Raw genomic sequence first — 113,410 nt, 5'->3', positions numbered from 1 at the left:
CGCGTAAGTTCACCATCAATCAGAGCGACTCCACCTACGGGGCGGATGTCATGATGGGCGCGGGTAACGCTTCCGGCCGCTTCCTCGGGCCGTTGATTATCCTCAGCGCCATGACGGCTTCGATTCCAATCGGTATCGGCTCGTTGGTGGGCTCTCTGCTGTTTTATCTCTGGGGCAAACCGATCACCGGCGGGGCGATCCTCGGCGCAATGATCTTAGGCTCGATCTTCCCGGTAGCGTTGTAAGCAGTATTTCCAGGGCGGACGGGCTGCGGCTCGCCCGCCAGTTAAGGAGAAAAATATGTTTGACCTGATCCTGCGCGAGGCGCGGCTGGTGGACGATACCGTGATCGATATCGCCCTGAAGGACGGCAAGATTGCCGCCTTAGGCAAGATAACCGGCGAGGCAACTGAAGAACGCCAGCTGAACGGCGAATACTACGTTAGCGCCGGCTGGATTGACTCCCACGTTCACTGTTACCCCAGGTCCCCTATCTACCACGACGAGCCTGACAGCGTGGGCATTCATACCGGTGTCACTACGGTGGTCGACGCGGGCAGCACCGGCGCCGATGACGTCGACGATTTCTATCAAATCACCCGCAGCGCGACGACCGAAGTTTATGCCCTGCTGAACATTTCCCGCGTGGGCCTGATTGCCCAAAACGAACTGTCCAATATGGCGAATATCGACGCTGACGCCGTGCGCGGCGCGGTGAAGCGCCACCCGGACTTTATCGTGGGCTTAAAAGCGCGGATGAGCAGCAGCGTGGTGGGCGATAACGGCATTACGCCGCTGGTGCGCGCCAAGGCTATCCAGAAAGAAAACGGCGATTTGCCGCTGATGGTGCACATCGGCAACAACCCGCCGGACCTCGATGAAGTGGCCGAACTGCTGACCAGCGGCGACATCATTACCCACTGCTACAACGGCAAGCCAAACCGCATTCTCAACCCGGCCGGGCAACTGAGAGCCTCCGTAGCGCAGGCTATTCAGCGCGGTGTGCGTCTGGATGTAGGGCACGGCACCGCCAGCTTTAGTTTTGACGTGGCGCGTGTCGCTATTCAGCAGGGCATTCTGCCGCACAGCATCAGCTCGGACATCTACTGCCGCAACCGCATCAGCGGCCCGGTGCATTCACTCGGCGCGGTGATGTCTAAATTCCTCTCCATCGGCCTGTCATTGCCTCAGGTGATCGACTGCGTGACCGTTCACGCTGCCGATGGATTACGACTGAAAAATAAAGGCCGCCTGGCCGTAGGGCTGGACGGCGACCTGACCGTCTTCGAGCTGCGCCGTCAGCCAACGGTATTTACCGACGCAGAGCAGCAAACGCTGACGGGTGACCAGGTGCTGGTGGCGCTGGCTGCGGTGCGCGCCGGGAAGTGGTTTGACTGTGAATAAGGGAAAACAGAACATGTCTTCGATCTATGAAAAATACAATTTAAAACAGGTAATTAACGCATCCGGCCGCATGACCGCCCTCGGCGTGTCCACGCCACGTCCGGAAGTGGTGGACGCGGTAACCACCGGTATGAACCACTACTTTGAAATGAAGGATCTGGTTAATAAGACAGGCGCCTACATTGCCGGGCTGCTCGACGTTGAGGCGGCGACCGTGGTGTCCTGCGCTTCTGCCGGTATCGCCCAGTCCGTGGCGGCGGTGCTGGTGAAAGACAATCAATGGCTGATCGAGAACCTGCATGCGGCCCCGCTGGAGAACAACGAGATCGTGCTGCCGAAAGGCCACAACGTTAACTTCGGCGCGCCGGTTGGCACCATGGTGAACCTGGGCGGTGGCAAAATCGTCGAAGCAGGCTACGCCAACGAATGTTCAGCGGATCAGCTGGCTGCGGCTATTTCTCCACGCACGGCGGCCATTCTGTATATCAAATCCCACCACTCGGTGCAGAAAAGCATGCTCAGCGTTGAGCAGGCCGTGGTCGTGGCGCGTAAACACAACCTGCCGCTGATCGTAGACGCTGCGGCAGAAGAAGATTTGGCATGCTATTACCGTGCCGGGGCCGACCTGGTGATTTACAGCGGGGCGAAAGCTATCGAAGGCCCAACCAGCGGGTTGGTGATCGGCAAAGAGCAGTACGTCGAGTGGGTGAAGCTGCAAACCGGCGGCATCGGGCGTGCAATGAAAGTTGGCAAAGAAGGCATCCTCGGCCTGACCTGCGCGATTGAACATTACCTGAGCGCGGCCAAAGAGAGCGGGGCCGAAATGGTCGCCAAAATGATGCCGTTTATCGACAGCCTGAACACGCTGAATGGCGTAACCGCCCGCGTAGTGTGGGATGCAGCCGGCCGCGATATCGCCCGCAGCGAAATCAAGTTCGACGAAGCGACCGTCGGCATCAGCACCGGCGAGCTGGTCAGCGCGTTGAAGCAGGGCGAATACGCCATCTACTTCCGTGGCTATAAGGCGAATGAAGGCATTATTGAAGCGGATGTGCGCAGCGTAAGCGCGGCACAGCTGGAGATTATTTACCGCTGCATCAAAGCACTGGTAAGCAAGGAGAAATAAGCATGAAACTGACCCCAAATTTTTACCGCGACCGCGTTTGCCTGAACGTGCTGGCAGGCTCTAAAGAGAACGCCAAAGAGATTTACCAGGCGGCGGAAGGCCACGTGCTGGTCGGCGTGTTGTCTAAAAATTACCCGGATGTAGAAAGTGCGGTTGCCGATATGCGTGACTACGCGGCGCTTATCGACAACGCGCTGTCCGTCGGCCTTGGTGCGGGCGACCCGAATCAATCGGCGATGGTGAGTGAAATCTCTGGCCAGATTCAGCCTCAGCACGTCAACCAGGTCTTTACCGGCGTGGGCACCAGCCGTGCGCTGCTGGGCCAGAACGACAGCGTGGTTAACGGCTTGGTTTCGCCAACCGGCACCGTCAGAATGGTGAAAATCTCCACCGGCCCGTTAAGCTCAGGCGCACCGGACGGCATCGTGCCTGTTGAAACCGCGATTGCGCTGCTGAAGGATATGGGCGGCAGCTCAATCAAATATTTCCCGATGGGCGGGCTGGAGTGCCGCGAAGAGTATCAGGCGGTGGCGGAAGCCTGTGCGAAGCATGACTTCTGGCTGGAGCCGACCGGCGGTATCGATCTCGAAAACTTCGAAGAGATCCTGAAGATTGCGCTGGACGCCGGCGTCAGCAAAGTGATCCCGCATATTTACAGCTCGATTATCGACAAGGCCAGCGGCAATACGCGCCCGGCGGATGTGGCTACGCTGTTGGCGATGACGAAGAAGCTGGTGGGGTAAAGCACTGTTTCCCCTCACCCCGACCCTCTCCCCAAAGGGGCGAGGGGGAAAAGAAAGGTCCCCTCTCCCCAAAGGGGCGAGGGGGAAAAGAAAGATCCCCTCTCCCCAAAGGGGCGAGGGGGAAAAGAAAGGTCCCCTCTCCCCAAAGGGGCGAGGGGGAAAAGAAAGATCCCCTCTCCCCAAAAGGGCGAGGGGGAAAAGAAAGATCCCCTCTCCCTTTTAGGGAGAGGGTTAGGGTGAGGGTATAATCCTCATCAACCACACTTCGAGGACAAACGCATGTCTGCACGCACTCTGCTTGTTGCTTCATTTGCCTTACTCGCCGCCGGCAACAGCGCGGCGCAAAGCCATTATGCCTGGGTTGGCACCTACAACCCGAACGGCGAAGGTCTTTATCGCTTCCAGGTGGACGCCAAAACCGGTGCGCTTAGCGAGAAAACGCTGGTTAGCTCGCTGCCAAACGCCGCGCAGCTTACCGCGTCGCCGGACGGCAAGACGTTGTACGTTGCCAGCGAAGCGGAGAAAGGCGTGGTAGCAGCATTGCGCGTAGGCGATGACGGAAGTGTGACCGAACTAAACCAGGTCTCTTCCGGTGGCGCTGGCCCGGTTTACCTGTCTCTGACGCCGCAAGGCAAGCACCTGCTGGTGGCAAACTACGTGAGCGGCTCTATCGCCGTGCTGCCGGTTAATGCCGACGGCAGCCTGCAGGAAGCCAGCGACAAACATCAGGACAGCGGCGAGCCGGGCGCGGCGAAACCAGAAGCAGCGGTAGAAGGTAGCTTCGCCGCCAGCGATCATAACGGCCCGCATGCCCATATGATTGCCGCCGATCCGAGCGGCAAGTTTGTTTTCTCGACCGATCTTGGCCTGGATCGGATCTACCAGTATCGCTTTGATCAAAACAAAGGCGTGCTGGAGCCAAACGATCCGCCGTTCATCTCCGCCTCTTCAAAAGGCGCAGGGCCACGCCACTTTGTCTTTTCTGCGGACGGTTCAGGCCTGTGGCTGATTAACGAAGAAGCCTCTACGCTTAGCCATTACAAGCTCGACCGCGAAAAAGGCACGCTGACCGAAGGGAAGACCATCTCTTCGCTGCCAAAAGGCTATAAGGGCACAAGCTTTGCGGCGGGCCTGGTATTGAGCCACGACGGCAAGCAGCTGTATGTGGCCAACCGTCTGCATAACAGCATCGCACATTTCAGCGTGGGCTCTAACGGCGAGCTTACACATCAGGACGATATCTGGACGCGTGGCGACTATCCACGAGGCCTGACGCTGGACAGCACCGGCAAACATCTTTATGCCCTGAACCAGCGCAGCGACAATATCACTCGCTTTAGCGTGGCGCCGGGCAACGGTAAATTAACCTTTATCGAGGATTATACGGCGGTGGGAAGCCCGTCGCAGATGGTCTTCACCCCGTTTAAGTAAAGCAGGACGGGGCGCCAGTGTGCCCCGATAACCAAAGGAAACGGTAGTGAGATTCCCCAATCAACGGCTGGCTCAGCTTTTTGAGATGCTGCAAAACGAAACGCTGCCCCAGGATGAACTGGCGCGGCGTTTGTCCGTTTCTACCCGCACGGTAAGAGCCGATATCACGGCGCTTAATGCGCTGATGGCCGGCTTCGGGGCTCAGTTTACGCTGACCCGTGGCGCGGGCTATCAGCTGAATATCGAGGATGCTGAACGTTACGGCGAGCTGGTTCAGCATCGCCCGCGCCAGCTGCGTATCCCACGTACTTCACCAGAACGCGTGCATTACCTCGTGGTGCGTTTTTTGACGGCGGCGTTTTCACTGAAGCTCGAAGATTTGGCCGAAGAGTGGTTTGTCAGCCGCGCCACGCTGCAAAGCGATATGGCGGAGGTGCGTGAGTGGTTCAACCGCTACCATCTGACCATTGAGACGCGCCCGCGCCACGGCATGAAGCTGTTCGGCAGCGAAACGTCTATTCGCGCCTGCCTGACGGATCTGCTGTGGCAGTTGACCTTAGAGGACAGCGAAAATCCCCTGTTGACCGAAGAAGCCCTTAACGCGGGCGTGCCTGAGCAGCTCACCAGCTCGCTGCATGACTGTTTTACCCGCTGCCGCATCCGCTTAACCGATGAGGGCGAGCAGTTTATTCGTCTTTATTGTTCGGTGGCGGTGCGCCGCATCAGCGAGGGCTATCCTTTGCCGGAGTTCACGGCGGATAACGTCGATATACAGGTGAAAGAGGCCGCGCGCCAGATTGCCGGCTTGATGCAGCAGCTGGCGGGTAAACCCCTGGCGGAAGCCGAAGAGCAGTGGCTGCAGGTGCATATTGCTTCACGGCAGGTGCAGGAAGTGGCGCCGAGCGCGATCAATGCCGACGATGACGAAGCGCTGGTTAACTACATCCTGCGCTACATCAACACCCACTATAACTACAACCTGCTCGGTGACGAGCAGCTGCACGCCGACCTGCTCACCCACATCAAAACGATGATCACCCGGGTACGCTACCAGATAAACATCCCGAATCCACTGCTGGCCAACATCAAGCAGCATTATCCGCTGGCTTACGACATGACGCTGGCGGCGGTCTCAAGCTGGGGAAAATACACGCCTTACGCTATTAGCGAGAACGAGATTGGTTTTCTGGTGCTGCATATCGGCGTTGGCCTGGAGCGCCACTACAACATTGGCTACCAGCGTCATCCTCGCGTGCTGCTGGTTTGTGATACCGGCAACTCGACGGTGCGCATGCTGCAGGCCATGCTGCTGCGTAAATATCCGCAGGTGGAAGTAACCCACATTATTTCCCTGCGCGACTACGAACAGCTCGACGCGGTGGATGAAGATTTTGTGATCAGCACGGCGCGCATCAGCGAGAAAGAAAAGCCGGTTGTGATGATGGCGCCGTTCCCGACCGACTATCAGCTGGAGCAGCTTGGCAAGCTGGTACTGGTGGACAGAACTCGCCCTTACATGCTGGAGAAATTCTTTGATGCCAGCCACTTTCGTATTATCGACCAGCCGATGACCCAGCAGCAGCTATTCCTGACGCTCTGCGAGCAGCTGGAGCGGGAAGGTGTCGTTGACTCAGATTTCCATCCGTCGGTGGTGGAGCGAGAAGCGATCGTCAGCACCATGTTGGGTGAGGGCATTGCGCTGCCGCACTCGTTAGGCCTGCTGGCGAAAAAAACCGTGGTCTACACCGTGCTGGCACCGCACGGTATCAGCTGGGGCGACGAAACGGCGCACGTGATCTTCCTGCTGGCTATCAGCAAAAGTGAATACGAAGAGGCGATGGCGATTTACGACCTGTTTGTGACGTTCCTGCGCGAGCGGGCGATGATTCGGCTGCGCGACAGCAAGGATTTTGACAGTTTTAAAGCGGTGGCGATGGAGTGCCTGAGTAAGCTGTAATCGTCAATGGCCCTTAGTTAAAAGGGCTATGGCTTATCCCCTCTCCCCTGTGGGGAGAGGGTTAGGGTGAGGGGCCGTTATTTCAGGATAGTGAACGCGGTGGTCACGTGCTTCACGCCGCTTACTCGGCTGGCAATGTCCGCCGCGGCTTTACCTTCGCGTTCGGTCACCAGGCCAAGCAGGAACACCTCGCCATTCTCCGTCGTGACTTTCACGTTAGAAGACTTCACCTGATCGCTGGTTAGCAGCTGAGAACGAACTTTCGTGGTGATCCACGTATCGCTCGACGCGGTGCCCAGGCCGACCGGAGGCATAATCCGAATTTCGTTATAGACTTCGGCTGCGCCGTCTACGCCCAGCGCGATTTGCTTCGCGCGAGAAGAGAGGTCTGGGGTTGGCGACTGGCCGGCCAGCAGCACTTTGCCCTGGTAAGCCGTCACGTTAATGCGTGCTTCTTTCTTGATTTGCTCATCCTTGCTGAGCGCGCTGTTCACGCGTAACTCAAGCGTGCTGTCATCAACCTGCGTCCCGACGGTACGCGGGTCGGTCGCGGATTTTGTCGCAACGGCGGCGCTTCCCACAACAACGGCACCGACGCAGCCTTGCAGCAACAACGCGGAAATAAGAACTGCGAGTGGCGTAATGGCCTTCATGTTCATTCCTTCTCCTATCTCAAAATTAGCTATTAGCCATCCTGGTGCGGAAATAGCGTATTGTCGATCAGATCGCATAAACAGTTTACCGTCAGCATATGCATTTCCTGGATGCGGGCGCTGCGGTGAGAAGGGATTCGGATTTCAACATCCTGTGGCCCCAACAGTCCTGCCAGTTCGCCGCCGTCATAGCCCGTCAGCGCAACGATGGTCATGTCGCGGGTGACGGCTGCCTCAACCGCTTTGACAATATCACGGCTATTGCCTCGGGTGGAAATAGCCAGCAAAACGTCCCCGGCGTGGCCCAGCGCACGAACCTGTTTGGCATACACTTCTTGATGCAGACGGTCGTTAGCGATCGCGGTTAAGACCACATTATCTGCATTAAGTGCAATGGCCGGTAAACTAGGACGCTCTGTTTCAAAACGATTGATCATGCTGGCAGCAAAATGCTGTGCGTTGGCGGCGGAGGTCCCATTGCCACAACAGAGGATTTTGTTGCCGTTCAGTAAAGACTGAACCAGCGTCATCGCTGCACGGGAGATGGCGTCCGGCAGGGCTTCCGCTGCGGCAATCTGAGTTTGAATACTTTCCGTGAAGCAGCCTTTGATTCTTTCAAGCACGTTGATTCTACCTGGAGTTTTTTAGATATCGGCGGCAAACGCGTTGGTCAGCCACTCTATTTCATTGCCGGTGAAAGCTAACACATCGAAACGGCAATCTACAGTATCAAAACTTTTGCCGCTGCCGCTAAGCCAAACCTGCGCGGCGTATAACAGACGCTGTTGTTTGCTGCGGGTGACGCTGGCGGCTGCACCGCCAAACTTATCGTTACGCCGAAAGCGCACCTCTACGAAGACGATAACCTGCTGCTGTTTCATTATGAGGTCGATTTCGCCGCCGCGAACATGCACGTTCGCCGCAACGAAGCGCAGTCCCTTGCGCTCGAGGTAGCGGCGCGCCTGCTGTTCATAGCGCGCGCCGCGTTGCTGGCGGTTCAGGATACCGGGACTATCTGGCCCTGACTGAACTGCAGCCAATTTAATTTCCTGTTGATGACGCAGTCCTGGCTGGCGGTCAGTTGCCCGGTGTTACCGTTCACCTGGTAACCCGGCACCTGGCGTATCTGGGAGAAATGGCTTGCCAGCGTCCAGGCATCCACGCCCATCGCATACAGGCGCGCCAGCGAGTAGTCATTATTGACGCTGCGTAACGCCTGCTGCATCAGCTGCGGGTTGCCGCCGGAAAGCATCGGGATTTCGCTAAACTGCAATCCTTCCATTTCCAGACGATAGTCCGGGCCGTTAACGCCCTGCGAGCTGCGCGAGCTGGCATACAGCTGAGCGCTGCTGCGGCTACCGGTACGCATCGCAATCATCGGTTTGATCAGAGCAACTTCTTCTGCGGTGGCAATGATATATACCGCGTCGACGTTGCCGCTGCTGCCTGCGGTGATTTGTGCGTCGGTCGGTGCCGCTGGAATTGTAAGCCCGCCGATGGTCACGCCCGGAGGCGTATTGGACGGTGTGTTCACCGGCGTGCCGGTTAAGGCGATGCCGGAGCCGCTGTTAATCCCGCGCTTCAGATCGCTGATTGAGCCAAATTTCTGCTGCAGCACCAGGTTGCCACCCAGCTTCTGCCATTCGGTGGCAAAGGCTTTCGCTACGCGGTCGCCCAGGGCATTGGCTGGAATCAGCATCAATGGATTACGGTGGTTTTGCTGCCAGATGTGGTCTGCGGCGTCGCGGGCTTCATCTTCCGGAGAAAGCGCGAAGTAGCAGATGTTTGGTCGGTTCTGGACGTTTTCTGGCTGGTTGAGCGCCAAAATATTCAGCGGGCTGTTGGTGCTGGCTAGCTGATCGACATTGTTTTTCAGCAGTGGGCCGACGACAAGCGTGGCGCCGTCCTGCTGTGCCTGAGCCAGAACCTGTGAGAGCGGCTGGCTGCTGGTGTCGTAAATTTTAATTTCTGAAGCCGGGCTCGCTGCAACGGCTGGCGCAGTCTGTGCATCAGGCTGCGCGGCTGGCGTTGCCGTTTGTGGTGTCGCGGCCTGTGCTTTTTGGTCAGTCAGGTCACTGACGGACGCGCTTGCCGGACTCACGGCTGCATTCGGGTCTACCTGCGCTTGAGGTTGCTCCTGCGGCGGGGAAACCTGCTGCTGTGCATTCGGGTCTACAGGCGGTGCGGCTGACTGCACGGCGGTAACCGGCGCAACGCCGTTATTTTTTGCCGCTTCAAAACCTTGTTCAATGGCGCGACCAAACACCGCTGCCTGGCCGTTTAACGGCAGCAGAAGGGCGATTTTACCGGTTGAGGCCGGCTTGAAGTTTTGTACGTTCACCAACTGGGTTGGCAGCGTTTTCGAGCCTGGGTTGTTCGGGTAACGCGTTTGCCAGTCCTGAATGCCAGCTTTCAGCATGTTTGGATCGTTACGGTTATCGCTCCAGACGTGCTGCAGATCCAGCCAACCTTGCAGGGTATTTTCGTCGGCATTAATCACCAGGCTGTTCATTTGTTCTGGGGAGAACTGCGACAAAACCTGCCAGGTGCCATCAATGTTTTTCTGATGGGCATCACCTTTCAGCAGCGGTTCCTGAGCAATGTAGGCGCGCAGCAGGGCTAAAGAAGGGCGTCCCTGGGAAGCGTCAATCACGGCCTGGTAGTAGCGACTCTGTTGGCCCTTGTCGAGTGCGCTCGGGTCAATCTTTTCCAGCAGGGCAGAGGCGGCGTTGAAGTCTTTCTGCGCAATCTTCACTTCCGGTACCAGCAACTGCTGTTCACGAGCTTGCGCATCGTTGAGTTGCTGCGGCAGTTGGTTATACAACGCAACGGCCTGCTGAGGTTTACCCTCTTTTAGCAGGGAACGAATGGCGAGTAATTGCCAGTTGGTCTTGCTATCATCTGCACTTTGCTGCATTTGCTGCAGATAGTAAGCGGACCCGGCGGTGGTCTCGCCCTGCAGCAGCGTAGCGGACTGATCCGGTGCTTGAGTAGAACAGCCGGCAAAAATCAGCGCCGCGAGCAACACAGGCAGGCAGCGCCCGGCTTTCGAACGATTCAAGGTTGAGGGTAGCATTCTGTATCCAGTGGTTTTTATATCCCAATGTACAATATTAAATCGGCAATACGGATGAGACAATGAAACAACACGAAACGGCGGCGATTTCAGCCAGTACGCTCTACATCGTCCCGACGCCTATCGGCAATCTCGGGGACATCACACAGCGGGCCCTCTCGGTGTTGCAAAGCGTTGATCTGATTGCCGCAGAAGATACTCGCCATACCGGCCTTTTGCTGCAGCATTTTGCGATTAATGCGCGACTCTTCGCACTTCACGATCACAATGAGCAACAAAAAGCCGAAACGTTAGTGGCAAAACTGAAGGAAGGCCAAAGCATCGCTCTGGTGTCCGACGCCGGTACGCCGCTGATTAACGATCCGGGTTATCACCTGGTGCGCACCTGTCGCGAAGCAGGCATTCGCGTTGTGCCTTTGCCTGGCCCGTGCGCCGCCATCGCAGCGCTCAGCGCGGCGGGTTTACCGTCCGACCGCTTCTGCTACGAAGGTTTTCTGCCTGCAAAATCAAAAGGCCGCCGCGATGCGCTTAAGGCCATTGAGCAGGAGCCGAGAACGCTAATTTTCTATGAATCAACCCACCGCCTGCTGGATAGCCTCGAAGATATCTGTGCGGTGCTGGGCGAATCCCGCTACGTGGTGCTGGCGCGCGAGCTGACCAAAACCTGGGAGTCGATTCACGGTGCCCCCGTCGGCGAACTGCTGGCATGGGTAAAGGAAGATGAAAATCGCCGTAAAGGCGAAATGGTGCTGATTGTTGAGGGCTTTAAAGCCCAAAGCGATGACGAGCTGCCGGCCGAAGCGCTGCGTACGCTTGCATTGTTGCAAACAGAATTACCGCTGAAAAAAGCCGCTGCGCTGGCTGCCGAAATCCACGGCGTGAAGAAAAATGCTTTGTATAAACATGCTTTAGAAAACAGCGAGAAATAGTTTTCTCGAGCCGTCTCCTGGTTTTCACATCGCAACGCGGTTAGTGTTTAAAAAACGAACTCCCTGGTGTTAATTTGTGCATGACTGAATGACTTTAAGGGAGTTAAAGTTTATGCCGGTATTGATACCAGGAGATTCGAGGATGGTTGTTTACCCCATCAGCTACAGCCCTGCAGCATTAGAAAGAGCATTCGATATTTCTGGAACCACGGAAATTCTGGGTGAACCCGCTTTATTCGTTTTTCGCAAAGATAAAACTGCGGCGGCGATTATCTATGCCGAACCCACTCTTGATGACAACAACGAACTTCGCCATCTGGTTGTGGCTAAGTTGGATCTTATCCCTCGCAAAAGCACCAGGCAGGAAGAATCTATTGTTGCCGTGAAGCGTTACTGGGAAGCGAAAGCCGTGACTCAGGTTGAGGGTGTGGTTGTCGACAGCCCGGCACGTGATACGCGAGTCGCAACCACGCTTTATGAGCACCTTATCCTGGAGAAGAATCTGATCCTGATGAGCGATCATGAGCAGTACGCAGGGGGGCAGGGAATTTGGCGGCGTATTGCCCGTTCATCGAAGCAAGTTAAGGTGTATGTGCTGGATACCGAGAGTGGTCACTTCTATCCCTATGATGGGGAGCGTGTCAGCTATGACGGAGAAAGCATTCCAGAGTCGGAGATTTGGAGCCTGTCTCCTGATGAATCTCGTCATGGTATTGTGCTGGTGGCAGAAAAATCTTGCGAATAACAACATGAATAAGGCCCGTGATATGGAGGCAGTCCATACCTTCGGGCCTTATAACGTTATTAGTTTACCTGTGTGGCCTCAATCACCAGCGTTTCCAAAGGCTTCAGCGTCACAATCAGCGGCTTACTATAGTCGTTGGCCAGCGTCTCGTTCTTGCCGTAAACCTGCTTCAGCGTAAAACTCGTGGCCTCACCGTTCGGAATTTCAAAGCTCTTATTCAGGTCGAGATAGTAGCTTTGCGGCTTATCCGACGGGTTGCGCAGGCCTAAAATTGCCTTTTCTTTACTCCACGATGCCCAGCCGTAAACCTCGAGCTGCGTTGGGTCACCGCCAATCCAGTGGCTGTCGACCAGCACGCTGCTGTTTGCCCGTGACCATTTCGCCGCGTCGGCGAGCGTGTCCCATTTGCTGCTGTTCAGCATTGACGGCGTAATATACAGCTCCTGCAGCTGAGTGCCGGTGGCAAAGTAGCTCCATGCCTGATCCGCAAAGTCCCGATCCGTCTGTACTTTTTCCAGCCCAAAGTACGCGTGCTCGGCGCTGACGATACCGTGGTACATCAGCGAGTTAATCGGGAACAGCGGCCCTTTACGCACAATCGAACGATAAGTCTCTGCATCACGATAGGTTATCCACTGCTGCACCGGAGAGCCTTTGCCGTAGACGTTGATGTCATCGCCCTGACGCCAGATAGAGTCGGCGTAGAATAGCCAGGACGGGCTGGCGTCGGTGCCGGTGGTCAGGTTGATAAACAGGTCTTTGTTGGCGGCCCGCATGTTCCTGATTAACTCGATGGAGGCATCAAAGTCCGAGGCGTACGGGCTGCCTTTGATATAGGAGTTCGCGTTGCCCATGCCGTCGAGCTTAAACGAAGTGATATGTTCGTTTTTAATAAGCCCGATGATTTGCTGATTAAAATTGCGGAAATAGTTTGGGCCTGAGAGCGCAAACTTGCCGTCCACGGTTTCAAAACCGTTCTCTTTGGCGTGTGAAACGCGCACGTCGCGCGGTTTGTTGTAGCCCCCCCACGGCGAGAGCCACAGGCCGACTGAAGTATGCAGGCTGTCGGCTTTTTCTTTGATGGCACCAAAGCCGTGCTTAAACGCCGGGCCAAACAGCCATTTTCCGGTTAAATCATCCCAGCCATCATCCAGCAGGAAGCCGTCGAGCTTCACGCCACGCTTGCTTATCAGCTCGCTGGCGTATTCATCCATGCGCGTCAGCACGTCTTTCTCGGTGTAGGGCGTAAAGAAACCGATGTCCATCCAGCTGTTGTAATGCAGATAGGGCTGATAAGGGCGTGGACGCATGGCGTTGATAAACTGGTTAAAGCTGCGGCGGAGCTGGTCGGTTGCTTCAAACGTTCCGAAGTAGACCGTATAGGTCACCGGCGCGTCGGTTTTAATCGGCGTTTTGAGTCCGACGTTCAGGTTGGTGGTGGTTTCGTAAGCGTAGGTATTCACAATCGGCTTTTGGGGCAGCATATAGAAGCTGTCCGCGACGATCGGGGAGCTGTTGATGGCACCGTTAACATAAGGTGCCTGAGCCTGGCCTTTGGTCGGGAAGAAGGTAATTTTTGCGACATCGCGAGGCTGGCCTTTGGCCTGGAGCGTATAGTCCACCGCCGCATATTTCTCCTTAAGCAGCTTCAGGGTCACGTTGACCGAGAAGTCGTCCCGTTCGTAATCAATCCGAATGGCGTCTGCGGTTTTGCTGACGTTTTTGATTTTAAAGTCGGCGGTATGGAGAATCTTTTCATCCGGCAGCGTCAGGAAAAACAGCTCGATGGGCGCCAGTTTATGGTCGGAAAGCCGGTCTTTAATCACCGCTGCCGAACCTGAATCGTCGAAAGAGACGGCAAGGTTATCGTTTTCCAACTGGTACTGTGCGGCCATCGCCACGTGACTTAGTAACATCATCAGTAGAGAGCTTTTTATTATTGTCTTCATCAGAGGTCCTTACGGGAGTGAGTTACAGGGCTGCTTCTGATTCCGGCAGCAATTTATTAGCCGATCCGCATACCGCGACTTTGCTGCGCACAACCTCTTTCATCGCATCCATGCCGACGCGCATGTAATAACGCGGATCGTTGCCTTCCGGGTTGTCGCCAAACCATCTTTTCACCGCGGCGGCGAAGGCGATTTTTAGTTCCGTCGCCACGTTTACTTTGCAGACGCCAAGCTCGATGGCGCGACGCACAAACTCGTCCGGGACGTCGCTGGCGCCGTGGAGCACCAGCGGCACGCTGACGACTTCGCGGATTTCGCCCAGCCGTTTGAAGTCTATTTTCGGGCGTTTGGTATACAGCCCGTGAGCGGTACCGATGGCGACCGCCAGGCTGTCGACGCCGGTGAGTTCAACAAAGCGGCGCGCTTCTTGCGGATCGGTGAGGAAAGCGCTCTCCTCGTCCACGTCCATGTCGTCCTCCACGCCGCCGAGACGGCCCAGTTCGGCCTCGACGCTGCAGTCGTTACGGTGGCAAAAGTCGACCACCGATCTCACCAGCTGCACGTTTTCTGCAAACGGGAAGTGGCTGCCGTCAATCATGGCGCTGCGCACGCCAGCGTTAACTTTGCGGCTGATATCTGCGAGGCTTTCATGGTGATCAAGATGCAGAGCCAGCGGCATGCCGTAGCTTTCTGAATAGGCATGGCACAGGGCGTAAATCTCTTCAAAAGCAATGTGTTTAAACGTTCCGGGCGTACCGGCAAGGATCACCGGGGAATGCATCTCTTTGCAGACTTCAAGGATCGCCTGGATGGTTTCGGCATTGTGGATATTAAAAGCCGGTACCGCATAGCCTCTGGCCTGTGCGTCCTGAAGCAGATACTTCGTCGAAATAATGCTCATGATGAACCTCTCAGCCTTTCCAGGGATGAATGACGACGCCTTTTACCACGCGGTTTACCGTGCCGCTGGTGGAAGGTGTGTCTGGCGTAATGCCTGCTTTAACGGACGAGGTGAGTGCGAAAATCTGCGCATACATCAGGAAGCAGAACGCCTGCTCAACGTCGAGGAACGTGCGGTCGGCCTCGGGCAGCAGAATGTGCGGGCCAGCTTCGATTTCCGGGCTGGTTGCTGCCGAAATGGCGATCGTCTGCATTGCCAGGCTGTCTCGTCGCAGCTCTGCCAGCAGATCCAGATCGTACTGACGGGTGTACGGATCGCTGGAAACCAGCACGATCGCCAGCGTTTCGTTATTCACCAGGGATTTGGGGCCATGCCTGAAGCCGGTCGGCGTGTCGTAAAACGCCGCCAGCTTGCCCGCCGTGAGTTCCAGCACCTTGAGCGAGGCTTCCCGTGCCACGCCCTGCAGGCCACCACTGCCAAGGTAGACCACGCGCTTGTAGGGAAGGGCACCAAATGGGCTCTCGCTGAAATCCCCGTGAGAATGAATTATCTGCGCGCAGCGGTGCGCTACGTCCTGGAACGATCGGGTGTTGATTATCTCCGGCGCGAAGACCGCAAGGCAGCTTGCCATCATGGTGGTGATGCTGCTCGTCATGGCAAAGCCGCGATCGTGAGTTTCCGCAGGCATGAGCAGCGGCAATGAACGGCTGTCTTCCAGCGCACTGCGATAGAGGCTGCCGCCTTCGTTACAGGTGATGGTCAGATGATGGCAGGATTTAACGAGCTGATTGGCAAGATCCACCGCTGCCACACTCTCCGGGCTGTTGCCGGAGCGGGCGAAGGATACCAGCAACGTTGGCTGTTCCGGGGTGAGATAGTCCAGTGGATTTGTCACCAGGTCGGTGGTCGGGACGGCAACGAACTGTTTGCCGGTGTGGCGAGAAAGCCAGGGCGCAATGATGTCGCCGATAAAGGCCGAGGTTCCCGCGCCGGTAAGAATAATTTTCAGCTTATCGTCGGCGAGCAGTGGAGACAGGAAGGCGGTGATGCGATCGCGAGTTCGATCGATCTGCTGTAGCGAGCGGATCCAGCTGGCTGGCTGTTGGCGAATCTCTCTTTCGGTCCAGGTGGAAGTGCTGCGGCCTGCGGCAACGGAGGTTTCACTCATGACTAAGTCCTTAGCATTGCAGAGTCAGGTGTCATGCTGGATCGCATGGCGACCTTTCGTTTTATTTCATTTAAAGGTTGTTAGTGCTTAAAGGAAATGTATAGAAAGGTTTTGATAAGATCAATACGTATAAAAGAAATAAAACGAAAACCATGGCGCCGATCGTCATTTTTATATTAATTAAATGATTTAAAAAGATATTTTTTGATGTTAAAGCGTTATGGAAAAGAAAAGGAAAGGTCTGCGGCGGAGCAGGCCGCAGGCCAAAATGATGCATAACGAAAGCAGCAGAGGAGGCCGCTTTCATTAAACGGGGGGCGAAACTGGAGAGGGGCTACCCGGTCATTTGCTTCAGATACCTTCTTCGCTGGCTTCCGTGGCTCGGTGGCGAGCCATCTCGTCGACCAGGCTTGTCAGGCCACGATGGCCGCACTCCAGCGCCATCTGGCGAAACTCGCAGCTGTTTAAGCCTTCTCGCTCCAGCACCATTTCAAGCAGTAGCTGGAGGTTGATGCCCGTGACTACCTCGCGTTCTGGTTTCTCGAGCGCCAGCGTTGAGGCGACCCTGAACGGCGTTCCTCCTAAAAGGTCCGTGAGAAAGACCAGCCCTTCGCGTTCATCAAGCTGGCCTATAGCCGCTTGAAATTGTTCAGTAAGCCTCGCCGTGGAGGAGGTTTCCGGGAAGTCGATGGCGATAATCTGCGGCTGCTCGCCGAGGATCTGTTTCATCGCCTGCTCCAGGCCGCTGGCAAAGCCTCCATGGCCGCTCAAAATGATGCTTAACATCTGCTTTTCTCCTGACTATAAGAAGTGAAGAAACTTCCCAACAACGGCCAAAACGACGGTAATACAAATCAGGCGCAGAGGGCTCCAGCCGCGGCGCACCAGGGCGTACATCGCCAGGGTATAAACCAGCGGAAGAAACGCCGGCATCAGCTTATCGATGACGTCAGACTGCAGCTTAACCACCGCATCACCGGCGGTAATTTCGAGCGTAGTAGACAGCCGGACATAGGTTGCAACGAGGGCACCGATGACCGTCATCCCGACGATGGAGGCGGCGTGCCCTACCTTGCGGGTGTTCGCCTTAATCAGCGGAATAGCCGCAACCCCCATTCGATAAGCATAGTGCGCCAGCCCAAAACGCAGGCCCAAATGCACCACGTTGAACAGTACGATAAACACGATAGCGCCGAGGATGGAGCCCTGCAGCGCCAGGCTGGCGCCTATGCCACCGCATATCGGCAGCAGCGTCAGCCAGAACATTGCATCCCCGATGCCGCCAAGCGGCGCGCCAACGGCGATTTTTGTGCTCTGAATGCTGTTCACGTCCTGCTTTGAGCGTTCCATTGCCAGAATAATGCCGATAACAAAGGTGACCAGGAACGGGTGGGTATTGAAGAACCCCATATGCCCCTGCATGGCCCGCGCCAGATCGCGTTTGTTGGTGTGGATCTTTTTCAGGGCGGGCAGCAGGCCATACAGCCAGCCGCAGGCCTGCATGCGCTCGTAGTTAAACGAGGCCTGCAGCAGCATTGAGCGCCACGCTACGCGGTTAATGTCTTTCCGCGTTAGTTCCGCTCCAATATTCTGATCTTCATAGATATTGTCGTTACCGTTGGTGATGACGGTTTCAGGCTCTGCGGCCTGAGAAAGCGTTTGGGTATCAGATGCCATCTTCGAATTCCTCTTGCTTAGCGCGAGCGGGTTGCGGCGGAGTCGGGTCTTTGCGCAGTAAATCCATCAGCGCCAGCGCCAGCGCTGCGGCAGCAATCGCCAGCACCGGCAGCTTCAGCCAGGCCGCGCCCACAAAGCCGATAATGAAGTAGGGGATGTAGACGTTTTTCATCATGATTTTCAGCAGGACGGCAAAACCGATAGCCGGCATGATGCCCCCGGCAACGCCAAGCCCGTCGATGAGCCGCGCGGGCAGCATATCAATGGCCGTTTTGGCATGATCGGCGCCGAAGTAAATCGGCAAGAAAGCGCACAGAAAATAGAAGATACCGAGCGTGAGCATCGCCAGATAGTTGATGCGTTCGATGCCTCTGGTATCGGCGTTAGCCGCCATGCGGTCGGCTCGCGCCATCACGCCGGACATCACGGAGAACAGGAAGGTGATGCCCATCTGTACCGCAACCGCGAAAGGCACCGCGACCCCGACGGCAACTTCTGGCTTCACGCCGGTGCCGATCGCGAAAGCGGTGCCGACGATGGTGCCGATAATCACGTTCGGCGGCTGGGCTCCGGCGAGGGGGGCCAGACCCATCCACACCAGCTCCAGCGTGCCGCCGGTGAGAATGCCGGTGTGGAGATCGCCGAGAATGAGGCCAACCAGCGGGCCAAGGACAACGGGGCGGTGCATATGGGTCAGGCCGTTGAACATGTCCAGACCGGCAATAAAGGCCAGCAGGCCCAGCGCTATCGCTTGCAGTAAGCTGATTTCCATAGCAAATACCTCAGAGAAGTTTATAAAGATCCTGAGCTGATTCCGTCGGCACGCCCTGGACAAAACACTCTACGCCGGCCTGTTTCAGCCCGGAAAAGGCGGCAATGTCCTGTTCGTCGACCGACACGGTTTTGGCGACCTGCTTCTTACCTTCGACATAGTGCATGTTGCCAACGTTGATGCGTTTTACCGGCACGCTGCCGTTCACCAGGGTGAGGAAGTCCTGAGGGTTTTTGCAGACCAGCAGGATCTTCTGGCGGTCGGCCGCGCGGTGGATGTTGTCGATGACTTTTTGCAGTGGCCAGAAACGCACGGCGATCCCTTCCGCCAGCACCATCTCCATCAGGTTTTGCTGTATAGGGTCTTCCGCTACCTCATCATTGGCGACCAGCACCAGGTTAGCGCCGGAAAATCCGACCCACTGCACGCCAACCTGGCCGTGGATAAGGCGCTCATCAATGCGGCTTAAGACAATATTTGGCATGTTATTTCCCTTATTATCATTGTGTTAATGAGAAGATGGCTCACCGTGACAGGCCGCGTGATACTGACGCAGCACATCCTGAATATGGTCGATAATCAGCTCGTGAGGGCTGGCGGCCAGCTGTGCTTCGCGCACTCTGGCGTACTGAAGCGGCAGATACTGGCTGATTAACGGCAGCGGAAGGGGTTCATGGGCCAGGTTTTTGACCAGCACATCGTAAGCGTCGTCGATGTCGCGATCCGGCCAGTAATAGCGCACCCGATCCGAGTAGCTGTAGCCGCGCGCCAGACGCAGCGCATCTCCATTGCCGTGATAGTGCTGCTGCCAGTGTTCCGGATGGTCGAGCATCACGCTTTCCAGCACGTCCCTTAGCCCGGAACATTTGTGGGCCGGAAGCAGTTCTCGTTCGATGGCCGACAGCGAGAAAAGCGCTTCACGCAGGGCGAAGGTCAGCGCCGGGCCTACTTTCAGTATTGCAAAGTGGTCCTCTACCAGCTGGCGTAGCGCCTGCGTTGTCTGGTAATCCGTCGAGTGCGCTTCAAACACCATGGTCTGTGACGCTTCGATCATTTTGCTTAACGCGCGAGATTTTTCCGGCTGGTAGTCAATCACCCGGGTGTGGTCAAACTCGACGCCCGGCTGAACAACAAGGCCAATAATTCGGGGCCAGATAGCGCTGAGGCCTTGTTCAGAGAAGGCGTTGCGATGCGCTTCCAGCGTGGCATTGGCCGCCTGTGGCGTGGTGACGGCCAGCTCGGCAAGGGTTTCGTGCGCACCGCCGGGAACCGGCACCTCTGTGCCGATGATGTATACCAGGTCGGCTTGACCAAAGTGGTCGATGCAGGTTTGTTCGGCAATGGTAGCTAACCTCGCTGCACGTGCGGCAACGATATCGTCAGTGAGCGGTACCGGGTCGCCCGCGCAGGACATGCTGCAGTCGAGGTGTATTTTCTTGAAACCTGCGGCCACATAGCTGCGAATCAGCTCTTCGGCATTAGACATCGCCTCTTCTGCAGGCCGGGTTTGCCAGCGGTTTGGGCCGAGGTGATCGCCGCCGAGAATCAGGTTAGCGTGGGGGAAGCGATGCTGTTCGGCCAGTTGGTAGACGAAGCCGCAGAAGTCCGCCGGCGTCATCCCCGTATAGCCGCCGTACTGATCGACCTGGTTAGAAGTAGCTTCGATAAGCAGGCTGGTTCCGGCCTCACGGGCATGGCGCATAGCCGCCTCAAGCACCAGCGGATGTGCAGAACATACGGCAAAGATCCCGCATTGGTTGTTCCGTTTATGGCTAGCGACAAATTCGGTCAACTGTTTCACTTTCCTCTCCACGGCGATGGGTTAAAACATTTTCTTTCGATTCATTTCATTTAATCGTGCCTGAATGGCGTTTGAGAATAAAAAGAAAGATACTGGAATTGAGATCTGTTTCGCAAAAGAAACATAATGAAAGGTGGCGGAGGGCAAAAAGCACCGTTTGAGCGCAGATTCCTGGGGGTTGCTTTCTGCTAAAAGAAAGGTGTTAATAGGCAAATAGAAATTAAACGAAAGATATATTGAAAGGTTACCCTATGAGCAACAGCGATACCGCAACGGACAAACGTATTCCGGGTACCAGCGAAAGACGCGAGCAAATTATTCAACGCCTTCGCCAACAGGGAAGCGTACAGGTTAATGATTTATCTTCTTTTTTTGGCGTCTCTACCGTCACTATTCGCAACGATCTGGCTTTCCTGGAGAAGCAAGGCATTGCCGTTCGTGCCTACGGTGGGGCGCTGATTTGTGAACCCGGCAGCGCGGTGGCTGAACCTTCGGTGGAGGATAAAAGCTCGCTGAATAAGTCACTGAAGCGCAGCATTGCGCGGGTCGCAGCCGATCTTATTAATCCCGGTGACAAGGTGATTCTGGACTCCGGCACCACGACGTATGAAATCGCCCGTCTTATGCGCCAGCATAAAGAAGTGATTGCGATGACCAACGGCATCAACGTGGCTAACGCGCTGCTGGAAGCGGAAGGCGTCGAGGTGCTGATGACCGGCGGGCACCTGCGCCGTCAGTCGCTGTCGTTTTACGGCGATAGCGCTGAACAGTCGCTGCAAAACTTCCATTTCGATATGCTTTTCCTCGGCGTGGATGCCATCGATCCAGAGCGCGGCGTGAGCACCCATAACGAGGACGAGGCCCGGCTTAACCGTAAAATGTGTGAAGTCGCCGAACGGATTATTGTGGTCACGGATTCCAGCAAATTTAACCGCTCCAGCCTGCATAAAATCATCGATACCCAGCGTATTCACCGGGTGATTACCGATAAAGGTATTCCGGCGGAAAGCCTGAGCGCGCTGCGTAAAAGCGGTATTGATGTTGTGCTTGTCGGCGACTAGCTTTTCGTTTCTGGCGGGCCCGCGTGACAGGGAGGGTGAAACCCTCTATACTGCGCGCCGAAGCTGACCAGACAGTCGCCGCTTCGTCGTCGTCCTCTTCGGGGGAGACGGACGGAGGGGAGGAAAGTCCGGGCTCCATAGGGCAGGGTGCCAGGTAACGCCTGGGGGGGAAACCCACGACCAGTGCAACAGAGAGCAAACCGCCGATGGCCCGCGCAAGCGGGATCAGGTAAGGGTGAAAGGGTGCGGTAAGAGCGCACCGCGCGGCTGGTAACAGTCCGTGGCACGGTAAACTCCACCCGGAGCAAGGCCAAATAGGGGTTCGCATGGTACGGCCCGTACTGAACCCGGGTAGGCTGCTTGAGCCAGTGAGCGATTGCTGGCCTAGATGAATGACTGTCCACGACAGAACCCGGCTTATCGGTCAGCTTCAACCATTCAGAAACGCCCCGCAAGATGAAAGTTTTGCGGGGCGTTTTGCATTTTAGAAAAGAAGAAGATGAATGACTGTCCACGACGCTATTCATGGAAAGAAAGCGGCTTATCGGTCAGCTTCAACCATTCAGGAACACCCCGCAAGATGAAAGTTTTGCGGGGTGTTTTACTTTTAAAAAGATTATTTCAGCGTTTTGAGCATACAGATATCGCAGCTGTTGTGGCCGGTGTTGCCGAGGCTACCGTCCAGATGTTGGAAACCGAATGCTTCGGCCTGCTCTATCGCCAGCGCTGGATCGTGCAGGCTTACGCCTTCGAGATGATCGATTTTGTTATCGCGGAAGCTTTTACGGATAACGTCGGCGATAGCCAGGTTATCGTCAGGGCGTATTGGCCGGATCCGGACAGGAAGATCCCGCTGGCAGCGGGCATTAGCCAGCGCACGGGTCAGAGATTTGGCTGACTGAAGACAAAGGGAGAAGAGATGAAGCACAGGGAGCCTGATGCTGCTGACAGAAAAATAGCGATCGGCGCGATCGCCGTGGTGTTGATCTTTGATGGGCTGGTCGCTCTGGGATCGCTTTAATCGACAGGCGGTAAACTGGTGTGCTTCGGCATGTATTTGCCATAATGGGCATCAAGTTTCACGGCGGCGAATAATCATGATCAAATCCCTGTATATCGACAACTATCGTTCGGTGCGCAAGCTTTCTATTGATTTAGGAAGGCTGAACGTGGTGTTTGGGCCGAACGGATGCGGTAAATCGAACATCTATAAGGCGATTCATCTGATCCACGGGGCGGGTACCGGGCAGCTGTCCCACTGGCTTTCCGACGAAGGTGGGATCCAGAAGGCCATGTGGGCCGGCGATAGAGCCCGAGGCTACGCCAGCGCGCCGCGCAGGTTAACGCTGGCGGTAGAAACCGAAACGTTCGAATATGAGCTGCAGGTTGGGTTTCCCGAACCGCTTCCGTACCCGACGATGTTTGGCCTCGATCCTATCGTCAAAGAGGAGCAAATCTGGCTCAGTGGCTACCGGCGCCGCCCATCGTCATCGGTAATGCAGCGCCGTAATCAGACGGTTTTCCTCAATAACGTCAACGGCGAAAAGGTCACCCATGCCGCCACGCTGTATGAAAATGAGTCCCTCTTTGGCCAGCTTGGCGAGCCGCATCTGTACCCGGAAGTTTCAAGTGCCAGGGAGACGTTGCGAAACTGGCGCTTTTACCACGAGTTCGACATTTCCAAAGGGGCAGGGCTCAGATTGCCTCAGGTGGGTTACCGCAGCCCGGTGCTTTCCGGCGATGGTTTAAACCTGGCCGCCGCGTTTCAGACGATCGTTGAGATTGGCGACAGCGAGCTGATGTTTACCGTGCTGGATGAGGCCTTCCCGGAGTGTACGTTTTTCTGCGATAACACCGGCGGGCGCTTCCAGATGATGATGAACCGACTGGGGATTAACCGGCCTCTGGAGGCCGCTGAATTTTCTGATGGAACGCTGCGTTTTCTGTGCCTGACGGTGGCGCTGCTTAGCCCGAGGCCTCCGCAGTTTATCGCTCTCAATGAACCTGAAAACAGCCTACATCCACAAATGCTTCCGGCGCTGGCGCGGCTGATAGCCGAGGCGAGTCGTTACACGCAAATCTGGCTGACCAGCCACTCGCCGGAGCTGGCTAAGCTCATTGAAAAGCACACGGCATTTACATTGTATGAGCTGGGGATTGAGCAGGGCGAGACGCGGGTAAACCGGCTTTTATGAGCCGTTCTGTGCCTCAGCGCCTGCTTTGGTGAAATCTGCTTTGCGGTAACCTGGCTGCAACAATAATCAGAGAGATATGCTAAAAGCGGCTAACCGTGTGAACTTCATCATTTTTGTCTCTGGCCTGCTTAACAAGCCATTCACTGCATTTTTTGCGCTACTTCACACCGATGGCGAAAAGGTGAATTTGCCTTGAAAAATCTGATGTATAAAAATCAATATAAAACAACGTGATACTTATTTTTAATACCTCTGGGTAATTAATTATTCCCCTAACTGGCTGATGAGAAGTAAAAAACAACATGATTTCATGCTTACGGGAGAATAATTTTCTCTTCGGCGTCTTTTTATCCTGCATAGTTGCAAGTTTTTTCTCTCTTTAGCGCGCTATCATTGTTTTATTATAAAAAAGACCTGCCAATTGTTCGCCCCGGTATCTCATCGCCCGGGGAATTATTGCTTTATTTAAAATAACGATTAAATCCTACATTAAGAGAAATATTAAATGGAAACAATAATCGCCCCTCTGGCGACCTCACCGGCTGCTCGTCGTGCCGGAATGACCGAACGTGAATGGCAGGATGCAATAAAGCTGGATAGTAACGACATTGGCTGGATAATAATGAGTATTGGTATGGCGATTGGTGCGGGGATCGTTTTTTTACCCGTTCAGGTTGGATTAATGGGATTGTGGGTTTTCCTGCTTTCTTCCATTGTAGGTTACCCCGCGATGTATTTATTCCAGCGGTTGTTTATTAATACCCTTGCCGAATCCCCGGAATGTAAAGACTACCCAAGCGTGATCAGCGGTTATCTTGGGAAAAACTGGGGGGTATTGTTAGGGGCGCTTTATTTCATTATGTTGGTTATCTGGATGTTTGTTTACGCTACCGCCATTACTAATGACAGCGCTTCTTATCTGCATACCTTTGGCGTAACGGACGAGTTACTTTCAGATAACCCATTTTATGGCCTGATACTGATTTGTGTGCTGGTGGCGATATCTTCACGCGGTGAGCGGCTGCTGTTTAAAGTTTCCAGCTTGATGGTGATGACTAAACTTCTGGTTGTGGCGGCGCTGGGTGTATCAATGATTGGCCTTTGGCATCTCTATAACGCGGGTTCGTTGCCTCCGCTGGGGTTGCTTATCAAGAATGCCATCATCACGCTGCCCTTTACCCTGACTTCTATTCTGTTTATTCAGACGCTGAGCCCGATGGTTATCTCGTACAGATCGCGAGAAAAATCTCGTGAGGTCGCTCGCCATAAAGCATTACGAGCGATGAATATTGCCTTTGGGATTTTGTTTGTCACGGTATTTTTCTATGCGGTGTCGTTTACTTTAGCGATGGGGCACGATGAAGCGGTAAAAGCCTATGAGCAAAATATTTCAGCATTAGCGATTGCCGCCCAGTTTATTAATGGCGGGTCTGGTTCATGGGTTACTGTCGTCGGCGTTATATTAAATATTTTTGCGGTAATGACCGCATTCTTTGGGGTTTATCTCGGGTTTCGTGAAGCAACGCAGGGTATCGTGATTAATATATTACGCCGTAAAATTGCCGCTGAGAAAATTAATGAGCGACTGGTGCAATACGGCATTATGATCTTTGCAATTTTGCTTTCCTGGAGTGCGATTGTTCTGAATGCACCCGTGTTAAGTTTTACCTCAATATGTAGCCCAATATTTGGCATGGTCGGGTGTTTGATCCCTGCATGGCTGGTTTATAAAGTCCCGGCGCTGCATAAATATAAAGGGGTATCTCTGATTATTATTATTATTACCGGGCTATTGCTTTGTGTTTCTCCTTTCCTGGCGTTCTCCTGATGGCCAGGTTGCAGTAAGGACTTAAGGTATAAATATGTTAAATCCAGAATTAAACCCGGCGTGGGCCGAATTAATCCGGGCGGTAAAACAAAATGTGAGGCCTGCGGTAGGCTGCACTGAACCCATTTCGCTGGCGCTGGCCAGCGCCCTGGCGGCTTCGCACCTGGAGGGCAACGTTGAGCGTATTGTGGCGAAGGTCTCCCCCAATCTGATGAAAAATGGGATGGGGGTGACGGTACCCGGAACAGGTATGGTTGGGTTGCCGATTGCTGCCGCAGTTGGTGCCTTGGGGGGCAATCCGCAGGCCGGGCTTGAAGTGTTGAAAAGCGCTTCGGTCGCGTCTATTGCCGCCGGTAAGTTGCTGCTGGCGAATGGGCGAGTCTCCGTCTCAATTTGTGAGCCTTGCGACGAAATCCTCTACGCCAGCGCCACGGTTTTTACGGCTAATGCGTTTGCTACCGTCACCATTGCTGGTGGGCATAGCAGGGTGGTTCGCGTTGAGAAACAGGGAAAAGTGCTGTTTGACCGCAGCCATGAACCCCGAACTGATGATGCTGAATCCTGCTGCGATCTGGCCAAATTTACGCTGTCGCAAATTGTTGAGTTTGCCGGGAATGTCCCCGTCGAGAGCATCGGTTTTATTCGGGATGCGGCCTTGCTGAATAACGCCCTTTCCCATGAAGGACTGCGGGCCCCGTATGGTCTTCACATCGGTGCAACTTTGCAGCGCCAGAGAGCGCGGGGGCTGCTGGCGAAAGATCTGTTCACGGATATTATCATCCGAACGTCTGCCGCCTCGGATGCCCGTATGGGCGGCGCCTGTTTGCCGGCAATGAGTAACTCTGGGTCGGGTAACCAGGGAATTGCGGCCACGATGCCGGTTGTGGTGGTGGCTGAACACCTTGGAAGCAGTGAGGAGCAGCTAACCCGGGCGCTTATTCTGTCGCATTTGACGGCTATTTACATTCACCATCAGCTGCCAACTTTATCAGCACTTTGCGCGGCGACGACGGCCGCAATGGGGGCGGCGGCGGGCATGTTGTGGCTGATTGACGGAAGCTACCGGAGTATGACGATGGCGATTAGCTCGATGATTGGGGACGTCAGCGGCATGATTTGCGATGGCGCTTCCAATAGCTGCGCGATGAAGGTTTCAACCAGCGTTTCTTCTGCATGGAAAGCCGTTCTGATGGCTCTGGATAATACGGCGGTCACGGGTAACGAAGGGATCGTGGATCAGGATATTGAAAAATCCATCAGTAATCTTTGTGCTCTGGCAAGCCGGTCAATGCAGGCAACCGACCGCCAGATTATTGACATTATGGCTAATAAAACAGCCTGACTAACGGGCTCATCCCCGACATCACGTCGGGGAGAGTTTAAACCGGCAAATCAATCAGCAGCGCACGCAGCGGCGTATCTGCCACCAACGTGATTTTCGCTTCATCTCGAATAAACGCGCCGTCGCCGCAGGTTAACCCTTCCTTCTCTTCGGACGATGTCACCGCGTGTACCGTGCCGTGAATCGACTGCAGGTAGGCACGCGGGCCATGGAGCTGGAAGTTTAGCTGTTCGCCTTTTTCCATCTCAATATGATGGATCCATACCTGCTGGCGCAGCTGCAGGCTGTTACTGCTGCCGTCCGGCGAGGCAATTAGCTGATGCGATGCTCCTTTCAGCGGGACCTTTTGCACCAGCGGATTTTCACTCTCCGGACAGGCGTCCAGCCACAGCTGCATCCGCGTCAGTGATTTCTCTTTGCTGATGTTGTGCTCGCTATAGCTGATGCCGGGCTGGGTCGATAGCAGCAGAACTTCGCCTGAGCTGGCCTGGACATGGTTGCCTTCGCTGTCGCGGTATTCCGCTTCCCCTTCCAGGATAAGGTTAAGGATGTCTACCTTTGGGTAGCCGCGCGGCTGAAACGATGCGCCGGGCGCCAGGACTTCCTGGTTGAGCACGCGCAGGGAGGCGTAGCCCAGCAGTTTCGGGTCGAAGTAATGTCCAAAAGAAAAGGTGTAGCGAGCCTGCAGCCATCCGTAGTCAGCTTTACCACACTGTTTGGCTGTTCTTGTCGTAATCATAATTCTTGACCTCTCTTTACACTAAACCCATGTTAAGGGTCTGGACGCTGCATTGTTAGCCAGTTAATCTGCTCGGTATGTTCAAATTTCCTGAATGAGAACGAAATGGCGAAAGAAAGGGCGTTGACGCTGGAAGCGTTAAGGGTCATGGATGCAATCGACAGGCGGGGCAGTTTTGCCGCCGCTGCCGACGAGCTGGGGCGCGTGCCGTCAGCGCTTAGCTACACCATGCAAAAATTAGAAGAAGAACTGGATGTTGTGCTATTTGACCGTTCGGGCCATCGCACCAAATTCACCAACGTGGGGCGTATGCTGCTGGAGCGAGGGCGGGTACTGCTGGAGGCTGCTGATAAGCTGACGACCGATGCTGAAGCGCTGGCGCGAGGCTGGGAAGCAAACCTGACCATCGTTACCGAAGCGCTGGTGCCGACGGAGAAATTGTTCCCGCTAGTCGACAAGCTGGCCGCTAAGGCTGACACCCAGCTGTCTATTTTTACCGAGGTGCTGGCCGGGGCCTGGGAACGGCTTGAGCAGGGAAGGGCGGATATTGTCATTGCGCCGGATATGCACTTCCGCAGCTCGTCGGAAATTAACTCCCGCAAGCTGTACAAAGTGATGAGCGTGTATGTTGCCGCCCCGGATCATCCTATTCATCAGGAACCGGAGCCGCTGTCTGAAGTGACCCGCGTGAAATACCGTGGCGTGGCGGTAGCCGACACCGCTCGTGAAAGGCCGGTGCTAACGGTCCGACTGCTGGACAAACAGCCGCGCCTGACGGTGAGTTCTATCGAAGAGAAAAGGCTGGCGCTGCTGGCCGGGCTTGGCGTAGCGACGATGCCCTACCCATTGGTAGAGCAGGATATTGCCGAAGGCCGCCTGCGGGTGGTTAGCCCGGAGTACACCAACGAGATTGATATCATTATGGCGTGGCGACGCGACAGCATGGGCGAGGCCAAAGCCTGGTGCCTGCGTGAGTTGCCTAAACTGCTGAAATAAAAAAACGCGTTGGTTTTGCCAACGCGTTTTTTTCCTTCCATGAAATTACAGGCTGCCAGGCGTTCTGGCGGCTCTGCCCGCGGATTTAATCGTCTTACTGCTACGCTGCCCGCTGAGGCTTTCCAGACGCATCTGGAACGGTGGGAACGGCATCTCGATGTTGTGCTCGCGGAAGCCCTGCAGAATCAGCTGGTGGATTTCGTGGCGCAGCGGCATCCGGTGGCCCATCTCCGCCGCGTGAATACGCAGTTCGAAGACCTGGATACCCTGCTGGAGATCGACCAGGAATGCTTCCGGCTGCGGCGTATCGAGCACCAGCGTGCAGCGGTGCGCGGCTTCCAGCAGGACTTTGGTGACCTCTTCCGTATTCGCTTCTGACGGGGCCGGAATGGTGAGCACCACACGCGTGACCGAGTCCGAAAGCGACCAGTTGATAAACTGCTCGGTAATAAATGCCTGGTTCGGAACGATGATTTCTTTTCGGTCCCAGTCGCTGATGGTGGTCGCACGGGTGTTGATTCGCGTGATGGTGCCCGTCAGGTCACGGATGGTCACCGTGTCGCCGATGCGTATCGGCTTCTCGAACAGAATAATCAGGCCAGAGACGAAGTTGGCGAAGATTTGCTGTAAACCGAAGCCCAACCCCACGCTGAGTGCGGCTACCAGCCACTGCAGCTTGGACCACTCAATCCCGATCATCGAGAAGCCCACCAGCCCGCCAATCAGCAGCAGCAGATATTTGGTGATGGTGGTAATGGCATAGCCGGTGCCTGGCGTTAAGTTCAGGTGTTGAAGAATGGCCAGCTCCAGCAGCGCCGGTAAGTTACGCACCAGCTGCGTGGTAATAATCAGCACCAGAATGGCAATCAGTACCGCGCCAAGCGTAATCGGTTCGATGCTTTCCACACCCTGAACAGTGGAGGTGACGTCCCACAGCGTGATGTTACCGAGGAAGCCAAACGCCGAGTGGATTTCGGACCACAGAAAAATCACCGACAGCAGGGCAATAAGCATCAGAATTGAGCGGACCAGGCGCAAAGACTGGGCGCTGATGGTATCGAGATCGACTTCCGGCTCGTCCACGGTTTCTACCGAGCCTTCGGTGCTGTTAGCATGCGCCGTATCTTCTTCCCCACGCGCTCGTTGGGCAAGGATTTCAGCCCGGCGGTGTTTAGCGCGGTCAAAGGCCAGACGGCGGCGCTGGATAAGCATCCAGCGGCGGATGATGTGATAAATCACCAGCAGCAGGAACCAGATGGCTACGGAGGTTTCCAGACGTGCCAGCAGCGCCTGAGCCGTCATCAGATAGCCGACGATAGCCGCCAGGATAGCCATCAACGGAGCACAGAGCAGCAGGTTCCACAGAATGGTGTTCACGATGTTGTCACCATCGCCCTGCTTGTCGAGATAGAGCGGTAGCCCGGCACGTTTAAGGCTGAGCGTGACGATAGCCAACGCGCCGCAAATCATGATGAAGCAAAGCCTGCCCAACGAGGCTGAAAATTCCCGGTCGTTGAGATTGTCGAACATAATCAGCGCCATGATCAGCGGCACAATCAGGCCTATGCTCATGATGTAGTAGCGCATGGCCCGACCTACGCGCTCGCGCGGCCAGCCAAAATGCACCACAAACAGCCCGGTAGGGCGTGCGAACGTCGCGCAGATCATCACCCCCCAAAGTAGAGGCACCGTAGCGGTAACGCCGTCGCCTATCGCCACCGCGATGGGGTAAGGCCACGCTTCCTGCAAACCATAACCCAGCGTTGCCCACAGCACGGGGAGCGGAGAGGCGACCAGAATCGACCAGAACACGGTGCGTAGCGTCAGGCGGAAGTGGTCCTGCGTTACTTTTCCGACTTTGGCGCTGGAGCGCTCGAGGAAGGCAGTGAAGTGACGGCGCGAGCTAATGCTAAACCCAACCAGAATCAGCGCGCCGAAGAGCGGCAGCAGCGTTTCTTTGCTGGTTACCATCATGATCGCGGCTTTACCCAACTGGCTAAAGGTATCCAGCGACACCAGACGCCGCAGATCTTGCACGATTTCCAGCGGCCAGCTGATGCCTATTGGGCTGACGTCAGACGTCCAGAACAGGTAGCGGTGGGTCGCTTCATTCACTTCTTTTAGCGCGTCTTCAAGCTGGCTGTTCGCCACTTTCAGCTTGGTTAACTCGAGAATCAGGGTATCGCCGCCCTGCAGCAGCGAGTTCAGCAGCTCACGTTGGGTGCGAAGCTGCGCCTGCAGGATCTTATTTTGCTCGGCGGTCAGCGGGCTGCCGTCAGCCTGGCGAACCTGGCGTAGCTGGGCGTGTTTATTGAGCAAATCTTCATAGTGCAGGCGCTCTACGCGCAGCTGAGCCAGCTCGGTGTCCAGCTGCTGCGGCTTTGGCATGTCCGGCAGGCGGGCAACCTGGGCGCGCAGTGCTTCACCCAGCACGTTCGAGACGCCCAGCCATTGGGACTGCTCTCGCAGCGTATTGAGCGCCTGGCGGACCTGCAGCGTCTGGTTATTGGCCTGACGTTGCTGAGAGGCCACCAGGTCCATGCGCTGGGCTTGTTGATTGAGTGCCTGAGAGAGTTCGCGGTTATTTTTGAACTGCTCGAATATTTCTGGCGGCAGGTTAGCGCTGGTTTCCGCCAGTAGCTCGGTGCTTTCCAGCGCCTGTTCCGCTTCACGCTGGCGCTGGCTGTTGAGCTGGTTTCTCAGTGCCTGGAGGTAGGCATCCAGCTGCGTACTCTGCTTTTGCGCCAGCTCGGCGCGCATGCGCGCAAGCTCCTGGCGGTTGTTAGCGGAAAGCTGAGCCAGTTCGAGTTCATCCACCTGAGCCTTCAGTCGGGCGGATTCAGCCTGCAGCAGGAAGTGCTGTGCCTGGGCCAGGGGCGTGCTGCCACTTTGCTGAGAGCCCGCGCGACGCTCAATGTCGTTGAGCTGCCGGCGAGTATCCGTTTGCTGTTGAGGGAGCTGGCTTAGCGAGTCGCTGATGTCGCGGGTTCTTTCCTGCTCCTGCTGGGCAAGTCGGCTTTTGTCCAGCAGCTGGCTGCTGACCTGCAAAATCTCCTGGTTTAACGCGTCGCTGCTCATGCCCGGCGGCACTTCTTCAGGTTCATCGCGCAGGTTGGTCAGCTGTTTGCGCAGGGTTTGCGACAGCTTAGGGAAGTTATCAATGACTTGCTGGTATTGTTCGGCGCGTTCAAGCGAGGCTTTGCGTTCATCTAACGCGTTCAGCGCCGACTGGAGAGCTTCCACAATTTCCGCCTGGTTTGGCGTGTTTTTGGCGGCCTTAGCCTGCTCCAGTTCCTGCGAGATTTGTTTTGCATCGGGCGCTGTTGCTGCATACGCCCCCAGGCTGAGGCACCAGGCCATCAGGAAAGTGATAATCAGGCGCACGTCAGTTACCTATAACGTTGCTGGAAAAGAGGGAAAGCACGGTTTCCCTCTTTGAGGTTTCAGCTGAAAATCAATGGGTTGATTTTCATGGTTAAGTGCTGTTGTCTTTCAGGCTTCTGGGTTGCCAGTCGCCTGTTCTTCGACATTATTCTGCGGTTTTTGGCGCTTCCGGTACGTCTGCTTCGGTTTCCAGAACGTCGGCAGGGATTTCGCTCACCGGCACTTCAGGCTCAATAACAGGCTCGGTAGAAATGGCCAGAGGTTCACCGATTTTCGTTGCTGACAGGCTTTTCAGCTGCTCGACCAGGTTTACTTTGCCCGGTGCAAACAGGTTAATCACCGTGGAGCCCAGCTTGAAGCGGCCCATTTCCTGACCCTTCAGCAGTGCCACAGCGCCTTCGCTTTCACCGGCAGGCCAGGTCCAGCGTTTGATAACGCCCTCACGCGGTGGGGTGATAGTCCCGGCCCAGACGGTTTCGATGCTGCCAACAATGGTAGCACCAACCAGAATTTGTGCCATTGGACCAAACTCTGTGTCGAACAGGCAGATAACGCGTTCGTTACGGGCAAAAAGGTTAGGCACGTTTTGCGCGGTCAGGTGATTCACGGAGAACAGATCGCCTGGCACATAAATCATTTCGCGCAGAATACCGTTACACGGCATATGCACGCGGTGATAGTCGCGTGGAGAAAGGTAAGTCGTGGCGAAACTGCCGTTACGGAACAGATCGGCCATCAGGTAGTTACCCGCCAGCAGCGCTTCCAGGCTGTAGTTATGGCCTTTCGCCTGCAGGATTTTGTCTTCTTCGATGCGGCCCAGCTGGCTTATCACGCCGTCGGCAGGCATGACCAGCACGCTCGGATCGGTGTTCATCGGGCGAACGTCATCGCGAAGCGGACGCACAAAGAAGTCGTTGAAGGTGCGGTAAGCTGCGGTGTCCGGCTTCTGCGCCTCGTTCATGTCTACTTTGTAGTACTTGACGAACAAATCGATGACCAGCTTGGTCAGCCAGCCAGCACGTTTGCTTGCGCCCCAGCCTGCCAGGCGAGTCAGCCACAGTTTTGGCAGAAGGTACTGGAGCGAAAGTTTAATGTTGTCTAACAAAATAGCCTCCTGGCTAAATGCCCTGATAGGTGGGCCGATACAGAAAAGGGGCGATTCTAGCGATGCCCAGCTTAATTGTCAGTTGTCAGTATCAGAAAAGCTTTTACGCGTTTTTACCTGCGCCATGCTTTCCAGAATACGGTGGTAATTTTCAAAACGTGTTTCGGCTATCTCGCCTTTCTCCACGGCCTCACGCAGGGCGCAGCCTGGATCGTTGTCGTGACGGCAGTCGCGATATTTACAACGGCCTAAATAGTCATGGAATTCGACAAATCCGTGGGTGATTTGTTCAGGTTCCAGGTGCCAAAGACCAAACTCACGCACGCCTGGGGAGTCAATCACGTCGCCGCCGCCTGGGAAGTGATAGAGGCGAGAGGCGGTGGTGGTGTGCTGACCGAGGCCGGAAACGTCGGAAACGTCGTTTACCAGGATCTGTTTTTCAGTGAAGCCCAGCAGGTTGTTCAGCAGGCTTGATTTACCCACGCCTGACTGGCCGGCGAAGATGCTGATACGGCCAACCAGCTCGGCCTCAAGATCTTTTAGCCCTTCCGCCTTGTAGCTGGAGACCATCAGCACGCGATAGCCAATTTTGCGGTAGATATCCATCTGCTCGTTAACGAAGGCGCGGCCTTCATCATCCAGCAGGTCAGTTTTGTTCAGTACCAGCAGCGGCTCAACGTCGAGGGTTTCGCAGGCTACGAGGTAACGGTCGATAATGTTCAGCGACAGCTCCGGCAGGATAGCCGAAACGATGATTATCTGGTCGATGTTTGCCGCAATCGGCTTTACGCCATCGTAAAAGTCTGGACGGGTCAGTACGGAGGTGCGCTCGTGTACGGCCTCCACGATCCCTTTTTTAGAGACGCCTTCTGCGGCCTCTTTCGCTAAGCGCCAGACTACCTTGTCGCCGGTGACCAGCGAACGAATGGTGCGACGAATGTTGCAGCGGTGTACCGTGCCTTCATGCGACTCGACGTCTGCATGCTGGCCAAAGCGGCTGATTACCGTGCCTTCGCGCGGTTCACCAAACTGGGCATCGTCGTAGTCGGCTTTCTCCACGGTTTTTGTCAGACGACGCTGGTGGTTTGCGTTGACGCGGCGCTGTTGTCCTTTGGAGAGTTTATTTTTGCTCAAGCGTACTGGCTCCTGGTCGCCCCTGGTGGGCAAAACCTCTATGATACACACTATTTTATACGAATTAACCCATCGTCAAGGGTGGGCGACGCACAAGAAGGGTGGAAAATAGCATGAGTGGAAACGAAAACAATCTGATTTGGATTGATTTAGAAATGACCGGTCTGGATCCCGAGCGGGATCGCATTATTGAGATTGCTACCCTGGTGACCGATGCCAACCTGAACATTCTGGCAGAAGGGCCGACCATTGCGGTACACCAGTCCGATGAACAGCTGGGGTTGATGGACGACTGGAACGTTCGTACCCATACCGCCAGTGGCCTGGTTGAGCGCGTGAAGGCAAGTCAGCTTGACGATCGCGCGGCGGAGCTTGCGACGATTGAGTTTCTGCAGCAGTGGGTGCCGGCGAACACTTCCCCAATTTGCGGGAACAGCATCGGGCAGGATCGTCGCTTCCTGTTTAAGTACATGCCCGAGCTGGAAGCCTACTTCCATTATCGTTACCTCGATGTGAGCACGCTGAAAGAGCTGGCGCGCCGCTGGAAGCCGGAAATTCTGCCGGGCTTTAAAAAGCAGGGAACTCACCAGGCGATGGACGATATCCGCGAGTCCGTGGCGGAGCTTGCCTACTACCGTGAGAATTTTATTAAGCTTTAAAAACAGTCCCCTCATCGAAAGGTGAGGGGGAATTAGCCATTTCAGACGATAAAATAATCATCTTGATGGTTTAACCAGCAGTCAGACAAAAAACGCGAAAAAAAACGTTTGAGGGCTTGCGACAAAAACGAATTCTCGTATAATGCGCCTCCCGTACCGATGCAGAATTTGCAGCGTTACACAGAGCGGGAATAGCTCAGTTGGTAGAGCACGACCTTGCCAAGGTCGGGGTCGCGAGTTCGAGTCTCGTTTCCCGCTCCAAAATTTGATTTGGCTTTTACAGCCTGCACCACCCAAGCGGGAATAGCTCAGTTGGTAGAGCACGACCTTGCCAAGGTCGGGGTCGCGAGTTCGAGTCTCGTTTCCCGCTCCAAAATTTGATTGGCTTTTACAGCCACGCACCACCCAAGCGGGAATAGCTCAGTTGGTAGAGCACGACCTTGCCAAGGTCGGGGTCGCGAGTTCGAGTCTCGTTTCCCGCTCCAAATTTTCCTTTCAAGTAAAAATTATCCACAGCGCTCAGCAGGCGTTGGTGATGGTATTTTGCCGTTTTGTAATACGTCTATAAACAGACTTATCCACAGGCGTCTGTCTCTTCGCTCGTCTTCTACAAATGTAATATTTATTACATCAATATTTTAATTTATTGATAATTAACGATTTAATTTAATTTCGAAATATTAATGTAATGCTTGCAGAAATTTTGACGCTTGAATGACAACGCGTTTTTGAATTTTATGCACACGCTGTGGACATATCATGCGTCGCGTGGAAGCCCCTTCTCGATCACTCTCACCAGCCGCTGTTTCTTCGGCAACTGAACCTCTACGGCCTGCCCGCTTCGTCTGGCTAATTGTTGCGCAATCGCCCATTCAATATGCTCGTCCAGAAGTGGGTGCTCACCTTTTCTCTGCTCAAGTGCGGTCAGGTTAGCTTCATTCCAGGGGGCATTGCCCAGTGCGACGGCAATATTACGCAGCCAGCGAAGATGCCCAATACGGCGAATCGCGGAACCTTCGGTGACTCGCAGGAAGTGCTGCTCGGTCCAGGCGAACAGCTCGGTCAGGGGTGGCGAGTGAAGCGCCTTGCGCGGGCTAAAATCATCTTCCTCGCTTAGCTGCGAGTAGCGATTCCACGGGCAGATAAGCTGGCAGTCGTCGCAGCCGTAGATACGGTTGCCAATAAGCGGCCTGAATTCTTCCGGGATTGCGCCTTCAAGCTCAATCGTCAGGTAGGAGATACAGCGCCGCGCGTCCACCGTATAAGGTTCGACGATGGCGTTAGTCGGGCAAATTGTCATGCAGGCTACGCAGCGGCCGCAGCCCTCTTCTACGGGAGCGTCAATCGGCAGCGGAATATCGACCAGCAGTTCGCCGAGGAAGAAGAACGAGCCGGCCTCACGATTGAGGATAAGTGAGTGCTTACCTGTCCAGCCGAGCCCGGCTTTTTCCGCCAGCGGGCGCTCAAGAAGCGGCGCTGAGTCGACAAAAGGTCTAAAATTCAGCGTGGAGCAGTGGGACTGAATCATTTCCCCCAGCTTTTTTAAGCGGTTACGCAAGACTTTGTGATAATCACGGCCCAGCGCATAGCGGCTGACATAACCCAACTGCGGATTTTTCAGCGTTGAGGCGAAAGCAGCGTTGGTCGGAAGGTAGTTCATGCGAACGCTAATGACCCTGAGGGTACCGGGCATCAGTTCGTGTGGTCGGGCGCGCATCATGCCGTGCCGGGCCATCCAGTCCATTTCGCCGTGATATTGCTTATCGAGCCAGTCCTGCAGTTGTGGCTCGCTGGCGGTGAGATCGGTATCGGTAATACCGACCTGCTGGAAGCCAAGATCCTTGCCCCACTGTTTAATGTTTTGCGCTAACTGATTGTAATCGAGGGGCTGTGACATGACGGACCATAACCTGAAAAAGTACGGCAAAAGTATACCACATTCGGTCTGGCCGGCGGACTGGCTGCGTAAAGCCGAAAGGGACGCGGCAGACAGCCTGGGCATCACGCTTTATGAGCTGATGCAGCGTGCCGGCGAAGCCGCATTTCAGATCGCCCGCACGCGTTATCCTCAAGCTCGCCATTGGCTAATCGCCTGCGGGCATGGGAATAACGGCGGTGACGGCTATGTTGTGGCCCGCCTGGCTCAGGCCGCTGGCCTTCAGGTGACGTTGCTGGCTGTCGAAAGCGATAAGCCCTTACCCGAAGAGGCGGGTCAGGCCCGCGAGGCATGGCTCAATGCAGGCGGCGTGCCGCACGATCCCGATACAGTCTGGCCCGCTGACGTTGATTTAATTGTCGATGCCTTGCTGGGCATTGGCTTAAACAGCGCCCCGCGCGAAAATATCGCTCAGCTTATCAAGCAGATGAACGAGCATCCTGCGTCGGTCGTGGCAATGGATATTCCTTCCGGGCTGCAGGCCGAAACCGGCGCCGTGCCCGGAGCGGTGGTTCAGGCGGCGGATACTGTGACTTTTATCGCTCTCAAGCCGGGGCTGCTAACGGGTAAGGCGCGGGATGTTGTTGGCAGGCTCCATTTTTCCGCATTAGGGCTTGAGTCCTGGTTAGATGCGCAGGAAGCGCCCATTTCCCGATTTGATGTCCAGCAGCTTGCCGACTGGATCAAACCGAGGCGGCCTACGTCGCATAAAGGGAATAACGGGCGGCTGGTGCTGATTGGCGGCGACAGCGGTACAGCGGGAGCCATTCGCATGGCCGGTGAGGCTGCGTTGCGTGCCGGGGCTGGCCTGGTTCGGGTATTAACCCGTGCGGAAAACGTTGCCCCGTTGCTTACCGCTTGCCCCGAGCTAATGGTTCACGAACTGACTCCGCAATCGCTTGATGAATCGCTTGAATGGGCGGATGTGGTGGCGATTGGCCCTGGGCTCGGGCAGCAGGAATGGGGCAAGAAGGCGCTGCAGAAAGTTGAAAACAGCCGCAAACCGATGCTTTGGGACGCGGACGCGCTTAACCTTCTGGCAATCAACCCGGATAAACGTCAGAATCGCGTGATTACGCCTCATCCTGGCGAAGCGGCAAGGCTGCTTAATTGCGCTGTGTCACAAATTGAGAGTGACCGCTTACTTGCTGTAAGGCGTTTGGCTAAACGTTATGGCGGAACCGTGGTCTTAAAAGGTGCCGGCACGCTGGTCGCCAGCCACGATCGGTTGGGCATTATCGACGTGGGTAACGCCGGGATGGGAAGCGGTGGAATGGGGGATGTGCTGTCGGGGATCATTGCCGCATTGCTGGCACAGAAGCTTACCCCTTATGATGCTGCCTGTGCAGGCTGCGTGGCTCACGGCGCGGCGGCTGATGTTTTAGCCCGCCAGCGAGGCACGCGCGGTATGCTGGCGAGCGACCTGCTTTCAACGCTTTACCTGTTTGTTAACCCGGATTTGAATACCTGAAGCCATGATGAATCGAGTTATTGCATTACCTGAAGAAGCGGCAACTTTGGAGCTGGGCAAGCGCCTGGCGCTGGCCTGTGAAGGCGCGACGGTTATTTACCTTTATGGCGACCTCGGGGCGGGTAAAACCACCTTTAGCCGCGGTTTCTTGCAGGCGCTGGGGCATAAAGGCAACGTTAAAAGCCCAACATATACGCTGGTCGAGCCGTATCAGCTTGATAGCCTGATGGTCTATCACTTTGATTTATATCGCCTGGCAGACCCGGAAGAGCTTGAGTTTATGGGGATCCGTGACTACTTCACCAATGACGCGATTTGCCTGGTGGAATGGCCGCAGCAGGGGACAGGTGTGCTCCCCGATCCGGATGTCGAAATTCACCTGAGCTACGAGGCGCAAGGGCGTGAAGCGCGCATTGCTGCCGTTTCCTCATCTGGTGAAGCGTTACTGGCGCGGTTAGCCAAATAGCAAGGATGACGGGATGATCTATCGCGTGAAAGGTTGGTTGATGGCCGGATTCCTGCTGCTGTGCTGCGCACAGGCGGGGGCGGCCGCGCTGTCGGATATTCAGGTTTCTAACGGTGAGAATCAGGCGCGCATCACCTTTAGTTTTATGGGCGACCCGGAATACACCTTTTCGCAGGACAGCAAGCGAAGCGTCGCGCTGGATATTAAGCAAAGCGGTGTCATTCGCGGGCTGCCGCTGCAGTTTAGCGGTAACAACCTGGTGAAAAGCATCAGCTCCGGGCAGCCAAAAGACGATCAATCTTTACGCCTGGTCGTTGATTTAACCCAGCCCGGCAAAACCCGCGCCGTAAAGCAGCAAAACGGGGCTAATTATACCGTCATCTTTACGATTAACGCTGATGCGCCGCCGCCTCCACCGCCGGTTGTCGCCAAACGAGTTGCACCTGCTGCGCCTGTCCAGGCTCCCGATCCGGCTCGCAATCCCTTTAAACCTCAGCAGGTTACCGGCGTGGTAGGGTCCAATACAGTAACTCGCCCGGCGGCTCGCGTGAAAAATAGCGGCCCGTCAGATACCGTTGTGGTGGCTATTGATGCCGGTCACGGCGGTCAGGACCCCGGCGCGATTGGCCCCGGTGGTACTCAGGAAAAGAACGTCACTATCTCTATCGCCCGCAAGCTGAAAGCTTTGCTGAACGACGATCCGATGTTCCGGGGCGTGTTGACCCGCGATGGCGATTATTTTATCTCGGTAATGGGGCGTTCCGACGTGGCGCGTAAGCAGAATGCGAACCTGCTGGTATCGATTCATGCGGATGCCGCGCCGAATCGCGATGCTACCGGGGCGTCCGTTTGGGTGCTTTCTAACCGCCGCGCAAACAGTGAAATGGCGGGCTGGCTTGAGCAGCATGAAAAGCAGTCTGAATTACTGGGTGGTGCGGGAGACGTGCTGGCAAACAGCCAGGCCGATCCTTACTTAAGTCAGGCGGTGCTGGATTTGCAGTTCGGCCATTCCCAGCGAGTCGGGTATGATGTGGCGACCAAAGTGCTGGCGCAGCTTCAGCGGGTAGGCTCTCTGCATAAACGCCGCCCTGAGCACGCGAGCCTCGGCGTATTGCGTTCGCCAGATATTCCTTCGCTGTTGGTTGAAACGGGCTTTATCAGTAACAGTTCCGAAGAGCGCCTTTTGGGCAGCGACAATTACCAGCAGCAAATAGCGCAGGCTATTTATGAGGGGCTGCGCAACTACTTCCGTGAGCATCCGCTGCAGTCTGCGCCATCGAATGAGCAAACTGCCCGCACCCTGCAGGGGTCGCCTCAGCAGGTCGCAGCCACTAACTAAGGAGATAACATGCCGATTCAGGTTCTGCCGCCGCAGCTTGCGAACCAGATCGCCGCTGGCGAGGTTGTAGAGCGTCCTGCGTCGGTAGTGAAGGAGCTGGTTGAGAACAGCCTTGATGCCGGCGCCACGCGGATTGATATTGATATCGAGCGCGGTGGCGCAAAGCTTATCCGTATTCGCGATAACGGCTGCGGTATTAAACAGGAGGAGCTGGCGCTGGCGCTGGCTCGCCATGCCACCAGTAAAATCGCCTCGCTGGATGACCTTGAGGCCATTATCAGCCTCGGCTTCCGCGGTGAAGCGTTGGCAAGTATCAGCTCAGTTTCCCGTTTGACTCTGACGTCGCGTACGGCGGAACAAAACGAAGCCTGGCAGGCCTATGCCGAAGGGCGCGACCAGGATGTGACGGTCAAACCAGCCGCGCATCCGGTCGGGACAACGCTTGAAGTCCTCGACCTGTTTTACAACACGCCTGCGCGCCGTAAGTTTATGCGCACCGAAAAAACCGAATTCAACCATATTGATGAAGTGGTACGCCGTATCGCGCTGGCGCGCTTCGACGTTTCTATTACGCTCAACCATAACGGTAAAATGATTCGCCAATACCGTGCGGTGCCGGAGGGTGGCCAGCGTGAGCGTCGGCTTGGCGCTATTTGCGGCACACCGTTTCTTGAGCAGGCGTTGGCGATTGAGTGGCAGCACGGCGATTTAACGCTGCGCGGCTGGGTCGCTGAGCCAACAGCAACCACTTCTGCATTAGCTGAGATCCAGTATTGTTACGTTAACGGACGCATGATGCGCGACCGCTTAATTAACCATGCCATCCGCCAGGCCTGTGAAGACAAACTGGGCGTGGATCAGCAACCTGCGTTTGTGCTGTACCTGGAGATTGATCCGCATCAGGTGGACGTTAACGTTCATCCGGCCAAGCACGAGGTTCGCTTCCACCAGTCGCGTCTGGTGCATGACTTTATCTACCAGGGCGTGATCAGCGTGCTTCAACAGCAGGGTGAGAACGCGCTGGCGCTGGAGGAAACGGCGGATACGCCAGCTGAACGCTGGCAGCCGGAAAATCGTGTCGCTGCCGGGCGTAACCAGTTTGCAACGCCAGCCGCCCCGCGTGAGCCACGTGAAGCGCCGCCGCGCCAGGCTTCGCCATCGCCTTCTGGCGGCGGCCGCGCCGGTGAGACGGGAGGAACGCCGCTTTGGCCTCATGCCGCACCGGGCTACCAGAAGCAGCAAGGCGCGCTGTATCGCCAGCTGTTGGATACTCCAGAAGTAGAACCTGCACCTGCAGCCCGGGCTGAAGAGCCGCCAGCGCTTGAAGGCCACTCGCAAAGTTTTGGCCGGGTATTAACGGTTTTGCCGCCGGATAAGGCCTTGCTTGAGCGGCAGGGCAAACTTTCTCTGCTTTCGCTGGTGGTGGCCGAGCGGTGGCTAAAACAGGCTCAACTGGCACCGGGCAGTGAAGGGCTTAGGGCTCAGCCGCTGTTGATCCCGCTTCGTCTGAAAGTCAGTCGCGAAGAACACGATGTATTGGTTAAATATCAGTCGCTTTTGAAAGAAATGGGTATTGAATTTGATACCGATGCACGGCAGATAACAATTCGCACGGTACCTTTACCTTTACGCAAACAAAATTTACAAATCTTGATTCACGAACTGCCAGGATACCTGGCGCAACAGGCAGATGTCTCCTCGGGCCAGCTGACTCTGTGGATTGCCCGCCATTTGGCGAGCGATCATGAACACTGGAGCCAGTCTCAGGCGATTGCGCTGCTGGCTGACGTTGAACGTCTCTGCCCGCAGCTGGTGAAATTCCCGCCCGGCGGTTTGCTGCAACCTGTTGATTTACAAATGGCGATGAACGCCCTGAAAGATGACTGAAGATAAAAAACAGCCACAGGCAATTTTTTTAATGGGGCCCACGGCCTCAGGTAAGACGGCACTTGCCATTAATTTGCGTAAAACTTTGCCGGTAGAGTTGATAAGCGTGGATTCGGCCCTCATCTATCGAGGGATGGATGTCGGTACCGCTAAGCCAACGGAACAAGAGCAAGCCCTGGCGCCGCACAGGCTGCTGGACCTGCTTGACCCGGCTCAGGCGTATTCTGCGGCAGATTTTCGTCGCGACGCGCTGGCCGAGATGGCTGAAATTACCGCCGCCGGGCGTATTCCGCTGCTGGTCGGCGGCACAATGCTCTATTTTAAAGCGCTGTTAGAGGGGCTTTCGCCGCTCCCGTCGGCGGACCCGGAAGTCAGGGCAAAGATAGAGCAACAGGCGGCAGAGCAAGGATGGGATGCGTTGCATCGTCAACTGGAACAGATTGATCCCGTTGCCGCTGCCCGGATTCATCCAAATGATCCGCAAAGGCTTTCCCGGGCACTGGAAGTTTTTTTCATTTCGGGTAAAACTTTAACGGAACTGACGCAAACGTCAGGAGAAGCTCTGCCGTATCAGGTGCATCAGTTCGCCATCGCCCCGGCGAGCCGTGAACTGCTCCATCAGCGAATTGAGCAGCGTTTTCATCAGATGTTGGCTTCAGGTTTTGAAGCAGAAGTGCGGGCGCTTTTTGCTCGCGGAGATTTGCATACGGAGATGCCTTCCATCCGTTGCGTGGGTTACCGCCAGATGTGGTCTTATTTGGCCGGTGAAACTTCATACGATGAGATGGTTTATCGAGGTATTTGCGCGACGCGTCAGTTGGCTAAGCGCCAGATGACCTGGCTGCGTGGCTGGGAAGGGGTTCACTGGTTAGACAGTGAAAAACCGGAACAGGCATACAGCGAAGTGCTACAGGTTGTTAGTGCTAAGCATGGGTGAATGTGTACAATTGAAACGTCAGCGTGCGCAAATTTTTACGCAGTTTTTCAGAGCTAATCGCTCTTGAGTGACAAACAACAAACATATAAGGAAAAGATAGAATGGCTAAGGGGCAATCTTTACAAGATCCGTTCTTGAACGCACTGCGTCGTGAACGTGTTCCAGTTTCTATTTATTTGGTGAATGGTATTAAGCTGCAAGGGCAAATTGAGTCTTTCGATCAGTTCGTGATCCTGTTGAAAAACACGGTCAGCCAGATGGTCTATAAGCACGCGATTTCTACCGTTGTTCCGTCTCGTCCGGTTTCTCATCATAGCAATAACACCGGCACCGGCGGTTCTGGCGGCTACCATCACGGCGGCAGCGCGCAGGCTGGTTCTGCGACGCAACAAGACAGCGAAGAAACCGAATAAGGTCGCTTGCTGTTTTCCCGGTCGGGGGACCAGTTCAGCTGCGTTCCCCGCTGGTCTTTTTGAGAGGTTATACGCTTGTTTGACCGTTATGATGCCGGTGAGCAGGCGGTGCTGGTTCACATCTATTTTTCGCAAGACAAAGACATGGAGGACCTCGCGGAGTTTGAATCCCTGGTCTCTTCAGCCGGTGTCGAAGCACTACAGGTGGTAACCGGTAGCCGCAAATCCCCGCACCCAAAGTATTTCGTTGGTGAAGGCAAAGCCGTTGAGATTGCCGAGGCTGTTAAAGCCACTGGTGCGTCGGTTGTGCTGTTTGATCATGCGTTATCCCCCGCCCAGGAACGTAACCTGGAAGCTCTGTGCGAGTGCCGTGTTATCGATCGCACCGGGTTAATTTTAGATATTTTTGCCCAACGTGCACGTACCCATGAAGGTAAATTGCAGGTTGAGCTGGCCCAGCTCCGCCATCTGGCTACTCGCCTCGTGCGCGGCTGGACCCACCTTGAGCGCCAGAAAGGCGGGATTGGTTTACGTGGCCCGGGTGAAACCCAACTCGAGACGGACCGTCGCCTGTTACGCAACCGTATTATGCTGATTCTCTCGCGCTTAGCGCGCGTAGAGAAACAGCGCGAGCAGGGACGTCGTTCACGTAATAAAGCAGATGTGCCGACGATTTCATTGGTGGGCTACACCAACGCCGGTAAATCCACGCTATTTAACAGAATTACCGCGGCCGATGTTTATGCCGCGGATCAGCTATTTGCCACACTCGATCCTACACTGCGCCGTATTGACGTCGCCGACGTGGGCGAAACCGTGCTGGCAGATACTGTCGGTTTTATTCGCCACCTGCCGCATGATTTGGTAGCAGCGTTTAAAGCCACTTTGCAGGAGACTCGTCAGGCCACGCTGTTGCTACACGTGATTGACGCGGCCGACTTCCGGATACAGGAAAACATTGCAGCAGTCGATACCGTACTGGAAGAGATTGAGGCGGATGAAATCCCAACTCTGTTGGTCATGAATAAAATCGATGCGCTGGATGAGTTTGAACCGCGTATCGACAGAAACGACGAGAATGTGCCGATCCGCGTCTGGCTTTCCGCCCAGACCGGTGCCGGTGTGCCACTGCTTTTCCAGGCTCTGACAGAACGTTTGTCTGGTGAAATTGCGCAGCATACGCTGCGTTTACCCCCTCAGGCAGGGCGTTTACGGAGCCGTTTTTATCAGCTTCAGGCAATAGAAAAAGAGTGGACAGAGGAAGACGGCTGCGTGGGATTAGAAGTCCGTATGCCTATCGTGGACTGGCGTCGCCTTTGTAAACAAGAACCGGCACTCGCGGATTACATCGTTTAGACGCAATCAAGTCGGCTCATAAATGTCCTGAAGACTATTTCCCCCTAGGGGGATATCACCGCACAACAAATATGGAGCATAAACATGGCGTGGAATCAGCCCGGTAATAACGGACAGGACCGCGACCCGTGGGGAAGCAGCAAGCCTGGCGGCGACTCTGGGGGTAACAAAGGAGGGCGCGATCAGGGTCCACCTGATCTGGATGATATCTTCCGCAAGCTGAGCAAAAAGCTCGGCGGCCTTGGCGGACGGAAAAGTGGCGGTAGCGGCGGTGGTAACGCATCGCAGGGACCGGGTAATCCTATTGGTGGTCGCGTGGTCGGTATCGTTGCCGCTGCGGCGGTCATTATCTGGGCAGCGACCGGGTTCTATACCATTAAAGAAGCCGAACGCGGTGTTGTGACCCGCTTTGGTAAATTCAGCCACCTGGTTGAGCCAGGCCTGAACTGGAAGCCGACCTTTATCGACAGCGTTCAGGCGGTGAACGTTGAATCGGTACGTGAACTGGCAGCGTCCGGCGTGATGCTGACCTCTGATGAAAACGTGGTGCGCGTTGAGATGAACGTGCAGTACCGCATTACCGATCCACAGCGCTACCTGTTTAGCGTGACCAGCGCGGATGACAGCCTGCGTCAGGCCACCGACAGCGCGCTGCGTGGCGTTATCGGCAAGTACACCATGGATAAGATCCTCACCGAGGGTCGTACCGTGATTCGTAGCGATACCCAGCGTGAGCTTGAAGAAACCATCAAGCCTTACAACATGGGGATCACTCTGCTGGACGTCAACTTCCAGACGGCGCGTCCGCCGGAAGAGGTGAAGGCCGCATTTGATGATGCTATCTCTGCTCGTGAAAACGAACAGCAGTACATCCGTGAGGCTGAGGCATACACCAACGAAGTACAGCCGCGTGCTAACGGCCAGGCTCAGCGTATTCTGGAAGAGGCTCGTGCTTATAAAGTGCAGACCGTTCTGGAAGCTGAAGGTGAAGTTTCTCGCTTTGCCCGACTGTTGCCGGAATATAAAGCCGCACCGGAAATCACCCGCGAGCGTCTGTATATCGAGACCATGGAAAAAGTCCTTAGCCACACCCGTAAAGTGCTGGTTAATGACAAAGGTGGCAACCTGATGGTGCTGCCGCTGGATCAGATGTTGAAGGGCGGCGCTCAGCAGCCGGCCGCAAAGGGCGATAACAGCGCAGCGAGCAACCTGCTGCGCCTGCCGCCAGCGTCCAGCTCAGGCAGCAGTGCCAGCACCTCTTCGTCCTCCTCGAGCGGCGATATCATGGATCAGCGTCGTGCTAACGCACAGCGCAACGATACCCAGCGCGTAGGGAGTGAATAACGATGCGTAAGTCTTTTATTGCAGTAATTATCATCGTGCTGGTCGTGATTTACACCTCGCTGTTCGTGGTGCATGAGGGCGAGCGCGGCATTACATTACGCTTCGGTAAAGTCCTGCGTGATGACGAAAATAAACCGGTAGTGTATGAGCCGGGTCTGCATTTCAAGATCCCGTTCATTGAAACCGTGAAAACGCTGGATGCGCGTATCCAGACGATGGACAACCAGGCCGATCGCTTTGTGACAAAAGAGAAGAAAGACCTGATCGTTGACTCCTACATCAAGTGGCGCATTAGCGACTTTAGCCGTTACTACCTGGCCACCGGCGGTGGCGACGTTTCTCAGGCTGAAGTGCTGTTGAAACGTAAGTTCAGTGACCGTCTGCGTTCTGAAATTGGTCGTCTGGATGTGAAAGACATCGTGACCGATTCCCGTGGTCGCCTGACGCTGGACGTGCGCGATGCTCTGAACTCCGGTTCTGCGGGCACGGATGATGAAGTTGCTACACCGGCGGCGGATGATGCTATCGCTTCCGCAGCGGCGCGTATTACCGAAGAGACCAACGGCAAAGTGCCGGTGGTTAACCCGAACAGTATGGCCGCGCTGGGTATTGAAGTCGTCGATGTGCGTATCAAGCAGATCAACCTGCCGACCGAAGTGTCCGAGGCTATCTACAACCGTATGCGCGCCGAGCGTGAAGCGGTTGCTCGTCGCCACCGTTCACAGGGTCAGGAAGAGGCTGAGAAGCTGCGTGCTACCGCTGATTACGAAGTGACCCGTACGCTGGCAGAAGCTGAGCGCCAGGGCCGTATGACTCGTGGTGAAGGCGATGCAGAAGCCGCGAAACTGTTTGCTGATGCGTTTAGCCAGGATCCAGACTTCTATGCCTTTATTCGTAGCCTGCGTGCTTATGAAGCTAGCTTCCAGTCTAACCAGGACATCATGGTTCTGAGCCCGGACAGCGACTTCTTCCGCTACATGAAGACGCCAGCAAATAGCTCACGCTAATCGCTGAGTATTATCAAAGAGCCGGTTTACCGGCTCTTTTTTTATGCCCGTAAAGGATGATTATGAATTCTACAATTTGGCTGGCGCTTGCCCTGGTGTTAGTGCTCGAAGGGCTAGGCCCCATGCTTTATCCGCGCATCTGGCGGCGCATGATTCTGGCCATGGCTCAATTACCGGACACATTGCTTCGTCGTTTTGGCGGCGGTCTTGTGGTTGCGGGCATTGTTATCTACTACATGTTGAGTCGCGCCAGCAGCTGAGCGAAATTTATCCGGCAGAAACCTATTTTGTATACTAAAAGGGCTGTTCATCTGGGAAACCGATGGTAGAATCCTTTTTTAAGCAAACGGTGATTTTGAAAAATGGGTAACAACGTCGTCGTACTGGGCACCCAATGGGGTGACGAAGGTAAAGGAAAGATCGTCGATCTTCTGACTGAACGGGCTAAATATGTTGTGCGCTATCAGGGCGGTCACAACGCAGGCCACACTCTCGTAATCAACGGTGAAAAAACCGTTCTCCATCTTATTCCATCAGGCATTCTCCGCGAAAACGTCACCAGCATCATCGGTAACGGCGTTGTGCTGTCTCCTGCTGCGCTGATGAAAGAGATGAAAGGGCTGGAAGACCGCGGTATTCCGGTACGTGAGCGTCTGCTGCTGTCTGAAGCTTGCCCGCTGATCCTTGACTACCACGTTGCGCTGGACGTAGCGCGTGAAAAAGCTCGCGGTGCGAAAGCTATCGGGACTACCGGTCGTGGTATCGGTCCTGCGTACGAAGACAAAGTGGCCCGTCGTGGCCTGCGCGTTGGCGACCTGTTCGACAAAGCCACCTTTGCAGACAAGCTGAAAGAAGTGATGGAATACCATAACTTCCAGCTGGTGAACTTCTACAAAGTTGACGCAGTTGACTACCAGAAAGTGCTGGATGATGCGATGGCGGTTGCCGACATCCTGACCTCCATGGTGGTAGACGTATCCGATCTGCTGGATCAGGCGCGCAAACGCGGCGACTTCATCATGTTCGAAGGCGCTCAGGGTACGTTGCTGGATATCGACCACGGTACCTATCCGTACGTAACTTCCTCTAACACCACCGCTGGTGGCGTTGCGACCGGCTCCGGCATTGGTCCGCGCTATGTGGATTACGTTCTGGGTATCATCAAAGCCTACTCCACTCGCGTGGGTGCGGGTCCGTTCCCAACCGAACTGTTTGATGACATCGGCGAGTTCCTGTGCAAACAGGGTAACGAATTCGGTGCTACCACCGGCCGTCGTCGTCGTACCGGCTGGCTGGATGCGGTTGCCGTACGCCGTGCCGTGCAGATTAACTCCCTGTCTGGCTTCTGCCTGACCAAGCTGGACGTACTGGACGGCCTGAAAGAAGTGAAAATCTGCGTGGGCTACCGTATGCCAGATGGCCGCGAAGTGACCACCACCCCAATGGCAGCGGATGACTGGGAAGGTATCGAGCCGATTTACGAAGTGATGCCTGGCTGGTCTGAAACCACTTTCGGCGTGAAAGAGCGCAGCGGTCTGCCGCAGGCAGCGCTGAACTACATCAAACGTATTGAAGAAGTGACCGGCGTGCCGATTGATATTATCTCTACCGGCCCAGACCGTACTGAAACCATGATTCTGCGCGATCCGTTCGACGCATAATGATGTGACGGGGTGTGGTATCACACCCCGTATTGCTTTCTCCCCGCCGCTTTATTCATCATTCCAATCAAATAAATTAGCTGGCAACCATATGGCTGGTTTATCATCAATATGTACCTGCTTTAAGGTGCAACTTGCCTTGTGCAAAGCGTTTCCCCTCCCACCCATGAGGTTGATGTGCAGTTAACGAGTTTTACTGATTACGGTTTACGTGCTTTGATTTATATGGCTTCTCTTCCAGAAGGAAGAATGACCAATATCTCTGAAGTGACAGAGGTGTACGGTGTGTCCCGTAATCATATGGTGAAAATCATCAATCAACTCAGCCGCGCGGGCTATGTTATGGCCGTGCGAGGAAAAAACGGCGGCATCCGCCTTGGTAAGCCTGCGGGCACGATCCGCATTGGCGACGTGGTGCGTGAGCTGGAGCCGCTCTCATTGGTGAACTGTAGCAGTGAGTTTTGTCATATCACCCCTGCCTGCCGACTGAAACAGGCTTTGGCTGAGGCGGTGCAAAGTTTCCTACAGGAACTGGATAAGCATACGCTGGCCGATCTGGTGGACCAAAACCAACCGCTCTACAAATTACTGCTGGTGGAGTAACTATTATTCCATTTGTGGATGACAACGGAGGACCCGAAATGTCAAAAGATCCTTTTCAGGAACGAGAAGCCGAAAAATACGAAAACCCGATCCCAAGCCGGGAGTTTATTCTCGATCACCTTTCTAAACGTGAAAAACCTGCCAGCCGCGATGAGCTGGCGGAAGAACTAAAAATCTCCGGTGAAGAACAGATTGAAGCTTTACGTCGACGCCTGCGCGCGATGGAGCGTGACGGTCAACTGGTCTTTACCCGCCGCCAGTGCTACGCGCTGCCGGAACGCCTCGATCTGCTGAAAGGCAAAGTTATTGGCCACCGTGACGGGTTTGGTTTCCTGCGCGTAGAAGGCCGTAAAGACGACCTCTACCTTTCATCCGAACAGATGAAGATGTGCATGCACGGCGACCTGGTGCTGGCACAGCCGCTCGGTGCCGATCGTAAAGGCCGCCGTGAAGCGCGTATTGTGCGCGTACTGGAGCCAAGAACCGGTCAAATCGTAGGCCGCTACTTTACCGATGCGGGCATTGGTTTTGTGGTGCCTGACGACAGCCGCCTGAGCTTCGACATCCTGATCCCGCCTGAAGAGCTAATGGGTGCCCGTATGGGCTTTGTGGTAGTGGTTGAGCTGACCCAGCGCCCGACCCGTCGCACAAAGGCTATCGGCAAGATTGTTGAAGTGCTCGGTGACAATATGGGCACCGGCATGGCCGTGGATATGGCGCTGCGTACTCATGAAATTCCGTACGTCTGGCCGAAAGAGGTTGAAGCCCAGGTCGCAAATCTGAAAGAAGAAGTGCCGGAAGAGGCCAAAGTTGGCCGCGTCGACCTGCGCGACTTACCGCTGATGACCATCGATGGTGAAGATGCCCGAGACTTCGATGATGCCGTATTCTGCGAGAAAAAACGCGGCGGCGGCTGGCGCCTGTGGGTTGCCATTGCCGACGTAAGCTACTACGTTCGTCCGCCAACGGCGCTGGATAACGAAGCCCGCAACCGTGGGACTTCGGTTTACTTCCCGTCGCAGGTGGTTCCAATGCTGCCGGAAGTGCTTTCAAACGGCCTGTGTTCCCTGAACCCGCAGGTGGATCGCCTGTGTATGGTTTGCGAGATGACCATCTCCGCAGCAGGGCGTCTGACCGGCTATAAATTCTATGAAGCGGTGATGAGCTCTCACGCGCGCCTGACCTATACCAAGGTCTGGCATATGCTGCAGGGCGACCAGGAGCTGCGCGAGCAGTATGCGCCGCTGGTTAAGCACATCGAAGAGCTGCATAACCTCTACAAAGTGCTGGAAGTTTCCCGTGCCCAGCGCGGCGGTATTTCCTTCGAGAGCGAAGAAGCGAAGTTTATCTTCAACGCAGAGCGTCGCATTGAGCGCGTCGAACAGACCGTGCGTAACGATGCGCACAAGCTAATCGAAGAGTGCATGATCCTCGCCAATATCTCGGCGGCGCGCTTCGTTGAGAAGAACAACGAGCCAGCGCTGTTCCGCGATCACGATCGTCCGAGCAACGATGCGATCACTGCATTCCGTTCGGTACTGGCGGAGCTGGGTCTTGAATTACCGGGCGGGCAGAAGCCAGAACCGCGTGATTACGCCGATCTGCTGGCGTCCATCGCCGATCGCCCTGACCACGAGATGCTGCAAACTATGCTGCTGCGCTCGATGAAGCAGGCTATCTACGATCCGGAAAACCGCGGCCACTTCGGCCTGGCGCTGCAGTCCTATGCGCACTTTACCTCGCCAATTCGTCGCTACCCGGATCTGTCGCTGCACCGCGCCATTAAATACCTGTTGGCGAAAGAACAGGGGCATACCGGGAACAGCACCGAATCCGGCGGCTGGCACTACAGCATGGAAGAAATGCTGCAGCTGGGTCAGCACTGCTCGATGACCGAACGCCGCGCCGACGAAGCGACTCGCGACGTAGCGGACTGGCTGAAGTGCGACTTCATGCAGGATCAGGTGGGCCAGGTATTCAACGGCATTATTGCCAGCGTCACCGGCTTCGGCTTCTTCGTGCGCCTGGAAGACCTGTTCATCGACGGGCTGGTTCACGTCTCAACGCTGGATAACGACTATTATCGCTTTGACCAGATTGGTCAGCGCCTGATTGGCGAATCCGGCGGCCAGACTTACCGTCTGGGTGACCGCGTCGAGGTTCGGGTGGAAGCCGTCCACATGGACGAGCGTAAAATCGACTTCGCGCTGATCTCAAGCTCACGTGCGCCGCGTGGTGAAGGTAAAACGGCAAAAGACAAAGCGAAGCGAGGCGGAAATGGTGGGGCGCCGTCTAAGCGCCGCCAGGCTGGCAAACGCGTAAACTTCGAGCCGGACAATGCTTTCCGCAAAGAGAAAGACGGCGCGAAAGCGAAGAAAGAGAAGGCTGGAAAGAAACCGAAGAAAGCCAAAGCGCCGTCGGACAAAACCCGTAAAATAGCGGCAGCAACGAAGGCGAAGCGCGCCGCGAAAAAGCAGGCAAGCTGATATTACCCTCACCCTGACGTAGTCCCTCCCGCAAAGGGAGAGGGGGTAAACAGAACGATAGTGTATTCTTTTATCGTTTTCCCCCTCGCCCCTTTGGGGAGAGGGGCGGGGTGAGGGGCTAAATCCAGACCATGAACAAACCAACACGGGCGAACCCTCGTCCGCAATGAGTGATATCGATGAGTGAAATTATTTACGGCATTCACGCCGTCCAGGCCCTGCTTGAACGTGCTCCGCAGCGTTTTCAGGAAGTCTTTATCCTGAAAGGTCGCGAAGACAAGCGCCTGCTGCCGCTGATCCACGCTGTTGAAGCGCAGGGGATCCCGGTGCAGGTGGCAAACCGCCAGTGGCTCGACGAGAAGGCCGAGGGCGCGGTACACCAGGGTATCATCGCCCGCGTGAAGCCGGGCCGCCAGTATCAGGAAAACGATCTGCCCGATCTGATTGCCGAGCACGAACGTCCATTCCTGCTGATCTTAGACGGCGTAACCGATCCACATAATCTCGGGGCCTGCCTGCGTAGCGCAGACGCTGCCGGGGTTCATGCGGTTATCGTGCCAAAGGATCGTTCCGCACAGCTGAACGCGACGGCGAAAAAAGTGGCCTGTGGCGCGGCGGAGAACGTTCCGCTTATCCGCGTGACCAACCTGGCCCGCACCATGCGCCTGCTGCAGGAAGAGAACGTCTGGATCGTCGGCACCGCCGGTGAAGCGGACCACACTCTGTTTCAGAGCAAATTCACCGGCCCAATGGCGCTGGTGATGGGTGCAGAAGGCGAAGGCATGCGCCGCCTGACTCGCGAGCACTGTGATGAGCTGGTCAGCATCCCAATGGCCGGGACCGTTTCTTCCCTGAACGTTTCCGTCGCTACCGGCGTTTGCCTGTTCGAAATCGTGCGTCAGCGCGGTTAATTAGCGTTATCTCTGCGGGGTGGAAACACCCCGTTTGTGATCCCCCTCCGCGCAGAACCCGCATCTCCGTCCATACTTAATGGCATTGCCACAGATGGAGGGCACAGGATGCGCTGGCAAACTCACACCGTTTTTAATCAACCCATACCCCTCAGCAACAGCAATCTTTTTCTTTCAGATATTCCGCTGCGAGAAGCCGTGAGCCGCGAAGGCGCAGGCTGGGACGTTGAGCTTCTGGCCAGCATCGGCCAGCAGCTGGGTTCTGCAGAATCTCTGGAGCTGGGCAGGCTGGCAAACGTCAATCCGCCTGAGCTACTGCGCTTTGACGCTAACGGCGAACGGCTGGACGATGTTCGCTTTCATCCCGCCTGGCACCTGCTGATGCAGGGGCTTTTTGCAAATCGAGTTCACAATCTTGCCTGGCAGGAAGATGCGCGGCAGGGCGCTTTTGTCGCTCGTGCTGCCCGGTTCATTCAGCACGCTCAAGTTGAGGCGGGAACGCTTTGCCCGATCACCATGACCTTCGGCGCAACGCCGTTGCTGCTGCAGCATTTACCCAAAGCCTTTGACGCCTGGCGCAAGCCGCTGCTCAGCGATCGCTATGATGCGCATCTGCTGCCCGGTGGGCAAAAGCGTGGCCTGCTGATTGGCATGGGGATGACCGAGAAGCAGGGCGGTTCTGACGTGCTGAGTAACACCACGCGCGCCGAGCCGCTGGCAGGCAGAGGTTCTGGTGAAGCTTACCGGCTGGTGGGTCACAAATGGTTTTTCTCCGTCCCGCAAAGCGATGCGCACCTCGTCCTTGCTCAGGCTAAGGGAGGGCTGTCGTGCTTCTTCCTGCCGCATTTTCTGCCGGACGGCCAGCGCAATGCCGTTCGCCTTGAGCGGCTGAAAGACAAGCTCGGTAACCGTTCAAACGCCAGCAGTGAAGCCGAGTTTTGCGATGCCACCGCCTGGCTTATTGGTGAGGAAGGTGAGGGGGTACGCCATATCCTGAAAATGGGCGGATTTACCCGCTTCGACTGTGCGCTCGGCAGCCACGGCCTGATGCGGCGTGCGTTGTCGGTGGCCTTGTGTCACGCCCTCCAGCGGCAGGCCTTTGGCAAGACGCTTATCGAGCAGCCGATGATGCGCCAGCTACTGGGGAAAATGGCGCTTCAGCTTGAAGGCCAGACGGCATTTCTTTTCCGCCTTGCGCGGGCGTGGGAGTCGCCTGGTGACGCTCAGCAACTGGCCTATAGCCGCTTGTTTACCCCGGCAGCAAAATTCAGCCTCTGCAAAGCAGGTATTCCTTTTGTGGCTGAAGCGATGGAAGTCCTGGGCGGAGTGGGCTACTGCGAAGAGAGCGAGCTGCCGCGCCTGTATCGCGAAATGCCGGTAAACAGCATTTGGGAGGGGTCGGGCAATATCATGAGTCTCGATGTGCTGCGCGTGCTGGCCAAACAGCCCGCGGTGATGGAGATGCTGCACGCCGAATTTGATGAGGTCAGAGGGCAAAACAGGCACTTCGATCGCAGCTGGCGACAGCTACAGCAGCGTTTGCGTAAGCCGCAGGAAGAGCGGGGCAGAGAAATCACCCATCAATTGGCTAATCTTGCCTGTGGAGCACAATTACTTAAATTTCTTTCACCACCCGCAGCCGAAGCCTGGTGCCGAATGATGCTGGACGATAGGGGAGAATCGCTTTTGCCCGAGCAGGTCATCAGTGATGTGCTGCTGCGGGCAACGGGAGGCGTGGCTTAATAAGAAGGTGGGCCATCAGGCGTAGAGGATGGCCTGCGCCCGCCAGCTATCGGGCAGAGAGTTTTCCTGCATCTGAATAATGCGGTACCAGGAAGCACCCTGCTCGTCAGCTTTTAGCGCGATCATGCGCTCGACGTCCTGCGGGCTGCCGGCAATATCATTCACCGAAATTAATCCGATTTCGTTCAGGCCTGTCACGCAATCCGCGCTGGCAAACTCGGCGGACTGCGCCAGAGTCGGAATAAGGCCAACAGATAACAGCAGTGTAGTTAAGGCAAGAGATCGTTTCATTGTCAGTTCCTTATCAATTTACCCCGAAGTCACAGGGCAGTCCTTCGCTAACTTAAAGCTGACCTCACTTCCTGAGGGCGAGGTCCATTGTGCATAAGAAACGATCAAGCGGCGAAAAGCTGTGTAAATATCAATAAATAACGGCTATCGGGGCGGGCTATTTTCGATACAAAATAGCCTGTGCGTACCACTGGCCCGGTATGACCGTTTCATCGTTCATCACGATGAGATAATAATCGGCTTTTGCTGCTGCGGCTTTCTTCTTAATAATGGCTTCTGAGTCCATTGGAGAGCCGCGTACTACGGCGGTCACGGTGCCTATTTTTGTTAACTCCGCAGTCTGAGGGCGCTGTATTTCCTGCGGGTAATTCTTCAGCGGCGGGGCGGGCTGCGGCGTACCCTGAAGTACGCTGCAGGCGCTGAGTAACGCCGCCATAAATAGCACGGATAGCCGTAGCATGATGGTTTCTCGTTTCTTGACAGTCATAGTGTAGTTCCGGGTTTGGCCCTGAAAAGGGGGTATGTTCCCGATTTGTTATCTCAGGCGCGCTTTTCGCTGACTTTCGAATGAAAATCGATAACTAGATCTCATCGTTACAATAATCACTAACCTGCGTTACTTTCCCTGATATTTCACCGTAGGAGAAGAGTAGATGATCGAAATTTATAATGAGCGGTTAGCCGACGTAGAAGTTTTGCATGCGGTACCGACCGGGATGAAACAATCCCCGCTGCCTACGGTTATCTTCTACCACGGTTTTACCTCCTCAAAGCTGGTGTACAGCTATTTTGCGGTGGCGCTGGCGCAGCAGGGATTTCGCGTTGTTATGCCGGATGCTCTCGACCACGGGGCCCGCTACGGCGGCGATGCTCATACTCGCCTGCAGCAGTTTTGGCCGATTTTAAAAAACAGTATTGACGAGTTCCCGGCTCTTTATCAGGCGCTGCTAAAGACGGGTGGCGTTGCCGACGGCAGGCTTGCGGTGGGCGGAGCTTCAATGGGAGGAATGACGGCGCTGGGGGTTATGGCGCGTCATCCTGAAGTGCGCTGCGTCGCCAGTCTGATGGGCTCAGGTTATTTTGCGACGCTGGCACAAACGCTGTTTCCGCCGCCGGTCGACGTGCGTGAAAAGGTGATTGCCGGGCTGGTGGATTACGACGTCGGTAAACAGCTTGAGCAACTGGGCGACAGGCCGCTGTTGCTGTGGCACGGAGAGGATGATGATGTTGTGCCAGCCGTAGAAACGTTCAGACTGCAGCGGGCGCTGGCGGATAACAGGCTGGATAAAAATCTGACCTGCGTATGGGAGACGGGCGTCAGGCATCGCATCACGCCCGAGGCGTTAGAAACAACAAGCCAGTTTTTTGCCCGGTATCTCTAACGCTAGACCAGCATCATTTTCACACCACGATCCTGAAGTTTTTTTACGACTTCAGGGTCGGCCTGCTTGCCGGTAATGACCAGGTCTATCTGGTCTGCACGGCTAAAGAGCATACCAGCCCGTTGCCCCACTTTACTGCTATCGACTAGTACGGCAAGTTTCCCCACTACGCTGAGCATTTTCTGCTCCGCCATAGCGGTAAGCATATCGGTTTTATAGAGTCCTTCAGCGGTAAGTCCTTTGCCGCTGGTGAACATCCAGTGTCCTGCGTACAGCGACGTTTCACTCTCCTGCGGGCCGAGCGTAATCGAGTGGCTCTTATTGTACTGGCCGCCCATGATGACCACGCTGTCGTGCTCCTGCTCGATAAGATAATTTGCCAGCGGTAAGTAATTGGTGATGATTTGTACCGGTTTACCGCAAATCTGTTGGCCGAGTAAGAACGCTGTGGATCCGCAGTTAATAACCACGCTTTCTCCGGGATTCACCAACTGCGATGCGGCGTTGGCGATGCGTATTTTTTCATCGTGATTCTGAGCCAGATGAATATTCATCGGCGTCCAGCGCGGGCGTTGCTGGGTAATCGCCTCTGCGCCGTTGCGAACTTTCTTCAGTTTGCCGCTCTCATCAAGCTTGTTAATGTCCCTCCTCGCGGTTGCGGGAGAAATGCCCAGACGTTCAATTGCCTGTTCAACCGTAATAAACCCGGATTGCTGTAGCAGATCGAGCAAGATCTGGTGGCGCTGTGCTTCTGTCATGCGTAGTTCCGATGAGAGATGATAGAGAAAGATGATATTTGAAAATGTTTGAAATACCTATGGATAAACGAAAAAGCCGGACCTGTGTCCGGCTTTGCATCACAGGAATGACTTAAACGGCAAATCTGGCTCAAGGATAAAGCAGTCATCAAACCCACGTGGGTAGTGGTATTCAAAGTTATCTTTATCCTGTGGCCAGGTGAATTTGCCGCCAACCTGCCAAATGAACGGCTTAAAGCCGTACTTTAAACGATCTTTTTTCATTTCCCACAGCACGCGGATCTCCTGTGGGTCGGCCTGAAAATTGGACCAGATATCATGATGAAAAGGGATAACGACTTTTGCGTTAAGGGATTCGGCCATGCGAAGAATATCGGCACTGGTCATTTTGTCAGTAATACCGCGCGGGTTCTCGCCATAGGAACCTAATGCTACATCGATTTTGTGCTCGTTCCCGTGCTTCGCGTAGTAGTTAGAGTAGTGAGAGTCCCCGCTGTGATAGAGCGTTCCCCCTGGCGTTTTGAAGAGATAATTTACCGCGCGTTCATCCATGCCGTCGGGCAATATGCCTGCAGCCTTCTGCCCGACAGGCAGCGTAATCAGTGCGGTACGGTCAAATGCATCGAGGGCATGGATTTCGGTATCTTTTATTTTTACCACGTCGCCCGGCTTCATTACGATGCAGCGTTCGCGCGGCACCCCCCAGCTAATCCAGATATCCACGCAGGTTTGTGGCCCGATAAAAGGCACGTCTGCGGCACAGTTTTGCAAGACGGCAGCGGCAACGTTTACATCAATATGATCGTTGTGATCGTGCGTAGCTAGCACGGCATCGATCTCGCGAATCGCGAAAGGATCGAGTACAAATGGCGTCGTGCGAAGATTCGGCTGGAGCTTCTTAACGCCCGCCATGCGCTGCATCTGATGGCCTGCTTTCATTAACGGGTTAGCGTGACTCTGCTTTCCGGTACCGCACCAAAAATCCACGCAGATGTTTGCCCCCCCCTGGGATTTTAACCAGATTCCCGTACAGCCAAGCCACCACATTGCAAATGTCCCCGGAGCAACAACCTCTTGTTCAATCTCTTCATTAAGCCAGCAGCCCCACTCAGGAAAAGTATTCAGGATCCAGGATTCGCGGGTAATCGAAGCAACTTTACTCATCGGATATCTCCTTTCTAGTCATCATGTGATCATGTGGTGATTATTAATGATTTATATTGACATGATTAATCATCAGGCAGAAGCATTTTTTGATCGTGTGGCTGAGATTCTAAAGAAGACAAGGAGCTTGATTATAAAGAATTAAAATGCTTTTTGTTTTGTATGTTTATGATTTTAAAGGGTTTTGTTTGCTTTTTAAAAGATAAAAGTCGCCACTTTAAGGCGGGAAGGAAATAAATTGCGGGATATCTCACAAATAATCATATTTGATCTTGTTGTGATTATTTTTGAAAAATAGAGTGTAGGTGCATTTTCAATCCGCCTGTTTCTAAGCAAGCAGGAAGCGACCACCTTACGGAGAGCTTTATGGAGATCCTTTATCGTGTCTTTACCCTCTTTTTTGATCAGGTAATGACTAACGCCCCGTTGCTGTTGGGGATCGTTACCTGTCTTGGTTACCTGCTGCTTCGCAAAAGTGCGAGCGTGATTATCAAAGGGACGATCAAAACTATCATCGGCTTTATGTTGCTCCAGGCGGGGTCCGGCATCCTGACCGGCACCTTCAAGCCGGTAGTGGCAAAAATGTCGGAGGTGTACGGCATTAACGGCGCTATTTCAGATACTTATGCATCTATGATGGCGACAATTGAAAAAATGGGTGATGCATACAGCTGGGTGGGATACGCGGTGCTGCTCGCGCTGGCATTGAACATCTGCTATGTGCTGCTGCGCCGCATCACCGGCATCCGTACCATCATGCTGACGGGCCATATCATGTTTCAGCAGGCGGGGCTCATTGCCGTCTTTTTCTTTATCCTCGGCTACTCGATGTGGACCACCATTATTTGTACCGCGGTGCTGGTGTCGCTTTATTGGGGTATCACCTCAAATATGATGTTCAAGCCGACGCAGGAGGTGACGGAAAACAGCGGTTTCTCCATTGGCCATCAGCAGCAGTTTGCTTCGTGGATTGCCTATAAAATTGCGCCATGGCTGGGGAAAAAAGAAGAAAGCGTTGAGGATCTCAAGCTACCCGGCTGGCTGAATATTTTCCACGACAACATTGTATCCACCGCCATTGTGATGACGCTTTTCTTCGGCGTAATCCTCTGTTCCTTCGGCCTTGATACCGTTCAGGCTATGGCCGGAAAAACGCACTGGTCTGTCTATATATTGCAAACCGGTTTCCAGTTCGCGGTGGCCATTTTCATCATCGTGCAGGGCGTTCGCATGTTTGTGGCCGAACTCTCAGAGGCTTTCAACGGTATTTCTCAGCGTTTAATACCCGGCGCCGTTTTGGCCATCGACTGTGCGGCCATTTACAGCTTTGCGCCAAATGCCGTGGTGTGGGGCTTCCTTTGGGGCACCGTCGGCCAGCTCATCGCGGTCGGGATTCTTATCGCCTGCGGCTCGTCGATCATGATAATCCCGGGCTTTATTCCTATGTTCTTCTCTAACGCCACTATAGGCGTCTTCGCTAACCATTTCGGCGGCTGGCGCGCCGCGCTCAAAATTTGCCTGGCCATGGGGATGATCGAAATCTTTGGCTGCGTCTGGGCGGTACACCTTACCGGGCTTAGCGCGTGGATGGGTATGGCTGACTGGTCGATTCTTGCACCGCCGCTGATGCAGGGGCTCACCCTTGGCCTGTGGTTTATGGGCATCGTTATCGCTATCGCACTGGTTTATATGTTCTTCGCCGGGCGTGCGTTACGCAAGGAGGAGGATATGCAACCTCTCACTGAAACTTCAGTTAACTAAAGGAATTGAGATTATGACCGTACGCATTCTCGCCGTTTGTGGTTGTGGGCAGGGCAGTTCCATGATTATGAAAATGAAAGTGGATCAATTTCTTACTCAACAAGGCGTTAACCACAGTGTGAATAGCTGTGCCGTGGGGGAATACAAAAGCGAATTGAGCGGTGCTGACATCATCATTGCGTCGACCCACGTTGCCAGCGAAATAACGGTGACGGGCAATAAATACGTGGTCGGTGTACGCAACATGCTTTCCGCTGACGACTTCGGCCCCAAGCTGATGGCGGTGATTGGCGAGCATTTCTCTCAGGACATGACGTAAGGAGTGGGTATGAAGCTACGTGATTCGTTGGCGAAAAACCACTCTGTACGCCTGCAGGCGGAGGCAAGTACCTGGCAGGAGGCCGTAGGGATAGGCGTTGATTTACTGGTAGAGGCTGGCGTTGTCGAGCCACGTTACTACCAGGCGATTCTCGACGGCGTGGCGCAGTTTGGCCCTTATTTTGTTATCGCGCCGGGCCTGGCTATGCCTCATGGCCGCCCGGAAGAAGGCGTTAAACAAACGGGGTTTGCGCTGGTGACCTTGAAAACACCGCTGATATTTAATCATGAGGACAATGACCCGGTAGACATCCTGATTACGCTGGCGGCGGTGGATGCCCATGCTCATCAGGAGGTTGGCATCATGCAGATTGTGACCCTGTTTGAAGACGAAGAAAACTTTGACCGTTTACGCGCCTGTCGCTCAGAGCAAGAGGTGCTGGATTTAATCGACCGCGCAACGGCGGCTGCATAAGGACTAGTCAATGACGCATTCATTACCGATGTTACAAGTGGCGCTGGATAACCAGACTCTGGCCGATGCCTACCGGACAACGAGCCTGATAGCTGAAGAGGTCGACATTATTGAGGTGGGCACCATTCTTTGCGTGGCAGAAGGCGTACGCGCCGTTCGCGATCTGAAAGCGCTCTATCCGCACAAGATCGTACTGGCGGACGCCAAAATTGCTGACGCAGGGAAAATTCTCTCGCGCATGTGTTTTGAAGCAAATGCGGACTGGGTAACGGTCATTTGCTGCGCCGACATCAACACCGCCAAAGGTGCCCTGGAAGTGGCCGGCGAATTTAACGGCGATGTGCAGATTGAACTGACCGGCTTCTGGACGTGGGAGCAGGCCCAGGCGTGGCGTGAGGCTGGTATTCAGCAGGTGGTTTACCACCGCAGTCGGGACGCTCAGGCCGCCGGTATTGCGTGGAGTGAGGAAGACATCAGCGCGATAAAGCGCCTTGCTGACATGGGCTTCAAGGTGACCGTAACCGGCGGGCTGGCGCTGGAGGATCTGTCTTTATTTAAAGGCATTCCTGTCCATGTCTTTATCGCCGGGCGCAGCATCCGTGATGTGGAAAACCCGGTCGAAGCCGCTCGTCAGTTCAAGCGCACCATTGCCCAATTCTGGGGCTAAGGAGGAACGATGTTAGACAAGCGGGTTCCACTGGGTATTTATGAAAAGGCGCTTCCCTCAGGGGAGTGCTGGCGGGAACGCTTAGCCCTGGCCGGCGAGCTGCATTTTGATTTTGTCGAAATGTCGGTAGATGAATCAGACGAACGACTGGCAAGGCTGGACTGGAGCCGTGAACAGCGTAGGGCGCTGGTGGAGGCTGTGGCTGAAACGGGCGTGCGCGTGCCGTCGATGTGCCTGAGTGCCCATCGCCGCTACCCGCTGGGCAGTGAAGATGATGAAGTGCGTAATCAGGGGCTGGAGATCATGGGCAAAGCGATCGTGCTGGCACAGGACGTCGGCATCCGTGTGATTCAGCTGGCGGGATACGACGTCTACTATCAGCAGGCAAATAATGAAACCCGCAGGCGTTTCCTTGATGGTTTGCAGCAGGCGTTGGAAATGGCGGCTCGCGCTCAGGTAACGCTGGCCATGGAAATCATGGATTCTCCACTGATGAATTCCATCAGTAAGGCGCTGGGCTATGCTCACTATTTAAATAATCCGTGGTTCCAGCTCTACCCTGATATTGGCAATCTCTCGGCCTGGGATAATGACGTGCAGATGGAGCTGCAGGCGGGCAGCGGGCACATTGTCGCCGTGCACGTAAAAGACACTCTGCCAGGCGTGTTTAAGAATGTGCCGTTTGGTACAGGCATTGTCGAGTTTGAACGCTGCTTCAGGACGCTACGGCAAAGCGGCTACCGCGGGCCGTATCTTATTGAGATGTGGAGTGAAACGGCCGCAGACCCTGTCGCCGAGGTGCGAGCTGCGCGAGACTGGGTACTGCTCAGAATGAAAAATGCAGGACTGCCGGTGGAGATAAACCATGTGGCAGCTTAAGCAGCAGGTATACGAGGCGAACATGGCGCTTCCGCTCCACGGACTGGTCACTTTCACCTGGGGTAACGTCAGCGCAATCGATCGAGATCGTGGCTGCATTGTTATAAAGCCAAGCGGCGTAGCTTATGAACAGATGGCTGCGGATGACATGGTGGTTGTTAGCCTGAGCGGAGAGGTAATTGAGGGGCGTTACCGTCCCTCATCGGATACTGCGACACATCTGGCCCTTTATCAGCGTTATTCCGACATTGGCGGCGTGGTGCATACCCACTCGACCCACGCTACGGCCTGGGCTCAGGCGGGGAGATCGATTCCGGCACTAGGCACTACCCATGCAGATTATTTTTTTGGGGATATCCCTTGTACGCGTCCGCTAACCAGCGCTGAGGTGGCCGGAGAATATGAGCTCAACACCGGCAGGGTGATTATCGAAACCATAGGGCAGGCTAATCCTCTGCATACGCCCGGCGTTCTGGTTTATCAGCATGGTCCCTTCGCCTGGGGGGAGGACGCGGGGCAGGCTTTGCATAATGCTGTGGTGATGGAGGAAGTCGCCCGTATGGCCTGGATAACGGGGGAAATCAATCCAAAGCAAAAGGTGATTGATGACTATTTGATGAATAAGCACTTTCATCGCAAGCACGGGCCTGGTGCATATTATGGACAGCCCAAATAAAAAAGCCCCCGCAAGCGGGGGCAAGTCAAACATGGATTTTTAGGTCGTGGTGTCTTCTCTGGTGTCTACGCGTACTCTTAAGCTACCGGTAGATATCTGCACTGACGTGCATGTTGCCGTTACTGCCGGGTTCTCTCATGATTATCGTGTGATAAAACGTCGCGTTGTGCTGGTCTGCATCCTGCTGGATGGCCGTTTCTGCTTCAGCGACGGTCGCGAAATTGTGGTTGATATAAATGACGCCAAGGCTTTGAACGTCGTCCATATTTCTGGCCTGCCGCCCGTCGATTTTGATGGCTGCCGACGCGCTGGCGCTTAAAAACAGTACTGCGGCAAGGGCAATTACGATGTTTTTCATGATGCGCTCCACTACAACAGATGTGTAATCAGTGGTCGTCGCTCCTGTTAATGGCTGTGGCGGCCTGTTATCAATAAGTGTAATCCCTGATGGCTGAATAAAAAGTGACCATTTCTGATGGTCTCTTTCAAAATATTTAGGCGATCCGCCGGTTTGTTTTGTAATTCACACGCTTAGCGACATCCGCAGAAATAAAGGGAATTTATTTGCTCGCGGCCTTGAGTTTAGTGGCCTGGATAAGTATGATTACGCGTCAATTTTTCAGCCGCAATTCAAACACGTTCCTTGCTTCCATGGGCCGCGGCTGACCCTGACAGGAGGCTGAATAATCCGTAAGGAGCAATTCGATGCGTCATTACGAAATCGTTTTTATGGTCCATCCTGACCAGAGCGAACAGGTTCCGGGCATGATCGAACGTTACACTGGTGCAATCACTGCAGCAGCAGGTACGATCCACCGTCTGGAAGACTGGGGCCGCCGTCAGCTGGCTTACCCGATCAACAAACTGCACAAAGCTCACTACGTTCTGCTGAACGTTGAAGCTCCGCAGGAAGCGATCGATGAGCTGGAAACTAACTTCCGCTTCAACGACGCCGTTATCCGCAGCATGGTTATGCGCGTTAAGCACGCGGTTACCGAAGCATCTCCAATGGTTAAAGCGAAAGACGAGCGCCGTGAGCGTCGCGATGATTTCGCTAGCGAAACCGCTGATGATGCAGATGCTGGGGATTCTGAAGAGTAATTCTGATGATGGCCAACCGCCTGGCGCTGTCTGGCACAGTGTGCAAGACGCCCCTTCGCAAGGTCAGCCCCTCAGGAATTCCACACTGCCAGTTCGTGCTTGAGCATCGTTCTGTGCAAGAGGAAGCCGGTCTTAACCGGCAGGCATGGTGCCGAATGCCGGTTATTGTTAGCGGGCACGCGAACCAGGCCATTACTCACAGTATAACGGTCGGTACGCAAATCACGGTTCACGGGTTCATTACTTGTCATCAGATGAAAAATGGCCTGAACAAAGTGGTATTGCATGCCGAGCAGATTGAATTGATAGATTCTGGAGACTAGCCATATGGCACGTTATTTCCGTCGTCGCAAGTTCTGCCGTTTCACCGCGGAAGGCGTTCAAGAGATCGACTATAAAGATATCGCTACGCTGAAAAACTACATCACCGAAAGCGGTAAGATTGTCCCAAGCCGTATCACCGGTACCCGTGCAAAATACCAGCGTCAGCTGGCTCGCGCTATCAAACGCGCTCGCTACCTGTCTCTGCTGCCGTACACTGATCGTCATCAGTAATCGGTCACGGTCCATTAATACGACTTTGAGAGGATAAGGTAATGCAAGTTATTCTGCTTGATAAAGTAGCAAACCTGGGTAGCCTGGGTGATCAGGTTAACGTTAAAGCGGGTTATGCTCGTAACTTCCTGGTACCACAGGGTAAAGCTGTTCCTGCTACCAAGAAAAACGTTGAGTTCTTCGAAGCACGCCGTGCAGAACTGGAAGCTAAACTGGCTGACGTTCTGGCTGCAGCTGCAGCTCGCGCTGAGAAAATCAACGCACTGGAAACCGTAACCATCGCGTCCAAAGCTGGCGACGAAGGTAAACTGTTCGGTTCCATCGGTACTCGCGACATCGCTGACGCTGTTACTGCAGCTGGCGTTGCTGTTGCTAAGAGCGAAGTTCGCCTGCCGAACGGCGTTCTGCGCACCACCGGTGAGCACGAAGTGGACTTCCAGGTTCACAGCGAAGTATTCGCTAAACTGACTGTAAACGTTGTAGCTGAATAATTTATTATTCACTGCTCGTAAAAACGCCAGCCTCGTGCTGGCGTTTTGCTTTTCAGGAACTGGTGGCGAAGTTCATCTCGATGAAATGTTTGAATGCGGGTTGAATTAAGAAGATAAAGTATCTCTTCTGGTTTACCCCAAACAGCCGAAAACCACGTTTTTCGGCTGTTTGTCACCAGTCTAAAAACGCCAGCCTCGTGCTGGCGTTTTGCTTTTCTAAGGTTTCAATTTTTACTGCGCGCGAATAAAGCTGCCGTTCGGCTGGCGGGTAAACAGCACCTGCTGCTCGTTGCCGATATCAATCGTTAAGCCCGTCACCACGCCGTTGGCATTTTGCCTGATTTGCACCATCTGCCCGGTTTGCAGATTACTCAGCGGCTTGCTATCCCCTTCCACCTGCGCCATGGCGTAAACGTCTGCCGGCGGTAAATTATGGTCACGGAACAGCTGGGCCATTGTCTGCCCGGAGGCTACGCGATAAGAGCGCCACTGCTGATCGATATCATTATTGTCGTGGGGGACGGGAGCCTGAGTTTGCTCCTCAAGGCGTTGAGGCTCAACCGGCGTGGCCGGTGCATTGCTGGTATTTGAAGAGGGGGCGAGTTCGGCCTGCATAGGCGACTGGGACTGCACGGAAAGCTGCGCGTCGCGCGTGACCGGACGGCTGGCGTCATCTGCGCCAGGCAGCAGGAAGCCGAGAATCACGAGCGCAAAGCCAATGATAATGCCTCGGCGATGCAGGGGAGGTAACGGATCCATCAAGCGGAAATGATCAGGTGCATGCCAAATCCGCGTAAGCCATGGTTTAACAGCGAATTGCATTGGCAACCCTCCTCGAAGTAATACTTTTCCAGTATAGACTCGTCATACTTCAAGCTGCTGGTATGTGGGCTACAGCTCGAATTATGTAGAGTATAAACGCTAACTGCTTGATGCCTGAAGCAATCCTGGTTTCCGTGACGGCAAACCGCAATTTTACGCCCGATTAAGCTATTGTTCCCGTTTCGTTTGCATTTGTCACCTTTCCTCCGTTGCCATTTACCCTGCGTATTGACGCTGTTATGCTTCGGGCTTGCTTTTAAACATCATGAAAGGAAAATCCATGACAACCCCTTCTTTTGACAGCGTCGAAGCGCAAGCAAGTTACGGTATTGGTTTACAGGTAGGCCAGCAGCTGAGTGAATCAGGCCTGCAAGGTTTACTGCCAGAAGCGCTGGTCGCAGGTCTCCGTGACGCGCTGGAAGGGAATGCCCCGGCCGTTCCTGTTGACGTTGTACACCGCGCCCTGCGTGAAGTTCATGAGCGTGCGGATGAAGTGCGTCGTGAGCGTCAGAAAGAGCTGGCTGTAGAAGGCCAGAAATACCTGACGGAGAACGCAGAGAAAGAAGGCGTGAGCAGCACCGAATCCGGCCTGCAGTTCCGTGTTATCACCCAGGGCACCGGCCCGATTCCTGCCCGTAAAGACCACGTGCGCGTGCACTACACCGGCAAGCTAATCGACGGCACCGTCTTCGACAGCTCCGTACAGCGTGGCGAGCCGGCAGAGTTCCCGGTAAGCGGCGTTATCGCGGGCTGGATTGAAGCGCTGACCCTGATGCCGGTAGGCTCTAAATGGGAACTGACTATTCCACACAACCTCGCTTACGGCGAGCGCGGTGCGGGTGCTTCTATCCCGCCATTCAGCACCCTGGTCTTTGAAGTCGAGCTGCTGGAAATTCTGTAAAGTCCTCAGAACCCCGCCGAGCGCGGGGTTTTGCATTGCCTGATAATAAACTAGCGTGATTTTATCTTGCATTAACCCGTTTTACGGGTATTTTTGTGAGCCATATCCCGCTGTGAATGCGATTTCACACTCAAATAAAACAAAAAATTAACATTACCCTTGTGCTTATTATTTATCCCGCCGATTCTTACCTCGTATCACGCAAACAACATCACGTAAAAACAGTTCACGGGCCAGTAGAGCCTGAAAAAACAGACAGGTACAGGAAAATACTAACATGGTAGATCAGGTCAAAGTCGCGGACGAAGCTCAGGCTCCGACCGAGCAGTCGCTGCGGCGTAATTTAACAAACCGTCATATCCAGCTTATTGCCATTGGGGGTGCCATCGGCACCGGCTTGTTTATGGGGTCAGGCAAAACCATCAGCCTTGCGGGGCCGTCCATCATCTTCGTCTACATGATAATCGGCTTCATGCTGTTCTTCGTGATGCGTGCGATGGGCGAGCTGCTGCTATCGAATCTGGAATATAAGTCGTTCAGCGATTTTGCCGCGGATTTACTGGGGCCGTGGGCGGGGTATTTCACCGGCTGGACGTACTGGTTCTGTTGGGTGGTGACCGGCATGGCGGACGTGGTAGCGATAACCGCCTACGCCCAGTTCTGGTTCCCCGGGCTTTCTGACTGGGTCGCTTCTCTGGCGGTCGTGCTGGTCTTGCTGAGCCTGAACCTGGCCACCGTGAAGATGTTCGGTGAGATGGAGTTCTGGTTCGCGATGATCAAAATCGTCGCCATCGTTGCGCTGATCGTCATCGGCCTGGTGATGGTGCTGACCAGCTTCCATTCTCCGTCCGGCGTTGAGGCTTCCTTTAATAACCTCTGGAACGACGGCGGCTGGTTCCCTAAAGGTATCAGCGGCTTCTTTGCCGGATTCCAGATAGCGGTCTTTGCCTTCGTCGGCATTGAGCTGGTGGGGACCACGGCGGCTGAAACCAAAGACCCGGAGAAATCACTGCCGCGCGCGATTAACTCGATCCCGCTGCGTATCATTATGTTCTACGTCTTCTCGCTGATCATCATCATGTCGGTGACGCCGTGGAGCTCCGTTGTGCCGGATAAGAGCCCGTTCGTTGAGCTGTTCGTGCTGGTCGGCCTGCCGGCAGCGGCGAGCATCATCAACTTTGTGGTGCTGACGTCTGCCGCTTCCTCCGCGAACAGCGGCGTGTTCTCTACCAGCCGTATGCTGTTTGGCCTGGCGCAGGACGGCGTAGCGCCTAAAGCGTTCGCCAAGCTCTCCAAACGCGCGGTGCCGGCGAAAGGGTTAACCTTCTCCTGTATCTGCCTGCTGGGCGGCGTGGTGATGCTCTACGTGAACCCGAACGTGATTGCTGCCTTCACCATGATCACCACGGTTTCCGCGATTCTGTTCATGTTCGTCTGGACTATTATTCTTTGCTCGTACCTGGTGTACCGCAAACAGCGTCCTCACCTGCATGAGAAGTCCATCTACAAAATGCCGCTGGGCAAGCTGATGTGCTGGGTGTGTATGGCGTTCTTCGTCTTTGTGATTGTTCTGCTGACGCTTGAAGACGACACCCGTCAGGCGCTTATCGTGACGCCGCTGTGGTTCGTGGTGCTGGGCGCCGGCTGGCTTTTCATCAGTAAGAAACGTCAGGCAAATATCCGGAAATAGACGCGTTAGAATACGTGCTAAAAAAAACCTCTCCCCAAAAGGGAGAGGTTTTTAGTGAGGGAAAAATCGTAGTTATTCGCCGCTTAACGCTCTTGGGAACAGGACGTTATTCTCCAGGCTGATGTGGTTCATCAGGTCCTCAATCAGTTCATTGATCCCGTTATACATCGCTTTCCACGTCGTGCAGGCTTCCGGCGGCGGCGTCACGTTATTGGTGGTGTGTTTGATAACCTCCAGCAGCTCGCCTGCATCATCATGCTCGCTTTCCATCACGCTGATTGGCCCACCGGCCTGAGTGCCCATGCCCTGTTTAATCATCGGGAACAGGATCTGCTCTTCTTTCATCATATGGCTGCTCAATTCCTGATGCAGCATGGTGAGGTATTTTGCCAGCCCTTTCGGTACGTTTGGCTTATCGGCGTGCACCCGCTCGACCTTGGTTGCCTGCAGAATCAGCTCCGGCAGCTGCTCGCGATGGCGGTCGTGGAAGCGCACAATGATGTGATCGATGATCTCTGCCAGCGGAGCTGCACGCCAGTCTTTCTCCGCCGGTTCTTCGGCTAACGCGGCGAGCTGAGCCTCAATGTCTTCCAGGTTGAGTTCTTTACGTGTTGCCGCGCGCAGCAGCGTCTGCTTGCCGCCACAGCAAAAATCCAGGTCCAGTTTACGGAATAGCGCAGAGGCGCGGGGAATCGTCAGCGCCAGTTCGCCCAGGGGTTGATCGCGGTAGGCCATAGCAGGCTCCTCATAGTGAAATATAAGATGTATTTTAAATGCATCTTTATGTGAGCACTATAACCCTTTCGGAGCAGCGTTCATAGCGAGACATGGATCACAAAAAAAGTTTTTTCCTTAACATACTGAATGATTACAAAAAATCCCCAGAAATGGTGGTTTGTTGGGAGGGGAAGCATAAATAACCCGGGGACGCTGCCGATAGTTAGACGTCGGACAATACCTGCATAAGAAAAGGCTACACATGTTTAAAAGAATGAAAGTTATTACCTTACTCATTACCGTATTGATTGTGCTGGGCGCTATGCAGCTACTGTCAGCCACGGTTTTCATCAATGCCCTCAATAACGATAAGAACAACTTCACCGTTTCTCAGCTTTCCAGCCAGAACGTGGCTGAATTTACCGATGCCTGGATAGGCCTTAACCAGGCACGTGTGACGCTGAACCGAGGCATGCTGCGCATTCAGGGCAGCATGGCCAACCAGATTAACGGCGGGCAGCTCCAGGAACTCGTCGCGACGGCCAACGCGCTGCTTGCGGAGGCGCAAAGCCATTTTGAGAAATACCAGGCGCTGCCGGATACCCCAGGATTACGTCCACACCTGAGCGATGAACTGGAAGAGCAGTACCGCAACTACTCTTCCACGCTCGCCAGAATGAACACCTTCCTCGCGCAGGGCAACCTGGAGCAAATGTTCAAGCAAAATGCGGAACAGAAGCAGGTTGCGATGCAGAAGGTCTACCGTGAATGGCGTGACGAACAGGCGGAGCTTTCCAGCGAAGGCGTTCGCGATAATCAGGCCGACTATCAGCGGATTCTGTGGATCCTCGGCGTCGTCATGCTTGGCGTGATTGGGGTGATTGTGATGAGCTGGGTGGCGATGCGCCGCGTCCTGCTGATGCCTCTGCGTGACGTGATGGACCATATTCGTGCCATTGCTGCAGGCGACCTGACCCAGCCGATTGAGGCCCAGGGCAAAAACGAAATGGCGCTGCTGGCAAGCAGCGTACAAGAGATGCAGGCCTCGTTGGCGAATACGGTCAGCGTGGTTCGCGATGGCGCCGACACGATTTATACCGGGGCCGGTGAAATTTCCGCTGGCAGCAACGATCTCTCTTCTCGTACCGAGCAGCAGGCGGCTTCGCTGGAAGAAACGGCGGCCAGCATGGAACAGCTTACGGCCACGGTGAAGCAAAATGCCGATAACGCCCGCCAGGCGTCACGCCTTGCGCTGGATGCCTCCACGACCGCGAAGAAAGGCGGTAACGTAGTGGAGGGCGTGGTGCGGACGATGGACGAAATTGCCACCAGTTCCAGCAAAATTGCCCAAATTACCAGCGTGATCGACGGTATTGCTTTCCAGACCAACATTCTGGCCCTTAACGCAGCGGTAGAAGCCGCAAGAGCGGGCGAGCAGGGGCGTGGTTTTGCCGTGGTTGCCGGTGAGGTGCGTACGCTTGCCCAGCGCAGCGCGCAGGCGGCGAAAGAGATTAAAGCCCTGATTGACGATTCCGGCGAGCGCGTAAATGCGGGTTCCGATCTGGTCAATGAAGCCGGTAAAACGATGGCGGAAATCGTCAGCGCCGTTACTCGTGTCACCGATATTATGGGCGAAATTGCTTCTGCGTCTGACGAACAAAGCCGGGGTATCGATCAGGTCGGGCAGGCCGTGGCGGAGATGGACCGCGTGACCCAGCAGAATGCCTCGCTGGTAGAAGAGTCCGCGGCCGCAGCATCTGCGCTTGAGGAGCAGGCTTCTCGTCTTAACGAAGCGGTGGCGGTGTTTAAAATTAACCGTCGCTCTCCGGCGCAGGTGAAAGTTGCTCAGGCCAAAACGCCGCAGCTGAAAACAAAACAGGCGATGCCGGTTTCGGATGCGAACTGGGAAACCTTCTAAAAAATCCCGGCTACGCTAAGCCGGGATCTCTTTCTCTCAGGCCGGGCTAAACCCCGGCTTTTTTATGTCCCGGAAACCTGAACCACCGTCGTTTTTTCTGGTTTGGATCGCACCGCCAGCACCACGCCAATCGTCAGGCATAACACTCCGCAAAGCGTTAACAGCGGCGGCCAGCTTTGGCGAATCATAAAGGTGTAAGCCAGGCCGGCTAAGGTCTCAAAGACGATCAGCGGGCCGACAATCACCGTCGGCAGGCGCTGGCAGGCGATGTTCCAGCACAGATTGCCCAGCCACGAACAGAGAATGGCAATCGCCAGCATCAAAGTAATAAACACTTCAGGGCGCGGGCCGAAGGGCAGGGTAAAGTCCGTCTCGTGGCTGCCCATCCAGATGCACACGGCGATATAGCCGATAAGCGAAAACGGCAGCGTGGAAAGCCCCTGAACCGTGGCCCACATCATCGGGTTTTTGTCCGGGTTCTCACGCAGCCAGCGGGCATTGCGCAGGGCATACCAGGCCCAGCAGGCAACCGAAACAAACGCCAGCAGAATACCGCTCACGTAGCGCCACCAGCTGAAATCGGCCTGCTCGCCGCGAAGTTCGGCGGTATTCACCATGATCAAACCAGCGGCAATCACCACCAGCGCCGGGGCAAGACGCCGCCACGGCAGCTTCCCATCCCTTTTGCTGTACAGCAGGTTAGCAAAAACAGGGATAACGACCGGCAGCGTGCCGATGATCATCGTCGCGATAGGCGCCCCGGTACGTTGAATGGCGCTCGCCAGGCAGACGTAATAAATCAGATTCCCCACGCTTGAGAGCTTCAGGGCGGTAAACCAGTCCTGGCGGCTCAGCTCGCGCAGGCGTTTGCGCCCAAGCCAGGCGATGGGAATAGCAATCAGCCCAAGGGCTAAATAACGGCCGGTCGACTGCAGGGCCGCCGGGTAGTCCGGGACAATAATCGGCCCAACGAAAATTAATCCCCACATCAGCCCCGCCAGCAGGGCGTACAACACACCACTTAACATCTTCATTTCCTGCAACAACACAATTTAGCCGCAGTGTAGGGGCGCAGCGCGACGGCGTATTGTACCAGGTTGCTGTCTTGTTAGCGGGTGACCTGCTTTTGGTAACGCACGGGGGTAATGCCGTAGCGCTGGGCAAACGCCCGGGTCAGGTGCGCCTGGTCCGTCAGGCCGCTGGCGGCGGCAACCTGAGCGGCAGGCATGCCGTCGGTAAGAAACTGCTTGGCGTGCCACAGGCGGATAGCCATCAGCATTTGATGCGGGGTGACGTGATAGCAGGCTTTGAACTGTCGCTGGAAATGGTAAGGGCTAAGGGACATCAGCGCCGCTAAATCTTCAAGGGTGATGGTGTGCATGTAGTTATCGTAGAGATACTCGCGCACCAGGGCGAAGCGGTTGGTCGCCTCATGGAGTCCGGGCAGATGACGCGCATAGGGCCGAAAAGCTTCGACGAGGTTGAGCAGTAGCCCCTGCTGGGTCAGCGTGTCTTCGGCCTGCCACAGGCCAGCGATAAACTGCGAAACCTGGCGGGCGCGGGCGGGATCGTGATTCACGGCGGCGTTAAACCACCAGCTTCTCTCCCCGGTTAGCGACTCCAGCAGATCGGGCTCCAGATAAATCATGCGGTACTGCCAGCCGTCTTCGCTGGCGGCTTCGCCGGTATGCAGCTCGTCCGGGTTCATCAGCACCAGCGAATCCGTGGGGGCAACCAGCTGCTCGCCACGATAGCGGAAGCGTTCTGCTCCCCAGGTGATGGCCCCGATGCCGAAGGCTTCATGGGTGTGAGGTTCAAAGGCGTACTTCGCAATATGGGCGTGATAAAGCTCAACGCCCGGCAGCTGTGGCAAATGCCGGAACTGGGCGCTGTCTCTCTCATCGCTAAACTGCTCGGGAACTCCCTGCACGCTCTGTCTCTCCACGCGGACTCTCCCGTTATTATAGAGATGTCCGCGTGCAGGGCTAGTTATTAACCAGTTTTTAACAACCAGTTTTTAACAACTACAGGGCACTTTTGACGCTGTCGCTGAGCGAGGTCGTTGGGCGGCCAATCAGCTTGCTGAGCTGGTGGCCGTCGTCAAACAGACCGCCTTTTTCCGCGCCTGCATCGGAGTTTGCCAGCAGCGCCGCGAAACCTTCCGGCAGGCCTGCGCCCTGAAGTGCAGCTTTAAAATCGGCTTCGTCCAGGTTCTGATAAACCACAGGTTTGCCGCTTTGCAGGCTTACTTCCGCCGCCAGTTCCGTTAGCGTCCAGCCGTGGTCACCCGCCAGCTCGTAAACTTTGCCCGCCTGGTTATCCAGCGTCAGGACTTTAGCTGCTGCTGCCGCGTAATCAGCACGCGTAGCTGAGGCGATTTTGCCTTCCCCGGCGCTGCCGATAAACACGCCATGCTGAATAGCCGGCGGTACGCTGGCCAGATAGTTTTCGGTATACCAGCCATTACGCAGCAGCACGAACGCTACGCCGGATTCTTTGAGCTGTTGCTCGGTGACGATGTGTTCTTCGGCAAGGGCCAGCGGCGATTTGTCGGCATGCAGCAGGCTAGTGTAGGCGATGAGCTTAACGCCCGCTTGTTTTGCTGCGGCAATAATATTGCTGTGCTGAACGGCTCGTTGACCTACCTCGCTGGAGGAGATCAGCAGCACTTTTTCCACGCCGGAGAAAGCCTTCGCCAGGGCTGACACGTCGCCGTAATCCGCCGCACGAACCTGCACGCCTCGGCGGGCAAAATCTTCTACTTTGGCCGGGTTACGCACCACGGCCACAATCTCTTCGGCTTTCACCGTTTTCAGTAAATCTTCAATCACAAGGCGGCCTAGCTGGCCGGATGCGCCGGTAATCGCAATCATGATAAATCTCCTGGGTGATGTTTCGAACAAGTTGTGCCACACTAACACCCTAACTAACTTTTAGTAAGTACGTACAAAAAGGTAAGTGTTAAATGAGTGAAATCAGCGAAGCGCCCATGACGCTGGGTGAGCAAATGCGCAACGGCAACCTGTTTAGCGATAAATGCCCGTCGCGGGACGTGCTGAAGCACGTGACCAGCCGCTGGGGTGTTTTAATTCTAGTGGCATTACAGGACGGCACTCATCGGTTCAGCGATTTAAGGCGCAAGATGGGCGGCGTGAGCGAGAAGATGCTGGCGCAGACGCTGCAATGGCTGGAAGCGGACGGTTTTGTAGATCGCAAATCTTACCCGGTTGTGCCGCCGCACGTGGAGTACACGCTGACGCCGATGGGGCATGAAATTGCCGATAAAGTGGCCGCGCTGGCCGACTGGATAGAAGAGAATTTGCCGCAGGTGATGGCGTCCCGCGAAAAACGGGACGCCTGAGAGACTTACTTGCTTAAATCAAGCTGGTAGATGGCAAAACCAATGTCGTCGTTAGCGACTTTTTTCATTGGGTATTGCCCTTTTTCTTTGATAAACGCGGCTGCTTTGTCGGTTGGCGAGGTTTCAAAGCGGATATCCAGCGGCTGCTTGCTGGCTATCGGCGCCAGACGCCAGTTGTTGTCTGCGGCAGGGTGAATTTCGCCCTGAGCGCCGATCCAGTTAGCCAGTACCGAGCGGTTTTCGTCCGGTGAAGCAAAAGCGATGTGGCTATCGCCGGTGCCGGCAAACTTGCCGCCGTAGGCGCGGTAGTTATTGGTCGCCACCAGGAAGACCGCGCTCGGATCGATAGGTTTGCCCTTGAAGGTCAGAACTTTGATGCGCTCTGCCTTCGGGTTCACCATTTGGCATTCGCCGTCGTAGCGGGCCGGCTGGCTAACGTCAATCTGGTAGTTCACGCCGTCGATGACGTCGAAGTTATAGGTACGGAAGCCGTCCCAGTTGATCAGTTCCTGAGGCTTAGCGCTGTTCACGTCGATCTGGTTGTACTGCCCGGCGGAACATTCCAGCCACTCTTTTACTTCTTTGCCGGTCGCTTTCACCACCACCAGCGTGTTTGGGTAAAGGTAGAGATCGGCGGCATTGCGGAAGGTCAGCTGGCCTTTTTCTACTTCAACGAAGCTGGCCGGATCGTTTTTACGTCCGCCCACTTTGAACGGTGCTGCGGCGGAGAGTACCGGCAGGTTGGCAAGATCCGGATCGCCCTGAATGTATTTCTCGACGTAGGCTTTCTGCGCATTATTCACCACCTGAACGGTAGGATCGTCCTGCACCAGCGCCAGATAGCTGTACATGTTGTCCGCTGACTTGCCGACCGGCTTGCTGACAAATTCACGAGTTGCGTTGTGATCGTGTTCCAGCACTTTCACCAGCTTCTCGTCTTCTGCGGCCAGCGACTTTTTAGCTACGCTGTCATAAATCGGCCGTGCTTCGGCCTTGCTGCCGGTGACTTTCCAGCTGCCGGAGTCGTTGTTCAGCACCAGATCTACCACGCCGAGATGATCGCCCCACATGCCCGGCATCACGGCAGGAATACCGTTCAGGGTGCCTTTTTCGATATCGGCCCCTTTAATATTGGCAAAGTCTTTCCCTGGGAACACGGCATGAGCATGGCCGAACATGATGGCGTCCACGCCCGGCACCTGGCTGAGGTAGTAAACCGAGTTTTCGGCCATCGCCTGATAAGGTTCGCTGGAAAGCCCCGAGTGGGCAATCACCACCACCACATCCGCGCCCTGTTTGCGCATTTCCGGCACGTATTTCCTGGCGGTTTCGGTGATGTCGTTCACCGTTACTTTGCCGGTCAGGTTCGCTTTATCCCAGGTCATGATTTGCGGTGGCACGAAGCCGATGTAGCCGATGCGCAGCGTTTGGGTTTTACCGTCTTTGTCTTTGACTTCGGTTTCTTTAATCAGGTACGGCGTGAACATCGGCTTCTGGGTTTTCACGTCGATGATATTGGCGTTAACGTACGGGAACTTCGCACCTGCGAGGGCTTTATGCAGGAAGTCGAGGCCGTAATTGAATTCGTGATTGCCAAGGTTGCCGACGGTATAGTCGAGCGTATTCAGCGCTTTATAGACCGGGTGGATTTCCCCGGCCTTAAGGCCTTTTGCCGCCGCGTAATCGCCCAGCGGACTGCCCTGAATAATGTCGCCGTTATCCACCAGTACGCTGTTGGTGACTTCGCCGCGGGCAGCGTTGATTAAACTTGCTGTGCGTACCAGACCGAACTTCTCAGTAGGCGTATCTTTGTAGTAATCGAAGTCCATCATGTTGCTGTGCAGATCGGTCGTTTCCATGATCCGCAGGTCAACGGTTGCCGCATTGACGCTGGCGGCTATCAGCGTCGCCAGAAGCGTTGCGCTAAACTTAATCATGTTTAAATGTCCTTTTTAGAGGTACGCCACAAAGGGCAATGTATATACAGACTGTTGCTTACAATTTTGTGAAGTCTGCCAGAAAATTCGCCCGTTAAACCGGAAATGCTTCACAGATAGCGCATCGGGGTGCAATGAGATATAAGTAAAACAATAAGTTATTCGCTCGGTGTAGCGCAGAGACACAACACGAGGTGGAGAATGTTAGAACAAATTTGCCAGCTGGCCCGCGAGGCCGGGGTCGCTATCATGCAGGTCTATGAGGGAGAGAAGCCGCTTGAGGCGACGCATAAGACTGATGATTCGCCGGTCACGGCCGCCGATCTTGCCGCGCACGACATTATTCTGAAAGGATTAAAGGCCTTAACGCCGGATATCCCTGTGCTGTCTGAAGAGGATCCCCAGTCGTGGGATACGCGCCAGGGCTGGCAGCGTTACTGGCTGGTGGATCCGTTAGACGGCACCAAAGAGTTTCTTAAACGTAACGGCGAGTTCACCGTGAATATCGCACTTATCGACGGTGGGAAAGCTGTGATGGGCGTTGTGTATGCCCCGGTGCTGAAGATCATGTACAGCGCGGCAGAAGGGAAGGCCTGGAAGGAAGAGTGTGGCGTTCGCAACCAAATTCATGTGCGTGACGCCCGCCCACCTCGCGTAGTTGTGAGCCGTTCTCACGCCGCCAGCGACAGCGAGCTGAAAGAATACCTCCAGCAGATGGGAGAGCATCAGACCACGGCCATTGGTTCATCGCTGAAGTTCTGCCTGGTGGCCGACGGCCAGGCTCAGCTTTATCCGCGTTTTGGGCCAACCAATATCTGGGATACCGCCGCGGGCCATGCCGTAGCGGTCGCCGCCGGGGCGCACGTTCATGACTGGCAGGGCAAGCCGCTGGACTATACCCCGCGCGAGTCGTTCCTTAACCCCGGCTTCCGCGTCTCTATTTACTGAGCAACCCTTGCAGCAGGCTGATAACCTGCTGCACTTCCTGCTGGGTTAACGGACCGTCTTTCGCAAACTGAACCCGCCCTTCCTTGTCCAGTACCACGATGGCGGAGCCGCCCTGTTGCAGCTGCCACGCTTTGGCCGCTACGCCGTTGCCGTCGACGATAAACTGCGACCACGGAAACTCTTTCTTATTACTTTCGATACTGCTGCGCACGAACATGCTGGTGCCGACGATAGCATCATCGGTATTCACAATCGTCGTGGTCTGGTACTTATCGTGTGGGAATTTCGCCGCTTTAATCGCCTCGACCATCGCCGCATTTTCTTCTTTAGCGCTTGAACGCCCGGCAATATGCTGCAGGACTCTCACTTTCCCAGGGAGCTGCGCGCTATTCCAGTTTTTATAACTAAACTTACTGTTATCCAGCACCAGCTCGCCCCTGTCGGTAATACCGATAGGAGAAACCCGCTGGTTGTTCTCAAAGTTATGGGCCGAGGCCATTAACGGCAGCAGCAGAGACAGCGCCAGCATTCCGCGCAAAGTCATAGGTGACTCCTTATTGTTGTTAGCAGGTGATCCGACCACTTGAGTCGATGATTTAAGCATATGTGCTGAATAAGCATCTGTCCCGCAATCAAAATGCCAGTTTGCGGGCTGACGCACATAACCCTGAAATTTGAAGGCTTACGCTGCCGTTTTTTACATTTAAAAATATTATTCTGCAACTTTGTAATCTTTTAGTAAAAAAACTTCTACACACTAGGTGACCTTCGATATCTGGACTATAGTTTTCGTGCACCAAACTTTTTCGCCTCAGCTTGTCGGGCCAAATGTGGCTCGCAGAGGCGTTAACATGCAGGAGTAAAGAACAATGAAAATTTTCCAACGTTACAACCCCCTTCAGGTGGCGAAGTACGTGAAGATCCTGTTCCGCGGACGGTTGTATATCAAGGACGTTGGCGCTTTCGAATTTGATAAGGGCAAAATCCTTGTCCCGAAGGTTAAGGATAAGCAACATTACTCGGTGATGTCCGAGGTGAACCGCCAGGTGATGCGTTTGCAGGCGGACATGGGCTAGGCCCAAACGTTGTAAAAAAAACGGCCCCCGAAGGGGCCGTTAGTGTTTATGAAGCTCGTTTACTGCTCCTGAGGCTCTTCTCCATCAGGCAGCTTTGGCGTCAGCGCGACAGGCTTATTGTCGATACGCGTCACCAGCAACTGGTCGATGCGGTAGTTATCAATATCGACCACCTCGAACTTGTAGCCGGAGAATTTCACCGCGTCGGTACGTTTTGGGATCTTACGCAGCATAAACATCATGAAGCCGCCGATGGTTTCGTAGTTACCTGACTGTGGGAACTCGTCGATATCCAGCACGCGCATCACGTCATCAATCGGCGTACCGCCTTCAACCAGCCACGAGTTCTCGTCACGGGCAACGATTTGCTCTTCCATACCCTGGCCGACCAGGTCGCCCATCAGGGTCGTCATCACGTCATTCAGGGTAATGATGCCCACCACCAGTGCGTATTCATTCATGATAACCGCGAAGTCTTCACCGGCGGTTTTAAAGCTTTCCAGCGCTTCGGACAGGGTTAACGTGTCCGGCACAATCAGGGCGTTACGCAGGTGTACGCCGCTGTTCAGCGCCATACTCTGGTTGCCCAGCACGCGGTTCAGCAGCTCTTTGGAATCAACGTAGCCGACCACGTGGTCGATATCGCCGTTACACACCAGGAACTTGGAGTGCGGGTGCTCGGCGATGGTGGACTTCAGGCTCTGTTCGTCGGCGTGCAGGTCGAACCAAATCACGTTTTCACGCGAGGTCATGGAAGATGGCACGGTACGGGATTCAAGCTCAAAGACGTTTTCGATCAGCTCGTGTTCCTGCTTACGCAGCACGCCCGCCAGCGCACCGGCTTCAAACACCGCATAAACGTCGTCGGACGTGATGTCGTCTTTACGCACCATCGGCAGCTTGAAGATGCGGAAGATAACGTTAGCCAGGCCGTTGAAGAACCACACCAGAGGTCTGAAAACAAACAGACAGAAGCGCATCGGGTTGATAATACGTAAAGCAACCGTTTCGGGAGAAATCATACCGATGCGTTTCGGGGTGAGGTCTGCGAACAGAATGAACAGGCTGGTGACGAGGGTGAAGGAGATAATGAAGCTAAGCTGGTCGGCGAGTTCCGGAGCCAGAAAGCGCTCCAGCAGCATTTTAAACGCCGGTGAGAAGGCCGCATCGCCGACGATACCGCCGAGAATGGCCACGGCGTTCAGGCCAATTTGCACCACGGTAAAGAACATGCCCGGCGTTTCCTGCATCTTCAGAACACGCTGCGCGTTGACGTTGCCTTCATCGGCCAGCAGCTTAAGTTTGATTTTGCGAGAGGCGGCAAGCGAGATCTCAGAGATTGAGAAAAAGGCACTGATAGCAATAAGGATAAGTATTATCAAAATACTGTTTAACATAATTTATCTGGCTGTTGTGGCCAGGTCCTCGGAAGGGAAAAGTTGATAAATCTAAGGGGTCAAACACAAGAAATGCTGGCCGCTTTTGTGAACGAGCCAGCAAATTCAAGGAGTAGTATAGCGTAAGGAAGGGATCTGCTACCAGAGGGCGTAATTTATCGCCACATTCTCAGCGCCCGGAAAGGTAGCGAAAATTATTGAGGCGGCAGGCAAACCCCGATGCCGCCAATGCCGCAGTAGCCGTGCGGATTTTTATACAGATACTGCTGATGATCGTCTTCTGCGTAATAGAACGGGCCCGCATTAGCGATTTCGGTGGTGACCTGGCGTTTATCACCGGCGGCATCCATGGCGGCCTGGAAGCGTTCGAGGCTGGCTCGTGCGGCGCTGTCCTGTTCTGGCGTCAGCGGGTAAATCGCTGAGCGATACTGGGTGCCAACGTCGCCCCCCTGGCGCATCCCCTGAGCCGGGTCGTGGTTTTCCCAGAACACCTGCAGAAGCTGCTCGTAGCTGACCACGTTCGGGTCATAAACCACGCGTACGGCTTCTGCATGGCCTGTTTGACCGCTGCAAACTTCGCGATAGGTTGGGTTTGGCGTGTAGCCGCCGCTGTAGCCGGCCGCCGTGCTGTAAACCCCTGGTATCTCCCAGTACAAACGTTCTACGCCCCAGAAACATCCCATCGCAAACAGAGCGATTTCCATCCCATCTGGTACATTTGTCATTGAGTGTTCGTTAACCGCGTGAAGCGTGGCTACCGGCATTGGCGTATTGCGGCCTGGCAGGGCGTCTGCCTGCGCCACAGAGTGAGTTTTTTCGAACAATGGCATGGTGTTGGATCTCCCGGAAATCGGCAAAAAAGTGAGCGGTTGTCATCAGGCGTGCAATTTCAGACAATACACACAAGTTAGAGACTACATTACATATAAGAAAGATTTAGGCTAGTGAGTTATTTTCAACCCTTAATGTTAGGGTTTTGTTAATCCGCGGAGCGGGAATGACGTTTCCTTCCAGGGGTGGGAACAAGGATATTCAGGAGAAAACGTGCCAGTAATCCGTACTTTGTGTATTACCAGCCTGTGTGTGGCGAGCGCATGGGCTAACGCCGCGAGCGTGCGTTTGCAGGTTGAGGGACTCAGCGGCGAACTGCAAAAAAACGTCCGTGCTCAGCTTTCAACCATTGAAAGCGATGAAGTGACGCCGGATCGTCGCTTCCAGGCTCGCGTTGATGACGCTATTCGCGCAGGGTTAAAGGCGCTGGGCTACTACGAGCCAACCATAGATTTCACGCTAAAGCCGCCTCCGCAGAACGGAGGCCGCCAGGTGCTGCTTGCCAAAGTCGATGCCGGTCAGCCGGTGTTAATTGGCGGCACCGACGTAATTTTGCGTGGGGGAGCGCGAACCGATAAAGACTATCTGGCGCTGCTGCCTAAACGACCAAAAATCGGCACCGTCCTTGACCATGCGGATTACGATAACTTCAAGAAAAGCCTCTCCAGCATTGCGCTGCGTAAGGGCTACTTCGACAGCGATTTCCGTAAAAGCCAGCTGGGCGTTTCTCTCGACAGGCATCAGGCTTTCTGGGATATCGACTACGACAGCGGCGAGCGTTACCGCTTTGGCGCAGTGACTTTTGAAGGTTCACAGATTCGCGAAGAGTACCTGCAAAATCTGGTGCCCTTTAAGCAGGGCGATTATTACCAGTCAAGCGATCTGGCCGAGCTGAACCGCCGCCTGTCTGCTACGGGCTGGTTTAACTCCGTGGTGGTGGCGCCCGAGTTTGAAAAATCTCGCCAGACCAAAGTACTGCCGCTGCAGGGCGTGGTGACGCCGCGCACTGAAAACACCATTGAAACCGGTGTGGGCTACTCCACTGACGTTGGCCCGCGCGTAAAGGCGAGCTGGAAAAAGCCGTGGATGAACTCCTATGGCCACAGCCTGACGACCAGCACCAGCCTCTCCGGGCCTGAGCAAACGCTCGACTTCAGCTATAAAGTGCCGCTGTTGAAAAGCCCGCTGGAGCAATATTACCTGGTGCAGGGCGGTTTTAAGCGCACCGATCTCAACGACACCAAATCAGACTCCACCACGGTGGCGCTGTCCCGCTATTGGGATATGTCGAGCGGCTGGCAGCGCGCGGTTAACCTGCGCTGGAGCCTCGACCACTTTACTCAGGCCGACGTCACGAACACGACAATGCTGCTTTATCCTGGCGTTAGCCTGAACCGCACTCGCTCACGCGGCGGCCTGATGCCCACGTGGGGCGACTCCCAGCGCTACTCGATTGATGTCTCCAACACGACCTGGGGTTCTGACGTCGATTTCGGCGTATTCCAGGCTCAAAACGTCTGGATCCGCTCGCTGTACGAAAAGCATCGTTTTGTGGTGCGAGGCAATCTCGGCTGGATAGAAACCAACAACTTTAAAAAAGTGCCGCCTGACCTGCGTTTCTTCGCCGGGGGCGACCGCAGCATTCGCGGCTATAAATACAAATCTATTTCGCCAGAAGACAGCAACGGCAAGCTGACCGGTGCCTCCAAGCTGGCGACCGGCTCGCTGGAATATCAGTACAACGTGACCGGCAAATGGTGGGGCGCCGCGTTCGTTGACTCTGGTGAAGCGGTGAACGACATCAAACGCAGCAACTTCAAAACCGGCGCGGGCGTTGGCGTGCGCTGGCAGTCCCCGGTTGGGCCTATCAAGCTCGACTTTGCGGTACCGGTGGGTGACAAGGAAGAGCACGGTTTACAGTTTTACATCGGTTTGGGGCCTGAACTATGAGTCGCTGGAAGAAAATAAGCCTCGCGGTGTTGGCGGTTATTGTGTTGCTGATCGCCGCAGTAGGTTTCCTGGTAGGTACGACGTCAGGCCTGCATTTGTTGTTTAAAGGCGCTAATCGCTGGGTGCCGGGGCTGAATATCGCCCAGGTTGACGGCGGGTGGCGCAATCTGACGCTGAAAAACCTGAGCTACGAGCAGCCGGGCGTAGCCGTTCGTGCGGGCGAGGTTCATCTCGCCGTTGAGCTTAAGTGCCTGTGGCACAGCAGCCTGTGCGTGAATGATTTCTCGCTGAAAGATGTGGATGTCGCGGTCGACACGAAAAAAATGCCGCCGTCTGCTCCTGTCCAGGAGGAAGACAGCGGCCCGCTGAACCTCTCCACGCCGTATCCGATTACTCTCAGCCGCGTGGCGCTGAATAACGTCAATGTGAAAATCGACGACACCACCGTTTCGGTGATGGATTTCACCAGTGGCCTGAACTGGGAGCAGCGCAACCTGACGCTGACGCCAACCAGCCTGGAAGGCCTGCTGATTGCCCTGCCGAAGGCGGCGCAGGTGGCAAAAGAAGAAATTGTTGAGCCGAAGATCCAGAACCCTCAGCCGGAAGAAGCGCCGCTGGGTGAAACGCTGACAAAGCTGTTTGAAAAGCCGCTGCTGCCGGAAATGACCGACGTTAATTTGCCGGTGAATCTGAATATTCAGGAATTCCGCGGAGCGCGCCTGCGCCTGACCGGCGACACCGACCTGATGGTCAACTCGCTGCTGCTGAAAGTGAGCAGCATCGACGGCAACCTTAAGCTGGATGTGCTGGATGTGGACTCCTCTCAGGGGCTGGTGAACGCCACCGGTAGCGCCCAGCTGCGCGACAACTGGCCGGTTGACCTGACGCTTAACAGCACGCTGAACATCGACCCGCTGAAAGGCGAAAAGGTGAAGATGACTGTCGGTGGTGCATTGCGCGACGAGCTGAAAGTGGGCGTCAATCTTTCCGGCCCGGTGGGGATGCAGTTGAATGCCCAAACCCGCCTTGCGGAAGCCGGATTGCCGCTGAATATCGAGCTGGACAGCAAGCAGCTTTACTGGCCGCTGACCGGCGCGAAGCAATATCAGGCCGACGACCTTAAGCTTCGCCTGACCGGCAAAATGACCGACTACAAGCTTGCCTTTAGCACCGCCGTGAAGGGTGACCAGCTGCCGCCTGCTACCATCACGCTGGACGGCAAAGGAAACGAACAGCAGTTTAGCCTCGATAAGCTGCGCGTGGCCGCGCTGCAGGGCAACACTGACCTGAAAGCGCTGGTGGACTGGAGCAAAGCGATCAGCTGGCGCGGGGAATTAACGCTTGCCGGAATCAACACCGCGAAGCAGTTCCCGGACTGGCCTGCAAAGCTTGATGGCAAAATTAAAACGCGCGGTAGCCTGTATGGCGGCAGCTGGCAGCTGGATATTCCTGAGCTGAAGCTTGCGGGTAACGTGAAGCAGAATAAGGTCAACGTTCAGGGCACGCTGCAGGGCAACAACTACATGCAGTGGAAGGTGCCGGGCCTGCATCTGGAGCTGGGCCGCAATACCGTGGACGTCAAAGGGGAGCTGGGTGAGAAAGAGCTGAACCTCGACGCCAACATTAATGCCCCGAACCTGGACAACGCCCTGCCGGGGCTGGGCGGCACGGCGAAAGGTATCGTGAAGGTTCGCGGTGATGTGAAAGCCCCGCAGCTGCTGGCTGACCTGACCGCAAACGGCCTGCGCTGGCAGGAGCTGACGATTGCCAGGGTTCTGCTGAAAGGCGATGTGAAATCGAGCGACCAAATCGCCGGTAACCTCAACCTGCGCGTAGAGCGAGTGGCTCAGCCGGGCGTGAAGGTTGACCTGGTCACGCTGGAAGCGAAGGGCGATGAGAAACAGCATCAGCTTCAGCTGCGCGTTCAGGGAGAGCCGGTTTCCGGACGCCTTAACCTGAGCGGTAGCTTCGATCGCAACGAAGAGCGCTGGCGCGGCAAGCTCAGTGATACCCGCTTTGAGACGCCGGTGGGGCCGTGGGCGCTAAACCGCGAGCTGACGCTGGACTTCCGCAACAAAGAACAGAAAATCGCCATTGGCCCGCACTGCTGGGTAAACCCGAATGCCGAGCTTTGTGTGCCGCAAACTATCGACGCCGGGGCGAAAGGCCGGGCGCTGGTTAACCTCAACCGCTTCGATCTTGCCATGCTCAAACCGGTGATGCCGGCGGATACTCAGGCCAGCGGCGTATTTACCGGTAAGGCTGACGTGAGCTGGGACAGCGAAGCCGGTGGCCTGCCGCAGGGCCAGGTCACGCTCAGCGGGCGTGGCGTGAAGGTGGCGCAGGTGGTGAACGGCAATACCTTGCCGGTTGCCTTCGACACGCTGAATCTCAACGCCGAACTGAAAAATAACCGCGCTCAGCTTGGCTGGCTGGTGAAGGTGGCGAATAACGGGCAGTTTGACGGCCAGGTGCAAATCACCGATCCACAGGGGCGGCGTAACCTTGGCGGCAACGTCAATATTCGCAACTTCTCCCTGGCTATTGCCAACGCCATCTTCTCGAAAGGTGAAAAAGCTGACGGGACGCTAAATGCGAACCTGCGTCTTGGCGGGAACCTTGAACGGCCGCAGATGTTCGGGCAAATGCAGCTTAATGGCGTAGATGTTGAAGGCAACTTCATGCCGTTCGACATGCAGCCGAGCCAGATTGCCATGAACTTCAACGGCATGAACTCCACGCTGCAGGGCGTGGTGCGTACCAAGCAGGGGCAGATTGTGTTGAGCGGCGATGCCGACTGGACGCAAATCGACAACTGGCGGGCACGCATTGCCGCGAAGGGCAGCAAAGTGCGTATCACCGTTCCGCCGATGGTGCGGCTGGACGTTTCCCCGGACATTGAGTTTGTGGCGACGCCAAGCCTGTTCACCCTTAACGGGAACGTGGATGTGCCTTGGGCGCGTATTGTCGTGCATGACGTGCCGGAAAGCGCCGTTGGCGTCTCCAGCGACGAAGTGATGCTGGACAAAGAGCTGAAGCCGGTTAATCCGCAGTCCGCCGGGATCCCTATCAACAGCAACCTGACGATTCACGTTGGCAACAACGTGCGGTTGGATGCCTTTGGCCTGAAAGCTCGCCTGACCGGTGACCTGAAAATGGTTCAGGACAAACAGGGGCTGGGCCTGAACGGCCAGATAAATATTCCGCAGGGGCGCTTCCACGCGTACGGTCAGGATCTTATCGTCCGCAAAGGTGAACTGCTGTTCTCTGGCCCACCGGACAACCCATATCTGAATATCGAAGCTATTCGTAACCCTGACTCGACCGAAAACAGCGTTACGGCGGGCGTGCGCGTGACCGGCCCGGCAGATGAACCAAAAGCTGAAATATTCTCTGACCCGGCAATGTCGCAGCAGGAAGCCTTGTCCTACCTGCTTCGCGGCCAGGGTTTGGACACTTCCGGCAACGACGGCGACGCCATGACGTCAATGCTTGTGGGCCTGGGGGTTGCACAAAGTGGTCAGGTTGTGGGTAAAATCGGCGAGACGTTTGGCGTAAGCAATCTGGCGCTCGATACCGCAGGGGTGGGTGATTCCTCTCAGGTGGTGGTCAGCGGCTATGTACTGCCGGGTCTACAGGTTAAGTATGGCGTAGGTATTTTTGACTCTCTGGCGACGTTAACGCTGCGTTATCGTCTGATGCCTAAGCTATATCTGGAAGCGGTGTCTGGCGTAGATCAGGCACTAGATCTGCTCTATCAGTTTGAGTTTTAGCAATGCGAATATTTGTTTACGGCAGTTTACGACGCAAACAAGGCAACAGCCACTGGATGACCAACGCCCAGTGGCTGGGCGACCACACGCAGGAAAACTACGTGTTGTATAGCCTTGGGCATTATCCAGGCGCCGTGCCGGGAGATGGCGTGGTATTGGGTGAAGTTTACCGAATAGATGCCTCCACGCTTTCCGAGCTTGACGCGCTGCGCACCAAAGGGGGCGAGTACAGCCGTCAGCTGATTCAGACACCTTACGGCGGCGCGTGGATGTACGTCTACCAGCGCCCGGTGGAGGGGTTAACCCGCATCGACAGCGGTAACTGGCTGGATCGAGAAAAAAACTAAGCAAACCTAAGCGGCCACGCCAACACGTGGCCGTTTTTTTCCTGCCTCCCATCTATTTGTCTCCCCTTCTGGTTTTGCAACACATGCTGGGAAGTCGCTCCCATAATGTTAATCAGCTTCCCTTTCATGCTGGCTATTCTGCCGAGTCCCTTTTATAACTGACGATATCTTGAGCAGATTTGTTTATACTTCGTATAACTTTATCTGTCAGGAGAGAGCATGCGCATCACCATCAAAAAATGGGGGAACAGTGCTGGTATGGTCATTCCCGGTGCACTAATGGATGAGCTAGGCGTAAAAATCGGACAAAGCATGGAGGCGGAAGTGATTGATAATCAGCTGATTATGAAACCCGCAAGGAAAAAATATACCCTGGATGAGCTATTAGCTCATGGCGACCCGTCGGCGCCAAAAATTTCTGAAGAAGACATTTGGGGCAAGGATAACCCGGTCGGGAAAGAAGTATGGTGAGACGAGGGGGTTTTGAAAGGGGAGATATTGTTCTCGTGGGGTTCAATCCCGCCGTTGGCCGGGAGCAACAGGGGGAAGGCCGTCCTGCTCTTGTGCTTTCAACCCGGGCATTTAACCAGACGGGCACTGCGCTAGTGGCACCTATAACCCAGGGCGGAAATTACGCAAGGGACGCAGGTTTTGCCGTATCCCTGAGCGGATGCGGGACAGAGACCTGCGGCGTGGTATTAATTAACCAGGCCAGAATGGTAGATCTTGAATGCTGCGGGGCGCAGAAACGCGAAACAGCGCCGGCAGACGTTGTCGAGGAAGTTTTAGCCAGACTCCAGGCCATCATCGAATAAACAAAAACACCGCCCTCAGGCGGTGTTTTTTCTTCCGGGCTAACTTACTTCTTAGCGCGTTCGAAAGAGGCGATGATTTCAGCTTTAGCGGCTTCGGCGTTGTCCCAACCGTCAACTTTCACCCATTTGCCTTTCTCGAGATCTTTGTAGTGCTCGAAGAAGTGAGTGATCTGCGCTTTCAGCAGTTCTGGCAGGTCGTTCACATCTTTGATGTGATCGTACTCTTTGCTCAGTTTGGTGTGCGGTACGGCAACCAGCTTCGCGTCTTCGCCAGACTCATCGGTCATCTTCAGCACGCCAACTGGGCGGCAACGGATAACGCTACCTGGCTCCAGTGGGTATGGCGTTGGGACCAGCACGTCAACCGGATCACCGTCCAGAGACAGGGTGTGGTTGATGTAGCCGTAGTTGCACGGATAGAACATCGCGGTAGACATGAAACGGTCAACAAACAGCGCGCCGCTCTCTTTGTCTACTTCGTATTTGATTGGGTCAGCGTTAGCAGGGATTTCGATAACAACGTAGATATCTTCCGGCAGATCTTTACCCGCTGGGACGTTGAGTAAGCTCATGTCTGTTTCCTTTAACCTGGTGTATTTCAAGTGCCCGATATTATAGCCAACTGCGGTTAAATGTCTTTTGCTGTTTTTTGACCGCGCCCCTTCTCGCCGCCAAACCCGCTGCTTTAGGCTGCGGAAGCCTGGCGTCACGCCATTGTCATGATTGAGGTAAACATCACCGCAACAAGCACTTAACGAGCATAAATAACGCAAATTGATTAAACATTTTCCGAAAATTGCCGATAACACGCTCACTACTTTATTCATAAGCCATCGTTAACCGGGAATGTAGCATGTTGAGAAATTTGTCGATTCGTACGGGGCTGCTGACGCTGTTAGCGGTTATGACGTTCTTGCTGTTGGTTGTAAGCGGCATCGGCATTTATGCCCTGCAGCAAAGTTCCTCCTCTCTTGAGCGCATAAACCGCCTGCAGGGAGAGCAAATGGTGCGCCTTAGCGATGGTTATATTCTGCTGCTTCGTGCCCGCAATGAGGCAAGCCAGGCGGTGCGCCAGATGGAAATAGGCATGCTGGACGATGCGACAAAAGCCACGAAAAACATTGCCGGTGAAGTTGGCCTGGCGCAGAAAAACCTCAAGTCCGTTATCGACAGCGGCGTGAACGACGACCAGGGCAACGCGCTGCTTGCCAGCCTGGCGCAAAGCTTTGGCACCTATCAGGCGCAGGGGATTTCCCCGATGCTGGCCGCGTTACAAAAACAAAGCCCGGACGATTATTACGATCTGCTGGAAAAAAGCCTGATTCCGCTGGGGCTGAAGTTTGATAACGACGTTCAGGCATTCCAGCGCTGGGGTGAAACGCGCGGCAACAGCGAAGTAGCAGCCGTACAGCTGCACAAAAAAATCGTTCTGGGCTTTATTATTCTCGCCGCGCTGCTGACCGCCGCCATTATTGTGCTGGTCTGGCTGGCGCTGCGCCACCTGCTGCTGAAGCCTTTGGATGAGGCAATTCATCAGCTGGAGTTTGTCGCGGAAGGGGATTTAACCCAGCCGCTTCCGCAAACCGGCAATAACGAATTTGGCCGTCTTGCCGGCGCGATTGTGGCGATGAGAACCTCGCTGGTGGAATCCGTCAGCCGCGTGCGTGACGCCTCTTCGCAGATTGATACCGGCAGCCGCGAGCTGGCGGCAGGCAACCTCAATCTCTCCCAGCGTACGGAATCTACCGCGACATCTCTGGAAGAAACCGCGGCCAGCATGGAGCAAATTACCGCGACGGTAAAACAAAACGCCGACAACGCGGAGCAGGCGCACAAGCTGGCTAAAGTGGTTTCCGACACCGCCGACCGCGGCAGCGAAATGGTTTGCTACGTGATTGAAAAAATGCGCGACATCTCAGGCAGCGCAGGCCGTATTGCCGATATTCTGAGCGTTATCGACGGCATCGCTTTCCAGACCAATATTCTGGCGCTTAACGCCTCGGTTGAAGCGGCCCGGGCGGGTGAGCAAGGCCGTGGTTTTGCCGTGGTGGCCGGTGAAGTTCGTACTCTGGCAAGCCGCAGCGCGGAAGCTGCAAAAGAGATCCGCACCCTGATCTCTAACTCTCAGACCCACGTGGGTGAGGGCAGCGATTTGGCGCAGCAGGCTGGGGAAACTATGGACGAAATCGCCGAAGAAATTATGCGGATGACCAAACTGGTTCGCGAAATTGCCAATGCCTCTAACGAACAGAGCCACGGTATTGAGCAGGTGAATATTGCGGTAAGCCAGATGGATGAGGCGGCGCAGCAGAACGCGGCATTGGTCGAGCAGTCCACCGCCGCCACACATTCGCTGGAAGAGCAGTCGCAACAGCTGGTCGCCGCGATGGCCTCGTTCCGTTATTAATCGATTAATGCCTCTTCCCTGGGGAAGAGGCATATGGTGCAGAGTAAATCAGGCGTCCGGGTATTCGCGAATAAAGCGCTCTACGTCCTCGACCATATGCTGAGTGCCGACGAAGAACGGACGGCGCTGGTGTAGCGTGGTTGGGATGATATCCAGAATTCTCTCTTTACCGTCGCTGGCTTTACCGCCGGCCTGTTCCGCAAGGAACGCCATCGGGTTACCTTCATACAGTAAACGCAGCTTGCCTTCCGGGTGGCTGGCGGTGCTTGGATAGAGATAAATCCCGCCTTTCAGCAGGTTACGGTGGAAGTCCGCCACCAGGGAGCCAATGTAGCGCGAGGTGTACGGGCGCTTGCTGGCGGTATCTTCTTCCTGGCAGAACTTGATGTACTTCTTCACGCCGTTCGGGAATTTAATGTAGTTGCCTTCGTTAATGGAGTAGGTGTTGCCTCTCTCCGGGAAGCGCATACGTTCCTGGCTCAGGCAGAACACGCCAAGGGAAGGATCGTAGGTGAAGGCGTGTACGCCGCAGCCGGTGGTGTAAACCAGCATGGTCGACGAGCCATACACTACGTAGCCAGCGGCGACCTGCTGGTTGCCCGGCTGAAGGAAATCTTCTTCGGTGACCGGCGTACCGACCGGCGTAATGCGGCGGTAGATAGAGAAGATGGTGCCAACAGAAACGTTGACGTCGATGTTAGAAGAGCCGTCAAGCGGGTCCATCAGCACGACGTATTTTGCCTGCTCGGCGCCTTCAAAGACGACGATATCGTCTTCTTCTTCAGAGGCGATACCGGCCACAATGCCGCGTGCTTTCAGCGCTGCCTTGAGTTTTTCGTTTGCGAACAGGTCGAGTTTTTGCTGCTCTTCGCCCTGCACGTTTTCGGCACCGCTCGCCCCCAGGATATCAACCAGACCGGCCTTATTGATATCGCGGTGGATGATTTTAGCGCCCAGCTTTATTGCCGACAGTAAAGCCGTGAGCTCACCGGTTGCATGCGAAAACTCATGCTGTTTTTCGACAATAAATTCACCTAACGTTTTCATAACACTTTCCCTGCATCATTATGTTGGATAAAGCGATCGCAACAATCTTAACAAATTTTCAAATTGTCGCGCACAGGTGAATCGCGCCAGCAAGATAAGGAATATCCTGAAATGCGTTTCGCCTCCTGAGCCATGCGGTTAGAATGTGCGCCAAACAAAAAAAGGAAAGTTTCGTATGCGCATTCACATTCTAGGGATCTGTGGCACCTTTATGGGCGGCCTGGCGATGCTGGCACGCTCTTTAGGGCATGAAGTGACGGGCTCGGACGCCAATGTTTACCCACCGATGAGTACGCTGCTTGAAGAGCAGGGGATCTCGTTAATCGAAGGTTATGACGCCAGCCAGCTCGACCCACATCCTGATCTGGTTATCATCGGGAACGCGATGACGCGCGGGAATCCGTGTGTGGAAGCCGTTCTGGAACAGGGCATTCCTTATATGTCTGGCCCGCAGTGGCTGCATGACTTTGTGCTGCGTGACCGCTGGGTGATTGCGGTTGCGGGGACGCACGGGAAAACCACGACGGCCGGTATGGCCACCTGGATTCTGGAAGCCTGCGGCTACAAGCCTGGTTTTGTCATTGGCGGCGTGCCGGGCAACTTTGAAGTGTCCGCTCGCCTGGGTGACAGCCCATTCTTCGTGATTGAAGCCGATGAATATGACTGCGCGTTCTTCGACAAGCGTTCCAAATTTGTGCATTACTGCCCGCGCACGCTGATCCTCAACAACCTTGAGTTCGATCACGCCGATATCTTTGACGACCTGAAAGCTATCCAGAAGCAGTTCCACCACCTGGTGCGCATCGTGCCGGGTCAGGGAAAAATCATCTGGCCGGAAAATGACGCTAATCTGAAGCAAACCCTCGCCATGGGCTGCTGGAGCGAGCAGGAACTGGTGGGCGAGCAAGGCCACTGGCAGGCGAAGAAACTGACCACCGATGCTTCTCAGTGGGAAGTGTATCTGGACGGGGAATGCGTGGGCAACGTGAACTGGCAGCTAGTCGGCGAGCACAACATGCATAACGGGCTGATGGCTATTGCCGCCGCTCGCCACGTTGGCGTGACCCCGGCCGATGCCGCTCAGGCGTTGGATGGTTTTGTTAACGCACGCCGCCGCCTTGAACTGCGCGGCGAAGCGCATGGCGTCACGGTTTATGACGATTTTGCTCACCACCCAACGGCTATTCTGGCGACGCTGGCAGCCCTGCGTGGGAAAGTGGGCGGCACCGCACGTATTCTGGCCGTGCTGGAGCCTCGTTCAAACACCATGAAGATGGGCGTCTGCAAAGATGACCTGGCGCCGTCGCTGGGGCGCGCAGACGAAGTCTTCCTGCTTCAGCCGCAGCATATTCCGTGGCAGGTGGCTGAAGTCGCCGAAGCCTGCGTGCAGCCGGCACACTGGAGCGCAGATGTGGACACGCTGGCGGAAATGGTGGTGAAAACGGCACAGCCGGGCGACCACATTCTGGTCATGAGCAACGGCGGTTTCGGCGGTATTCACCAGAAACTGCTGGATGGCCTGGCGAAGAAAGCGGAACAGCAGAACGAACAGGCTTTTTAAGCGCGTCGGTCTGATAAGAAAAGGGCGCACCGAAAGGTACGCCCTTTTTGTTTAGTAGAGGTTCGGGGCTTTAGGATCTGGCCCGAAGCGGTTGGTTGCCGGGGTGCCGTCCTGGCAGTTGAATGCCAGAATGATCAACCAACCGACAATCGGAATTAACAGCAACAGCAGCCACCAGGCAGAGCGATCGGTGTCGTGCAGGCGACGGAACTGTACTGCCCAAAGCGGCAGGAAAACCAGGACGCTGTAAATCGTGGTGAGCGCACCTTCGTCTTTATAAATGTGTAGCCCAAGCATCTTATCCAGCACGCTTAGCACCGCCGCCAGAACGAAGTTCACCAGATGAAACATCCAGTATTCTTTGCGGCGCGCACGGCCGCCAAACCCAATGTAATTTGTTAGTGCTTTGAAATACCAATCCATTTAAGGCCTGCCTTAATTATCCGACAATCACCTGAACGATAAGCGATCGACTCAAGGATAGTCGTGAATACATTGGCCGTAAATCGTTGTTGTACTGAATATTCCTAACGCTTCCTAAACCGCTCATCGCGCCCGTGCGGCTCGTCTAAATCTTGAGCAGGGCCGATGGAAATAATGCCCGTTGGGTTGATGGTTTTGTGGCTGCAATAATAGTGAGTGCGGATATGCGGGAAGCTTACCGTTTCACGCACGCCGGGTATCTGATAGATATCGCGCAGGAAGCCGTAAAGATTTGGGTAATCACTGATGCGGTACTTATCGCACTTAAAGTGGGTGACGTACACCGGGTCAAAGCGCACCAGAGTGGTCCACAGGCGAATATCCGCTTCGGTCAACTGCTGGCCGGTTAAGTAGCGATGCTGACCGAGGATTTGCTCAAGGCGTGCCAGGGAAGTAAAGACTTTCTCCACGGCTTCGTCATAGGCTTCCTGAGAGGTGGCAAAACCTGATTTGTACACGCCGTTATTTACCGTGTCATAAATCCAGCCGTTCAGCTCATCAATATCGCTTTTTAAAGCGTCAGGGTAATAATCCCCTGCACGGGCACCGAGAGCATCAAAGGCCGTATTAAACATACGAATGATTTCTGCGGACTCATTGCTGACTATTGTCTGGTTTTTCTTGTCCCAAAGCACGGGCACCGTCACGCGGCCGGTGTAGTGAGGATCGGCCTGCAGGTAGAGCTGATAGAGAAAATCGTGGTGATAAAGCGTGTCGCCGGTTGACTCCGGAAAATCCTCGGCAAACGTCCAGCCGTTTTGCAGCATCAGCGGGTTGACGACGGAAACGGAGATAAACGGTTCAAGCCCTTTCAGCTTACGCACAATCAGCGTGCGGTGTGCCCAGGGGCAGGCAAGAGAAACATAAAGATGATAGCGGTCTTTCTCCGCGGCAAATCCCTCTTTTCCCGTTGGGCCGGGTGCGCCGTCGGCGGTTAGCCAGTTGCGGAAGGCGGATTCCGAACGTTTAAAGCGGCCGCCGGTCGATTTGGTGTCGTACCAGACGTCATGCCAGACGCCGTCGATGAGTTGTCCCATTTTTTCTCCTCCTCAATAGCAAAAAAGCGAAGACGGTGTCTTCGCTTTCTCAGTGTTCATCAGTATAGAACGCTTACCATTTTTTATTCAGTACGCGGTCAAGGCTGATGGCGCCCGGGCCGAAGACCGCCAGCAGCAGGTAGCCACCCGCGATGGTGAAGTTCTTCATAAACATAATGGAGTTCACGCCTTCTGCGAAGTTGCTGTGGAACAGGAACGCCGTCAGTACGGTAAACAGCGCGGTAATCAGCGCGGTAGTACGGGTCAGGAAGCCGAACAGAATGGCCAGACCGCCGCCGAACTCAAGCAGGATGGTCAGCGGCAGCAGTGCGCCCGGCACGCCCATCGCTTCCATGTACTGTTGGGTGCCGGCATAACCGGTGATTTTGCCCCAGCCAGCGGTAATAAACAGGATTGGCATCAGAATACGAGCAACCAGTACGCCAACATCTTCTAATTTTTTCATTTTACTCTCCAGCGGTTCTTTTTTTCCGGCTTACTCGGCCAGGGCTTAAAAGGGGTGCAAACTCCAGTAATTACCGGCGCTTGCTGTCGATGGAGAGGATAATAGACGGGGTGAAAAAGGATTGTTAGCAAGGAAAACTGTCTAAGTCCTTCAAATATACTGAGGAAACTAAGCCGGGAAAGTAAAAACATGAGGTAAAGGGCGTGAAGGAGGCAAATAAAAACACCGCCAGAGGCGGTGTTTTAAGCTTAGCGCGAGGGCGGATTGAGCGTATTGCGGATAAGTCGCCAGGTGCTCCAGGCGCCAAATCCTCGTTTTGCCCAGCGCATAAATCTGCCCGGGTGCTTCACCGTCCAGATAGCCAGTACGCTACTGGCTATCATGGCGTATCCACGCAGGCTGAGTAACGTGTTCCAGCCACGATCGTACGGGCCGGTGACCTGCAGCCAGTCGCGTCTTGCCGCGCTGAGATCAAGCCGCTGCTGTTGAACCTGGCTGAGCAGATACGCTTTTCGCTTTGCACGTTCTGCATCGCTCATTACTTATCCTCTTCCAGCAAGGCCCTGTCGTTTTCCAGCTCGCGGCGGGTATGGCGCAGCAGGGTGGATTGACGGGATTTTCGCAGCGTCCAGATACCGCCAATCAGCGCCAGCGACAGCAGTACAACCGTCGTTGCAATCATGGCGTTGAGGCGATACTGCGGGTCGACGGCCCAGATAATCAGGACCATCAAGCTCATTAAGCCAAACGCGGCGAACAGCATGGTCAGGCCGAGCATCAGCAGCAGCTGAACGAGGTGTGATTTCTCCTCTTCCAGCTCAACCACGGCAAGACGAACGCGCGTTTCGACCATGCCGACCAGAATGGTGACCAGCCGTTGGCCAATGCCGAGTACGCTTTTGCCCGGCCCCTGGCTTTGGTGAGAATCCGCCATCTTAACGACGCGCCAGCAGCACACCCAGCACGACGCCTACCGCCGCGCCAATGCCAACGCCGGTCCACGGGTTCTCGCGGACGTAATCATCCGCTTTGGCTGCGGCTTCGCGGGTTTGTTTGGCGATGGCTTCGCTGGTTTCACCGAGGCGGTCACGGCTCTCTTTGAGCGTTTTTTCCGCTTTGGTACGCAGTTTATCCAGTTCGGTTTTTGACTTGTCCGTGGAAGCACTCAGGACTTCTTCAAGCGTATCTGCCAGGGATTTCAACTCAGCGCGTAAATGTTCTGACGTAGTATCTTTTGACATAGTTCTCTCCGAGTGTTTGAGGTGGATCCTTAAAGTCTGCGACTACACAATCAGTAATCACGCTTCTCTAAAGCTTTGAGGCTATCTTCTGCTTCTGCAAGTTTCTTTTCGCGTTTGGTGATTTTGTCCGGGTCACCCTTCTGACGGGCTTCAACGAGATCGGCTTTACGCTCTTCGATTTCAGCTTTCTGCTTAGCAATCTTCTTTTGATGCTCGGCGCGCAGGCCGGCGTCGCTGCAGTTTTCGCGTACTTCGCTCAGGGCTTTTTTCAGACCATCAATACGGTGCTGATTGTTGTGTTTTTCCGCATAGCCAATCTCGCGTTGAATATCCTGCTCTTTCTCGCTGCAAAGGGTATTTGCCTGGGCGGCAGAGGTCAGGGTGAGTAAAGCAAGTGCCAGTACGGTGCGGTAATTCATGGTTAAACCTTCCATTGTAAGATGACTCATAAAAGTATCAGGCGATCATACTCCATGCGTCGTTCCAGAGTGTCGAAAAAGCGCTGATGAATAGCGGTAAAAACAGCTAAAGCATAGTCATGAATTGGCTAAAAACCCAGAAGATGATAGCAAATTCAGACAGAGAGAAAGGAGATTAGCCGAGATGATTGTGGTCAGGGCGCAGAATAGAGAGCCATGCGAGCGCGTCTTTATCGCTGTCCTGCTGGGCAATTACGTACCCTTGCGGCAGCGTGCGGTTCAGCACTTCTTTCGCGGCTTCGCTCTGGGCGCTGGAGTCAAACGTTACCAGCAGCGTGTTGTTGAGCGGCGTAATGCTTTTGAAACGAATGCCGTTGGCATCAAGGTGGTGCCAGACATAAAAACCGTCGGGAATGCTTCCACCCTGCCGTGAGGCACGAATTTCGAGGGTTGAATCCTGATTCTGCATGCTGGACCACACCATCAGCGAAGCAATCGCCAGGGCTCCAACAAGCAGCGCCGCCCTCAGGCGGCGTGTGAACGCTAATTTCATCGAATCCCTCTAGCTACTTTGGCCGCGTTTTTTACGCCAAAGCACGATTAACGAACCGACCAGACCGATGACCAGAAGCACCACCGGGATCAGCATCAGGCACGACATTAAGGCGTCTTCGTACTTCAGGAAGACCGGCGTTTTGCCCAGCAAATAGCCCAGGGTAGTCAGAATCAATATCCACAGCAGGCCGCTCATCCAGTTGAAGAACTGGAAGCGGGTGCTGCTAAGACCCGATAATCCGGCAATAGTTGGCAACAGAGTGCGAACAAAAGCGATAAAGCGGCCAACCAGCAGCGCAGACAGCCCGTGTTTATGGAAGAGCTGGTGTGAACGCTGGTGATAATGGGCCGGCAGGTGCGAAAGCCAGTTTTGCACGAGGCGCGTATTCCCGAGCCAGCGCCCCTGGATGTAGCCAAGCCAGCTGCCGAGGCTCGCGGCAATGGTGAGCAGCGCGATCGTTTCCGGGAAACCCATTGTTCCTTTGGCAATCAGAACGCCGACCAGCACCAACAGGCTATCGCCGGGTAAAAACGCCGCCGGAAGCAGGCCGTTCTCAAGAAATAAAATCATGAACAGCACAAAATAGAGCATGCCAATCATTGACGGATTGGAGAGCGTTTCAAAATCCTGGCTCCAGAGAGCGGAGAGCAGTTGAGTCAGTAGTTCCATTCAGGGTTCCTGGCACTTCGTTTAGGTCGCCGGTGTAAACGGATGAGCAGAATGCAGCATGGTTTTTATTATCATTTGCTGGCTACAACCCACTGCCCGCGCCGCTGAGTCGAAATAACATGACCTGAAACGACAGCGAGAGGGCGCGAAACCCACACAGACGGTGAAATTGCATCTAATTGTAACAAAACTACGCGTTACACGTCACAGTATTTGCAGTTCGTTGAGCAATGATTTTGCTTACTGGGGAAGAGGCTGGCGAGGGTATTTACAAACGCTGACACTATTTATGGTTTGCTTACCCTCGGCGGGAAAAATGACTATTTTTGACCGTTTGCGGCCGTATCCAGATGAACCACCGGATTTTCAGCAAATAAATAGCGGTCGGCGTTGAATTCAAAATCGTCGCTGGTGGCGTTAAACAGCATCTGGCGGGTATTTTCGAGGTGCTGCCACATGGCCAGCTTCGCAGCATGAGAATCTTTCCTAATCAGTGCTTTAAGAATCTGATCGTGGTCGTCGCACCAGTTATCCACCGGGCGCATATCGATGTGTTCGTGCAGTTTCTTCCAGTATGGATTGTGAACGCGATGGCTCCACATTTTTTCTACGATGGTGGCCAGCGCGCCGTTTTGCGTTGCCAGCGCAACCTGTACATGAAACTGGAGATCCCACTCAGAATCACGGAACGTTTGCTCGTTTCGCGCCTTTTCCTGGATCTCCATCAGCTTCACAATATCCTGCTTGGTGACCTGGGTGGCGGCAAACTCGGCAATATTGCTCTCAATAAGCTGCCTCGCCTGCAAAAGTTCGAAAGGGCCATAATTGGCAAATTCAAAGCGCTCGTCCGGCACGGTCATGTACTTCGCCTGGCTGGACATGACGTGAATGCCTGAGCCTTTACGCACTTCAACGTATCCTTCAACTTCCAGCATGATAATCGCTTCACGGACAACGGTGCGGCTGACGTTTTTTTCTTCCGCAATGTAACGCTCCGCAGGCAGTTTTTCTCCGACCCGGTAAACACCTGTTTCAATACGTTGCTTAAGTTCGGCGGCGAGCTGCTGGTAAAGGCGGCGGGGTTCAATGGCGTCCATAAGTTGCTCCGGAAGAGGGCTGCGCGTGAATGAATTTGTTATACCACTTTTTCCGATAGCGCTCTAGCAACGAGGGTGAGAAATGCCGCCCGTAGGCGGCATCAGAGATCAGGATTGTGTCACGGCGTTTGGCACGACGCTCTCGGCCGCAAGTTCGCTGGCAGACTGGTTTTTCAGCACCGTCCAGATAACAATCGCGCCGAGAAGATCGAACACGGCAAGCGCCGCGAAGAGCGGGCTGAAGCCCATTGTGTCGGCCAGGGCACCTACAACCAGAGCAAACAGCGTGCTGGCAGTCCAGGCCGCCATTCCCGTCAGTCCGTTAGCCGTCGCCACCTCGTTACGCCCGAAAACGTCGGAAGACAGGGTGATTAACGCGCCGGACAGCGCCTGGTGTGCAAACCCGCCCACGCAGAGCAAAGCAATCGCCACGTAAGGGCTGGTAAACAGGCCAATGGTGCCAGGGCCAATCATCAATACCGCGCCCATCGTCACGACAAGCTTGCGGGAAACAATCAGGTTGACGCCAAACCAGCGCTGGAACAGCGGCGGCAAATAACCCCCAAGAATGCAGCCAAAGTCGGCGAAAAGCATCGGCATCCACGCGAACATCGCAATCTCTTTCAGATTAAAGCCGTAGGCTTTAAACATGAACAGAGGGATCCAGGCGTTGAATGTGCCCCACGCGGGTTCTGCCAGGAAGCGCGGCAGAGCGATGCCCCAGAACTGGCGGTTGCGCAGGATTTTCCAGGCCGACATCTTTTTCGTGTTATCAGTCTGGTGATGGGCTTCCTGGCCGCTAATGATGTATTCGCGTTCTTCGCTGGAGAGCTTTTTCTGATCACGCGGATTTTTATAGAACCACAGCCAGACCATTGCCCAGATAAAACTCAGCACGCCGGTTATCATAAATGCCATCTGCCAGCTGTGCATCACAATGGCCCAGACCACCAGCGGCGGGGCAATCATTGCCCCAATGGAAGAGCCCACGTTGAAGTAGCCCACCGCAATAGAGCGCTCTTTGGCGGGGAACCACTCGCTGCTGGCCTTTAATCCGGCGGGGATCATCGCCGCTTCAGCGGCACCGACCGCGCCACGGGCTAGCGCCAGGCCGCCCCAGCTACCCGCGAGAGCGGTTGCGCCACAGAATATCGCCCAGGCCACGGCAAACACCGCGTAGCCAACTTTGGTGCCGAGCACGTCCAGCAGGTAGCCAGCAACCGGCTGCATAATGGTATAACAAGCTGAATAAGCTGCAATGATCCACGAATACTGCTGCGTGGTGATATTCAGCTCGCTCATCAGCGTGGGGGCCGCAACGGCCACCGTGTTACGGGTCAGATAGCCCAGCACGGTGCCCAGCGTCACCAGCGCTATCATGTACCAGCGTAAGCCTTTAATTTTTCGCATTTATAACCCCATCCCGTCTTTATTGTGAACGTTGTTCCAGGTAAACCGGCTGCCGTTCCTGCTCTTGTCACCTATGGGCCGCGGCAAGCGTTGCCCGGCAAGAGGTACTGCGACGGCTTGAAAGATAACTTGTCATACATCTTTATAAGTTGAGTGATATCACAAAAGCATTTTCAGGTAATACCATGCTGGATAGCGGCTTGAAGCCAGAAATGGTGCGGGATTTAGCCCTGTTTTGCCGTGAGAAGGCGGGATTAATGTGTCTGTTTTGTGAGCTTTAACGCAAAATTGAGGTCGTTGCCTAAAAATTGGTGTGATAACTTTGTTCCATCATGCACAAGCACAGAAACGCTCTTTGCTGAGGACGCTCCACTATGGCCCCGTTTATGACCGAAGATTTTCTTCTTGATACCGAATTCGCCCGCCGCCTGTATCACGACTACGCGAAATCACAGCCCATTTTTGACTACCACTGCCATCTGCCGCCGCAGCAAATAGCCGACAACTATCGCTTTAAAAACCTGTATGACATCTGGCTGAAAGGGGATCACTACAAGTGGCGTGCGATGCGCACTAACGGCGTGGCCGAGCGGCTTTGTACCGGCGATGCCAGCGATCGCGAAAAGTTTGACGCCTGGGCGGCAACGGTGCCGCACACCCTTGGCAATCCGCTGTATCACTGGACGCATCTGGAGCTGCGCCGCCCGTTTGGCATCACCGGCAAGCTGTTTTCCCCGGCAACGGCGGATGAAATCTGGCATCAGTGCAACGCGCTGCTGGAGCAGGACGCATTCACCGCCCGCGGCATCATGCAGCAGATGAACGTGAAAATGGTGGGGACAACTGACGATCCGGTGGACTCTCTGGAGCACCACGCCGCCGTAGCTAAAGACGGCAGCTTCGACGTCAAAGTGCTGCCGAGCTGGCGCCCGGACAAGGCCTTTAATATCGAGCAGGCAACGTTCAGCGACTACATTTCGACGCTGTCAGCGGTTTCTGATACCGACATCCGCCGCTTCGGCGATCTTCAGGCGGCGTTAGGTAAAAGACTCGATCATTTTGCCGCCCACGGCTGCAAGGTTGCCGACCATGCGCTGGACGTGGTGGTCTTTGCCGAAGCGGATGAAGCCACGCTGGACGCTATTCTTGCCCGTCGTCTGGCGGGCAACTCGGTCAATGAAACCGAAGCCGCGCAGTTTAAAACGGCGGTGCTGGCGTGGCTGGGAACCGAATACGCCCGTCGCGGCTGGGTGCAGCAGTACCACATCGGCGCGCTGCGCAATAATAACCAGCGACAGTTCCGCCTGCTGGGGCCGGACGTAGGCTTTGATTCCATCAACGATCGCCCGCTGGCCGAGCCGCTGTCGAAGCTGCTGAGCAAACAGAATGAGGAAAATCTGCTGCCTAAAACCATTCTCTACTGCCTCAATCCACGGGACAACGAAGTGATTGGCACGATGGTCGGTAACTTCCAGGGCGAGGGCATGCCGGGAAAAATGCAGTTCGGATCCGGCTGGTGGTTTAACGATCAGAAAGACGGTATGGAACGGCAAATGACCCAGCTTGCACAGCTCGGCCTGCTGAGCCGTTTTGTCGGTATGCTGACCGACAGCCGCAGCTTCCTCTCCTACACCCGTCACGAATACTTCCGCCGCATTTTGTGCCGCATGCTTGGCCATTGGGTGCAGGCGGGCGAAGTGCCTGAAGATTTGCCGCTGTTAGGGGAGATGGTGCAAAACATCTGCTTCAACAACGCCCGCGACTACTTTGCCATTGAGCTGAACTGAGGCTGAGATGCGATATATCAGGATCCATGCGCTGGATAACGTTGCGGTTGCGTTGGTGGACCTGGCGGAGGGCGAAGAGGTGGGCGCTGCGGCGGAAACTTTCAGGCTTCGACAGCCGATCGCCCGTGGCCACAAGTTCGCGCTCCAGCCGATTGCCGAAGGGGCAAACGTCGTGAAGTACGGCCTGCCGATAGGCCACGCGCTTTGCGATGTCGCCGCCGGGGAGCATCTTCATTCCCATAACCTGCGCACTAACCTTAATGATGTCGATGAATATCGCTACCAGCCGGAAATAGTGCCGGCGGTGGAACCTTTCGGCGACCGTGAGGTAAGCATCTATCGCCGTAGCAACGGCGCGGTTGGCATCCGCAATGAGCTATGGGTCCTGCCCACCGTCGGCTGCGTGAACGGCATTGCGCGGCAAATGCTGAGCCGTTTTCTGCAGCAGACGGGCAATGCGCCGGATATCGACGGGGCCTGGCTGTTCAGCCACCAGTTTGGCTGCTCTCAGCTGGGGGATGACCATCTCAACACCCGCACCATGCTGCAAAACATGGTGCATCACCCGAACGCAGGTGCGGTGCTGGTGGTCGGCCTGGGCTGCGAAAACAACCAAATTAGCGCGTTCCGCGAAACCTTAGGTGAATACGACCCTGAGCGCGTCCATTTCATGGCACTTCAGCAGCAGGACGATGAGGTTGAAGCCGGGCTGGAGCATCTGCACGCTTTGTATGAGGCAATGCGCCACGACAGGCGCGAACCGGGCAAACTGAGCGAGCTGAAATTCGGGCTCGAATGCGGCGGCTCGGACGGCCTCTCCGGCATTACCGCGAACCCGATGCTGGGCCGTTTTTCTGACTATGTCGTAGCGAACGGCGGCACGACGGTGCTGACGGAAGTACCGGAAATGTTTGGCGCGGAGAGGCTGCTGATGAGCCACTGTCGTGACGAAGCCACGTTCGAGAAAACGGTGGCGATGATCAACGACTTCAAACGCTATTTTATCGAGCACCGGCAGCCTATTTATGAGAATCCCTCCCCGGGCAACAAAGCGGGCGGGATCACCACGCTCGAAGAGAAATCGCTCGGCTGTACGCAGAAGGCCGGTGAAAGCCAAATCGTTGACGTCCTTCGCTATGGCGAAAGGTTAAAACAGGCTGGATTAAACCTGCTGAGCGCGCCCGGCAACGATGCTGTTGCTACCAGCGCTTTAGCGGGGGCAGGCTGCCACATGGTGTTGTTCAGCACCGGGCGCGGAACGCCCTACGGCGGGTTTGTGCCAACGGTGAAAATTGCCACTAACAGCGAGCTGGCCGCGAAGAAACCGCACTGGATCGATTTTGACGCCGGGAAGCTGCTGCACGGCAGCACCCTGCCGGATCTGCTGGAGAAGTTTATCGGGACGATCGTTGAGAAAGTTAACGGCGCGCCAACCTGCAACGAGAAAAATGATTTCCGCGAGCTGGCGCTGTTTAAGAGTGGTGTCACGCTTTGATTTCCCGGCTCCTATCCCCAAGGGGCGAGGGAGAAAGCAAGCTGCGGGATACAGGGTTTATCCCCTCTCCCTTTTAGGGAGAGGGTCAGGGTGAGGGTAAAAACCAGAAGCGACGCTGGAAGTGAACGTAATTTGCGCCGCCCCTTCATAATCGTAAATATTTTGACTAATAGACCTATGCCGGGCGATGTGAAAGCATTAACCGCGTAGCGGATCGGCCTTCGCCAGACGGGCATCCTCGGCCTGACAAACGGCAGCGGTAAAGATAACGTCGGTAGAAGAGTTCAGCGCGGTTTCACAGGAATCCTGCAATACGCCGATGATGAAGCCTACCGCCACCACCTGCATGGCAATCTCATTCGGGATGCCAAACATGCCGCAGGCCAGCGGGATCAGCAACAGCGAACCGCCCGCCACGCCAGAAGCCCCACAGGCGCAAAGTGAAGCCACCACGCTCAGCAGCAGCGCGGTGGGCAGATCCACCGGTACGCCCAGCGTGTGCACCGCAGCCAGCGTCAGCACCGTAATCGTTATTGCGGCCCCGGCCATATTGATGGTTGCCCCCAGCGGAATCGACACTGAATAAGTATCACGATCCAGGTTCATCTTCTGGCACATGCTCATGTTGACCGGAATGTTCGCCGCCGAGCTGCGGGTAAAGAACGCGGTCACGCCGCTCTCGCGCAGGCAGGCCAGCACCAGCGGATACGGGTTACGGCGAGTGGTGATAAACACCAGCAGCGGGTTGATGATCAGCGCCACGCCGAACATGCAGCCCAGCAGCACCAGCAGCAGCTGGGCGTAGCTCCAGAGCGTGGAGAAACCGGTCGTGGCGAGCGTAGAGGCGACCAGGCCGAAGATCCCGATTGGCGCAAAGCGGATAACCACCTTCACGATAAAGGTCACCGCGTCAGACAAATCGTTCACCAGGCTTTTGGTGGTTTCGCTGCCGTGGCGCAGGGCAAAGCCCAGGCCAACGGCCCATACCAGAATGCCGATGTAGTTGGCGTTCAGCACGGCGTCTATCGGGTTGGCAATCGTGCTCATCAGCAGGCCGTGTATCACTTCGACGATCCCTGACGGCGGCGAAATATCCGTGGCGCTGCTGGTCAGGTGAAGCGTGGAAGGGAACATAAAGCTAACGACGACCGCCGTCAGCGCGGCGGAGAACGTGCCCAGCAGGTACAGCACCAGAATTGGGCGGATATTGGTTTTTTGGCCGTGCTGGTGGTTAGCGATAGAAGCCATCACCAGCGTAAGGACCAGCACCGGCGCCACGGCTTTGAGCGCGCCGACGAACAGCGTCCCGAGCAGGCCGGTTGCCACGGCGGCGGGTTTGGAGACCAGCGCGAGCACAATGCCCAGCACCAGGCCAACGAGAATTTGTTTTACGAGGCTGCCGCGGGCAAAGCGCTGCAGTAATCCAGAAGCTTGCGAACTCATGAATACCTTCCTGTGTGTCAGTGATGTCGTTCCGTTCCGCGTGCGCAGTGGGCTGCGTCTGGGCGGTTGTAAGAAAATGTGTTTGCCCGCTGAGTATAAGGAAAAGCGGTAAAGGAAAAAGCATTTCAAGCTGGAATTGCGTTCAGCGTTAGATTTCGCAACTGATCATTAACATTCATGTGACATATTCAGCAATTTGGGACGATGGCGGTTTGCCAGAATGAAAAAGGGGCATTACGCCCCTTTTTTACGGTGAGATGTTGGCTTACTCCGCCGGCTTCTTCTGGTCGTTACGGTGGTTTACCCAGGCGTTGATAATCAGCGTACCCGCCAGAATACCGCCCACCACGCCCAGCGAAACGGCGATTGGGATATGGTAGAAATCGACGATCAGCATCTTGATGCCGATAAACACCAGGATAACCGACAGGCCATACTTCAGCATTGAGAAGCGTTCTGCCACGCCGGCCAGCAGGAAGTACATGGCGCGCAGGCCGAGGATGGCGAACAGGTTAGACGTCAGCACGATGAACGGATCGGTGGTCACCGCGAAGATTGCCGGAATGCTGTCTACCGCGAAAATCACGTCGCTCAGCTCCACCAGAATCAGCACCAGCAACAGCGGCGTAGCGTACAGCAGGCCGTTCTGGCGGACGAAGAAACGTTCGTTCTCGATCTTATCGGTCATGCGCAGGTGGCCGCGCAGCCAGCGCACCAGCGGCTTGTCGCCGATACCGGTGTCATCTTCCTTCGCCAGCGCCATCTTAATCCCGGTAAACAGCAGGAAGGCGCCAAACACATACAGCAGCCATTCGAACTGGGTAATCAGCCAGCTGCCGCCGAAGATCATGATGGTTCTCAGCACGATAGCGCCAAGCACGCCGTAGACCAGCACTCGCCGCTGCAGCGCGGCAGGCACGGCAAAATAGCTGAACAGCATCAGCCAGACGAAGACGTTATCGACCGCAAGGGCTTTTTCAATCAGATAACCGGTGAGGAAGGCCAGCGCCTGAGTGTCCGCCACTTCGCGGCCAGCGGTGCCGCTGAGATACCACCAGAAGGCGAGGTTAAACAGCAGGGAAAGTGAAACCCAGACCAGCGACCAGACGGCCGCCTGTTTCATTGACATGGTTTGCGAGCCACGGCGGCCCTGAACCAGGAGATCGATCGCCAGCATGATGGCGACCACGACGGCGAAGCTGCCCCAGAGCAGCGGAGTACCGACAGTATGCATAATGAGATTCCTTGAAAACAAAAACGGCTAACATCAGAAGACGCCAGCCGCTTTCGCTTGCAACAGGGATCTCGCCTTCCGGCAAGGTCTCACTTACGACGTTTTAACGTCGCCCGGCAACCGGATGCTTTCGCATCGTAATGACGATTAACCGGCAATGAAGTTACTCCCCTTTGCAGGTAACAAAATATGACAAGCAACGGCTTTGGTCAATATTTTGTTACCTGGTTTTCTGCAAAATTCATTATGCCGTGGCCTGCTGGCTCACATCGTCTGCCGGGAACTTAACCCCTGTCTGGCGGCGAATTTCGGTCGCCAGCGCCGACGTGATGCGCGATGTCACCAGCCCGGCGTGATTGACCTCATTCTCTTCCACCAGGCGGGCAAACGTCTCCGCTTCGTACAGCATAGTATTGATATGCTGCGGCAGCGTCAGATCCTGCGGTTTGCCGCCGCGCGGAATAAATGTGACGCGCTGGCATTCGGAAATTTTTTCAATCACCAGCGAACCGGCTTCGCCCTGAATTTCGCTTGGGATCGTCGAGTCGCTCACTTTGGAGTGCATCAGGGTGACGTCGAAATCGCCGTAGTTCAGCTGAACGGTGCCGTGAGCGTCCACGCCGCTGTCCAGCAGGGAAGCCGTGGCGTGAACGGAGTGCGGTTCACCCCACAATGCAGCCGCCGAGGCCAGCACGTAGAAGCCGATGTCCATGATGGAGCCGTTGGAAAACGCCGGATTAAAGGTGTTTGGGTTTTCACCGTCCAGGTAGCGCTGGTAGCGCGAAGAATACTGGCAGTAGTTGAGCAGCACCTTACGGATTTTCCCCACCTTCGGCAGCGCCTGCTGCAGCGCGATAAAGTTTGGCAGGCTGGCGGTTTTAAACGCCTCGAACAGCACCACCTGGTTTTCACGGGCGCAGGCGATAGCCGCTTCGACTTCCGCAAGATTAGACGCCAGCGGCTTCTCGCAGATAACGTGTTTTTTGTGGCTGAGGAACAGCAGGCTCTGCGGGCCGTGCAGCGAGTTCGGGCTGGCGATGTACACCGCGTCGATGACATCGCTCTTCACCAGCTCGTCCAGCGAAGTAAACAGGTGCTCGACCGGGTAATCGTTGGCGAAGGCCTGCGCCTGCTCCAGGCTACGGGAATACACCGCGGTCAGCTTATATTTGCCGCTCTCATGGGCGGCATCCACGAACTGGCGGGTTATCCAGTTGGTTCCAATCACAGCGAAACGTATCATAAACGAGTGCATTCTCCGGAAGTCGATAATCAATAAGTCAGGGAGCTAATCAGGCCGCGCCGCTAAGCGCCAGCTGCGTAAGCCAAAGTCGTGTATCGAATTCTAACTGGTGATACTGCGGTTCCATATGACAGCACAAGGAGTAAAACGCTTTGTTGTGATCCTTCTCCTTAAGATGCGCCAGCTCGTGGACCACAATCATACGTAGAAAGGCTTCGGGCGCAGTGCGAAACACCGTCGCCACGCGAATTTCCGCCTTGGCTTTCAGCTTATTGCCCTGCACGCGTGAAATGGCGGTATGCAGCCCGAGCGCGTTGTTCAGCACGTGAATTTTGCTGTCATAAGCGACTTTATTTATCGGCGGTGCGTTGCGCAGAAACTGGCTTTTCAACTCCTGAGTGTAGGCATAAAGCGCTTTATCGGTCGCGATGTTGTGCCCCTGCGGGTAGCGCTTTTCCAGCACTTCGCCGAGGCGCTGCTCGCGAATCAGGGTGCGCACCTGCGAGAGCAAATGCTCCGGATAACCGCTTAAATAAATCAGTTCGCTCATGCTTGTCTCAGGTTGAGGGAAAAAAAGGTATACTCTCGCCCCCGCTATGGGGATATCACCAAACTTTACCATCCAGGAGGGCCGATGAGCCAATTAGACAACGGTTTTCGTTCACTGACGCTGAAGCGTTTTCCGGAAACGGACGACGTTAACCCGCTGCAGGCGTGGGAAGCGGCAGATGACTACCTGTTGCAGCAGGTAGACGAACTTGAGCCAGTCGGCCCCGTTCTCGTTCTTAACGACACGTTCGGTACGCTGGCCTGCGTGCTGGCCGAGCACAAGCCATACAGCATTGGCGACTCGTACCTAAGCGAGCTGGCAACGCGTGAAAACCTGCGCGAGAACGACATTCCGGAAAACAGCGTCACCTTCCTCGACAGCACCGCGGCTTACCCGCAGGCGCCGGGGCTGGTGCTGATTAAAATTCCTAAAACGCTGGCATTGCTTGAGCAGCAGCTGCGCGCGCTACGTAAAGTGGTGACGCCGGAAACCCGCATTATCGCGGGCGCGAAAGCGCGTGACATTCACAACTCTACGCTTGAGCTGTTTGAAAAGATTTTAGGGCCAACCACCACCACGCTTGCATGGAAAAAAGCGCGCCTGGTTAACCCGACCGTCACTAAGCCGGCGCTGGCCGACGCGCCGGAGACGCTGAGCTGGAAGCTGGAAGGGACAGAGTGGACCATTCACAACCACGCGAACGTCTTCTCCCGTACCGGGCTGGATATCGGCGCACGTTTCTTCCTTGAGCATTTACCCTCCGATCTGGAAGGTGAGATTGTCGATCTCGGCTGTGGCAACGGGGTGATTGGCCTGACGCTGCTGGAGAAAAACCCGCTGGCGCAGGTGGTATTTGTGGACGAATCGCCGATGGCCGTCGCGTCCAGCCGCCTGAACGTTGAAACCAACCTGCCGGGCGATATCGACCGCTGCGAGTTTATGATCAATAACGGGCTGTCCGGCGTGGAGCCGTTCCGCTTCAATGCGGTACTGTGCAACCCGCCGTTCCACCAGCAGCACGCGCTTACCGATCAGATTGCGTGGGAGATGTTCCACCACGCTCGCCGCTGCCTGAAAATCAACGGCGAGCTGTACATCGTGGCCAACCGTCACCTTGACTACTTCCGCAAGCTGAAGAAGATCTTCGGTAACTGCACCACGGTTGCGACGAACAGCAAGTTCGTGGTGCTCAAAGCGGTGAAGTTAGGCCGTCGGAGCTAAATCTCCAGCGCTAAACGGGTGCCCTGCGCGATAGCGCGTCGGGCATCCAGCTCCATTGCCACATCGGCCCCGCCAATCAAATGCACGGTTTTGCCCATGGCCTGTAGCGGCTCCTGCAGCTCGCGGCGCGGGTTCTGCCCGGCACAAATAATCACGTTATCCACTTCCAGCAGCTGCGGCTCTCCGCCTATGGTGATGTGCAGCCCGGCATCGTCAATGCGTTCGTAGCTTACGCCCGCCAGCATTTTCACGCCGCGAGCCAGCAACGTAGCGCGGTGGATCCAGCCGGTAGTTTTGCCCAGGCCTTCGCCCGGCTTGCTGGTTTTACGCTGCAGCAGGAAAATACTGCGCGGGCTTTTATGCAGATTCGGCCCTTCCGGGCGCAGGCCGCCAGAGGTTTGCAGGCTGGTATCAATCCCCCATTCCACGCAGAACTCGGCGATGCTCTGGCTGGTGGACGCCCCTTCCTGGCTCAGGTACATCGAGGTATCAAAGCCAATGCCGCCCGCCCCAATCACCGCCACGCGCTTGCCCACCGGCGCTTTGTCGCGCAATACGTCGATATAGCTCAGCACCTTCGGATGCCCGATGCCCTCAATCTCCGGCAGGCGCGGCTCAATGCCGCAGGCCAGTACCACCTCGTCGTAGCCGCTCAGCTTCTCGGGCTCAATGTATTGATTAAGGCGAACGTCCACGCCGGTGATGTCCAGCATCCGGCGGTAGTAGCGCAGCGTTTCGAAAAACTCCTCTTTGCCGGGGATCTGTTTGGCGATATTAAACTGGCCACCAATCTCCGCTCCGGCGTCGAACAGCGTGACGCTATGGCCGCGCGCGGCGGCGTTAACCGCAAAGGCCAGCCCGGCAGGGCCTGCGCCAACAACCGCGATGCGCTTAGTTTGCGTCGAGGGCACAACGGGCATTTTGGTTTCATGGCAGGCGCGCGGGTTGACCAGGCAGGAGGTCACTTTCCCGGCGAAAATCTGATCCAGGCAGGCCTGGTTGCAGCCGATGCAGGTATTGATTTCATCTGCCCGGTTTGCGGCGGCCTTGGAGACAAATTCAGGGTCGGCGAGGAAAGGGCGTGCCATCGACACCATATCCGCATCGCCGTCGGCCAGAATTTGCTCGGCGGTTTCCGGGGTGTTGATTCGGTTGGTCGTCACCAGCGGCAGCGCAACGTGGCCCTTCAGCTTTTTGGTTACCCAGCTAAACGCGCCGCGCGGCACGGATGTAGCAATGGTAGGAATACGGGCTTCATGCCAGCCGATGCCGGTATTAATTAGCGTCGCGCCCGCTTTTTCTATCGCTTTGGCGAGCGTCACGGCCTGGTCAAAGTTGCCGCCGCCTTCCACCAGGTCGAGCAGCGACAGGCGATAGATAATAATAAATTCTTTGCCAACCCGTTCCCGCACGGCACGGACGACCTCAACGGCAAAGCGCATTCTGCGCTCGTAGTCACCGCCCCATTCGTCGTCGCGCTGGTTAGTCCGCACCGCTAAAAACTGGTTAATCAGATAGCCTTCCGAACCCATGACCTCCACGCCGTCATACCCGGCTTCCCGCGCAAGGCTCGCGCAGTGGGCGAAGTCCTCAATCAGCGTTAAGACTTCTTCGTGGCTCAGCTCGTGAGGTTTAAACGGGTTGATCGGCGCCTGAATGGCCGAAGGCGCGACCAGCTTAGGCTGATAGCTGTAGCGGCCGGTATGCAGGATCTGCAGGGCAATTTTGCCGCCTTCACGGTGAACCGCATCGGTCACAAGCTGGTGATGCGCCAGCTGGCATTTATCGTTCAGCACCGCACCGTGGGCGATGGTCACGCCGGAGGCCGAAGGGGCAATCCCGCCGGTGACAATCAGCGCCACGCCGTGGCGGGCACGCTCGGCATAGAAAGCCGCGAGGCGCTCAGCGCCGTCCGGCAGCTCTTCCAGCCCGGTGTGCATCGAGCCCATCAGCACGCGGTTTTTCAAAGTGGTGAAGCCAAGATCCAGCGGGGCAAGCAGCGACGAGTAGCTCATAATCGGTTCCAAAATGTATACCCGTCATACTTCAAGCTGCAGGGGTGTTGGCTGCACTCCTGAACCCCAGTCACTTACTTTATGTAAGCTCCTGGGGATTCACTCACTTGCCGCCTACCTGCAACTCGAATTATCCAGGGTAACGAATTATTTTTATGTGGTCGGATGAGTTCTAATTTAGCCGTCGCGGAGCAAAAGGGAAAAGGGGAGTGCGGCGAATGTGATGAGAGTCATATTCCCGCCTCCCCGAAGGCAAAATCAGGCGCGAGCCTCCTTCAGCAGCTTCTGAATAATCTGCTCTTGCTGTTCGTAGTTGCCCTCGCCGAAGGAGGCATTGCGCAGCTGTCCGCGAGCGTCGAAATAATAATGGGCTGGCCAGTACTGGTTACCGAAGGCGTTCCAGATCTGATAGTTGTTGTCGGTGACGACCGGGTAAGGCAGTTGCCATTTGCCCACCGCCTTTTTCACCGAATCGAGATCTTTCTCCCAAGGGTACTCCGGCGTATGCACACCAATCACCACCAGGCCCTGATCTTTATACTTGTTGGCCCATTCGCGGACGTGCGGCAGCGCGTGCTGGCAGTTAATGCAGTCGAAGGTCCAAAAATCGATAAGCACGACTTTGCCTTTTAGCGCCTCTGGCGTCAGCGGCGGGCTGTTAATCCAGGCTGTTCCTCCGGAAAGCGGCGGCATCGCGCTGGTAGGTGCGGTATCCGCGATGGGCTGCAGCTTCGGTGCTGACGCAGCGGTTGGGGAAAGCGCCAGCAGGTGCTGCTCCAGCTTCGCGCCGAAGCCGTTGGCATTTTGCAGCACCGCCGTGGTGCCGGAGGCGATAAACGCCACGGTGGCCAGCATCGCTACGCCCGCCACACGCCGAAGCTGCGCCATCAGCGCCATTTTCTCACGCAGGCGAGCCAGCAGCCGGTGACCGCAGAACCACAGCAGCGCCAGCATCAGCGCGCAGCCGCTGCCGTAGGCCGCCAGCAGCAGGCCGGTGGTTACCGCCGAAGAGCCGGACAGGCCGATGCCGAGAATGGCCCCCAAAATCGGTCCGGCGCAGGGAGACCAGAGCAGCCCCACCGCCAGCCCCGCCAAAAAAGCGGACAGCATGCCGCGAGCGCGGTTGCTTTGGTTATTGATAGCGTTCCCCAATTGCACCGCAGGCCGCATCAGGCGTTCGGCAAGCACGGGGAAGATGAGCGTCAACGCGGCAAGCGCCAGCATCGCCAGCGCAATCCAGCGGCCAACCAACGTGGCCTGCACGATCCACTCCCCGGCAGCGCCGACCAGCAAAGCGACGGCGGTAAACATGGCCACCATGCCGGCAAGCAGGGCGATGATTTGGCGTTTTTGACCGCGAAATGCGGCGAAAAGCAGGGGAATGACGGGCAGCGTACAGGGGCTTAATAAACTGAGCATTCCGCCAAGAAAGGCAATCAGAACGGGCATAACACACCTCACGGTTACAGGATGATTTCTGGGTATTTAACCCGCCTGATGTGTTCGTGATGTGTGGGAAAACCGTCCTGATTGTCAGTTTGTTTGTCGGCCGCTTAGCCGCATACAGAGCGATACAATCAGAAGACAGGCAGCGTGATGCCGGCCTTCAGCCCGCCCTGCGGCTGGTTGGTGAGCGTTAACTTTCCACCAAGCTGACCGACAAGCTGGGCGGCAATCGCCAGACCAAGCCCGGTGCCGCCGGTGTCGCGGTTTCTGGAGCTTTCCACGCGGTAAAAAGGCTGTAACACGGCGCCCAGCTCCTCTTCGGGGATCCCAGGGCCGTTATCGGTAACCGTCAGCGTGACCTGGTTTGCTTCTTTGCTCAGGCTGACGTCAGCGGCGGTGCCAAACTTCAGCGCATTATCCAGCAGATTGGTCAGGATGCGGCGCAGCGCCTGGGGGCGAGTTGAAAGAGGAAGCGCCGCCTCCGGGGCAGTAAACGCCACCGCTTTGCCGACGTCCTGATAGTCGCAGGCAATGCTGTCCACAAAAGCCCGAAGCTCAAGGCGCTGCGGCGTTTCTTCCAGGCTTTCTGACGACCGCGCATAGGCGATTCCCTCGCGGACCAGATGCGTCATGTTATCCAAATCCTGCATCAGTTTGTCGCGCAGCTCCGGCTCATCGCTCATCTCAAGGCGAAGCTTCATGCGGGTAATCGGCGTCTGCAGGTCATGTGAAATAGACGCCAGGATCTGAGTGCGCTCTTTCAGGTGCCCTTGGATCCTGGCCTGCATCGCGTTAAACGCTTTTGCCGCGTGTTCAACCTCAATCGGGCCGCTTTCCTGCATCGCCGTCGGACTTGTGCTGGCCGGCTCCAGCGCTTCAACGGCGCGGGTAAAGCGGGTAAACGGCAGTACCACCTGGCGCACGGCAAACCAGGCACAAAGCGCCAGTAGCACCAGCTGAATAGCAATCACCACCGGCAGCCAGCTTTCAATCGGCGGCATACGCGGCGTAAGGTCGATGGTCAGCGGCGAGCCGTCGGCCAGCGTCAAATGGGCCTGAATATGGGAACGCATGCCGGGAATGGCGGTGAAAGTCAGCCTGTAGCGCTCGCCCAGCGCCTCTTTCAGCGAAGCAATGGCATCTTTCGAACGTTCGTCGGCAGGCGGCTTTCCTGGCGTACCAGGGCCAAGAATATAGTGATAATTTTCCCGGGCGAGCCTGTCCAGCCAGGCGGGGCGCTCATTGGC

At 55.4% G+C, this 113,410-nt stretch carries 108 protein-coding genes, 3 tRNA genes and 1 other RNA gene (2 of these 112 only partly in view); 60 read left to right on the top strand and 52 right to left on the bottom strand.

Going from position 1 to position 113,410, the window contains the following annotated elements; translation table 11 throughout:
- From ACE38U_RS07025 to ACE38U_RS07000, 6 genes are all read left to right on the top strand, one after another.
- Positions 1–245, top strand: the end of a protein-coding gene (locus tag ACE38U_RS07025) for a DUF4310 family protein (protein WP_038476326.1). 397 nt of this gene lie to the left of the window's left edge; the window shows 245 of its 642 coding nt (coding positions 398–642); its start codon lies off the left edge, out of view; its stop codon occupies positions 243–245.
- 55 nt (positions 246–300) lie between these two features.
- The gene (locus ACE38U_RS07020) at positions 301–1,404 is read left to right on the top strand and encodes an amidohydrolase/deacetylase family metallohydrolase (RefSeq protein WP_176983134.1); all 1,104 of its coding nucleotides are present in this window, start codon (positions 301–303) and stop codon (positions 1,402–1,404) included.
- Between the two features lie 13 nt (positions 1,405–1,417).
- Positions 1,418–2,530, top strand: a complete 1,113-nt coding sequence (locus tag ACE38U_RS07015) for a DgaE family pyridoxal phosphate-dependent ammonia lyase (protein ID WP_176983133.1) — start codon at positions 1,418–1,420, stop codon at positions 2,528–2,530.
- 2 nt (positions 2,531–2,532) lie between these two features.
- A complete protein-coding gene (dagF, locus tag ACE38U_RS07010) occupies positions 2,533–3,273 on the top strand; it encodes a 2-dehydro-3-deoxy-phosphogluconate aldolase (protein ID WP_375529395.1) in 741 nt (246 codons plus the stop codon).
- Positions 3,274–3,552: 279 nt separating this feature from the next.
- The gene (locus tag ACE38U_RS07005) at positions 3,553–4,704 is read left to right on the top strand and encodes a lactonase family protein (RefSeq protein WP_176983131.1); all 1,152 of its coding nucleotides are present in this window, start codon (positions 3,553–3,555) and stop codon (positions 4,702–4,704) included.
- Positions 4,705–4,750: 46 nt separating this feature from the next.
- Positions 4,751–6,661 (top strand): BglG family transcription antiterminator, encoded by a 1,911-nt coding sequence (locus tag ACE38U_RS07000; protein WP_038476312.1) that lies wholly within the window; start codon positions 4,751–4,753, stop codon positions 6,659–6,661.
- Positions 6,662–6,738: 77 nt separating this feature from the next.
- Here ACE38U_RS07000 and dolP read toward each other — a convergent pair whose 3' ends face one another.
- The 4 genes from dolP to ACE38U_RS06980 are packed head-to-tail and all read right to left on the bottom strand — an operon-like array spanning position 6,739 to position 10,390.
- Complete coding sequence (dolP, locus tag ACE38U_RS06995) at positions 6,739–7,314, bottom strand: division/outer membrane stress-associated lipid-binding lipoprotein (protein WP_038476309.1); 576 nt, start codon at positions 7,312–7,314, stop codon at positions 6,739–6,741.
- Between the two features lie 32 nt (positions 7,315–7,346).
- Positions 7,347–7,937 (bottom strand): DnaA initiator-associating protein DiaA, encoded by a 591-nt coding sequence (gene diaA, locus ACE38U_RS06990; protein ID WP_038476306.1) that lies wholly within the window; start codon positions 7,935–7,937, stop codon positions 7,347–7,349.
- Positions 7,938–7,958: 21 nt separating this feature from the next.
- Entirely contained in the window at positions 7,959–8,354 is a 396-nt protein-coding gene (locus ACE38U_RS06985; protein ID WP_038476303.1) for a YraN family protein, read from the bottom strand.
- Positions 8,312–10,390: a penicillin-binding protein activator gene (locus tag ACE38U_RS06980; RefSeq protein ID WP_176983129.1), complete on the bottom strand. Its 2,079-nt coding sequence runs from the start codon at positions 10,388–10,390 to the stop codon at positions 8,312–8,314. The genes ACE38U_RS06985 and ACE38U_RS06980 overlap by 43 nt, the downstream gene beginning before the upstream one ends.
- A 62-nt stretch (positions 10,391–10,452) precedes the next feature.
- On the opposite strand from ACE38U_RS06980, the gene rsmI reads away from it, so the two are divergent.
- The gene (gene rsmI, locus ACE38U_RS06975) at positions 10,453–11,319 is read left to right on the top strand and encodes a 16S rRNA (cytidine(1402)-2'-O)-methyltransferase (RefSeq protein WP_038476298.1); all 867 of its coding nucleotides are present in this window, start codon (positions 10,453–10,455) and stop codon (positions 11,317–11,319) included.
- 142 nt (positions 11,320–11,461) lie between these two features.
- On the top strand, positions 11,462–12,064 hold the full coding sequence (locus tag ACE38U_RS06970; RefSeq protein ID WP_038476295.1) for a hypothetical protein: 603 nt from the start codon (positions 11,462–11,464) through the stop codon (positions 12,062–12,064).
- A 59-nt stretch (positions 12,065–12,123) separates the two neighbouring features.
- Here ACE38U_RS06970 and ACE38U_RS06965 read toward each other — a convergent pair whose 3' ends face one another.
- The 8 genes from ACE38U_RS06965 to kbaZ form a co-directional block, all read right to left on the bottom strand.
- The gene (locus tag ACE38U_RS06965; protein ID WP_375529394.1) at positions 12,124–14,013 is read right to left on the bottom strand and encodes an alpha-galactosidase; all 1,890 of its coding nucleotides are present in this window, start codon (positions 14,011–14,013) and stop codon (positions 12,124–12,126) included.
- 22 nt (positions 14,014–14,035) lie between these two features.
- The gene (gene kbaY, locus ACE38U_RS06960) at positions 14,036–14,914 is read right to left on the bottom strand and encodes a tagatose-bisphosphate aldolase subunit KbaY (RefSeq protein WP_038476289.1); all 879 of its coding nucleotides are present in this window, start codon (positions 14,912–14,914) and stop codon (positions 14,036–14,038) included.
- Between the two features lie 10 nt (positions 14,915–14,924).
- The gene (locus ACE38U_RS06955; RefSeq protein ID WP_038476286.1) at positions 14,925–16,082 is read right to left on the bottom strand and encodes an SIS domain-containing protein; all 1,158 of its coding nucleotides are present in this window, start codon (positions 16,080–16,082) and stop codon (positions 14,925–14,927) included.
- 351 nt (positions 16,083–16,433) lie between these two features.
- The gene (agaF, locus tag ACE38U_RS06950) at positions 16,434–16,868 is read right to left on the bottom strand and encodes a PTS galactosamine/N-acetylgalactosamine transporter subunit IIA (RefSeq protein WP_038476280.1); all 435 of its coding nucleotides are present in this window, start codon (positions 16,866–16,868) and stop codon (positions 16,434–16,436) included.
- Between the two features lie 15 nt (positions 16,869–16,883).
- Positions 16,884–17,759 carry a PTS N-acetylgalactosamine transporter subunit IID gene (agaE, locus tag ACE38U_RS06945; RefSeq protein WP_176983125.1) on the bottom strand — a complete coding sequence of 292 codons (876 nt, stop codon included), beginning with the start codon at positions 17,757–17,759 and terminating at the stop codon, positions 16,884–16,886.
- Positions 17,749–18,531 (bottom strand): PTS N-acetylgalactosamine transporter subunit IIC, encoded by a 783-nt coding sequence (gene agaW, locus ACE38U_RS06940; RefSeq protein ID WP_038476274.1) that lies wholly within the window; start codon positions 18,529–18,531, stop codon positions 17,749–17,751. Before agaW ends, agaE begins: the two co-directional genes overlap by 11 nt.
- A 10-nt stretch (positions 18,532–18,541) precedes the next feature.
- Entirely contained in the window at positions 18,542–19,015 is a 474-nt protein-coding gene (gene agaV, locus ACE38U_RS06935; protein WP_038476271.1) for a PTS N-acetylgalactosamine transporter subunit IIB, read from the bottom strand.
- 24 nt (positions 19,016–19,039) lie between these two features.
- Positions 19,040–20,332 (bottom strand): tagatose-bisphosphate aldolase subunit KbaZ, encoded by a 1,293-nt coding sequence (kbaZ, locus tag ACE38U_RS06930; RefSeq protein WP_375529393.1) that lies wholly within the window; start codon positions 20,330–20,332, stop codon positions 19,040–19,042.
- A 251-nt stretch (positions 20,333–20,583) separates the two neighbouring features.
- Between kbaZ and ACE38U_RS06925 the strand changes: the two genes are divergently transcribed.
- Together ACE38U_RS06925 and rnpB are read left to right on the top strand one after the other, a co-directional pair.
- Positions 20,584–21,393, top strand: coding sequence for a DeoR family transcriptional regulator (locus ACE38U_RS06925; RefSeq protein WP_038476265.1), 810 nt, complete (start codon positions 20,584–20,586; stop codon positions 21,391–21,393).
- 59 nt (positions 21,394–21,452) lie between these two features.
- Positions 21,453–21,829, top strand: an RNA gene (gene rnpB, locus ACE38U_RS06920) — RNase P RNA component class A.
- A 180-nt stretch (positions 21,830–22,009) separates the two neighbouring features.
- On the opposite strand, the gene ACE38U_RS06915 is transcribed toward rnpB, so the two are convergent.
- Positions 22,010–22,321: a hypothetical protein gene (locus ACE38U_RS06915; protein WP_375529392.1), complete on the bottom strand. Its 312-nt coding sequence runs from the start codon at positions 22,319–22,321 to the stop codon at positions 22,010–22,012.
- Positions 22,322–22,490: 169 nt separating this feature from the next.
- On the opposite strand from ACE38U_RS06915, the gene ACE38U_RS06910 reads away from it, so the two are divergent.
- From ACE38U_RS06910 to ACE38U_RS06900, 3 genes are all read left to right on the top strand, one after another.
- Entirely contained in the window at positions 22,491–23,588 is a 1,098-nt protein-coding gene (locus tag ACE38U_RS06910) for an AAA family ATPase (RefSeq protein ID WP_176982462.1), read from the top strand.
- A gap of 505 nt (positions 23,589–24,093) precedes the next feature.
- Positions 24,094–25,416 (top strand): SLC5/6 family protein, encoded by a 1,323-nt coding sequence (locus ACE38U_RS06905; RefSeq protein ID WP_038476257.1) that lies wholly within the window; start codon positions 24,094–24,096, stop codon positions 25,414–25,416.
- 34 nt (positions 25,417–25,450) lie between these two features.
- A complete protein-coding gene (locus ACE38U_RS06900; protein ID WP_375529391.1) occupies positions 25,451–26,758 on the top strand; it encodes an L-cysteine desulfidase family protein in 1,308 nt (435 codons plus the stop codon).
- Between the two features lie 37 nt (positions 26,759–26,795).
- On the opposite strand, the gene ACE38U_RS06895 is transcribed toward ACE38U_RS06900, so the two are convergent.
- Positions 26,796–27,497 (bottom strand): pirin family protein, encoded by a 702-nt coding sequence (locus ACE38U_RS06895; RefSeq protein WP_375529390.1) that lies wholly within the window; start codon positions 27,495–27,497, stop codon positions 26,796–26,798.
- A 105-nt stretch (positions 27,498–27,602) separates the two neighbouring features.
- Between ACE38U_RS06895 and ACE38U_RS06890 the strand changes: the two genes are divergently transcribed.
- The gene (locus ACE38U_RS06890; protein ID WP_038476248.1) at positions 27,603–28,493 is read left to right on the top strand and encodes a LysR family transcriptional regulator; all 891 of its coding nucleotides are present in this window, start codon (positions 27,603–27,605) and stop codon (positions 28,491–28,493) included.
- A gap of 45 nt (positions 28,494–28,538) precedes the next feature.
- On the opposite strand, the gene mscM is transcribed toward ACE38U_RS06890, so the two are convergent.
- The 3 genes from mscM to rsgA form a co-directional block, all read right to left on the bottom strand.
- Positions 28,539–31,877, bottom strand: coding sequence for a miniconductance mechanosensitive channel MscM (mscM, locus tag ACE38U_RS06885; RefSeq protein ID WP_038476245.1), 3,339 nt, complete (start codon positions 31,875–31,877; stop codon positions 28,539–28,541).
- Between the two features lie 145 nt (positions 31,878–32,022).
- The gene (gene asd, locus ACE38U_RS06880) at positions 32,023–32,982 is read right to left on the bottom strand and encodes an archaetidylserine decarboxylase (protein WP_176982460.1); all 960 of its coding nucleotides are present in this window, start codon (positions 32,980–32,982) and stop codon (positions 32,023–32,025) included.
- 78 nt (positions 32,983–33,060) lie between these two features.
- Positions 33,061–34,116: a small ribosomal subunit biogenesis GTPase RsgA gene (gene rsgA / locus ACE38U_RS06875; protein ID WP_038476238.1), complete on the bottom strand. Its 1,056-nt coding sequence runs from the start codon at positions 34,114–34,116 to the stop codon at positions 33,061–33,063.
- 113 nt (positions 34,117–34,229) lie between these two features.
- On the opposite strand from rsgA, the gene orn reads away from it, so the two are divergent.
- The 4 genes from orn (at position 34,230) to ACE38U_RS06855 (ending at position 35,260) form a co-directional block, all read left to right on the top strand.
- Complete coding sequence (gene orn / locus ACE38U_RS06870) at positions 34,230–34,775, top strand: oligoribonuclease (RefSeq protein ID WP_176982459.1); 546 nt, start codon at positions 34,230–34,232, stop codon at positions 34,773–34,775.
- A gap of 185 nt (positions 34,776–34,960) precedes the next feature.
- Positions 34,961–35,036 (top strand) — tRNA-Gly (locus ACE38U_RS06865).
- 36 nt (positions 35,037–35,072) lie between these two features.
- Positions 35,073–35,148, top strand: a tRNA-Gly gene (locus tag ACE38U_RS06860).
- Positions 35,149–35,184: 36 nt separating this feature from the next.
- Positions 35,185–35,260 (top strand) — tRNA-Gly (locus ACE38U_RS06855).
- Between the two features lie 272 nt (positions 35,261–35,532).
- Here ACE38U_RS06855 and queG read toward each other — a convergent pair.
- Entirely contained in the window at positions 35,533–36,672 is a 1,140-nt protein-coding gene (gene queG, locus ACE38U_RS06850; protein WP_375529389.1) for a tRNA epoxyqueuosine(34) reductase QueG, read from the bottom strand.
- On the opposite strand from queG, the gene nnr reads away from it, so the two are divergent.
- The 15 genes from nnr (at position 36,671) to ACE38U_RS06775 (ending at position 54,335) form a co-directional block, all read left to right on the top strand.
- Positions 36,671–38,182: a bifunctional ADP-dependent NAD(P)H-hydrate dehydratase/NAD(P)H-hydrate epimerase gene (gene nnr / locus ACE38U_RS06845; protein WP_375529388.1), complete on the top strand. Its 1,512-nt coding sequence runs from the start codon at positions 36,671–36,673 to the stop codon at positions 38,180–38,182. The two genes, queG and nnr, sit on opposite strands and share 2 nt — an antisense overlap.
- Before the next feature lie 4 nt (positions 38,183–38,186).
- On the top strand, positions 38,187–38,648 hold the full coding sequence (gene tsaE / locus ACE38U_RS06840) for a tRNA (adenosine(37)-N6)-threonylcarbamoyltransferase complex ATPase subunit type 1 TsaE (protein WP_038476226.1): 462 nt from the start codon (positions 38,187–38,189) through the stop codon (positions 38,646–38,648).
- 13 nt (positions 38,649–38,661) lie between these two features.
- Positions 38,662–39,987: an N-acetylmuramoyl-L-alanine amidase AmiB gene (amiB, locus tag ACE38U_RS06835; RefSeq protein ID WP_375529387.1), complete on the top strand. Its 1,326-nt coding sequence runs from the start codon at positions 38,662–38,664 to the stop codon at positions 39,985–39,987.
- A 9-nt stretch (positions 39,988–39,996) separates the two neighbouring features.
- A complete protein-coding gene (gene mutL / locus ACE38U_RS06830; RefSeq protein ID WP_375529386.1) occupies positions 39,997–41,874 on the top strand; it encodes a DNA mismatch repair endonuclease MutL in 1,878 nt (625 codons plus the stop codon).
- Complete coding sequence (gene miaA / locus ACE38U_RS06825) at positions 41,867–42,811, top strand: tRNA (adenosine(37)-N6)-dimethylallyltransferase MiaA (RefSeq protein WP_038476217.1); 945 nt, start codon at positions 41,867–41,869, stop codon at positions 42,809–42,811. Before mutL ends, miaA begins: the two co-directional genes overlap by 8 nt.
- 101 nt (positions 42,812–42,912) lie before the next feature.
- A complete protein-coding gene (gene hfq, locus ACE38U_RS06820) occupies positions 42,913–43,224 on the top strand; it encodes an RNA chaperone Hfq (protein WP_038476214.1) in 312 nt (103 codons plus the stop codon).
- 75 nt (positions 43,225–43,299) lie between these two features.
- Positions 43,300–44,580, top strand: coding sequence for a ribosome rescue GTPase HflX (hflX, locus tag ACE38U_RS06815; protein WP_038476211.1), 1,281 nt, complete (start codon positions 43,300–43,302; stop codon positions 44,578–44,580).
- An 84-nt stretch (positions 44,581–44,664) separates the two neighbouring features.
- A complete protein-coding gene (hflK, locus tag ACE38U_RS06810; protein WP_038476208.1) occupies positions 44,665–45,924 on the top strand; it encodes an FtsH protease activity modulator HflK in 1,260 nt (419 codons plus the stop codon).
- Positions 45,925–45,926: 2 nt separating this feature from the next.
- Positions 45,927–46,931 (top strand): protease modulator HflC, encoded by a 1,005-nt coding sequence (hflC, locus tag ACE38U_RS06805; protein ID WP_038476205.1) that lies wholly within the window; start codon positions 45,927–45,929, stop codon positions 46,929–46,931.
- 62 nt (positions 46,932–46,993) lie between these two features.
- Entirely contained in the window at positions 46,994–47,191 is a 198-nt protein-coding gene (locus ACE38U_RS06800) for a DUF2065 domain-containing protein (protein ID WP_008453600.1), read from the top strand.
- 102 nt (positions 47,192–47,293) lie between these two features.
- Positions 47,294–48,592 (top strand): adenylosuccinate synthase, encoded by a 1,299-nt coding sequence (locus ACE38U_RS06795; RefSeq protein WP_038476202.1) that lies wholly within the window; start codon positions 47,294–47,296, stop codon positions 48,590–48,592.
- Positions 48,593–48,769: 177 nt separating this feature from the next.
- Entirely contained in the window at positions 48,770–49,195 is a 426-nt protein-coding gene (gene nsrR / locus ACE38U_RS06790) for a nitric oxide-sensing transcriptional repressor NsrR (protein WP_038476199.1), read from the top strand.
- A gap of 38 nt (positions 49,196–49,233) precedes the next feature.
- Positions 49,234–51,681, top strand: coding sequence for a ribonuclease R (gene rnr / locus ACE38U_RS06785; protein ID WP_176982454.1), 2,448 nt, complete (start codon positions 49,234–49,236; stop codon positions 51,679–51,681).
- A 179-nt stretch (positions 51,682–51,860) separates the two neighbouring features.
- A complete protein-coding gene (gene rlmB / locus ACE38U_RS06780) occupies positions 51,861–52,592 on the top strand; it encodes a 23S rRNA (guanosine(2251)-2'-O)-methyltransferase RlmB (RefSeq protein WP_038476193.1) in 732 nt (243 codons plus the stop codon).
- Between the two features lie 108 nt (positions 52,593–52,700).
- Positions 52,701–54,335, top strand: coding sequence for an isovaleryl-CoA dehydrogenase (locus tag ACE38U_RS06775; protein ID WP_375529385.1), 1,635 nt, complete (start codon positions 52,701–52,703; stop codon positions 54,333–54,335).
- Between the two features lie 15 nt (positions 54,336–54,350).
- Here ACE38U_RS06775 and yjfN read toward each other — a convergent pair whose 3' ends face one another.
- Complete coding sequence (gene yjfN, locus ACE38U_RS06770; protein ID WP_038476187.1) at positions 54,351–54,626, bottom strand: DUF1471 family protease activator YjfN; 276 nt, start codon at positions 54,624–54,626, stop codon at positions 54,351–54,353.
- 157 nt (positions 54,627–54,783) lie between these two features.
- Complete coding sequence (bsmA, locus tag ACE38U_RS06765; protein WP_176982452.1) at positions 54,784–55,113, bottom strand: biofilm peroxide resistance protein BsmA; 330 nt, start codon at positions 55,111–55,113, stop codon at positions 54,784–54,786.
- Between the two features lie 166 nt (positions 55,114–55,279).
- On the opposite strand from bsmA, the gene yjfP reads away from it, so the two are divergent.
- Positions 55,280–56,008 (top strand): esterase, encoded by a 729-nt coding sequence (yjfP, locus tag ACE38U_RS06760; RefSeq protein WP_176982451.1) that lies wholly within the window; start codon positions 55,280–55,282, stop codon positions 56,006–56,008.
- Between the two features lie 2 nt (positions 56,009–56,010).
- Here the strand turns inward: yjfP and ulaR are convergent, their stop codons facing one another.
- Complete coding sequence (gene ulaR, locus ACE38U_RS06755; RefSeq protein WP_176982450.1) at positions 56,011–56,766, bottom strand: HTH-type transcriptional regulator UlaR; 756 nt, start codon at positions 56,764–56,766, stop codon at positions 56,011–56,013.
- Positions 56,767–56,865: 99 nt separating this feature from the next.
- The gene (gene ulaG, locus ACE38U_RS06750) at positions 56,866–57,930 is read right to left on the bottom strand and encodes an L-ascorbate 6-phosphate lactonase (RefSeq protein ID WP_176982449.1); all 1,065 of its coding nucleotides are present in this window, start codon (positions 57,928–57,930) and stop codon (positions 56,866–56,868) included.
- A gap of 366 nt (positions 57,931–58,296) precedes the next feature.
- Between ulaG and ulaA the strand changes: the two genes are divergently transcribed.
- The 6 genes from ulaA to ACE38U_RS06720 are packed head-to-tail and all read left to right on the top strand — an operon-like array spanning position 58,297 to position 62,706.
- Positions 58,297–59,691 carry a PTS ascorbate transporter subunit IIC gene (gene ulaA, locus ACE38U_RS06745; RefSeq protein ID WP_038476175.1) on the top strand — a complete coding sequence of 465 codons (1,395 nt, stop codon included), beginning with the start codon at positions 58,297–58,299 and terminating at the stop codon, positions 59,689–59,691.
- Positions 59,692–59,704: 13 nt separating this feature from the next.
- A complete protein-coding gene (gene ulaB / locus ACE38U_RS06740; RefSeq protein WP_038476172.1) occupies positions 59,705–60,010 on the top strand; it encodes a PTS ascorbate transporter subunit IIB in 306 nt (101 codons plus the stop codon).
- 9 nt (positions 60,011–60,019) lie between these two features.
- Complete coding sequence (ulaC, locus tag ACE38U_RS06735; RefSeq protein WP_176982447.1) at positions 60,020–60,484, top strand: PTS ascorbate transporter subunit IIA; 465 nt, start codon at positions 60,020–60,022, stop codon at positions 60,482–60,484.
- Between the two features lie 10 nt (positions 60,485–60,494).
- The gene (locus ACE38U_RS06730) at positions 60,495–61,151 is read left to right on the top strand and encodes a 3-keto-L-gulonate-6-phosphate decarboxylase UlaD (RefSeq protein ID WP_144244040.1); all 657 of its coding nucleotides are present in this window, start codon (positions 60,495–60,497) and stop codon (positions 61,149–61,151) included.
- A gap of 9 nt (positions 61,152–61,160) precedes the next feature.
- Positions 61,161–62,030 carry an L-ribulose-5-phosphate 3-epimerase gene (locus tag ACE38U_RS06725; RefSeq protein ID WP_038476166.1) on the top strand — a complete coding sequence of 290 codons (870 nt, stop codon included), beginning with the start codon at positions 61,161–61,163 and terminating at the stop codon, positions 62,028–62,030.
- Entirely contained in the window at positions 62,017–62,706 is a 690-nt protein-coding gene (locus ACE38U_RS06720) for an L-ribulose-5-phosphate 4-epimerase (RefSeq protein ID WP_038476164.1), read from the top strand. The genes ACE38U_RS06725 and ACE38U_RS06720 overlap by 14 nt, the downstream gene beginning before the upstream one ends.
- Positions 62,707–62,788: 82 nt before the next feature.
- On the opposite strand, the gene yjfY is transcribed toward ACE38U_RS06720, so the two are convergent.
- Positions 62,789–63,064 (bottom strand): DUF1471 family protein YjfY, encoded by a 276-nt coding sequence (gene yjfY / locus ACE38U_RS06715; protein WP_038476161.1) that lies wholly within the window; start codon positions 63,062–63,064, stop codon positions 62,789–62,791.
- A gap of 347 nt (positions 63,065–63,411) precedes the next feature.
- Between yjfY and rpsF the strand changes: the two genes are divergently transcribed.
- The 4 genes from rpsF to rplI are packed head-to-tail and all read left to right on the top strand — an operon-like array spanning position 63,412 to position 64,853.
- Positions 63,412–63,807, top strand: coding sequence for a 30S ribosomal protein S6 (gene rpsF / locus ACE38U_RS06710; protein WP_038476158.1), 396 nt, complete (start codon positions 63,412–63,414; stop codon positions 63,805–63,807).
- Positions 63,808–63,815: 8 nt separating this feature from the next.
- Positions 63,816–64,130, top strand: coding sequence for a primosomal replication protein N (gene priB / locus ACE38U_RS06705; protein WP_008460409.1), 315 nt, complete (start codon positions 63,816–63,818; stop codon positions 64,128–64,130).
- Between the two features lie 4 nt (positions 64,131–64,134).
- Positions 64,135–64,362 carry a 30S ribosomal protein S18 gene (gene rpsR, locus ACE38U_RS06700; protein ID WP_000135199.1) on the top strand — a complete coding sequence of 76 codons (228 nt, stop codon included), beginning with the start codon at positions 64,135–64,137 and terminating at the stop codon, positions 64,360–64,362.
- A gap of 41 nt (positions 64,363–64,403) precedes the next feature.
- Complete coding sequence (rplI, locus tag ACE38U_RS06695) at positions 64,404–64,853, top strand: 50S ribosomal protein L9 (RefSeq protein ID WP_008460412.1); 450 nt, start codon at positions 64,404–64,406, stop codon at positions 64,851–64,853.
- Positions 64,854–65,084: 231 nt separating this feature from the next.
- On the opposite strand, the gene ACE38U_RS06690 is transcribed toward rplI, so the two are convergent.
- Positions 65,085–65,681 (bottom strand): OapA family protein, encoded by a 597-nt coding sequence (locus tag ACE38U_RS06690; protein ID WP_038476148.1) that lies wholly within the window; start codon positions 65,679–65,681, stop codon positions 65,085–65,087.
- Between the two features lie 274 nt (positions 65,682–65,955).
- Here ACE38U_RS06690 and bamJ point away from each other — a divergent pair, with 274 nt between their 5' ends.
- Entirely contained in the window at positions 65,956–66,576 is a 621-nt protein-coding gene (gene bamJ, locus ACE38U_RS06685; RefSeq protein WP_038476145.1) for a BamJ family beta-barrel-assembly machinery protein, read from the top strand.
- Positions 66,577–66,853: 277 nt separating this feature from the next.
- Positions 66,854–68,266 (top strand): D-serine/D-alanine/glycine transporter, encoded by a 1,413-nt coding sequence (gene cycA / locus ACE38U_RS06680; RefSeq protein WP_038476142.1) that lies wholly within the window; start codon positions 66,854–66,856, stop codon positions 68,264–68,266.
- A gap of 72 nt (positions 68,267–68,338) precedes the next feature.
- Here cycA and ytfE read toward each other — a convergent pair whose 3' ends face one another.
- Positions 68,339–69,001, bottom strand: coding sequence for an iron-sulfur cluster repair protein YtfE (ytfE, locus tag ACE38U_RS06675; protein ID WP_038476139.1), 663 nt, complete (start codon positions 68,999–69,001; stop codon positions 68,339–68,341).
- A 244-nt stretch (positions 69,002–69,245) separates the two neighbouring features.
- Between ytfE and ACE38U_RS06670 the strand changes: the two genes are divergently transcribed.
- Positions 69,246–70,901, top strand: coding sequence for a methyl-accepting chemotaxis protein (locus tag ACE38U_RS06670; RefSeq protein WP_176982444.1), 1,656 nt, complete (start codon positions 69,246–69,248; stop codon positions 70,899–70,901).
- A gap of 62 nt (positions 70,902–70,963) precedes the next feature.
- On the opposite strand, the gene ACE38U_RS06665 is transcribed toward ACE38U_RS06670, so the two are convergent.
- The 3 genes from ACE38U_RS06665 to ACE38U_RS06655 form a co-directional block, all read right to left on the bottom strand.
- Positions 70,964–71,929: a DMT family transporter gene (locus tag ACE38U_RS06665; protein WP_038476133.1), complete on the bottom strand. Its 966-nt coding sequence runs from the start codon at positions 71,927–71,929 to the stop codon at positions 70,964–70,966.
- Positions 71,930–72,009: 80 nt separating this feature from the next.
- On the bottom strand, positions 72,010–72,831 hold the full coding sequence (locus tag ACE38U_RS06660; protein ID WP_176982464.1) for an AraC family transcriptional regulator: 822 nt from the start codon (positions 72,829–72,831) through the stop codon (positions 72,010–72,012).
- Positions 72,832–72,925: 94 nt separating this feature from the next.
- The gene (locus ACE38U_RS06655) at positions 72,926–73,774 is read right to left on the bottom strand and encodes an SDR family oxidoreductase (protein WP_375529384.1); all 849 of its coding nucleotides are present in this window, start codon (positions 73,772–73,774) and stop codon (positions 72,926–72,928) included.
- A 92-nt stretch (positions 73,775–73,866) separates the two neighbouring features.
- On the opposite strand from ACE38U_RS06655, the gene ACE38U_RS06650 reads away from it, so the two are divergent.
- On the top strand, positions 73,867–74,262 hold the full coding sequence (locus ACE38U_RS06650; RefSeq protein WP_038476124.1) for a winged helix-turn-helix transcriptional regulator: 396 nt from the start codon (positions 73,867–73,869) through the stop codon (positions 74,260–74,262).
- Between the two features lie 5 nt (positions 74,263–74,267).
- Here ACE38U_RS06650 and ACE38U_RS06645 read toward each other — a convergent pair whose 3' ends face one another.
- Positions 74,268–76,199 carry a bifunctional 2',3'-cyclic-nucleotide 2'-phosphodiesterase/3'-nucleotidase gene (locus tag ACE38U_RS06645; protein WP_375529383.1) on the bottom strand — a complete coding sequence of 644 codons (1,932 nt, stop codon included), beginning with the start codon at positions 76,197–76,199 and terminating at the stop codon, positions 74,268–74,270.
- 201 nt (positions 76,200–76,400) lie between these two features.
- Between ACE38U_RS06645 and cysQ the strand changes: the two genes are divergently transcribed.
- Positions 76,401–77,147 (top strand): 3'(2'),5'-bisphosphate nucleotidase CysQ, encoded by a 747-nt coding sequence (gene cysQ / locus ACE38U_RS06640; protein ID WP_038476118.1) that lies wholly within the window; start codon positions 76,401–76,403, stop codon positions 77,145–77,147.
- On the opposite strand, the gene ACE38U_RS06635 is transcribed toward cysQ, so the two are convergent.
- A complete protein-coding gene (locus ACE38U_RS06635; protein ID WP_038476115.1) occupies positions 77,137–77,691 on the bottom strand; it encodes a YtfJ family protein in 555 nt (184 codons plus the stop codon). The genes cysQ and ACE38U_RS06635 overlap by 11 nt on opposite strands.
- A gap of 325 nt (positions 77,692–78,016) precedes the next feature.
- Here ACE38U_RS06635 and ACE38U_RS06630 point away from each other — a divergent pair, with 325 nt between their 5' ends.
- Positions 78,017–78,223 carry a stringent response modulator YtfK gene (locus ACE38U_RS06630; protein WP_008460430.1) on the top strand — a complete coding sequence of 69 codons (207 nt, stop codon included), beginning with the start codon at positions 78,017–78,019 and terminating at the stop codon, positions 78,221–78,223.
- Between the two features lie 59 nt (positions 78,224–78,282).
- Here ACE38U_RS06630 and paeA read toward each other — a convergent pair whose 3' ends face one another.
- Entirely contained in the window at positions 78,283–79,620 is a 1,338-nt protein-coding gene (gene paeA / locus ACE38U_RS06625) for a polyamine export protein PaeA (protein WP_038476112.1), read from the bottom strand.
- A gap of 194 nt (positions 79,621–79,814) precedes the next feature.
- Complete coding sequence (gene msrA, locus ACE38U_RS06620; RefSeq protein ID WP_038476109.1) at positions 79,815–80,450, bottom strand: peptide-methionine (S)-S-oxide reductase MsrA; 636 nt, start codon at positions 80,448–80,450, stop codon at positions 79,815–79,817.
- Between the two features lie 214 nt (positions 80,451–80,664).
- On the opposite strand from msrA, the gene tamA reads away from it, so the two are divergent.
- From tamA to ACE38U_RS06595, 5 genes are all read left to right on the top strand, one after another.
- Positions 80,665–82,401, top strand: coding sequence for an autotransporter assembly complex protein TamA (gene tamA, locus ACE38U_RS06615; RefSeq protein ID WP_176982440.1), 1,737 nt, complete (start codon positions 80,665–80,667; stop codon positions 82,399–82,401).
- Positions 82,398–86,174: an autotransporter assembly complex protein TamB gene (gene tamB / locus ACE38U_RS06610; RefSeq protein WP_375529382.1), complete on the top strand. Its 3,777-nt coding sequence runs from the start codon at positions 82,398–82,400 to the stop codon at positions 86,172–86,174. Before tamA ends, tamB begins: the two co-directional genes overlap by 4 nt.
- A gap of 2 nt (positions 86,175–86,176) precedes the next feature.
- Positions 86,177–86,521, top strand: coding sequence for a gamma-glutamylcyclotransferase family protein (locus tag ACE38U_RS06605; protein WP_038476103.1), 345 nt, complete (start codon positions 86,177–86,179; stop codon positions 86,519–86,521).
- 219 nt (positions 86,522–86,740) lie between these two features.
- On the top strand, positions 86,741–86,992 hold the full coding sequence (locus ACE38U_RS06600; RefSeq protein ID WP_038476100.1) for an AbrB/MazE/SpoVT family DNA-binding domain-containing protein: 252 nt from the start codon (positions 86,741–86,743) through the stop codon (positions 86,990–86,992).
- The gene (locus ACE38U_RS06595) at positions 86,986–87,336 is read left to right on the top strand and encodes a type II toxin-antitoxin system ChpB family toxin (protein ID WP_038476097.1); all 351 of its coding nucleotides are present in this window, start codon (positions 86,986–86,988) and stop codon (positions 87,334–87,336) included. Before ACE38U_RS06600 ends, ACE38U_RS06595 begins: the two co-directional genes overlap by 7 nt.
- A 44-nt stretch (positions 87,337–87,380) precedes the next feature.
- Here ACE38U_RS06595 and ppa read toward each other — a convergent pair whose 3' ends face one another.
- Positions 87,381–87,908, bottom strand: a complete 528-nt coding sequence (ppa, locus tag ACE38U_RS06590; RefSeq protein ID WP_004857176.1) for an inorganic diphosphatase — start codon at positions 87,906–87,908, stop codon at positions 87,381–87,383.
- A 281-nt stretch (positions 87,909–88,189) separates the two neighbouring features.
- On the opposite strand from ppa, the gene ACE38U_RS06585 reads away from it, so the two are divergent.
- Complete coding sequence (locus ACE38U_RS06585) at positions 88,190–89,743, top strand: methyl-accepting chemotaxis protein (protein ID WP_375529381.1); 1,554 nt, start codon at positions 88,190–88,192, stop codon at positions 89,741–89,743.
- Between the two features lie 48 nt (positions 89,744–89,791).
- Here the strand turns inward: ACE38U_RS06585 and fbp are convergent, their stop codons facing one another.
- Positions 89,792–90,790 carry a class 1 fructose-bisphosphatase gene (gene fbp / locus ACE38U_RS06580; protein ID WP_038476089.1) on the bottom strand — a complete coding sequence of 333 codons (999 nt, stop codon included), beginning with the start codon at positions 90,788–90,790 and terminating at the stop codon, positions 89,792–89,794.
- Between the two features lie 175 nt (positions 90,791–90,965).
- Between fbp and mpl the strand changes: the two genes are divergently transcribed.
- Complete coding sequence (gene mpl / locus ACE38U_RS06575) at positions 90,966–92,351, top strand: UDP-N-acetylmuramate:L-alanyl-gamma-D-glutamyl-meso-diaminopimelate ligase (RefSeq protein WP_038476085.1); 1,386 nt, start codon at positions 90,966–90,968, stop codon at positions 92,349–92,351.
- 51 nt (positions 92,352–92,402) lie between these two features.
- On the opposite strand, the gene ACE38U_RS06570 is transcribed toward mpl, so the two are convergent.
- From ACE38U_RS06570 to ACE38U_RS06520, 11 genes are all read right to left on the bottom strand, one after another.
- Positions 92,403–92,774: a DUF805 domain-containing protein gene (locus ACE38U_RS06570; protein ID WP_038476082.1), complete on the bottom strand. Its 372-nt coding sequence runs from the start codon at positions 92,772–92,774 to the stop codon at positions 92,403–92,405.
- 104 nt (positions 92,775–92,878) lie between these two features.
- Positions 92,879–93,871: a glutathione S-transferase family protein gene (locus ACE38U_RS06565; RefSeq protein ID WP_375529380.1), complete on the bottom strand. Its 993-nt coding sequence runs from the start codon at positions 93,869–93,871 to the stop codon at positions 92,879–92,881.
- A gap of 73 nt (positions 93,872–93,944) precedes the next feature.
- Entirely contained in the window at positions 93,945–94,337 is a 393-nt protein-coding gene (locus ACE38U_RS06560; protein ID WP_038476076.1) for a DoxX family protein, read from the bottom strand.
- A 248-nt stretch (positions 94,338–94,585) separates the two neighbouring features.
- Positions 94,586–94,876: a YqjK-like family protein gene (locus ACE38U_RS06555; protein WP_375529379.1), complete on the bottom strand. Its 291-nt coding sequence runs from the start codon at positions 94,874–94,876 to the stop codon at positions 94,586–94,588.
- Positions 94,876–95,271, bottom strand: coding sequence for a phage holin family protein (locus ACE38U_RS06550; RefSeq protein ID WP_038476070.1), 396 nt, complete (start codon positions 95,269–95,271; stop codon positions 94,876–94,878). Before ACE38U_RS06550 ends, ACE38U_RS06555 begins: the two co-directional genes overlap by 1 nt.
- Position 95,272: 1 nt before the next feature.
- Positions 95,273–95,578 carry an ElaB/YgaM/YqjD family protein gene (locus ACE38U_RS06545; RefSeq protein WP_038476066.1) on the bottom strand — a complete coding sequence of 102 codons (306 nt, stop codon included), beginning with the start codon at positions 95,576–95,578 and terminating at the stop codon, positions 95,273–95,275.
- 50 nt (positions 95,579–95,628) lie between these two features.
- Positions 95,629–95,997, bottom strand: a complete 369-nt coding sequence (locus tag ACE38U_RS06540; RefSeq protein WP_038476063.1) for a DUF1090 domain-containing protein — start codon at positions 95,995–95,997, stop codon at positions 95,629–95,631.
- 175 nt (positions 95,998–96,172) lie between these two features.
- On the bottom strand, positions 96,173–96,550 hold the full coding sequence (gene mzrA, locus ACE38U_RS06535; RefSeq protein ID WP_038476060.1) for an EnvZ/OmpR regulon moderator MzrA: 378 nt from the start codon (positions 96,548–96,550) through the stop codon (positions 96,173–96,175).
- A 9-nt stretch (positions 96,551–96,559) separates the two neighbouring features.
- Positions 96,560–97,222: a DedA family general envelope maintenance protein YqjA gene (yqjA, locus tag ACE38U_RS06530; RefSeq protein ID WP_038476057.1), complete on the bottom strand. Its 663-nt coding sequence runs from the start codon at positions 97,220–97,222 to the stop codon at positions 96,560–96,562.
- 320 nt (positions 97,223–97,542) lie between these two features.
- Positions 97,543–98,319 carry a transcriptional regulator ExuR gene (exuR, locus tag ACE38U_RS06525; protein WP_038476054.1) on the bottom strand — a complete coding sequence of 259 codons (777 nt, stop codon included), beginning with the start codon at positions 98,317–98,319 and terminating at the stop codon, positions 97,543–97,545.
- A 108-nt stretch (positions 98,320–98,427) separates the two neighbouring features.
- Complete coding sequence (locus ACE38U_RS06520; protein ID WP_038476051.1) at positions 98,428–99,729, bottom strand: MFS transporter; 1,302 nt, start codon at positions 99,727–99,729, stop codon at positions 98,428–98,430.
- Between the two features lie 374 nt (positions 99,730–100,103).
- On the opposite strand from ACE38U_RS06520, the gene uxaC reads away from it, so the two are divergent.
- Together uxaC and ACE38U_RS06510 are read left to right on the top strand one after the other, a co-directional pair.
- Positions 100,104–101,516, top strand: a complete 1,413-nt coding sequence (uxaC, locus tag ACE38U_RS06515) for a glucuronate isomerase (RefSeq protein WP_375529378.1) — start codon at positions 100,104–100,106, stop codon at positions 101,514–101,516.
- Between the two features lie 7 nt (positions 101,517–101,523).
- Complete coding sequence (locus ACE38U_RS06510; RefSeq protein ID WP_375529377.1) at positions 101,524–103,011, top strand: UxaA family hydrolase; 1,488 nt, start codon at positions 101,524–101,526, stop codon at positions 103,009–103,011.
- A gap of 198 nt (positions 103,012–103,209) precedes the next feature.
- Here ACE38U_RS06510 and sstT read toward each other — a convergent pair whose 3' ends face one another.
- The 4 genes from sstT to ACE38U_RS06490 all read right to left on the bottom strand — a co-directional run bounded on the left by sstT (position 103,210) and on the right by ACE38U_RS06490 (position 107,481).
- A complete protein-coding gene (sstT, locus tag ACE38U_RS06505; protein WP_038476042.1) occupies positions 103,210–104,454 on the bottom strand; it encodes a serine/threonine transporter SstT in 1,245 nt (414 codons plus the stop codon).
- Positions 104,455–104,719: 265 nt separating this feature from the next.
- A complete protein-coding gene (locus tag ACE38U_RS06500) occupies positions 104,720–105,688 on the bottom strand; it encodes a TerC family protein (RefSeq protein WP_038476039.1) in 969 nt (322 codons plus the stop codon).
- A gap of 244 nt (positions 105,689–105,932) precedes the next feature.
- The gene (locus tag ACE38U_RS06495) at positions 105,933–106,931 is read right to left on the bottom strand and encodes a Gfo/Idh/MocA family protein (RefSeq protein WP_375529376.1); all 999 of its coding nucleotides are present in this window, start codon (positions 106,929–106,931) and stop codon (positions 105,933–105,935) included.
- A gap of 49 nt (positions 106,932–106,980) precedes the next feature.
- On the bottom strand, positions 106,981–107,481 hold the full coding sequence (locus tag ACE38U_RS06490) for a M48 metallopeptidase family protein (RefSeq protein ID WP_176982717.1): 501 nt from the start codon (positions 107,479–107,481) through the stop codon (positions 106,981–106,983).
- A gap of 84 nt (positions 107,482–107,565) precedes the next feature.
- On the opposite strand from ACE38U_RS06490, the gene rlmG reads away from it, so the two are divergent.
- Complete coding sequence (gene rlmG / locus ACE38U_RS06485; protein ID WP_038476033.1) at positions 107,566–108,702, top strand: 23S rRNA (guanine(1835)-N(2))-methyltransferase RlmG; 1,137 nt, start codon at positions 107,566–107,568, stop codon at positions 108,700–108,702.
- On the opposite strand, the gene ACE38U_RS06480 is transcribed toward rlmG, so the two are convergent.
- The 3 genes from ACE38U_RS06480 to ACE38U_RS06470 all read right to left on the bottom strand — a co-directional run.
- Positions 108,699–110,717 carry an oxidoreductase gene (locus tag ACE38U_RS06480; protein ID WP_375529375.1) on the bottom strand — a complete coding sequence of 673 codons (2,019 nt, stop codon included), beginning with the start codon at positions 110,715–110,717 and terminating at the stop codon, positions 108,699–108,701. The genes rlmG and ACE38U_RS06480 overlap by 4 nt on opposite strands.
- 258 nt (positions 110,718–110,975) lie before the next feature.
- Positions 110,976–112,166: a cytochrome c biogenesis protein DipZ gene (locus ACE38U_RS06475; protein ID WP_375529374.1), complete on the bottom strand. Its 1,191-nt coding sequence runs from the start codon at positions 112,164–112,166 to the stop codon at positions 110,976–110,978.
- 128 nt (positions 112,167–112,294) lie between these two features.
- Positions 112,295–113,410 carry the 3' portion of a sensor histidine kinase gene (locus ACE38U_RS06470; RefSeq protein ID WP_176982720.1) on the bottom strand. The gene runs 186 nt beyond the window's last position, so only the last 1,116 of its 1,302 coding nucleotides appear in the window; the start codon falls outside the window, past its right edge; its stop codon occupies positions 112,295–112,297.

Source organism: Cedecea selenatireducens, from assembly GCF_042138895.1.
Taxonomy (GTDB): Bacteria; Pseudomonadota; Gammaproteobacteria; order Enterobacterales; family Enterobacteriaceae; genus Cedecea; species Cedecea selenatireducens.
The sequence above is the reverse complement of the archived record's forward strand: the minus strand, read 5'-3'. Positions and strand labels throughout refer to the sequence as shown.

Coding starts and splice junctions, on each gene's coding strand:
- ACE38U_RS06495 (WP_375529376.1), bottom strand. CDS start 106,931: ATGATACGTTTCGCTGTGATTGGAACCAACTGGATAACCCGCCAGTTC.
- ACE38U_RS06545 (WP_038476066.1), bottom strand. CDS start 95,578: ATGTCAAAAGATACTACGTCAGAACATTTACGCGCTGAGTTGAAATCC.
- ytfE (WP_038476139.1), bottom strand. CDS start 69,001: ATGGCCTACCGCGATCAACCCCTGGGCGAACTGGCGCTGACGATTCCC.
- dolP (WP_038476309.1), bottom strand. CDS start 7,314: ATGAAGGCCATTACGCCACTCGCAGTTCTTATTTCCGCGTTGTTGCTG.
- rlmG (WP_038476033.1), top strand. CDS start 107,566: ATGAGCCAATTAGACAACGGTTTTCGTTCACTGACGCTGAAGCGTTTT.
- ACE38U_RS06570 (WP_038476082.1), bottom strand. CDS start 92,774: ATGGATTGGTATTTCAAAGCACTAACAAATTACATTGGGTTTGGCGGC.
- cycA (WP_038476142.1), top strand. CDS start 66,854: ATGGTAGATCAGGTCAAAGTCGCGGACGAAGCTCAGGCTCCGACCGAG.
- mutL (WP_375529386.1), top strand. CDS start 39,997: ATGCCGATTCAGGTTCTGCCGCCGCAGCTTGCGAACCAGATCGCCGCT.
- ACE38U_RS06795 (WP_038476202.1), top strand. CDS start 47,294: ATGGGTAACAACGTCGTCGTACTGGGCACCCAATGGGGTGACGAAGGT.
- priB (WP_008460409.1), top strand. CDS start 63,816: ATGGCCAACCGCCTGGCGCTGTCTGGCACAGTGTGCAAGACGCCCCTT.
- ACE38U_RS07020 (WP_176983134.1), top strand. CDS start 301: ATGTTTGACCTGATCCTGCGCGAGGCGCGGCTGGTGGACGATACCGTG.
- mzrA (WP_038476060.1), bottom strand. CDS start 96,550: ATGAAATTAGCGTTCACACGCCGCCTGAGGGCGGCGCTGCTTGTTGGA.
- exuR (WP_038476054.1), bottom strand. CDS start 98,319: ATGGACGCCATTGAACCCCGCCGCCTTTACCAGCAGCTCGCCGCCGAA.
- queG (WP_375529389.1), bottom strand. CDS start 36,672: ATGTCACAGCCCCTCGATTACAATCAGTTAGCGCAAAACATTAAACAG.
- bamJ (WP_038476145.1), top strand. CDS start 65,956: ATGACAACCCCTTCTTTTGACAGCGTCGAAGCGCAAGCAAGTTACGGT.
- agaV (WP_038476271.1), bottom strand. CDS start 19,015: ATGCCAAATATTGTCTTAAGCCGCATTGATGAGCGCCTTATCCACGGC.
- tamB (WP_375529382.1), top strand. CDS start 82,398: ATGAGTCGCTGGAAGAAAATAAGCCTCGCGGTGTTGGCGGTTATTGTG.
- ulaB (WP_038476172.1), top strand. CDS start 59,705: ATGACCGTACGCATTCTCGCCGTTTGTGGTTGTGGGCAGGGCAGTTCC.
- ACE38U_RS06585 (WP_375529381.1), top strand. CDS start 88,190: ATGTTGAGAAATTTGTCGATTCGTACGGGGCTGCTGACGCTGTTAGCG.
- ACE38U_RS06565 (WP_375529380.1), bottom strand. CDS start 93,871: ATGGGACAACTCATCGACGGCGTCTGGCATGACGTCTGGTACGACACC.
- agaW (WP_038476274.1), bottom strand. CDS start 18,531: ATGGAAATCAGCTTACTGCAAGCGATAGCGCTGGGCCTGCTGGCCTTT.
- ACE38U_RS06775 (WP_375529385.1), top strand. CDS start 52,701: ATGCGCTGGCAAACTCACACCGTTTTTAATCAACCCATACCCCTCAGC.
- ACE38U_RS06520 (WP_038476051.1), bottom strand. CDS start 99,729: ATGCGAAAAATTAAAGGCTTACGCTGGTACATGATAGCGCTGGTGACG.
- hflC (WP_038476205.1), top strand. CDS start 45,927: ATGCGTAAGTCTTTTATTGCAGTAATTATCATCGTGCTGGTCGTGATT.
- amiB (WP_375529387.1), top strand. CDS start 38,662: ATGATCTATCGCGTGAAAGGTTGGTTGATGGCCGGATTCCTGCTGCTG.
- ACE38U_RS06605 (WP_038476103.1), top strand. CDS start 86,177: ATGCGAATATTTGTTTACGGCAGTTTACGACGCAAACAAGGCAACAGC.
- orn (WP_176982459.1), top strand. CDS start 34,230: ATGAGTGGAAACGAAAACAATCTGATTTGGATTGATTTAGAAATGACC.
- ACE38U_RS06895 (WP_375529390.1), bottom strand. CDS start 27,497: ATGATTACGACAAGAACAGCCAAACAGTGTGGTAAAGCTGACTACGGA.
- rlmB (WP_038476193.1), top strand. CDS start 51,861: ATGAGTGAAATTATTTACGGCATTCACGCCGTCCAGGCCCTGCTTGAA.
- ulaG (WP_176982449.1), bottom strand. CDS start 57,930: ATGAGTAAAGTTGCTTCGATTACCCGCGAATCCTGGATCCTGAATACT.
- ACE38U_RS06655 (WP_375529384.1), bottom strand. CDS start 73,774: ATGATTGCGATTACCGGCGCATCCGGCCAGCTAGGCCGCCTTGTGATT.
- ACE38U_RS07015 (WP_176983133.1), top strand. CDS start 1,418: ATGTCTTCGATCTATGAAAAATACAATTTAAAACAGGTAATTAACGCA.
- paeA (WP_038476112.1), bottom strand. CDS start 79,620: ATGTTAAACAGTATTTTGATAATACTTATCCTTATTGCTATCAGTGCC.
- sstT (WP_038476042.1), bottom strand. CDS start 104,454: ATGAGTTCGCAAGCTTCTGGATTACTGCAGCGCTTTGCCCGCGGCAGC.
- ACE38U_RS06730 (WP_144244040.1), top strand. CDS start 60,495: ATGACGCATTCATTACCGATGTTACAAGTGGCGCTGGATAACCAGACT.
- ACE38U_RS06890 (WP_038476248.1), top strand. CDS start 27,603: ATGGCGAAAGAAAGGGCGTTGACGCTGGAAGCGTTAAGGGTCATGGAT.
- ACE38U_RS06480 (WP_375529375.1), bottom strand. CDS start 110,717: ATGAGCTACTCGTCGCTGCTTGCCCCGCTGGATCTTGGCTTCACCACT.
- miaA (WP_038476217.1), top strand. CDS start 41,867: ATGACTGAAGATAAAAAACAGCCACAGGCAATTTTTTTAATGGGGCCC.
- ulaR (WP_176982450.1), bottom strand. CDS start 56,766: ATGACAGAAGCACAGCGCCACCAGATCTTGCTCGATCTGCTACAGCAA.
- ACE38U_RS06645 (WP_375529383.1), bottom strand. CDS start 76,199: ATGATTAAGTTTAGCGCAACGCTTCTGGCGACGCTGATAGCCGCCAGC.
- yjfY (WP_038476161.1), bottom strand. CDS start 63,064: ATGAAAAACATCGTAATTGCCCTTGCCGCAGTACTGTTTTTAAGCGCC.
- yjfN (WP_038476187.1), bottom strand. CDS start 54,626: ATGAAACGATCTCTTGCCTTAACTACACTGCTGTTATCTGTTGGCCTT.
- ACE38U_RS06630 (WP_008460430.1), top strand. CDS start 78,017: ATGAAAATTTTCCAACGTTACAACCCCCTTCAGGTGGCGAAGTACGTG.
- tsaE (WP_038476226.1), top strand. CDS start 38,187: ATGATGAATCGAGTTATTGCATTACCTGAAGAAGCGGCAACTTTGGAG.
- ACE38U_RS06970 (WP_038476295.1), top strand. CDS start 11,462: ATGGTTGTTTACCCCATCAGCTACAGCCCTGCAGCATTAGAAAGAGCA.
- cysQ (WP_038476118.1), top strand. CDS start 76,401: ATGTTAGAACAAATTTGCCAGCTGGCCCGCGAGGCCGGGGTCGCTATC.
- ulaC (WP_176982447.1), top strand. CDS start 60,020: ATGAAGCTACGTGATTCGTTGGCGAAAAACCACTCTGTACGCCTGCAG.
- ACE38U_RS06540 (WP_038476063.1), bottom strand. CDS start 95,997: ATGAATTACCGCACCGTACTGGCACTTGCTTTACTCACCCTGACCTCT.
- ACE38U_RS06635 (WP_038476115.1), bottom strand. CDS start 77,691: ATGACTTTGCGCGGAATGCTGGCGCTGTCTCTGCTGCTGCCGTTAATG.
- ACE38U_RS06475 (WP_375529374.1), bottom strand. CDS start 112,166: ATGCCCGTTCTGATTGCCTTTCTTGGCGGAATGCTCAGTTTATTAAGC.
- ACE38U_RS06965 (WP_375529394.1), bottom strand. CDS start 14,013: ATGAAGACAATAATAAAAAGCTCTCTACTGATGATGTTACTAAGTCAC.
- ACE38U_RS07005 (WP_176983131.1), top strand. CDS start 3,553: ATGTCTGCACGCACTCTGCTTGTTGCTTCATTTGCCTTACTCGCCGCC.
- ACE38U_RS06800 (WP_008453600.1), top strand. CDS start 46,994: ATGAATTCTACAATTTGGCTGGCGCTTGCCCTGGTGTTAGTGCTCGAA.
- rsmI (WP_038476298.1), top strand. CDS start 10,453: ATGAAACAACACGAAACGGCGGCGATTTCAGCCAGTACGCTCTACATC.
- ACE38U_RS06500 (WP_038476039.1), bottom strand. CDS start 105,688: ATGCATACTGTCGGTACTCCGCTGCTCTGGGGCAGCTTCGCCGTCGTG.
- rpsR (WP_000135199.1), top strand. CDS start 64,135: ATGGCACGTTATTTCCGTCGTCGCAAGTTCTGCCGTTTCACCGCGGAA.
- ACE38U_RS06670 (WP_176982444.1), top strand. CDS start 69,246: ATGTTTAAAAGAATGAAAGTTATTACCTTACTCATTACCGTATTGATT.
- dagF (WP_375529395.1), top strand. CDS start 2,533: ATGAAACTGACCCCAAATTTTTACCGCGACCGCGTTTGCCTGAACGTG.
- hflK (WP_038476208.1), top strand. CDS start 44,665: ATGGCGTGGAATCAGCCCGGTAATAACGGACAGGACCGCGACCCGTGG.
- ACE38U_RS06725 (WP_038476166.1), top strand. CDS start 61,161: ATGTTAGACAAGCGGGTTCCACTGGGTATTTATGAAAAGGCGCTTCCC.
- nnr (WP_375529388.1), top strand. CDS start 36,671: ATGACGGACCATAACCTGAAAAAGTACGGCAAAAGTATACCACATTCG.
- ACE38U_RS06600 (WP_038476100.1), top strand. CDS start 86,741: ATGCGCATCACCATCAAAAAATGGGGGAACAGTGCTGGTATGGTCATT.
- ACE38U_RS06900 (WP_375529391.1), top strand. CDS start 25,451: ATGTTAAATCCAGAATTAAACCCGGCGTGGGCCGAATTAATCCGGGCG.
- ppa (WP_004857176.1), bottom strand. CDS start 87,908: ATGAGCTTACTCAACGTCCCAGCGGGTAAAGATCTGCCGGAAGATATC.
- ACE38U_RS06955 (WP_038476286.1), bottom strand. CDS start 16,082: ATGAGTGAAACCTCCGTTGCCGCAGGCCGCAGCACTTCCACCTGGACC.
- hfq (WP_038476214.1), top strand. CDS start 42,913: ATGGCTAAGGGGCAATCTTTACAAGATCCGTTCTTGAACGCACTGCGT.
- ACE38U_RS06550 (WP_038476070.1), bottom strand. CDS start 95,271: ATGGCGGATTCTCACCAAAGCCAGGGGCCGGGCAAAAGCGTACTCGGC.
- ACE38U_RS06595 (WP_038476097.1), top strand. CDS start 86,986: ATGGTGAGACGAGGGGGTTTTGAAAGGGGAGATATTGTTCTCGTGGGG.
- agaF (WP_038476280.1), bottom strand. CDS start 16,868: ATGTTAAGCATCATTTTGAGCGGCCATGGAGGCTTTGCCAGCGGCCTG.
- rnr (WP_176982454.1), top strand. CDS start 49,234: ATGTCAAAAGATCCTTTTCAGGAACGAGAAGCCGAAAAATACGAAAAC.
- ACE38U_RS06490 (WP_176982717.1), bottom strand. CDS start 107,481: ATGAGCGAACTGATTTATTTAAGCGGTTATCCGGAGCATTTGCTCTCG.
- ACE38U_RS06910 (WP_176982462.1), top strand. CDS start 22,491: ATGATCAAATCCCTGTATATCGACAACTATCGTTCGGTGCGCAAGCTT.
- uxaC (WP_375529378.1), top strand. CDS start 100,104: ATGGCCCCGTTTATGACCGAAGATTTTCTTCTTGATACCGAATTCGCC.
- agaE (WP_176983125.1), bottom strand. CDS start 17,759: ATGGCATCTGATACCCAAACGCTTTCTCAGGCCGCAGAGCCTGAAACC.
- msrA (WP_038476109.1), bottom strand. CDS start 80,450: ATGCCATTGTTCGAAAAAACTCACTCTGTGGCGCAGGCAGACGCCCTG.
- ACE38U_RS06665 (WP_038476133.1), bottom strand. CDS start 71,929: ATGTTAAGTGGTGTGTTGTACGCCCTGCTGGCGGGGCTGATGTGGGGA.
- ACE38U_RS06925 (WP_038476265.1), top strand. CDS start 20,584: ATGAGCAACAGCGATACCGCAACGGACAAACGTATTCCGGGTACCAGC.
- rplI (WP_008460412.1), top strand. CDS start 64,404: ATGCAAGTTATTCTGCTTGATAAAGTAGCAAACCTGGGTAGCCTGGGT.
- ulaA (WP_038476175.1), top strand. CDS start 58,297: ATGGAGATCCTTTATCGTGTCTTTACCCTCTTTTTTGATCAGGTAATG.
- yjfP (WP_176982451.1), top strand. CDS start 55,280: ATGATCGAAATTTATAATGAGCGGTTAGCCGACGTAGAAGTTTTGCAT.
- ACE38U_RS06555 (WP_375529379.1), bottom strand. CDS start 94,876: ATGAGCGATGCAGAACGTGCAAAGCGAAAAGCGTATCTGCTCAGCCAG.
- ACE38U_RS06720 (WP_038476164.1), top strand. CDS start 62,017: ATGTGGCAGCTTAAGCAGCAGGTATACGAGGCGAACATGGCGCTTCCG.
- fbp (WP_038476089.1), bottom strand. CDS start 90,790: ATGAAAACGTTAGGTGAATTTATTGTCGAAAAACAGCATGAGTTTTCG.
- kbaY (WP_038476289.1), bottom strand. CDS start 14,914: ATGAGCATTATTTCGACGAAGTATCTGCTTCAGGACGCACAGGCCAGA.
- ACE38U_RS06510 (WP_375529377.1), top strand. CDS start 101,524: ATGCGATATATCAGGATCCATGCGCTGGATAACGTTGCGGTTGCGTTG.
- bsmA (WP_176982452.1), bottom strand. CDS start 55,113: ATGACTGTCAAGAAACGAGAAACCATCATGCTACGGCTATCCGTGCTA.
- ACE38U_RS06980 (WP_176983129.1), bottom strand. CDS start 10,390: ATGCTACCCTCAACCTTGAATCGTTCGAAAGCCGGGCGCTGCCTGCCT.
- ACE38U_RS06650 (WP_038476124.1), top strand. CDS start 73,867: ATGAGTGAAATCAGCGAAGCGCCCATGACGCTGGGTGAGCAAATGCGC.
- ACE38U_RS06560 (WP_038476076.1), bottom strand. CDS start 94,337: ATGAAAAAATTAGAAGATGTTGGCGTACTGGTTGCTCGTATTCTGATG.
- ACE38U_RS06905 (WP_038476257.1), top strand. CDS start 24,094: ATGGAAACAATAATCGCCCCTCTGGCGACCTCACCGGCTGCTCGTCGT.
- mpl (WP_038476085.1), top strand. CDS start 90,966: ATGCGCATTCACATTCTAGGGATCTGTGGCACCTTTATGGGCGGCCTG.
- yqjA (WP_038476057.1), bottom strand. CDS start 97,222: ATGGAACTACTGACTCAACTGCTCTCCGCTCTCTGGAGCCAGGATTTT.
- rpsF (WP_038476158.1), top strand. CDS start 63,412: ATGCGTCATTACGAAATCGTTTTTATGGTCCATCCTGACCAGAGCGAA.